Genomic DNA, 115,343 nt, shown 5'->3' with positions numbered 1-115,343 from the left:
CAGCAATACACAAAGCATTCTCATCGACTCGTTGATCAAGCAGGAAAGCTGCTTTTATTTGAACGTTAAAAAAGCCGGCTTCCGCCGGCCTCATGTTCATTTATGCTTTTTGAAAGACAGGCCGTCTTTTTTCTAAAAAGGCCTGTATACCTTCCTTGTGATCATGACTTTTTCTCAGTCTTGCCTGTGCTGCTCTCTCTTTTTGAAGAACTGCTAAGAGCTTTGATTCTGACTGCTGGAAATAGATCATCTTTGTTTCGATAAAGGCTTGAAGCGGCATGTTCATAAATGGCTTCACACACACTTTTTGGTACGTATCGACCTCATCCTGAAACACCCCGTCTGCAAGGCGCAGCTTTAGCGCTTCTTCAGCCGGCAGCTTTTGTCCGCTCCAAATCAATTGTTTAGCGGTTTGCTCACTCACTCTTTTTGTGAGGAAAAAATGCCCCCCGCCATCTGGAATTAATCCTACTCCATTAAAATTCATGGCGAGTTTTGCATCCTGATGCATAAACAAGTAGTCACAGCTTAGAGCAAAGCTAAAAGCGAGGCCTGCTGCTGACCCGTGAACAAGCGCAATCGTCACTTTATTCATACTAGCTAGAGAAAGTGTAATTCCCTCGATCAAATCCATCACACGATGGAAATCTTCTTCACTTTCCTGCTTGAGCATCATCCCAATATCTCCGCCTGCTGAGAATCCTTTTCCTGCTCCCTTGATGACAACGACTTTTGCACTGCTTTCCTCCGCTGCATCACATGCTTCTTTGAATTCAGCAAACATGTCCACATGAAAAGAATTATAAGCTTCAGGCCTATTGAAAACGATTTCAAAAACACCCCCGTCTAACTGACAATTGATATATGTCATCATCCATCCCCCTCTTCTTTTAAAAGCTCATCACTTACTTCCATTTCCATCATGTAAAACCTTTTTCTCTAAATAAAAAATTTCAAGATCAATTGATACTAAAATAAGCATAATGATTGAAACAAGAAATATATTTTTATATAGTAAAAAAAGAAAGAAAATAAATTTGAAAGGAGGAGGATGATTGATCAGATGTTCCATCATGATATTGGTTAGCTTCATCGTCATGTTTTCTCCTTTTTCAAATGTCGTTTTTGCTTCACAGGCAGAAGCGAGTATACCTAGCCTGATTTCTCCATGCATTTATGATGAAGAAATCAATGCTGTGAAGACACCTTCGTTTTCAAAAAAACATGCTTCATCCATTCTGTTGAAGGACAGATTATCAAGGGCGGATGCCAAGACTTTTCTGCCAAAGCCTGCCCCATCAGCTGCATTGTCCATTGATCTATGTTTTTTGGAAATGAAGTGTGCGATCCCCGTTATGTATCAATCTAATTACCTCCACTGATTCATTTTATTTCATCCGCATTTACTATATGAAAAACACAGACTATCAAATTCGGAGGGATAAAATGAACATTAAAGAAAATGATCTTCCTGGGATCGGAAAGAAATTTGAAATTGAAACGAGAAATAGAGAAAAGATGACGATTGTGATTCATGATGATGGCAGACGGGAAATTTATCGTTTTGACGATGATGATCCAGATGAAGTGCTGTCTACCATTTCACTCGATGATGCTGAATCCCGGCAAATCGCTGCTATTATCGGCGGTATGGTGTATAAACCGCAGGCACTAGAAACCATTGAAATGGCCTTCAACGACTTGATCATTGAATGGTTTAAAGTGGAAAAAGGTGCAAAAGCGGTTGGACATACACTCGGTGATTTAGATGTGAGACAAAATTATGAAGTCACCGTGATTGCGATCATTAAACATACAAATGAAAAATTACTCAACCCTGGTGCCGATTCGATTATTCAAGCAAATGATACGATGGTCATTTCGGGCGAAAGAAAACACTTGAAGCGATTGGTACGTGATTTTCTTTCTAGAGGGGGAGAGTGATGAATGGATCATTTAGTCTTTGAAGTTGGGACGGCGCTAATTCTTATCGCCTTCGCCAGCTTAATCGCCAATAAAATTAAATTTTCTATCATTCCTTTCCTCATTGTCCTCGGAATGATTGTTGGGCCGCATGCTCCAACTATCGGGATCATTGATTTGAAATTTATCGAAAGCACGGAGATTATTTCGTTTTTTGGCAGAATGGGCGTCCTGTTCCTTCTTTTCTATCTTGGACTTGAGTTCTCTGTCGGAAAACTCATTAAATCGGGTAAATCTATTGCAGTCGGCGGATCTATTTATATTTTGATCAACTTCAGCTTAGGACTGCTCTACGGTTTTATCACAGGGTTTGGATTCCTTGAGGTTCTCATTATGGCAGGGGTGATCACCATTTCATCCAGCGCCATTGTGGCCAAGGTCCTTGTCGATTTGAAACGGACGGCAAATCCTGAAACAGAGTTAATTCTAGGGATAATTATGTTTGAGGATATTTTCCTTGCCGTTTATTTATCCGTCGTATCAGGTCTTGTCCTTGGAGATGCCACTACTGTTGGCGGTGCCTTATTATCAATTTTAATTGCTTTTGGTTATATGATGCTTTTCTTTATCATTGCGCGGAAGCTGCCAAAACTATTAAATAAGTTGTTTGATATCCGTTCGAACGAAGTGTTCATCATTGTGATTTTTGCCGCTTTGTTCTTTGTCGCTGGCTTTTCAGAAACAATTCATGTAGCAGAGGCTATTGGAGCTCTCTTACTTGGTCTTGTTTTCTCAGAAACAGAGCACTCAGACCGCATCGAGCATCTCGTGGTTCCGTTTAGAGATTTCTTTGGAGCGATGTTCTTTTTCAGCTTTGGTCTCAGTATCGATCCGTTTACATTGGGTGATGCCTTCTGGCTTGCGATCGGCGCTGTGATTCTTACCTTAATTGGGAACTTCACTGCCGGAATGTTCGCTGGACGGAGAGCTGGATTTTCTCATAAAGCCTCTTCTAATATTGGATTAACCATCGTATCGAGAGGAGAGTTTTCAATCATTGTTGCCGAGCTTGGCATTGCCGGCGGACTTGCCGCTACTTTGAAGCCCTTTGCTGCATTGTATGTCTTAATTCTTGCGATCTTAGGACCGCTCGTAACGAAAGAATCTAAGAAAATCTATCAAATCCTAAACAAAATCTTCAAATGGAAACCTGAAAAACCAAAAGTAAAAAAAGAAACGACGATCTAATGAAAAAGGGCCCTATGCTTGGGCCCTTTTCTATGTTTTATTCAAATTGCTGAAATGCAGTTTCTTGCTTGACTGGCGCTTCCTCGACACCGCGAATGGTTCGAATGACTTTCTGGTTACGGTAAATCGATAGTTTCAAATTGGTCGCCGCTGTTCCATGAGAATGATCAAGATTCGTGAATGTAAAGAAATGATTTGAACGCTTGTCTTTGAACACAAGCCTGAAGTCGTCTGTCACTTTAAAATGCTCATCACTTTCCCATTCAATCAAAGGTTCATATGCGCTAAACCATTCAGGAATATTCGGTGTGTATCCTGTAGCCAATACAGCGTGATCTACAGTTATGCTTTTTTCTTTCTTCAGCTGCCACTGCTTGAGATGCAGCTCCAAAGGCTGATGCTCTCCTCTTTGAATCGCTTCAAGCTCGGTCATTGGCTGAATGAGCACAGATGGCTCTTCACCTGAAACGGAGCGATGATACAACTCCTGATAAATGCGCGAAAGCGTTGATGCATCGATGCCATTTCTTAATCCTGTCAGCCTGGGCAATGTGTTCATACGTTCTTCATAAGGAAGCGAATGAAAATACTCGACATACTTTGGTGTAAAAAGTTCTTGGCCAAGCTCTGCCGTCTCCAGCTCTCTAAATTCACTAGAACGCGTAAACCACGAAAGCTGCTGCCCTTTCTTTTGATGCTGAAGCAGGTCTAAGAAAATTTCAGCTGCACTCTGCCCTGAGCCGATTACCGCCACCGACTCAGCTTCATGAAGTGCTTTCTGCTGATCTAAATAACGGCTGCTATGGGTCACATATGGGTATGCTGCTTCAGGCACATCGACTGGAATCATTGGTTTGCTTCCTGTGCCTAACACGACATGCTTTGCACGATATTCAGAAAGCGAACCATCTTTTAATCGTCTGACTCTCACAAGGTAGCCTTCTTGGCAGTCCGTCACTTCTTCTACCTTCATCCCGAACTGACAGCTGTCTAATTCTCCTGCCACCCATGATAAATACTCATTGAATTCTCTCCGCGGTATATCAAACTGTTCAAATGTATAGAACCGGTGAAGTCTATTTGATTCATGTAAATAATTTAAAAATGTATACCTGCCCCTTGGATTCGCCATTGTGACAAGGTCTGCTAAAAAGGAAACTTGCAAATCCGTTCCTTTGATCAGCATACCAGGATGCCAGGCAAACTCAGACTCTTGTTCAAAAAAACAGCATGAGACATCCTCATACTCCTCTAACAAAGCGGCCAACCCTAAATTGGCGGGTCCAATCCCAATTCCGATCACATCTATCATATGTACACCTGCTTTAACTTTTTATCACTTATATACCCTTTTACAAATGAAAAAAACACTGCGTCATCGCAGTGTTTAAACGTGAGAAACAAATAATGATTCAAGGAATTGAATTTTCTCTTCTGTATAGTGTTCATAGCGGTCATTATACGATTTTGGATCTTTTGGATTGGCATACTGCGTAATTTTTCCTGATCGTGGATCAATGAATTTACTTGCTGCACCGCATCCAATGCCAATGATTGTCTGTACTTCTTCCATGATAATGATATTATACAAACTTTCCTGTCCATCTAATGAATACCCGACATTTTCAAGATTCCCCAAAATATTTTTTTGTCTATATAAATAATATGGGTGATAATGATGTGCTTTCGTCCAAGTGACCGCTTCATCCATCATACGTGTGATTTCTTCTCGGTCGGCTACTTGGTATTTCTCCTTATTGCGCGTCATTTCAGATGCTCTTTTAAAGGAGAGTGTATGCACGGTTAAAGATTCAGGCTTGAGCTCTTCAGTCTGCTGCAAGGAGTGCTGAAATTCTTTGAGCCCTTCTCCCGGCAATCCAATGATTAAGTCCATATTGATATTATTCATGCCGTACTGTCTTGATAAGTGATACTTTTCAATCGTTTCTTCGACACTATGATGCCGGCCAATAGCCTTTAGTGTTTCATTCTCATACGATTGCGGGTTAATGCTAATCCGGTCAATATTGTAGCGGTTTAGCACCTCTAGCTTATCAGGCGAAATCGTATCAGGACGCCCTGCTTCGACAGTCACTTCCCGTATATGCTTCACATCTGGGAACGAGCGGTACATTTCTTCATACAGCAAATCCATTTCTTCCGCTGTAATGCTCGTTGGCGTGCCTCCGCCAAAGTAAACGGTCGTCACTTTGATCCCGTGTTCTTTTAGCCATGCGCCCATTTTTTGCATTTCATAATGCAGACCAAACAAAAACGTTCCCACTCTGCCAGCTTGTCCTTTAATGGCGTAAGCAGGGAACGTGCAGTAAGCACATTTTGTGGGGCAGAAAGGAATACCAATATAAATACTCACTTCCTGCTGAAGGTCATACAGATCTGGAATGGCTTGAAGCTGACGATCGACAATCTCCTGCATCAAATTGATTTTTTCATCATGAATCAAGTAATCACGCTTTAATGCCGCATGTGCATCTTCCTTTGACATGCCTTCTCTCAGCATCTTATGAAGCAATTTCGTAGGACGTATTCCTGTGAGAATGCCCCACTTTTGTGTCATTCCTGTGTGCTCCTGAAGCAAGTGTAAATAAACAGACAGCACTGTGTTTTTGATTTGTTTCCAGCGCTCCTTATCGTTCAAGCTCTCTGGGACATCCCGCGAAAAACGACTGGTGATGTCTGATCCATCGATATGACCAGATGCTTCCACCATGCCATTTTCTTCCTTCCAGCTAAATACCATGACCAAACCATCATCCAATTCACTTGGATCAAACATCACTTCACTATCTTCTTCAAATAAATTGGCTATATTGACAAGCGGGCGATGAAATCGTTCATCTGACAGCCCTTTAATTAAAATTCGCATCATATCACCTTTATCTTCAAACTTGTTTCATTTTACAAAATTCATGTAGGAAAAGCAATGAAGGGAACAGACAAAGGCCCTGTCATTTCTTGATTGACAGGGCCTTCACTGTATTATCTCTTAATATCGAATTGATGCAAAAATCCTTCTCTTTGCTGCATTCTAAAGTATTCCTTGATCATATAAGCCACACCCTGTTCATCATGCGAGCGCGTCACCCAATCGGCTTTACGCTTGACATCATTGGGGGCATTTCCCATAGCAACACCTAAACCAGCCAATTCAAGCATTGGAATGTCATCTGTTCCATGACCAATGACAACCGTATCTTCTAAAGTAAAACCGAGTGCAGAGGTTAAAAGAGAAAGTCCCGCTTCCTTCGAAACCCCTTTGCATACAATATTCATTTTCTCATCACTGATCCTAATAAGATCAACAGATGGGAATGCTTGTTGAATGGTCCTGTGAATCTCAGGCTGAAGCTCCGCAGTCGAATATACTTCAATCACTGGAGTACTGACTGGTTCATCCATCAGCATATCACTTAACGATTCAACAAATTGAACAGGATAGAAAATTGGATCAGACGGATGAATGAGCGTCTTTCCCATCAGCTGAGACTGCGTTTTTTTCCGGTTGCCGATCGAGAATTTTTCATGCAGCAAGCGGACATTACAATCGAAGCTTTCAAGGATTTGCACAAGATTAAATGTCTTTTCTTCCGTTAATTTTTTCACATGAAGCGGCTCATCGAGTTTATCGGCGATAAATGCACCACTATGCGTCACAAGGGTTGATGTTGGAATCTTCAACGCCTTGGCAATTTTTTGAGCGGAACGAAAATGCCGGTTGGTGACAATCGTCACGTAAACCCCTTTTTTCTTTACATATTCCACAGCTTCTTTTGTAGCAGAATGGATTTTACCATTGGAACGAAGTAACGTCCCATCTATATTGAGTGCAAGTAGTTTTTTTGACACTGAGGCATCCCCCTTCTTGATGACTGTACTTACGATGAGGATATGCCCTAGCTTGGTGCTTTAGAACATGCAGTTGAAAGAGCCCCAGGTTATGAATAGATGGATAAATAAAAAAAGCCTACCCCTAGGCTTTTTTTTATGTATGGTTTGGATGCGTTACAATGGAGTGATGAAGCTCCCCATGATCCCCTTATCATTTACACACCAAAGCATTGCTTATATCAGATCCCCTTATGATGCTTTGCGTTTCTCCCAGAAGCGCTTCTCTCTCGTTTGGCTCACCGCCATAAATCCCAAGTGAAACGCACCCAATTGTCCCTTGAGAGCGCCTTTTGAAAGCACTTTCAATATAAGTATTATCGCAGAATTTATGTGCTTCGACAACCTTTTTTTAAAAGATATTGAGGAGAAAAGATAAAACAAAAAAAGGGCGAATGACATCGCCCTTTCCATTAGTTTTCTTCTGGATTCCCATAAAGCTCTTCAAGTGGCTTCATGATAATTTTATTTAATTCACCGATAAGAACACTCACACGTTGTTCTGCTTCCATCAACTGAGAGATTTTATCGTGCTGCTGAACAAGAGCAACTGTTTTTTGAGCTTGCTCCACTTCTTCTTGTGTGATCTCTTGACCAGTCATTTGTTTTTGTTGAAGGTTTACTTGAATGTCACGGAAGTTCTCAAACATTCTTTTAGAGGACTCATCCGCGTTTACCTCATCATAAAGATTTCTTAAAGTTGAATATTCTTCGCTATGACGCAATGCTTTTTCAAGGTCATATGCAACATCATAAAGATTTACAGACATGTTATGTCTCCTTTCTATCCGTTATCACCGATATGATCGGCGGACACCACTCCACTATAACAAACTATGGCTTTCGTTTCACATATATACAATGAATTCATTAAAATTTCTATAGCTTGTCTTAGAATAGCGCCACAAAAACAGCCTGGATAGCACCAATCATCCCGCCTAAAAGACCGCCTAGAAATGTTATCATCTTCAGCTCCTTATTAGAGATGCTGACTACAAGCTCTTCCATTTTTTCAAGCGGGAAAAGTTCAATTTGTTCACGAATGATATCTTCAAATTGCAGCTTTGCAAGCAGACTCTCTAAAGCATTTGAAGCCGCTTCGATCCCCTTATCAATCAACACTGGCGCAAAATGTGTTTTAAGGTCATCCGCTACAGCACTGACATATGTTCCAACTGGTTTGTCTAATATCAGCTTTGTAGAGAAATGAGAAAGCAATTGATTTTTCACACTAAAAATAAGTTCCTTCACATTCCATTTTTCATCAAGCTCATGAAGAGAAAATAGCTTCACCTTGTCCCATTCTTGAACAAGTAAATCTGATAAAAATCTTTTTGTTTCTGCATTTCTTAAGAACTTGATAATTTCTGGATGCACACGGTCAATTAAGCTTGAATTCCCTAGAAACATTTGGACCATACTGCCAAGCATTCCCCGTTCTTTTAAGAAATCATCAATCATATTGCCAAGCCTGGCTTTGCCTTCATCACTTTCAAAATAATGAATGCCTCTCTTTAAAATATAATCTGCTGCATCTGGAATTTTTGATGATATTTTGGTTTCCACTTCTACCGGGAGCAATTCAGATAAAGTTTGCTCGTTATATGTTTCAAGCAATGAAGCGAGCTTCTGGTCAGACCACTGATGGAGCCATCTATCTGCTTTGACATCAGCCTGTGAAACGCCGAATTTTTCTAGCAGGGAGAATACGGTGATCTCCATATTTGCGCCTTTGTCAATATATTGATGGACTGTACGCAGGATCTCCTGCTTTGCATCCGATGATTCAAATCGCTTTTGAATACCTTCTGGCGTGAGCAAATGCTCCATAACCATGACACCAACCTGCTTGGCTACTTCGTCTCTTCTTTTAGGGATAAGCCCTGGTGTAAATGGAAGCTGTTTTCCGAATAAGTAATATGGCTTATAAGGCCGAAAAAGCATTTTAATTGCAAGATGGTTTGTCGCTGCTCCTATGACTGCGCCGATAACAATCATAAAGATAAACGTTGTGAATATATTCAAAGTCGTCATCTACCTTTCAAACAACACCCGAGGTTTATTGTTTTGATCTATACGTATTATAGTTGTTGTCAAGTTCCCAAGCAAATGAAGCATGCAGCGAGACATATGATCAAGCGATCTGTCGTAATGATAAAGGAGCGCAAGCTTTATGTAAAATCATAAAAAAATGTTTTTGTGATGGTAAAAAAAAGAAGTTGAAAAGAAGGTGTTTTTTAATGACAACATTAGGTATTGTGAGCCTTTCTCCGCAGTATGAAGAGGCATTCACACGGCAGCTCGCCAAAGCTGCCTCTTCTTATCGTTTAGTGGTTGTTCGTTTTACACCATTTGATTTAAAGCCGGCTTCAAATTTGATACAAGGCCAAACATATACGAATGGCCAAGGGTTTGCCGACGCACAATTTCCGATTCCCGACTTGATTTATGACCGATGTCTTTACCGGCATGACGCACAATCTAAAAAAGCAAAACCCATCATGGAATGGCTAAAAAAATATCCAAAAACAAATTTTTTGAATACCGGCATTTCAAATAAAATGGTGCTATTTGAGCAGCTCCGTCTCCGCTCTGCTTTACAGCCATATTTACCTGGCTGCTTTATATTAAAAGAGCCCTCAGACCTGATCAATATGGTAAGGGAGTGCGGGGCTGGCGGTTATTGTAGAATGCAGCCTCTCTCCCATCAGCATGCAGCATCTACTTACTTCATTTCCTTTGATGGCAAATCAACATTTACCGTTCAGCTAAGTTCCAATCAAACCATTACATTTTCTCGTACGTCAGAGCTGGAGCGCTGGTGCAAAAAATATGCAGGCCGGTATTTCCTTCAATTTTTCAACACGAATGATCAAAAAGAAATTTTATTCAATGAAATCAAGATTTTCCTTATGAAAAATTCACAAAATCAATGGAAACGCATGGGAATTCACACAAAATCACCTGCAGAAAATAGTCTTTTGAGTCATACACAAAAATCAGCTCCTGTGATAGGCTTTGAACACTATCTAAATACATTGCAGCCACACATCAAGGAGCTCCTTTTAGATGATATTGCATCCATTCAGGCATCAATCCCAGCTTATATAGATAAAACTTACTCTCCTTGCTTTGAATTCGCAGTAGACTTACTTCATTCAAGTGAAGGCAGACTTTTCATATCAAATATCAGATCAAAGCCAGGGCGGTCCGCTTTTTTAAAAGCTTACCCTGAGAAGGAACACCAATTGATTCGTACCATTCTTGAACATGCGCAAACGATAAAGTCTCAACCGAAGGAGGTTTCTTATGAACAGAAAGCGCTGCATCATCGCCCCACACCTCACAAGTGAAAAAACAATTCATCTTCCCGTCCATTATAAACAGAAAGATGCCATCTATTCTCTTGCTCTAGGGTCCCGTTTAGTAGATGGCTTCAACATTTCCTATCATCTGCATCCAAATAAAATTTTATTATCTGAAGATCTATACAGAGGATTACTGATTCCTTACCAATCAAAAGCTGATGTGATCATCATTGACCATACACTTTTTATAGGGCCGTTGATGGGCATTTTCACTGCGGGTTTTGAGCAAAGTACACAGCCATTGGGAACGAGATCAGAATTTTTTATCAAACTGCTGCACTCTTTCAGGCAGCATCCTGGTTTTGCCTATCTTTTTGGGTCACATTCGATTGATTGGGAAAAAGGAATTGTAGAAGGACTGTTGTACCAGCAAGATTCATGGGTTAAAAAACAGCTTCCCCTTCCGTCAGTCATTTATGACCGGCTTCCAAATAGAAAAGCTGCTCAGTCGGCACTCATACAAGAAACGAAGCGAAAACTCACTCAAGACTATGATATCCCTTGGTTCAATCCTTACTTTTTTAATAAATGGGAGATTCATGAACAGCTATTAACAGATGAAAAAACATGGTCCTTACTCCCACATTCTGTACAATTAGATCCCGTGGACGCTCTAATTAAAATTGAAACACTTCTCCACCTGCATAAAATTATATACTTAAAACCGACAAACGGAAGTCATGGAGACGGTATTTATCAGTTAAAGAAGGAAAATCACGGAATCACTGTATACTCAAATTCGGGAAGGTCTATTCCATATGATTCAATAGATCAGTTTGTTCAAAAGCTGCGAAAAGATCATGCAATTCATGAATTTATTGCACAACAAAGAATTGAGCTCCTTCAAATAGACAATCAACCGATGGATTTCAGAGTTCATACGAATAAAAATAAAGAAGGTGATTGGACAGTCACAGCAGCAGCAGCAAAGGTTTCTGGAGATCATAACATCACAACTCACCAGTTACACGGGGGAACGGTGAAAACACTTTATGCTGTCTTTCCAGAAGAAAAGAAACGTTTGCAGATTTTACAGCAGCTTTCTCATACTGCCATCATGCTCAGCCAGGTGATAGATAAAAAAATGTCCGGGCATATTGGTGAAATCGGTTTTGACTTAGGCATTGATCAAACAGGTGCAATTTGGTTGTTCGAAGCTAATTCTCGCCCTGGCCGAGAGATTTTCCAGCATGTCTCTTTGAAAAAATCAGAATGGATGATTGGGAAAAGTATCATGGATTACGCATCTTACCTTTCAAAAACGGCACTCACAACTTCAGATCACGCAAACGTCTACTGACGCTTTTTTGTCACATGTCAGTGCTCTTAAATCTATGCTTTTTCTATGCTCTTTTCATGAGATGAGATACAATAAAATCAAGTTCAAGGTTGTTTCCGTGTTGTCGTGTTTGTTTATTGTTTCATCAATAAAAGCAAGGAGGCAATGATGATATGATTTCTCATTTTCAATGGAAACCCCTTTTTAAGAAAGCACAATTGCCAGGCTGGAAAATATCCTTTTTCCACAACGGTGCGCACTATGAAGGCATCTACCACAAAACAGGTGACATTGAATGGGGCTCTCAGCTTCCGCCCCATGAAGTAGAACCAACTTTAAAAGAAGAAATCCACGAATTAATGCTGTTCCATGTCTATGATTAAACTGTTTAAGGAGCCCCGCCATGTTAGAAAAATTAAAACTTGTTTACGGAAACCATATCATCAGCACACCTACTCATGACAAACAAATTCTTTGGTATCAAACAGACGAAGGTGAAATATTTGGAGTAAACAAATCGGAGCTTTCAGAAAGAGAAACACTTCTTCTCAACTCTTTTCTTACACCAATTGATCTATTTCAAAAAGCGCAGACCGAGGATGAACAAAAATGGTTCAGCTATCTTTTTGAAAACAAACCACTAACTGTCCAACATCCCGTCCGTGTTTATTATTTTCAAATGATCCATCAAGAAGAACAAAGACAGCAAATAAAAGAGGCTGTGAATAACAGCCTCGAACATACTCATTTCATATGGACAGGCCCTGAAACAGCTATGCTGATTCAACCAAACGCCACATCAGAAAACAGTCAATTAGATCAGTTAAATGATTTGTCTCTGGCTATTACAAGTGATTTTTTAACAGACTCAGTCTTTATGCAAGGACAGCTGCATTTGCCTAATGACCATTTACAGATGAGGTTATTAAATGAACAACAGCTCTTTTTATGCCATCTGCAGCGAGAAAAGCTTAGATCAGGGGCTGCCACATTTTATCAATGCCTGCCATCGTTCATTTGTTATGATGCATCTGCACTCTCTCACGCTATTTCAGATGCTTTTAAAGAAGCGGTCTTTGACCGGGATGTTTATCGCACTCTCATGACCTATATGCAATGTAATTTAAACGCATCCAAGGCAGCAAAAGCGTTATATGTTCACAGAAACAGTCTTCAATATCGAATTGATAAATTTATTGAGCGCACTGGTCTAGATATACGTCATTTTCCAGAAGCATCAGCTGCTTATTTGATGATGATACTACTCGATCTTTCATAAAGAACGAAGACATGAGCACCCTGCCCAAAAATGAAAATAGGATGTTGTGCACGTTGTCCATTTACAGACTCTTCCTCATTTTATACACTTTATTTACTAGTAAAGTGCTTTCAAAAAAAGAGGGACTGGGGAGGCTGACAGCTAATGGCTGAAATGATGCTGAATCAAATTTATAAAGTGTACGATAACAAGGTAACAGCAGTAGACAACTTTAATCTACATATAGAAGATAAAGAATTTATTGTGTTTGTTGGTCCATCAGGCTGCGGAAAATCAACAACCCTTCGCATGATTGCAGGTCTAGAAGAAATATCACAAGGAGACTTTTTGTTAGATGGAAAACGGATGAATGATGTAGCGCCGAAAGACCGGGATATCGCAATGGTTTTCCAAAACTATGCATTATATCCTCATATGAACGTGTACGATAATATGGCTTTTGGATTAAAGCTTCGGAAGTTTCCGAAAGCAGAAATTGATGAGCGGGTTCGAAATGCCGCTAAAATATTAGGGCTTGAGCAATATTTAGACAGGAAACCAAAAGCACTGTCTGGCGGTCAAAGGCAGCGTGTTGCACTTGGCAGAGCAATTGTACGTGATGCAAAGGTTTTTCTTTTGGATGAGCCGCTTTCTAATTTAGATGCAAAACTCCGTGTTCAGATGCGTGCTGAAATTTCTAAGCTTCATCAGCGTCTGCAAACGACATTTATCTATGTGACACATGATCAGACTGAAGCCATGACAATGGCAACCCGCCTTGTTGTCATGAAAGATGGATTTATTCAACAGGTTGGAGCCCCGAAAGATGTATATGAAAACCCAGAGAATGTGTTTGTAGGTGGATTTATCGGCTCACCTGCGATGAACTTTTTCACAGGAAAGCTCTCTGACGGTGCCATTGCGGTTGGAAAAACACATATTCGTGTACCAGAAGGAAAAATGAAAGTATTACGCAGCCAAGGCTATATTGGAAAGGATGTCATTTTAGGCATCAGACCAGAAGATTTTCACGATGAACCAGTATTTATAGAGGCGTCTGAAGGCACAAAAATTAATGCTGATGTAGAAGTAGCTGAATTAATGGGAGCAGAAACGATGCTTTATTCTTCTATCGATGGTCAATCGTTTATTGCACGTGTTGATTCTCGTACCGATGTACAGGCCGGACAGTCTATCCCTCTTGCAATTAATATGAACAAAGCCCATTTCTTTGATGCGGATACGGAGCTGCGCATCCGCTCAGCAGAATAAGAAGATATATAAGCAGCGCCATCACTCATCATTGGGTGATGGTTTTTTGTATGTTAACACAACATTTACCATGTTCTTTTCTCGTATGTTTTTTTCGGAAATAACCATAATACTTAGTACAAAGCAGTTACTGCATTGGGTTTCGCCAAGTGGCAAATGACTTGGATCATTTCGCTGGTGCGATTCCAGCAAACCCAACCAAAAAAACAAAACATATACAAAAAGGAGAATCACATCATGGCAAATTCTAATAGTTCAAACCAATTACTAGTTCCTGGAGCAGAGCAAGCGATCGATCAAATGAAATACGAAATCGCTTCTGAATTTGGTGTAAACCTTGGAGCAGAAACAACATCTCGTGCTAACGGTTCAGTTGGTGGAGAAATTACAAAACGTCTTGTGTCTTTCGCTCAACAAAATCTTGGCGGAACAAAAGCTTAATTTCATATTTGGATCATAGAAGGCACCTCTTATGGTGTCTTCTTTTTTTGTTTTTATCCCTCACCAAACTCCTTTCAGCTCATATCATGTAGTAGAAAGGAGCGGATCTTCATGGACATTATTTCTGGTATGAACTTTGAACTTTTACAATTTGTAGGTATCTCTCTATTATGTGAATATGCTCATAGTATTCGGTCCTTTCATTTATATAAAAAAAGCATCACATAAAAGTTGTACCATTTTGTGCCCTTTTCACTTATAGTATGTAGTGGAGGGATCGAACAGATGAAAATAGCTCTTTTCGGTGCTCATGGACGTGTAGGACAAGCATTTCTTCGTTTCGTTCAAGTAGATGATCGTTACATGGTTCGTTCATTGATTCGAACAAACCGAGAAGAAATGCTTGCGGGTATGTTTCAAGTCACCGGCAATTCAAGAAATCGGGAAGATGTGCTTGAGACAATCAAAGGAGCAGATATTGTTGTGAGCTGTCTATCAACAGATGGTGACGATACATTATCTGTTTCAATGGAGCATATCGTACAAGCCATGAAGCAAACAAATACATCTAGAATTATTACAATTGGTACAGCAGGTATTTTAAAAGCAAGAAAGCAGCCGGAGCTCTACCGTTTTGAAACAAATGAATCAAGACGGACCACTTCCCGAGCAGCTAAAGAGCATGCGAAAGCGTTTGAAATCCTTCAATCGACTGATCTAGATTGGACCATTATTTGTCCAACCTATTTACCAGATGGAGAAGTGACACGGTCATATCGCTATGAGAAAGATTTTCTCCCTATAGATGGAAAGAAAATTTCAGTTGAAGATACCGCACACTTTTTATATCAGCAGTTAAATTCGAAGGAGTTTGTACATCAACGCGTCGGCATCGCTTATTGATGATGCAGCCTGTCCAAACAATATAATCAATAAAAGTCGAGAACAGAATCTCCGACTTTTTTATGCAAAGGAAAAGAGCCTCATTCAATTGGAAGAGGCTCTTTTTTCTACTATTCATCAGCTGTTGGCAACAGCACCTTTTTGCAGTTCATACATTTGTGCATACAGCCCTTCTTGCTGCATGAGTTGTTCATGACTGCCACGCTCGACGATTTCACCTTTTTCTAACACCAAGATCATATCGGCTTTCTTAATAGTGGATAATCGGTGAGCAATCACAAAAGTCGTCCGTCCTTCTTTGACTACATCAAGTGCCCGTTGAATGATCGCTTCTGTTTCTGTATCAATGTTGGCTGTGGCTTCATCTAAAATTAATATCGCTGGATCGTACGCCAATGCGCGCGCAAATGAAATCAACTGACGTTCCCCTGAGGAAAGGGTGCTTCCCTTTTCAACGACTGGTTCATCAAAACCTTCTGGCAGGTGCTTCAATAACTCTGCTGCGCCTACTTGCTTTAATGAAGATTCAATGGTTTCTCTTTTGATATCTTCATTTCCTAAGCTGACATTGGAGGCAATTGTTCCAGAAAATAAATACGGGTCTTGCAGCACAATGCCCATTTGTTTACGCAGCGTTTGGCGCGACTGATCATAAATGCTTTCACCATCTATGAGAATGTCTCCTTGCTGAATGTCATAAAAACGCAGCAGCAAGTTCATGATCGAGCTTTTCCCAGAACCAGTATGCCCCACAAGTGCAACCGTTTGACCTTTCTTTGCTTCAAACGTAATGTTCTTTAAGACATTTTTCCCTTCATTATAAGCAAAGGTGACATCTTTGAATTGAACGTGTCCCTCCAGCTTCTTCTGAACAGGTTCTTCCACTTCTGTTCCTGGTTCATCTAATAACCTGAAAACCCTTTCCGATGAAACCCTTGCTAGTTCCAACCTAGAGAATTGATTCACAATGCCTGTAATCGGCTGGAACAATCGATTTAAATAATCGACAAACGCATAGAGCACACCAATGGACACAATGCCTGTCGCACTTAACGAAGCACCTCCAAAATACCAAATGAGTGCCACATATGCTAAATTTCGCAGCAGGTTAACCAAGTTATGTGAAAGAAGTGAATTTAAATGCAGCATCTTTCGCTGATATCGAAAGTGATTGTTGTTCAGCTCATCAAATTCGTCTTGCGTCGCTTTTTCATGACGAAACGCTTGAATGATTGTCATCCCTTGAATGGCTTCATTTAGCTTGGCATTGATTTCACTGATGATCGAACGAATGCGGTGATTGTACACTGATGCAAACTTTCTGTAAGTCATCGACCATAGGAAAATAATCGGTACTGCGACCAAACAAATGAGTGCCAGCTTTACATTTAACAAAAACATGGCAATGTAAATCCCAATCATGTAAATGGCACTCGTCACGAAATTAGCAAGGACTGTTACATATAAATCACGAATGGTTTCCGTGTCATTTGTGATTCTCGCGACAACCTTTCCAGCCGGTAAATTATCAAAATATCGGATCGGCAGTGTTTGGATGTGCTCAAATACGTCTACCCTCATTTTTTGAATAATTCGATTTGCAATCCTCTGGAGCAAATAATGCTGCCCATACTGAAAGAAAATCGCAACGATGAGCAGTCCTAGATAAAATAGAACAAGCTGCACCAAACCATTGATTTCTGGCTGATAAAAAGCGAAAATCTCCTCTTTTGATAAACGCTTTACCTCATAGGTTTCACGCTCGTTCCCATTATCAATGGTGAGCTGATCTCCCGATATTTTTCTGTTTCCATCAAAACGAATCGGCTCATTCACAAAATAGTAACCGAACCCGACTTGCACTACATTGATTTGCTTTCCAGAATCCATTCCATTATTTAATCGATCTCTTCGTATATAGTTATTTCCCTGGTAATAAACGGTTTTGTCTGTCTTTTCATTGACCTCGACATACGGTTTTTCTACACCTAAAATATGATCATCAATCATTTTCTTCCCAATAAACGGTCCTGTCAGCTCAGCACCAACTGCAATCATTAGAAAGATTAAGGCAACAGACAATACTTTCTTATATAGGAGTGCGTAGGCAAGGAGTCTTCTTCCTGTTGTCATGCCTCATCCCCTCCTTCCAGCTGATTTGTTAGCTGCTGACGCAAAAATTGTTCCTTGTACCACCCATCCTGCTGGATGAGCTCGTTGTGGGTGCCCTTTTGGACAATGCGTCCTTCTTCCATGACAAGAATGAGATCCGCATGTTCAACAGCTGATAGGCGATGAGTTGTAATAAACGTCGTTTTGCCATGACGGTTTTGTCTTAGATTTTCTAAAATAGCGGTTTCTGTTTTTGCATCTACCGCAGATAATGAGTCATCCAGAATTAAAATGTCTGGATCAATTAATAAAGCACGTGCAATGGATATTCGCTGTTTTTGTCCGCCTGACAGCGCCACACCTTTTTCCCCAACCATGGTTTCTAGACCCTCTGGCAAAAGGCGTAAATCCTTTTCAAAATAAGCATCTTTGATTGCTTGTGCTAACTCATCTTGTTTCGCGTCACGATGACCAAAGCGCATATTCTGTTCCACGCTTTTTGAGAAAAGTATATGATCCTGCGGTACATATCCGATCCATTGAAATAACTGATCTAATTCAATGTTTTGGATTGGAACACCTGATAGCAAGATTTGCCCATCACCTGCCGGGTACTGGCGCAGAAGCTGTTTGACAATGGTCGTTTTACCGCTTCCTGTTTTGCCTGTAATCCCAATCGTCTGTCCTTTTCGAACGGTAAAGGACACATCAATGAGATTATCTTTAGATGAAGTTGGATACCTGAATGTCACATGATCAAACTCAATATCTCCAGGCTCTTGTAACGTTTTCGGCTGAGCAGCATCTGTTACGTCCGGCTTGTAGCCGAGTGTATGATTTAACCGGTCTAACGACGCATTTCCTCTTTGCATAATATTAATCAATTCGCCGATCGCAAACATTGGCCAGATCATCATGCCAAGATAGACGTTAAATGCAACAAGCTCCCCAATGGTTAAATCACTTTGGAACACGAGGTATGCTCCGTAGCCGATTCCGATTAAGTAGCTGATCCCCACAAGTAATTTCACTGTCGGCTCAAACAAAGAATCAATGATCGCCACTCGCATGTTTTTTTGAAATACATCATCTGTCATTTCGCGAAAGCGTTCGACATCTTGTTTCTCCTGCACAAAAGAGCGAATGACCCGGACACCTGCCACTGATTCAAGAACGCGATCGTTCATATCACCAAATGCATCTTGAGCGACTGTAAAGCGTTCATGGATTTTGCTTCCATAAAACGCAATCAAGAGCGCCATCAGCGGCATAGGAATAATCGCCATTAAGGTTAATTTCCAGCTAATCGTCAGCCCCATCGTAAAGAAGATCATCAGCATATAAGCAGTGGAATCAACCAAGGTCAGAACGCCAAAGCCTGTTGTTAAGGCCACAGCATTCAAGTCGTTTGTACCTAATGCCATTAAGTTGCCTGTTTTTTTCTTTTCATAAAAGGTAGGCGTCATCTTAAGCAAGTGGCGCATCAGTTTCCCACGCATCACACGCTCCATGACATTTGCGCCGCCAAATAACTGATACATCCAAAAATATGTAAGTGTATAGACGACGACACCTAGTAAGCAAAAAATGGTCACATAAAACACAATACTGGATGTTGTAAATTGACCAGAACGAATGTCATCAACTGCCTGGCCAAGGTATCTTGGCGGCAGCATTTCAAGCACATTCACAATGAGCAGGAGCGTAATAGCAATCGTATAACGCCTCCACTCTTGTTTAAAGAACCAGCCTAATTTCGCAAATACTGAAAACATGTTTGTCTCTCCTTTTCAAGCTAGCCGCTTTCTAAATTTTCCTGCAAGTCACCTTGTTTCGTTTTTTGAGCTTTTGTCATTTGTCTTGATTTTGGCATGTTCACATGCTTTCACTCCTCTTCATTTACTTGTTGTTTTTCATCCCTTTATTTCGAAATGCGAAATGAATTCAACAAAAAAAGAGGCCACCAGCTGGCTGGTACGCCTCTTTTCGTCATGTAAAAAGGCGCATGTTGACAAATACGCAACATACGCCTTGATTCATCCGATCAATTGGAACAGACGAGTTCCTTTTCAATGACCAATGAAGGTGTAATTGTCACGTGAATCAACCCATTCATGCAGTTTGGTTTCATTCTTCCAATGTTGCACATGACATTTCCTCCTTTTGGCTCTTGAATCTTTTTTTATCTTATAGCGGCTGTCACCATTTTGTCAATAAATATTTTTCAATAAATGAAATTTTCTAACAAAAATCAATCTCCCTTATGTGTATCTTTTTCCATTAACGGGTATACCATGAGTGTAAAGACTCCTTTTGAAAGGAATGAGGACATTGTTTCAAGCTGATCGGATGGTCGTTGCATTTGATGGACATGAAGACAGTAAGAAAGCATTAAAAAAGGCAATCGCTTTAGCTAAAACCTTGCATGCCAAGCTGACCGTTACCTATGCACATGATGGCAAAACAGACAGACAGGTGTTTGATGCACCGCGCCCAATGACTGGCGGAGCTTATATCGGCGGCGGTACGGCAGATCTTCAAACACCCCCTGTATATGTACCTCACGATGAACAGCAAAGTCCCTTGATTTTTGAAGACCATACAGAAGAGGTCGTTGCGGAAGCACGAATGCTTTTAAATGAGGAGCAGTTTGAGGCTGCCATTGAAATTGTAGAAGGAGAACCAGCAGAAGCGATTATCGAATATGCGGAGGAAATATCAGCAGACCTCATCGTCATGGGAGCACGTGACCAAAGCAGATTGAAAAAAATGCTGTTTGGCAGTGTGAGTGAAAAGTTATCAGCAAAATCAGATATACCTGTGCTTATTGTGAAATAAATGCATCACAAAAGGCTGTAAACATTGGTTTACAGCCTTTTTTATTTATGAAGAGATGGATGCTTCACTTTCATGTTTAATTTTTTGCTGGAAGCCTTCCTGTACGCGTTTTGTCAGCTCTCCTGGAACGCCTTCCCCTACGGGCTCGCCATCTATTTCAACAATCGGAATGACTTCAGCTGTCGTCGAGCTGATGAAGATTTCCTGAGCGCGCAGCAGTTCTTCTTTGCTTATACGAGTTTCTTCAACCGTACATCCTTCTTCCTCACATACCTCCAGCAACTTTCTACGAGTAATGCCGTTTAAAATGAGATTGTTTGCAGGATGAGTACGAATCACGCCATCAATCACGGCATATACATTCGAGGAGGTTCCCTCGGTCACAAAACCGTCTCTCACAAGGATTGCTTCAAACGCACCAGCTTCAGATGCTTTCTGCTTTTCCATGATGTTATATAAAAGATTTAAGCTTTTGATATCACACCTTAACCAGCGAAGATCCTCAGATAAAATGGCCTTTGCCCCAGCTTTCTGTTCTTGAACAGGCTTTTTCACCTGGAACGTATATGCTGTGATTTGAGGAGTAAGAGAATCACTATATTGATGTTTACGAGGGGCGACACCCCGCGTAACTTGAATATACACACCGCCATCTGTTAATTGATTGTGAGCGACGAGCTGTTGTAACTTTTCTTCCATATCAGATACTGTACCTTGCAGATGAATGCCAATTTCCTTTGCACTCTTGAACAGACGCTCTGTATGCTCCTTTAACGTAAACAAAGTACCATTGTATACACGGATGACCTCATAGACTCCGTCACCAAATTGATAGCCTCTGTCCTCAATATCAACATGTGCATCCTTTTTTTCAATGAAATCTCCATTGTACAATACTTTCATATGGAATCTCCCCTTCGCTTTGCATTAATGGTTGAATCTGATGCTATCTTAGCGGATAAATGGGTACGTTTCAATGATTATTCAGAATTATTTCACATCGTATGAAATGGATAACCTTCTATTATAACAAATATAGTTTGATAACCAAAAAGATTCCAATTTTTTAGCATCTTCTATATTCATAGGCTCTTTTTTCCTGTATACTTACTCCATATAAACACGACAAAAAACAGCGAAAAAAGACAGAATCCACTACATGATTTCGACACAAATTTTTGATTTATTGGAGCGATTGTAATGCAACGGGTTAAAAAAAAACAGACACCTTCAAACACAATGCTGCTCTCAAAGGCGATTGGTTTTGTCATCCTGACACTAATCCTCTTTTTTATTTGGGATATGTCCAAAACCAATATGCAGGCAGCAGATCAGCCGGCGAAATTGTCTGCGAGCAGTCAATTTAGGGACACAAGTACTAGTATGAAAGCAAAAGATGCTTCTCGGAAAACATTAGATGCACATTTTAAGATCCATTCAAATAAACATGTAACGGATCAAACGATCTTTTTAACCTTCGATGATGGTCCATCAGCGACTTCAAATCAGCTGTTAGATGTGCTAAAAGCGCATCAAGTGAAAGCCACATTCTTTATGCTCGGACCGCAGATTAAAGAACACCCGGCAGCTGTGAAAAGACTCCATCAAGAAGGTCATCAATTAGGGCTTCATGGTATTACCCATGATGTGAAACGCTTTTATCAAAAAAGTGATTCTCCTGTTAACGAGATGAAGGAAGATCAGCGCATTTTGGCTTCTGTCACAGGTGAGTATACCCATCTTGTAAGAACACCTTATGGCAGCACCCCAAATTTAACCGATCAGCAAAAAACACGTTTAAAACAAAAAGGCTTTGTCTACTGGGACTGGACCATTGACAGTCTTGACTGGAAATATAAAAGCTCAAAATATGTACCAGAGGTATTAAATCAGCTGCAAGTGCTGGAGACAAAATATCCAAAAGAACCAAAAATCATCTTAATGCATGATCAGCCGGCGACGGCAAAATACTTAAGCAGCTTAATTACGCAGCTAAAGGCAAAGGGCTATACATTTGAAGTCCTTGATGAAACAATGAAGCCGCTGCAGCAATAAAGTAAAACCCGCACCTTTAGGATGCGGGTTTTTTAATGATTTATAAAGCTTTCACGAGATCGCCAATTCGCTCATGAAAGACAAGATCAAAAAGCGGATCGAATTCTGTTTCACTCAAATTCATCATCACCATGAAGATGGAAGGATCATGAGCTGCATCTTCTGGAATATATCTTGCTGGCGCTACCTCCAGGGAAGTCCCCATGACGAGGAGCATGTCCGTTTTCTGAAGTGATGTCTCTACTTGGTCTAAATGTTTGACCATATCGCCAAATAGGACAACATCTGTTTTTAGCACACGTCCACACGTACTGCCGTCTGAGGAAACCCTTTGACAGACCGGCACCTCTTCTTTTAATAAATAAGGCAGATCATATACCGCCTGGCACGATGGACAAGTGGCCGTTTGAATGGAGCCATGGAGTTCATATACATGCTGGCTTCCCGCCTTTTTATGAAGACCGTCAATATTTTGGGTAAAAATATCCACATGCTTCCCTTGTTGCTCAAGGCTGGCTAAAAAGGTATGCCCGCTATTTGGTTCGTATTCTCCACTCATTTTCATTTGAAACAAATCCTTAAATTTCGGCCAGAATTGATGAGGGTTTGATAAAAAGTAGGACCGGCTCATCGCCTCCATGCGGGAAGTATCTTCTGTCCACAGACCACCCGTTGATCTAAAATCAGGAATACCCGATTCTGTACTCATACCTGCACCTGAGAGTACTGTGATATGTGAAGCCTGTGATAATTTCTCTCTTAGTGCTTCCACTTTTGTTTGATCCACGCACCATTCCTCCTTTATTCACCCAGCTGCTTCTCACCTTTTTGTTTCATATAAATGGCCTGACCAGGGAAAGCAAATTCTACGCCTTCCTCGTGGAAAATATCTATGATGCGATAGTTAATATCCTGCTTAATATCAAGGTTTTCAGACCAAGCTGTCGTGTTTGTGTAAAAGTTGAAAAACAAGTTCAAATAGCTGTCTGCCAGTACATCGAGATTTACCATGATTGTCTCCTTATGCACCCCATCATGCTCGTGAAGCATCTGTTTGAGACGCTTAATACACTGATCAATATTTTCCTTTGGTGTATTGTAGGAAACGCGAACAGAAAACGTAATCTGACGTTTATTCATTCTTGTCCAGTTTGTGATTGGCTCCTTAGAAAGCGTAGAATTCGGAACGGTCACGACGGCTTCAGCAGGTGTTCGAAACCTTGTGCTTCGAAATGTAATGTCCTCCACAGTCCCAAGTACACTTGGTGTCTCCACAAAGTCGCCCATCGTAAAAGGCTTCTCCGTAATGATGACTATCCCTCCAAAAAAGTTAGCCACTGTATCCTGAGCAGCGAGCGCAAATGCTAAACCACCTAGACCAAGCCCTGCCACAAGTCCATTTACGTCATAATTAAATTCTTGTGCAATGACGCTAATACTCAGTGCAATAATAATGAAACGAAGTACCTTTGATAAAAATGGTGCTAAAATATCATCCATATCTAATTCAAATTTCGAATTGACCTTTTGAAACAAGAAAGAAGATGCAGCGGTTAAATTACAAAGCCCCCACGTCAGCATTAATATAATAGAAGATCTATACAATTTAACGATGATATCCATATGATGCTCAAAGTATGGTGCCTGTCTTAACGCAAAATATAAACCAAGTGCCACGAAAAACAGCCTGGCTGGTTTTTCAAATGCCACAACAATTTGGTTAATGACCTCCGTTTTAGACCGATTCGTCAGCCTAAACAGAAGCTGAAATAAATACTTCGTAAATACTTTCCGAAGCAATAAAAAAAGCAATAAAATACAAAGGCTAATACCAATTTGGATCGCAATATCTACTGTAAAATATGTATCCATCCATTTTTGTGTAAACATGTCTGTCTCTCTCCTTTAAAACAATCCTCTCTAGTTTATAATATAACCTTCGTTCATGTCCTCTCTTAAATGTCTGACCTCTACATAAAAAGCCTCGGGACTGATCCCGAGGCATGAAGTTCAAATATGAAATTTTGGCTAGAGACATATCGTCGGGCAGCAAACTACTTTTTCTTCTGAGCCTGATCAAGGAGAGTCGCTTTAAACATTTCAGCATCCGTTTCAGCCTTAATACGTTCTTCCACTCTAATTCTCCCTTTACCCAATCATCTCGCCTCCTTTTCATCATTATAAAACATCAGAATTTTCAGTCAACATGACGAAAGCACTAATATTTTGACGAACGCTGACGATTTGGACAAAATTGATCGAAGAAAAAATGATGTAGTTCAGATTTACTCAATAAGAGCTTGGGATATTCCTGCAACTTTTCACCTTTTATACACGATGCTTTCTCACCACACGCCATGTTCCATTACATACAGCTCTCCCTCGTTCCATATAGTAAAGAAGGAAAAACAACAAAAATTTGATATGATAAGACCAGAACTTATGTCAGGAGCTGGAGCATGTGTATATTATCGCGCATAGAGGGTCTTCAAGCGCTGCCCCAGAAAATACAATCGCCGCATTTGATTTAGCTGTTCAGCAAGGTGCGGATTATATTGAGTTAGACGTCCAGCTGACAATGGATCAGCACGTAGCCGTCATCCATGATGATACCGTTAATCGAACAACTAACGGAAGCGGCTTAGTGAAAAGTTATACACTTGATCGGCTGAAGAAACTGGATGCAGGAAGCTGGTTTGATTCACAGTACGCCAACGAACGAATTCCCACCTTACAGGAAATTCTTGAAAGGTACACTCATCGTGTCGGGATACTGATTGAGATCAAGCATCCAAAACGGCAGATTGGGATTGAAAAGGCAGTTGTCGACATCATCAACCGGTTTGCCTATTCCCGTCACATCATGGTTCAATCTTTTGATGCCAATGCACTTCAAAGAGTCAAAGCTTACGCCCCTTCTCTTCGAACAGCTTTTATTATAAAACCCTCTGCCTTTAAACTGACGAAAAGGAAATTAGCGGAGTACAGCTCCTTTGCGAATTGCCTTAATATGAAGAAAACGATGATCAACAGATGGTGGATTGACCGCATCCACTCATTTGGAATGGATGTCTTTATATGGACAGTGAAAGATCAAAAAACAGCCGACAGGATGAAAACATACCTCATTGATGGAGTGGTGACGGATCACCCGCCATTTTTTCTAAAGGAGAAATGATTAAATGAAAGCATATCTCGCCGTATTTATCGGTGGATTGGTTGGTACCCTGTGCAGATATGAACTTAGCCAATCCGTTGTCAGCCAGACATTCCCCTATGCAACACTGATTGAAAACATGACAGGCAGTCTGTTTCTTGGCTTTTCAACAGGATATTTTATGTTTCGGAAAGGAAAAAAATATCTTGCTGCTTTGATCGGAACAGGATTTTGCGGTGGTTTTACGACAATGTCCACTTTTTCTAAAGAAACGGTTCTCTTATTACAGGATGGACTGTTCACATCAAGTATCATGTACATTCTACTCTCAGTGATTGCTGGAGTGGGCGCTGCCTTATGTGGACTGATCACCGCTCAGCGCCTCTTTCAACAAAATGAGCAGCCGAAAGGAAGCAGATAAATGATTGTATTTTATACAGCTGTTGCCGGCGGGATGGGCAGTGCCCTTCGTTTTTTCCTCAGTCAATCGATTCAGAAAACCAAGTTTCATACTCGTTTTCCGTATAGTATTATTCTCATCAACTTACTCGGCGCTGCCGGTTTAGGTTTACTGACAGGTGCAGTGTCTGACAATGATCCGCTGCTTATGATCATTGGTACTGGGTTTTTCGGTGGTTTTACAACATTCTCTACATTTAGTGTAGAAGCTGCGTCCATGCTGCATGAGCGGCAAATTGGACTTCTTGCTGTCTACTTGCTGGTCACAATCATCGGGTCTTTATGTCTCTTTGCTGCGTTTTATCAAATAGGACAGCATCTTATTTAAATATTGGTAATGGCGGCTAAGCTGATGAGCAGCTGATCCATGAGCTGGCGCTTCATCAAAAAGAGTGTTTTTTCACTATAGCCAATTTCCATTGCACACTTTGCCATCCGCCAATCTCGAAAATATTTGTAATCGATGAGCTGCTGCTCTATTTCGTCCAACTCTTTTAATGCCGTTTCAATACAAGCAACGATGAGTTCATACTGACTTTTTTGTTCTTCTAACTTTTTCCGAGTCATGTGGTCGAGATGATGCAGGCTTCTTTTTTCAAGCTGCCTTTCGATATTTAAGATCGCTGCTTGATAATTTTTGAAATTCTTTAAATGAAACTCAATTCGTTTCATTGAGGTTTTTTTCTCCGTGATACTTGCTGTTTCATACCAAAGCATGTCCATCCCCCTCTATCGAACGTTTGTTCTTATTGTATCCGAACATATATTCGTTCAAAAGAGACTAAATACCTAAAAAAACCTTGAGCTTATTTTTCGCTCAAGGTCATTTCGTTTACTAAAAGCGGCTCCTTTATATCAAGCCCAGTGCGTGCGCTGCCTTTTTCTGACGATGTGACGCCTTTTTTCAAATCGATCTTTTTAACGTAGCGTCCATCCATTTCCAGCACTTTCATTCGAATATCATCAAGATAGACGGATTGTCCTTCTCTGATATCAATATTCTCTTTTAAGATGAGTCCGCCGATTGTATCAATTTCCTCATCATGATAAGAGATCTCGATCAAATCTTGAACTTCATCTAATCTCACTTTGCCATCTAAAACATAATGATGATCGGCTCTTTTTTGAATAACTGGCTGCTCATCTTCATCGAATTCATCTCGAATATCTCCGACAATCTCTTCTAAAATATCTTCCGTTGTGACAAGTCCAGACGTTCCGCCATATTCGTCAGTTAAGATCGCCATATGCATTCTATCACGCTGCATCTTAACGAGAAGCTCTTGAATAGGAATCGTGTCGATGACCTCAATCACTGGATATATATAATCTTGAATTTTCAGTTGATCTTTTTCTCCTTGATACACAAGATCTGCAAAGAGCTGCTTTTTGTTCAGCATGCCGATGACATGGTCTTTATCTCCTGAAAAAACAGGGAAACGTGTATACTTTTCCTGCGTCATGATGGCGAGGATATCATCTAACGGCATATCTTCTGGAATCGCACAAATTTCTCTCCGCGGTATCATGATCTCTCTGGCAATTCGATTATCGAAATCGAAAATCTTGTTCATATAATTATATTCTGATGGGTTGATTTCCCCATTTTTTAAGCTCTCAGATAATAAAATCTTCAATTCCTCTTCAGAATGGGAATGTTCTTTTTCAGACCCCATATCGATGCCCATCATTTTAGTTAGCAAACGGGCTGATCCGTTTAACACATAAATGAAAGGGAACATAAGGATATAAAATGCATGCAGCGGGCCTGACAGCCATAGCGTCATTTTTTCCGCCTTTTGAATGGCAAGCGTTTTTGGTGCAAGCTCACCTACAACTACATGCAAAAAGGTAATAATAGAGAACGCAAGTGTTGCTGAGATCAGGCTGATTGCTGAATCAGGAATGTTTGTCAAACCAAAACCTCGAACCAAAAGTTCTTTCACAGCCGGCTTACCAATCCACCCTAAACCAAGAGATGTCACCGTAATACCGAGCTGACAGGCTGACAAATATTCATCTAGCCTTGATGTCACCTTTTTCGCCATGATGGCCTTTTTGGACCCTTCGGCAACAAGCTGATTAATTCTTGAACTTCTCACCTTTACTATGGCAAATTCAGATGCAACAAAGAAAGCTGTTAAAGCAATCAAAACACCGACTATACTCAGATTAACAATATCGTCCATTTAACCTTGCTCTTTCTTAGAAGAACAAGGAGTCACCTCCTGATTGATGATGTTATGTTTTGCAAAACGGTTAACTGATTAAATAAGACTACATTGAGGGCCCCACTTAACCACCTCCGGTTCACGTAAAATTCCGCCTCTCTACATATATATGAAACGGTATTCATTTTATCTTACCATAAATAATCTGAAAATTCCTGTATCATCATGCTGTTTTTGACATGACTGACTAAATTGAGGGAAATCCTCCTCTGTTTCTTCTTATTGGAAGGAAATATGAACAATTAACTTGTGTTTCAGACTAGAATTATATTAAACTATTTTCATAAACTATAACGTGACGGTTAGGAGGAGATGTTCAGATGGGGCTGAGAAAAAGTATCGTATTGGTGAACTAGCACAGATTGCACAGGTGACGAAACGAACTGTAGATTATTATACAAATCTAGGTTTGCTTGCGCCTGTTAGATCTTGCTCAAATTATCGTTATTACGATGAATATGCTTTAAAACGATTACAATTAATCGTTCTTTGCAAACAGCAGAGATTGGCTCTTTCTGACATCAAATCCAGATTAGATGAACAATTCCCTTCTCAAAAGGAAGATCATGATGAACTTGTCCATTTAACCTCTGATATCGATCGGATGAATGAGCATATGGACCGCATTTTGGCACGTTGTAAGCAGCTTCAGCCAGAACAACGTGAAAAACTAAAAGAGCAGCTTACTCCTGAAAAAATGACGGCTGTCCAATCATTTTTACTGCTGTTAAGTTAAAATTTTTACTAAACAGGAGGTGTTACCTTCGTTCTCAAAGTCAGAACGAAGGCCTTAATTGGACATAGTTAATTTACTCATAGTCGCTTTACTTATAGCTTTAACCGCGTTTTTCGTTGCATCAGAGTTTGCGATCATTCGCTTAAGAAGCTCAAGAATTGATCAGTTAATCGCAGAAGGTAATAAAACAGCAGTTGCTGTCAAGCATGTAACGACTCATCTTGATGAGTACCTATCAGCCTGTCAGCTTGGTATTACCATTACCGCCCTTGGTATTGGTTGGTTAGGGGAAGAAACAATCGCGCATATGCTTGCGCCGCTCTTTGCAGAGCTGTCCATTCCTCAATCAGCTAGTTCTATTGTCACTTTTATTATTGCGTTTAGTATCATGACGTTTTTACACGTTGTCGTTGGAGAACTTGCACCGAAAACACTCGCCATTCAAAAGGCTGAGCAAGTATCCCTTCTTTTTGCTAGACCACTGATGATCTTTTATAAAGTGATGTTCCCGTTCATTTGGGTATTAAATGGATCTGCTCGTTTGTTAACGAAAGCGTTCGGTCTTCAGCAAGTATCTGAGCATGACATGGCGCACTCTGAGGAAGAATTGCGGATTATTTTATCAGAGAGCTATAAGAGCGGCGAGATTAACCAGTCTGAATTCAAATATGTAAATAAAATTTTCGAATTTGATGACCGTCTGGCGAAAGAAATTATGATTCCTCGTACCGAAGTTGTCAGCTTCCCATATGATATTACCATTGAGGAAATGCTGAAGGTAACAAAGGTAGAGAAATATACACGTTATCCAATTGAAGATGGCGACAAAGACAACATTATCGGTGTTCTTAACATTAAAGAGGTTCTCACTGCCTGCATTAGCGGTGAGTGCTCTACAAGCGATACGATCGAAAAGTTTGTAAATCCGATTATTCATGTGATTGAAACGGTTCCTGTTCATGATTTACTGCTCAAAATGCAGCGTGAACGTGTACACATGGCCATTTTATCAGATGAATATGGCGGTACAGCAGGTCTTGTCACTGTTGAAGACATCCTTGAAGAAATCGTTGGTGAAATTCGTGATGAGTTCGACATTGATGAAATCAACGAAGTGCGTAAACTTGGAGAAGACCATTACATCTTTGATGGCAAGGTTCTTGTTGATCAAGTCAACCTGCTATTAGGTATACAGCTTGATAATGAAGAGGTCGACACAATCGGCGGCTGGTTCCTTACTCAGAAATATGAAGTAGAGAAAAATGACGCCATTCGTGAACAAGGCTATGAATTTATTATTAATGAAGTCGATGGACACCATGTGGCATACATCGAAGTAAAAAAGTTAAATGAACAATTATTAGAAGCAGCTGAAGAAGGCGCTTCTTAAGACAAAAACGACCCTTGCCTAAGCAAGCGGTCGTTTTTCTTATGCCTTTTCCATTAATTGAGCTTCTAGCTCTTTGATTCTTGTGTTTAATACTTCTGTCATGGCACCTAATCTTTCTTTTGGCGGCAGATGGTCAAATTCAGACAGCTCAATCGGTTCACCGATGATTAAGCGCATTTTCCCTTTTTTGAAAAGGCTTTTCGCATTTGAAGGTCCTTTGTATGCGGCTGGAACAATTGGCGCTTTACCGAGCTGTGCAATGGTAACCGCTCCTCTTTTTAAAGGAACATCCTCTGTAGTACGTGTGCCGCTTGGAAAAATCCCAACGATCTTTCCCTCTTTTAATAATTTAATGGGCGTTTTAATACTGCTTGGCCCAGGATTCTCTCGATCAACTGGAAACGCATGAATCTTTTTTAAAAATCCACCGATCCATTTATTTGCAAATAATTCTTTTTTCGCCATGTAGTGGATCTCAAACGGAAGAATTCCTGCGCCTAATGCAAGAACATCCACAAAACCCTCATGTGTACAAGCAATGACAAAACCCCGATCAGTTGGCAGATTCTCTTTTTGATATACTTTGATTCCACCTCGGAGACCAAATAATAATTTGACGGTATAGCCTGAAAATTTATACATAGTGCACTTCCTTTGTTTGAAGAATGAAGGATTTGTCTCTATTATAACAAATTTTTTATTACCTGGTACTAAAAATTTGTACGCAGTCCAATCCTCCCTATTTTTTTCGTTTAAAATGAACGTTCTGACTGTATTCAAGCACAAGGTTTTAGGGGAGAATAGAATAGGAATTGTGTCCAATTTTGTCGTTTTTCGATGTTTTTTCCTGATTTGTTCTATTGAAAATACTTTATAAATGATGCAAATTTCGCTATGATAAGGAGAAATGATTTTGATTCGGCGAAAGAAATGAGTAATGTACGGTAATGAGAAGTTTCGTGCAACTTTATGCCTTTCTTATGCGTGTATAACATAGAGGGGAGAAAAATCAGTGACGATCGATGAAATTTATCAAATGTATATGAACGATGTTTACAGGTTTCTGCTCTCCATGACAAAAGACAAACATTTGGCAGAAGACTTATTGCAGGAAACCTTTATGCGTGCGTATATACATATTCATTCCTACGACCATAGCAAAGTGAAACCTTGGTTATTTCAGGTGGCACGAAATGCTTTTATTGATTATGTCAGGAAACATAAAAAAGAAGTGACCATATCGGATGACCTCATTGGCGGTCTTTTACAAACGTCTGTACAAAGCCCTGCTGAACAGGTTGAAATAAAGGAAGTTCTCACCATGTATTTGGAGCAGCTTCCAGATAACTACAAGGAAGCGTTGACATTGTATTATTTAAAAGAGCTAAATTACAAGGAAGCATCCAAGGTCATGAATATTACTGAAGCAAATTTTAAAAGTGTTTTATTTCGTGCAAGGCAGCGCCTAAAAGCACTTTACAACAGAGGTGTTAATGATGAATGAAGAGTTTAACAAGCGATGGGAACAATATAATAATGGTGAGATGAATGAGGAAGAAATGATAGCGTTTGAAGAAGAACTTGAAGAAAACGAAAAACGCTTAAGCCAGGAACTGAACGACTCGGATTGGACAGATTTTTCCATCAGTCCTGAGAAGCAAAAAGCCATTTTACAATACGGAAAAAGAAAGTCATATTTACGTATTTCCGTACTTGCTGTCATATCGACACTCATTATTTTACCGCTTTGTACATTAGGAAGTTATTTATACTACGGCGTTGGCGGCGCCGAGAGCAAAGGCAATCATTTCATGGAAACAGCAGCTGTCACCGTCGCTTTAACCAAACCAAACGTGGCCATTGATATGAAGGATTTAAAAGGTCAGGTCAAACTTTTTGGGATGAACACCGAATTGAAGCTGCAAAAGCAAATTGGCAATAAAACAGAAGCTATTGGCAGTGAACAAATCGAGATGTTTTTCGATAAATTAAAGCAGCCTACCATCTCTTATTATGGTGACAGCGCACGCGAAACGGAGGGTTTCTTTACCCATCCTTCGGCGCAGGCAGATGCCTCAAAAAAACAAACACTCACTACGTTAGACAAGCTTCCTGAAGGAACAGTAAGTGAAGTGTATGTGTCCTATGACAGAGCTTATACACCAAAGGATGTTTATTCCTTTGCTAAAAAATACGATATGAAAGTGCTGTGGAATGCGATTAAAACAGAGGATTCATTAAGTGGAAATCAGCGGCCAATCGGCTTTCCTGGGAAGGACTCTGAATTTTTAAAAGAGCTTCAGCACACATCAAAAACTGAGGTAGATCAATTCAAAGATGCCCTTGCTTATGTTAATCAGCACCCGACATGGGCAACAACGATTTCTGGCAGACCTGATCTTGACCTGTCTAATCGTATACGCTATATCGATCAAAATGGCGTCACGATTTATGGCTCTGTGGTCACTGGGCCTTCAAAAGAGATTGAGAAATTTGTAAAGACAAAACGCATTAAAACGGCAAAAGTGAGCGAGGTGGAATTATGGAATTGGTAAGAATTTTTAAAGAGCATAATGTATTTGGCTGGATTTCTGTCGGCACAGCGATATTATCCCTGCTCATGCTAAACCTCGCCATTATCAGCAACGTGACATTTTATTCTTTTCAAATGCTTCCTTTTGCAATGGCCGCAGTTCCATTTGGCATTATTGAACTGTTCATTAAAAAAGGCCGTACGGGTCCAGGTTTCCTCGGTGTCGTACTGAATATCTTTGTCATTGTTTGTGTCTATGCCATCGTATCAATCGATGTCGATCTTCAATTAGGTTTTTAATCAGCACTCAAAAGCAAAAGCCCGTGTTACTTGACTAATGCCAAGCATCACGGGCTTTTTTCATTTATTTTTTATTCAATTCTGAATGCTTTCTTGAATATAAGAAATACACAACCAGCCCAATGGCAAGCCAGATTAAGAAACGTACAAAGGTGATTGAACCAAGCTTATAAATGAGCAATCCGCAAGATAGAATAGCTAAGATCGGAATAAGCGGAACTGCCGGGCATCTGAAGGCTCTCGGTAAGTCCGGCTGCGTCTTTCTCATCACAATGACCGCCACTGATATCAAAATGAATGCTGAAAGTGTCCCGATGTTCACTAAACTTGCCAGCTCATCAAGTGGAATAAATCCACCCATTAATGCTGACAATGTACCGAAGAACAATGTATTGATGTAAGGAGTTTTATGCTTTGGGTGAACTTTTGATAATATCTTTGGCACCAAGCCATCACGAGACATAGCAAACATCACGCGTGTCTGGCCGTACAGCATGACAAGCATCACGGTTGTCATCCCTAGAATCGCTCCGACATCCACAATACCAGCCACCCAGTTTTGTCCGGCTACTTGTAAAACGAGAGACACTGGATGTGATACTCCTTCAAAATTCATAAAAGGAACGATGCCCGTCATAATCGCACTGACAACGACATAAAGCAGCGTACAAATCAATAAAGAAGTAATAATTCCTCTAGGCAGGTTGCGTGATGGATTTTTTGTCTCCTCTGCCGCAGAAGCAACTGCATCAAACCCGATAAATGCAAAGAATACTAGGGCTGCTGCACTTAAGACCCCTGATGTCCCAAATGGAACGAATGGTGTCCAGTTTTCAGGTTTTACATATTTCACAGCGACTAAAATAAAGAGCAGAATCACAGCAATTTTCATAATAACCATGATGTTATTTACTCGTTTTGATTCTTTAATACCAAAGTACAGCAGGAAGGTGATGACCATTAAAATAATAAATGCTGGAAGATTAAAATATGTCACTTGCCCCTTTAAACCACCTGGAGCTGCTGTTAACTCAACTGGTATATGAATCCCTATCCCATTTAAAAAAGACACAAAATAGCCTGACCAGCCCGCTGAAACGGCACTAGCGGCCAGCATATATTCTAATATTAAATCCCAGCCAATGATGAATGCTAGAAATTCCCCCATTGATGCGTACGTAAATGTATACACAGACCCTGATACAGGCACTGTTGAAGCAAATTCCGCATATGACAGTGCTGCAAACAAACAAGCAAGACCTGCGATGACAAATGATAGCACAAGTCCTGGCCCCGCAGTGACGGCTCCTGTACCTGTTAGAACAAATATCCCTGTCCCGATAATGGCTCCAATGCCCAGCATGGTTAAATCAAATGAACCCAATTCCTTTTTTAATGCTTTTTCCCCTTGTGTTGCCGCAATGAGCTCTGAAATGCTCTTTTTTCTAAACAACGAATTGCTCATACCATCACTCCCAAAACTTAGTATCAGTCTAAAGACGCCACATTCATATAATTCACAATATTTTCTGAATATTTAGATTAAATTTAGCGCAATAAATTGGTGGCGTAAAATTATTATATATGAAAATTAAAAAATGAAAACACTTTTTTAAAAAATAGAGTGAAAATTCTTATATATCAACGAAAATATTGTCAATAAAACGGTTAGATTTTCTTCAATCCTTATTCAATTGATAGTTTGTCTCCCTCTATTTATGATACAACATGGAAGATTATATTTTTTTCATATACTTATTATTCAACAAAAATAAGACCCTTTTTTTAAAAGCGAGGTCACAATTATGTTATTTTAAAGCCTTTAGACCGATAGTGATCTATGAGAAAAAGACCAGTTCTGCGGCACAAATGATATATGAAAAAAGAGACTGCTTCATAGCAGTCTCTTAAAATGAATTAGTTTACAAATGTTTTCGCTCCAAGATAAATAGGCTTCCAATAGCTTGATGTCATATCACTGATCGTTACACCGTCAGAAGCAGCATGGATAAACTTATTGTTCCCAAGGTAGACACCCATGTGAGATGGACCCGATTTATACGTTGTAAAGAAGACAAAATCTCCAGCCTTTGGTTTGGATACACTTTTCATCGATCCCCAGAAACCTTCAGTTGTTTGTCTTGAAATCTTTTTTTGTTTGTTAATGATATACCACATAAATCCGCTGCAATCAAAGCCCTTCGGTGTCGTTCCACCCCATCTATATGGAGTACCGTTTTGCGCTTTAGCATCTGCTATGAGCTTAGACGTGTTTAAGGAAGAAGTAGAGACTGTTTTTTCTTTCACAGGTTTCGCCTTTACTTTAGACGTCTTTTTCACCTTTAGCTTTTGCCCGATTTTAATGAGGTCTGTTTTAAGTTTATTTAACGATTTCAACTCTTTCACAGTCATCCCGTATTTTTTGCCGATCTTAGATAATGTATCACCTTTGACAACTTTATGAGTGGCAGTTGCTGAAGCCGTTTTTACTTTTGTTGTTGTTTTTGATGTCTTCACTGCTTTTTTCGAAGAAGTGCCATTCACTTTTAAGGTTTGTCCAACATAAATCACGTTAGATTTCAGCTTATTGTCTGATTTAATTTTGCTCACGCTTGTTTTGTATCTTTTCGCTAGAACAGAAAGAGAGTCACCTTTTTGAACTTTTACTGATTGTGCTGAGGCAGCGCCGGCAAATAATGTCGTCCCAAGTAGAACTGCACTTGCAGCTGTGATCAATTGTTTTTTCATTTGTTCCTCCTGTATGTATCTATCTGATCCGAATTTTTATCTACTCCCTATTATAAGGATCAAATACCAGAAGAAATAGTCTTGACTTCCTACGACATTATGCTTATTAATTCGGCAAAATTTATTTTTTTTTAGGGTTCTTTTTATTTCATTTTTATTACACAATCATGACAAAATAATCGCATCTTGTCATGGATAAATGATACATTCATTTCTCTTTTTGGTTCATTCTATGTAAAGTGGACCTTTACAATTTTAAAGTGAACTTTACGGTGCTGTAAAGAGGAATCCACACTTCTGCTCTACCATTGTAAACGTAAGAGCGATACATAAACAATGAGGAGGCAAAATGAATGAGTGTGTTGAAAAGCTCGAAAACGAAAATTGCTGCAGTGGCAGCAGCATCTGTGCTATCGATTGGCATTTTTTCAGGGATTGAATTTGGACAAGCTGACAAAGCTGAGGCTAAAAAGAAGCCGAAAAATGACGTGCAAAATGTGATCGTGCTGATTGGAGATGGCATGGGAACACCTTATCTTTCAACTTACCGCTCATTTAAACACAACGGTGACCTTTCAAAGCAAACAGCGTTTGACCCTTACCTCACTGGCATGCATAAAACATACCCTGACGACTCTAAAAGTAACATTACCGATTCAGCAGCAGCTGGTACAGCCATGGCCACTGGTAAAAAGACATACAACAATGCCATTGGTGTAAACAAAAACGGCAAAAAACTAAAAACCGTTTTAGAAGAAGCCAAACGAAAGGGAAAATCGACGGGTCTTGTCGTGACATCTGAATTAACAAATGCTACGCCTGCTGCGTATGCCGCTCACGATGTGTCTAGGAAAAACACTGCAGCCATCGCTGATGACTTCTTCGATGAGAAAATCGGAAAACAGCATACAGTCGATGTCATGCTTGGCGGAGGACTTGTCGATTTTGTCCGAAAGGATCGTGATCTGACGAAGGAATTCAGACAAGCCGGTTATGATTATGTCACCAATAAAGCCGCCTTACAAAAAAACAAAAATGAAAAAGTGTTAGGCATTTTTGCTGATGGAGGTCTCGATAAAGCCATTGATCGTGATCAAACGACCCCTTCCCTGCAAGATATGACATCCTCAGCTATCAAACAGCTGTCTAAAAACAAAAAAGGATTTTTCCTTATGGTCGAAGGCAGTCAAATTGACTGGGCTGGACATGATCATGATATTGTCAGTGCAATGAGCGAAATGAAGGATTTTGAAAAAGCATTTGAAGAAGCGATTCGTTTTGCGAAAAAGGATAAAAACACGTTAGTCATCACGACCGCAGATCATTCAACTGGCGGACTTTCCTTCGGAGCAGACGGTTCAGGCAGCTGGGATTACAAACCGGTCAAAGCAGCGAAAAAAACGCCTGACTTTATTGCAAACAAAATTGTCAGCGGCATGCCTGTCGAGTCAGCGCTGAAACAATATATCAATCTTGATTTCACAAAAGAAGAAACAGCCTCTATTCAAAAGGCCGCTGAAACAAAGGATACTGTTAAAATTGATGATGCGATTGAAGAAGTGATCAATACAAGATCACATACAGGCTGGACAACTTCTGGTCATACCGGTGATGAAGTTCCATTCTTTGCGTATGGCCCAACAAGCCAGCAGCTAAAAGGTCTGATGGAAAATACAGATCAAGCGAAACATATCTTTAAATTACTTCATCAATAAAACGAAGAACATTGTAAGAGCAGGTGTAGAAAATGCCTGCTCTTTTTATTGTTCAATCTCCCAGTTGAAATTTCTGAAAATAAAGATATTGACAAATTGTTTATTTGTCTTACAATTAAACAAAAGAGTTTTTGGTAGCGCTTACCTTTCTTTTTAACAAATTACAGGAGGTTTTTAGCAATGATTCAAGGTAGAAGAGCACCAGAAGGCATATTAGGTTTTCCTATCGCTCCTTTTCAAGTAAATGGTCAGCTTTCTGAGGAAGCACTATTTCAAAACATTCAATTCTTACTAGACGAAGGGCTCGATGCCATTTTTATTGCATGTGGGTCGGGAGAATTTCAGTCTATTAGTCAAAAAGAATACGAGCAAATGATTGATGTGGCACTTGCAGCTGCCGGTGGTCAAGTTCCTGTTTATTCAGGAGTTGGAGGAAATTTAAATACCGCACTGGAGTGGGCGAAAATTTCCGAGGAAAAAGGCGTTGACGGTTACTTATTACTCCCTCCTTATTTAATTCATGGTGAACAAGAAGGATTATATGAATACGCCAAAACCATTATAGAAAGTACAAACCTAAATGCCATCTTATATCAACGAGATAATGCTGTTCTTTCTGTGCAGCAAATCAAACGGCTCACTTCTTTTGAACAGCTTGTTGGTGTAAAAGATGGGGTCGGTGATATGGATTTAAACGTGAATCTTTCCTATACAATAGGCAGCAGGCTCAGCTATATAAATGGATTGCCTATGGCAGAGGTCACAATGCCGGCTTACTTACCGATTGGTTTTCATTCCTATTCCTCCGCAATTTCTAATTATATCCCGCACATCTCAAGAATGTTTTATCACGCACTAAAAACGGGTGATCAAGAAACGGTCAAGGACATTTACACAACTGTTATTCTACCGATTAACCGGATTCGCCAACAGAGAAAGGGCTATGCCGTCTCACTCATTAAAGCCGGCATGAACATCATGGGACATTCTGTCCGCAATTCAGCAAGACCGCCTGTTGTTCCTGTAGAAAAAGAACACTATCAAGAACTAGAGAACATTTTACAGCACGCAATGGAACGCTTCCCGAAAAAAGCGGCTGTGAATTAACGAAAGAAAGGAGCTCATATTATGTCCACTTCAGTGAAACAAAAAACGTACTTCAATTATATCAATGGTGAATGGGTAAAGGCTTCCACAGGAGAAGTGATCCCCATTCAAAATCCTGCCGACAAAGAGGAGGCTGCTGGATATGTGCAGCGCTCAAGTCTCGAAGATGTAAACGCAGCCATCACTGCAGCTCATGAAGCAAAGACGATGTGGCGAGATTTATCAGGTGCAGAACGAGGACAATATCTTTATAAAGCAGCTGATTTGCTGGAAGAACGTCTCGATGACATTGCCATTACTGCTGTAAAAGAAATGGGTAAAACTCTGCCTGAAGCAAAAGGAGAAGCGGCACGCGGTGTAGCCATTCTCCGCTACTATGCCGGCGAAGGAATGCGCAAAGAAGGCGATGTCATTCCTTCTACTGACCGAGAGGCACTCATGTTCACTAAAAGGGTTCCATTAGGTGTTGTAGGCATCATCTCTCCTTGGAATTTCCCTATTGCGATCCCTATTTGGAAAATGGCTCCTGCACTCATTTATGGGAACACGGTCGTCATTAAACCTGCGACAGAAACTGCCGTTACTTGCGCAAAAATCATGGCCTGCTTTGCAGATGCCCACCTTCCAAAAGGAGTAGTCAATATGGTCACAGGATCGGGAGCTGTCGTAGGTCAAGGAATGATTGAACATCCAAATATCCAAGGAATTACATTTACTGGATCAAATGCAACGGGTAAAGCCATCGGTCAAAAAGCCTTTGATCGCGGGATTAAGTATCAGCTTGAAATGGGAGGAAAAAACCCCGTTATCGTAGCCAATGATGCGGATCTTGATCTTGCGGTAGAAGCAGCCATTACAGGAGCCTTCCGGTCAACTGGACAAAAATGTACAGCAACGAGCCGAGTCATTGTCCAAGAAGACATCTATGATGCCTTTAAAGAAAAACTCGTTCAAAAAACGCAAGAGATCACTATTGGGGACAGTTTAAAAAAAGACGTATGGATGGGTCCGATCGCAAGCAAACAGCAGCTTGATCAATGCCTTTCCTATATTGAAACTGGAAAAAAAGAAGGTGCCACCCTCCTTTTTGGCGGGGAACCATTAACAGATGGTGATTATCAGAATGGTTATTTTATTGAGCCTGCTATTTTCGAACATGTCACCTCAGACATGACCATCGCTCAAGAAGAAATATTTGGTCCTGTCATTGCTTTAATCAAAGTGCAAGATATCAATGAAGCATTTCACATTGCCAATGATGTGGTTTTTGGCTTAAGCGCTTCTATTTTCACACAAAATATCGGTCGTATGCTGTCCTTTATTCAGAATATCCAAGCTGGGCTCATTAGAATTAATGCAGAAAGTGCTGGTGTAGAGTTACAGGCACCATTTGGTGGAATGAAACAATCAAGCTCTCATTCTCGTGAACAAGGAGAAGCGGCAAAGGAATTCTTTACAGCCATTCAAACCGTTTTCATTAAATCGTAAAATTGAAGCATTTGAGAGGGCATCTGCCCTCCTCAATTCTCTATTTTAGAAAAGGAGAAGAAATGATGATAAATAACCTCTTCCATGCTTCACAAACTGATAAAAAAACGTCTGTCCGCTGGTTTATCGTCTTCATGCTGTTTCTTGTCACTTCTGTCAATTATGCAGATCGTGCTACCCTTTCTATTGCTGGAGATTCTGTTCAACATGACCTTGGTCTTAGCTCTGTATCAATGGGTTATGTCTTTTCTGCTTTTGGCTGGGCATATGTCATTGGCCAATTGCCTGGCGGTTATTTATTGGATAAATTCGGTTCTAAAATGGTGATTGCCTGCAGTATTTTCTTTTGGTCTTTGTTTACATTGTTTCAAGGTGCCATAGGTTTTTTTACAGCGGGTACTGCGATTATTCTCCTTTTTACCCTGCGATTTTTAGTAGGGCTGGCGGAAGCTCCTTCCTTTCCAGGCAATAGCCGTGTAGTGGCTGCATGGTTTCCTAGTTCTGAACGTGGAACAGCTTCTGCTTTCTTTAATTCAGCTCAGTATTTTGCGCTTGTCATTTTCTCTCCAATTATGGGCTGGCTTACACATTCTTTAGGATGGCATTCTGTTTTTGTTGTTATGGGAATCCTCGGTATTTTGCTGTCTTTTCTTTGGATAAAAACCGTCTATAATCCAAAACAACACCCGAAAATTAACGCAGCAGAGCTCGATTACATATCAAAAGGTGGGGCTTTGACCTCAATGGACGATGAAAAGAGCCAGCAAAACAAAGAATCCAAATGGCCATACGTGAAACAATTACTTTCAAATCGGATGTTAATTGGGGTTTATATTGCTCAATATTGCATTACCACCCTCACTTATTTTTTCTTGACGTGGTTTCCTGTGTATCTTGTTCAAGCAAAAGGAATGTCCATTCTCGAAGCAGGTTTTGTTGCTTCCCTGCCAGCTCTCTGCGGTTTTTTAGGCGGAATCCTTGGCGGCTTGTTATCCGATTTTTTATTAAAAAGCGGGAAATCGCTTACTTTCGCACGAAAGACACCCATTATTATCGGCATGCTTCTTTCATGCAGTATGATCATCTGCAACTATACAGAATCTTCATGGATTGTTGTTGCGATTATGTCGCTTGCTTTCTTTGGAAAAGGATTCGGTGCACTTGGCTGGGCCGTTGTATCAGATACCTCCCCAAAGGAATGTGCCGGGTTAAGCGGCGGTTTATTTAATACCTTTGGCAACATTGCATCCATTACAACACCCATTATCATTGGATATATTGTCAATGCGACAGGCTCTTTCAGTGGTGCGCTCGTCTTTGTCGGCAGTAATGCCGTTATTGCAATCTTAAGTTATTTATTCCTTGTGGGTCCCATTAAACGTGTGAAGTTAAAAGAACCCCCTTCAACACCTCCGGCCCAAGTCCCATCCAGCTCTATTTGAAAGCGCTTTATATAAAGGAGGATATATATGAATCAATACTTAAAAGAAGTCAAAAAGGAACGAGCAAACAATCTCCCTTACATTACTGACATGAAGGTGATTCCTGTTGCCGGCTATGACAGTATGCTTTTGAATCTAAGCGGAGCGCATGGACCTTTTTTCACAAGAAATGTTGTCATACTAACAGACAGCAGTGGCCGTCAAGGAGTCGGAGAAGTTCCCGGCGGTGAAAACATTCGACAAACACTTGAAAAAGCCGCCAGACTTGTCCTCCAAAAACCAATTGGGCAATATCATGCCATCCTGCAATCGGTGCAGCAAACATATCAAGACCTCGATAGAAGCGGGAGAGGCAATCAAACCTTTGACTTACGGACAACAATACATGCTGTTACAGCGATAGAAGCGGCTCTCTTGGATTTATTAGGTCAATTTTTAGAAGAACCGGTTGCCTCCTTATTAGGAACAGGTCAACAAAGACAGGTCGTTGACATGCTTGGGTATTTATTTTACATAGGGGATCAAATGAAAACCCCTCTCCCCTATTTGAAAGAAGATCATTCATCTTGCAGCTGGTTCCGGCTAAGGCGTCAAAAAGCACTAACACCGATGGACATTGTCCGTTTGGCTGAAGCGGCTTATGAACGCTATGGATTTCAGGATTTCAAGTTAAAAGGCGGTGTCTTTTCCGGGGAAGCAGAGATGGAAGCTGTAGAATCTCTTTCAAAACGTTTTCCAAATGCGCGCATCACACTTGATCCTAATGGAGCGTGGTCTCTTGATGAAGCCATTCAGCTTTGCAAAGGAAAACAACATGTGCTTGCATATGCAGAGGATCCATGTGGAGCAGAAGACGGATTCTCATCAAGAGAAATTATGGCCGAATTCAAACGAGCTACCGGCATTCAAGTGGCTACAAATATGATCGCAACTGATTTCCGTCAATTGTCACACGCCATCCAATTACATGCAGTTGATATTCCACTGGCGGACCCGCACTTTTGGACAATGGAAGGTTCAGTTAGAGTCGCTCAAACGTGTCATGATAACGGCTTGACTTGGGGATCGCACTCAAACAACCATTTTGATATTTCTCTGGCCATGTTTACACACGTTGCCGCTGCTGCACCAGGTCATATAACAGCGATTGATACCCACTGGATATGGCAAGATGGCCAGCATTTAACAAGGAACCCACTTTCAATCAAAGAAGGTCGTGTCAAAGTGCCACAAGAACCCGGGCTGGGTATTCAAATTGATCTAGAAAAGATAGAGGAAGCCAACCGTTTATATAAACAAATGAAGCTTGGTGCAAGAAATGATGCCATTCAGATGCAATATCTCATGAATGGCTGGACATTCGACCCGAAAAAACCGTGTTTGATTCGGTAGTTTGACTGTAAATGATTGTATTCCCCTTCATTTTGTCTTACAATTGAACAACTGAAGGGAGAGAATGACTCGTGAATGAAAGTATGGATGAACTTAAATTTGAAACAGTGAATCGAAAAACATTAGCAAAACAAGTCATAGAACGTATCGTTCATTTATTGTCTAGCGGACAATTAAAAGCTGGTGACAAACTGCCAACAGAAATGGAACTCATGGATATTTTATCGGTAAGCCGCCCTGTGTTGCGCGAAGCTTTAAGTTCTCTTGAAACATTAGGCGTTATCACTAGAAAAACACGAGGCGGTACATATTTTAATGATAAAATTAGCAATCAGCCATTTTCAGTTATGCTCGCACTGGCTCAAGATAATTTACCAGCCATTCTAGAAGCTCGTATGGTACTAGAACTAGGCCTTGTCACCGTTGCTGCTGAGAAAATTAGTGATGCAGAATTAAAAAAATTAGAAAGAACCATTGAAATGATTGAGGAAAGTACAGATAACAACTATGGTGAAGCCGATAAAGAATTCCACCGGATTATTGCCTTAAGTGCAAACAATCCAGTTGTTGAAGGCATGATTCAGGCGCTTTTAGTATCACACGCCAAGATTGACAGCCAAATTCCTTATCGAGAAAAAAACGTGACCGTTAATTATCATCAGAAAATTTATGAAGCGCTTCAGCTTAGAGACCCATATCAAGCACACTTCCATATGCATGAACATTTGAAGTTTGTACGTGATAAGATTTTAAAAGGATTAAATCAAACGCCATGATACGGAAGCGGATATGCTTCCTCTCCTCTTAAAAAGACAGCGCTTTCAAAGGAGTGATCTCTTGAATCAAAAAGCAAAGGAAGCACCCCTATATATTCAGGTAAGTTCAAAGGATAATGTAGCAATCATCGTAAATGATGGCGGACTACCAGCTGGCACCAGCTTTTCAAGTGGATTGACGTTAACTGAACGCATCCCTCAAGGGCATAAAGTTGCACTTAAGACAATTGAACAGCATGCACCAATTGTGCGATATGGTGAAATCATTGGATACGCTAACGAAACCATCATACAGGGAAGCTGGGTGAAAGAAGAGCTCGTTCAAATGCCAGCTCCTCCTCCTTTAGACAAATTATCATGCCTAACATACAGCGGTCCTCCGCTTAAAAAGCTTGATGGTTATGAATTTCAGGGATACCGAAATCCAGATCATTCTGTTGGTACTAAAAATATTCTCGGGATTACAACAAGCGTGCAATGTGTCGTTGGGGTTCTTGACTATGCGGTCAAAAAAATCAAGGAAGATCTGCTGCCGAAATATCCAAATGTGGATGACGTAATTCCCCTCCACCACCAATACGGCTGCGGTGTGGCCATTCATGCACCAGATGCGGTCATTCCCATCAGAACCATCCAAAACTTAGCCACACATCCGAACTTTGGCGGAGAAGTGCTCGTCATTGGATTAGGCTGTGAAAAACTCATACCATCACGCATTGTGTCAGAAGAGCGGCAAGACGATATTTTAACATTACAGGAGGAATCAGGCTTTTCTTCAATGATTACCTCCATTCTGAAGGCTGCAGAGCACAAACTAAAGAAACTCAATAGGCGGACACGCGTCCCATGTCCTGTATCGGATTTAGTGGTAGGCTTACAATGCGGTGGAAGCGATGCATTCTCAGGTGTAACAGCAAACCCCGCCGTTGGATATGCAGCAGACCTCCTTGTCAAAGCAGGAGCAACGGTTCTTTTTTCAGAAGTGACAGAAGTGCGTGATGCCATTCACCTATTAACTCCAAGAACTTTGAATGAAGAAACGAGGCAGGCACTTATACGGGAAATGAAATGGTACGACGACTATTTAAGCAGAGGTCAAGCAGATAGAAGTGCAAATCCTTCCCCAGGAAATAAAAAAGGCGGTTTATCCAATGTCGTAGAAAAGGCGCTTGGATCTATCGCCAAATCTGGCACAAGTCCAATATCTAGTGTGATTGGGCCTGGTGAGAAAGCGGCCACCAAAGGGCTGATATTTGCTGCGACGCCGGCAAGCGATTTTGTTTGCGGAACACTGCAGCTCGCCTCTGGTATGAATGTACAAATTTTCACAACAGGCCGAGGAACTCCATACAGCCTAGCAGCAGCACCTGTAATAAAAGTTTCTACGAAAACCAGCTTACAGACACAATGGCCGGATCTTATTGATTTTGATGCCGGCCGTATTGCAACCGGAGAAGCAACAATCGAGGAAGTCGGTACAGACCTGTTTCATTATATACTAGATATCGCCAGCGGCCGGAAAGAAACATGGGCCGATCATTGGGGGATTCATAACGATTTGTGTCTATTTAATCCAGCCCCAGTCACATAAAAGAGATGTCCGTTTGAGGACATCTTTTTTTAAGATCATTAAGCAAGATATTTCCTATGAACCCCTTTTCCATCATAAGAAAACATCACTTCTTTTCCTTCAAGAACTGACTCGATATGCACACTTCTTCCCCACAGCTGATATAAATACGGAAGGACTTTTTCTAAGTATTTCAGATCAAGTTCAATGCCTTCATACCAATGCTTGATATAAAGTTCGTTATTTTTTAAATAGTCGCCATCGATCACGGTCAAATACGGAAAGCCGCCATTTACTCTCATACTGACTAACTGATCACGAACCGCCTTCCATTCTTTATCAATGACTTTATAATCTCTCCCCTGCTTTTGAAACAAGTACAAGTCTTCTCTCATCACAAGGTCTTTCGTTAAGTAGTTTCGAATAAAAGAAATATCCGATTCAATTTCCCTGACTTCAAACATTTTACTGCGGCCAGATCCTTCTTTGACCCCTGCTTTTTTTAATTCTTCACATGGGTTGTTATAGCGTTCTTCAATATCTTCAAAAATTTTCAGCCCTAAATAGTAAGGATTGATGCCTGTTTTAGATGGCTGCACCACACCTGCATTTAATTTCGCAAACTCTATCGATTCACTTGAATCCAAATCAAGCTCCCGCATAATCCGCTGGTGCCAATACGATGCCCAGCCTTCATTCATAATCTTTGTTTCCAGCTGCGGCCAAAAATAGAGCATTTCTTCTCTCAGCATGGTAAGAACATCCCGCTGCCATGGCTCCAGCTCCCGGGAATGCGCTTCAATAAAGAGTAAAAGATCCTTTTCAGGCTTTGGCGGAAATTGCTTAACGGTTTTCTTTTTCTCACGCATTTTCGGCTCATCCATTCCCCACAAATCATCATAAGGCGTTTGACGTTTTGGTTTATCATCTTCACTTTCTTCATCGTCCATATTCCAGCTTAATTTTGATCGAACAAGAGACGGATCAATATGCTCCTGGATAGCCAATACGGCATCTAAAAAGGCTTCGACTTCTTTTGTTCCGTGGATATGCTCATATTCTTTGATCCGCTCTGCCGCTGCTGACATGCTTTCGACCATATCTCGTTTTGTGTTTTGGAAACGGCAATTATTTTTGAAGAAATCACAGTGTGCCAATACATGAGCCACAATTAATTTATTTTGAACGAGCGTATTGTTATCTAGTAGAAAGGCGTAGCAAGGATTTGAATTGATGACCAGTTCATAAATTTTGCTTAATCCTAAATCATAATGAAGCTTCATTTTATGAAATTGCTTCCCAAAGCTCCAGTGGCTGAATCGTGTTGGCATTCCATATGCACCGAACGTATAAATAATTTCCGCGGGACAGATTTCATACCTCATCGGATAAAAATCTAGACCAAATCCTTCTGCAATTTCTGTAATTTCATCAATCGCTCTTTGTAAAAGACGTTTTTCAGATACGCTCAAGGAAACCATCCCTCCTCATCGGACTTATCCCTACTATATGAGCGTATGTAAAAAAACATGATGTTCCGCCAACCGTTTAGACGACTTCCATTTCTTTTGTGGATTGCCCGCCAAATGCTTCGAAATGAATATTGCGCGATGGAATTCCAAGCTCTTTTAAAATATGAATGATCTCCTGTGTAAACACCGGGGAACCGCATAGATAAAATTGGCCTTTCCCTTCTCCGATCACCGATTGAAGAAATGGACGGTCAATGCGGGAAGACGCTTTCTCAACAAGCTCACCCTTTCCAGACTGCGCAAATTGTTCGTTACATAGGATGATGCGCCCATGAGAAGCTGAAGCTAGAACGCGTTCAAACTCATTTTCAAAAGCATTTACATCCTCTAATCGATCTGCATGAATCATCGTGAATGTCTGGCTGTTTTGTGCGGCAGTTTTTACTAAACCAATCATTGGAGTGACACCAGACCCAGCACTGATGAAATAAACAGGCTCTTTTGTGTCTCCTTGCAAGCAGAACATTCCCTGCGGCATACTCACTTGAAGAACGTCCCCTTCTTCCATTTCATCATGCAAAAATGTAGACACATGACCGTCACGCTTCACTGTAATACGGTAATAAGATGGATGATGCTCGTCTGATAAGCTATATTGTCTGCTGCACATATAGGCTTCTCCTGGCATATCTGCCTGAACCGTAATGTATTGGCCTGCTTGATACAATGGCAGCTCTGATTCATCTTCTGGTACTAAATAAAAAGAGATAAGCGATGGAGATTCTTGCTTCTTTTTCTTAATCACAAACGGCTTCACATCTGCCCATCCGCCTGTCTGTTTCACATTTTCATCCATCATTTCTGCTTCTATGGTCATGAAAATATTCGCAATGATGTCATATGCAGCTTTCCAAGCTAATAAAGTGGCATCCTCTTCTCTTAAGCCAAACACATCTTTCATCGCTTCAATCAGGTGATATCCGACAATTGGGTATTGTTCTTTTTTGACCATGACACTGAGATGCTTATGGGCAATTTGTTTGACCGCAGGAAGTAATTCTTCTAATCGATCAATGTGCAGTGCAGCTTGATATAGTGTCGCAGCAAGTGCCTCTGGCTGACTTCCGTTCATCAGATTTGTTTTATTAAATTGATTGAGCAGCTCCGGGTGCTGGCGAATCATATTTTGATAAAAAACAGTGACAAGTTTGGTTCCCTCGGCTTTTAGTAGAGGAGCTGATTGCTTTATTGCATTCATTTGATCTTTAGATAACATCGTCATTCCTTCTTTCAAAAGAAGTATTTTAAATACATCTTTATCGTAATGGATGACAGCCTCTAAAAGCAATATTTATAATACATGTTTTAAATGTTGTCACATTTTACACTTTCTCGAACAGTTTTTGTCTAAAATGTGTTACGATGATACAAAACTCTATTAGGTTTAGAGGTCGTCAAAATGAAACTTACGAATTACACAGATTTCTCATTAAGGGTACTCATTTATTTAGCTTCGAGAGAAAATAATGAACTGTCAAATATTCAGCAGATCGCCGATGTTTATGGCATTTCTAAAAATCATCTGACGAAGGTGATTTATCATCTTGGAAAACGCGGGTATGTGGAAACGATTCGCGGAAGAAATGGCGGGATCAGGCTTGGAAAAAGCCCAGAAAGCATTAATATTGGAGAGGTTGTCCGTTATACAGAGGATGATTTAGTCATGGTTGAATGCTTTGATCCAAAGAAAAACAGCTGCATTATCTCCCCAATTTGTTCATTAAAGCATGTACTTCATGAAGCACTCACTGCTTATTTAAGCGTTCTAGACCGATACACACTAAACGATTTAACACAAAACAAAGATGCTCTTAGAGAGCTCCTGCTTTAAGGCGAAAGAATTTATTCTTTCGTCTTTTTCTTTACCTTCTTGTAATAATAATTTATTTAAAATTATTATAAATAAATATTGACTATCATGTTTGATTCAATATAATTAGGGTATATAGATTGCTAGAAAACACTTTTTTGTTTACAGGAGGAGAAAAGAATGACAAATTCAAATCATAAAAATTTGACAACGAACCAAGGCGTGCCTGTGGGCGATAACCAAAACTCAAGAACAGCTGGTCACCGCGGACCTACCTTTCTTGATGATTACCATTTGATTGAAAAACTCGCACACTTTGATCGTGAACGTATTCCAGAGCGCGTCGTTCATGCAAGAGGCGCCGGCGCTTACGGTGTGTTTGAAGTAGAAAACAGCATGGAGAAACATACAAAAGCAGCCTTCTTAAGTGAAGAAGGAAAACAAACAGACGTTTTTGTTCGCTTCTCCACCGTTATTCATCCGAAAGGTTCACCTGAAACATTGCGTGACCCGCGCGGCTTTGCTGTCAAATTTTATACAGAAGAGGGCAACTATGATCTCGTTGGTAACAACTTGCCGATCTTCTTTATTCGTGATGCATTGAAATTCCCTGATATGGTTCACTCTCTCAAGCCAGATCCTGTAACCAATATTCAAGATCCTGACCGTTATTGGGATTTTATGACCTTAACGCCTGAATCCACTCATATGCTCACATGGCTTTTCTCTGACGAAGGAATCCCTGCAAGCTATGCTGAAATGCGCGGTTCTGGTGTGCATACATTTAGATGGGTGAATAAATACGGCGAAGCAAAATATGTAAAATATCACTGGAGACCTTCTGAAGGTATTCGCAACTTATCTATGGAAGAAGCAGCGGAAATTCAAGCAAACGATTTCCAGCATGCGACAAGAGATTTATATGACCGCATTGAAAAAGGCAACTTCCCAGCATGGGACTTATATGTTCAGCTTATGCCGCTTAGCGATTATGATGAACTTGATTATGATCCATGTGACCCAACAAAAACGTGGAGCGAGGAAGATTACCCGCTTCAAAAAGTAGGCCGCATGACACTCAACCGCAACCCTGAAAACTTCTTTGCTGAAACGGAACAGTCTGCTTTCACGCCAAGTGCATTTGTTCCAGGAATTGAGGCATCTGAAGATAAACTGCTTCAAGGCCGTCTGTTCTCATATCCTGATACGCAGCGCCACCGACTTGGTGCGAACTACATGCGCATTCCGGTTAACTGCCCTTATGCACCTGTACACAATAACCAGCAGGATGGCTTTATGACAACGACTCGTCCAAGCGGTCATATTAACTATGAACCAAACCGTTATGCCGATCAGCCAAAAGAAAACCCTCACTACAAAGAAAGTGAGCCAGTTCTTCACGGTGACCGTATGGTGAGACAAAAAATTGAAAAACCGAACGATTTTAAACAAGCTGGAGAAAAATATCGAAGCTACTCTGAAGAAGAGAAACAAGCATTGATTAAAAACCTAACAGCTGATTTGAAAGATGTGAATGACCAAACAAAATTACTTGCAATCTGCAACTTCTATCGTGCCGATGAAGATTACGGCCAGCGATTAGCAGATTCACTTGGTGTGGATATTCGCGCTTATCTTCAAGGTAGCATGAAGTAATTCCATTTCGAAAAAAATTGTTGGACAAAGGGCTGAAATGATCTTTATTTTAGCCCTTTGTCTTTTTTGACTGAACGCCTCGAGCACCCTTTACAAAAAAAGGTGCTTCTTTATAGTCGAAACACGTTAATACTAATCAAATGACCAGTCACCGGATGAAAATAAATTTCTGCATGTGCGGCAAAGCGAGTTGACCCTTCCTTTACAGTGACGCGAAACACATCTTTTGTCTGCTCATCATTCACTTCTGTCCGGCCAATGTAATGATAATCATTTAATGCGGCACCTTTATATTCATCTTTAAACGCTGTGTACGCAAGTCTTTCCCAATTTTCAAACGGCTGCACTGCTGCTTTTGATGCAGGATGAATCATCAAACTGCCAAGCAAAACGATTCCTGCTGCAATAAGCATCCACCATTTCGGCTGCATGATATCATTGAACTCACTTTCATATATGTTTTGTTTAGATTTAGCAAGCCTGTCCTTTTTCATACATGAAGCAATTATTCAGCCTATAATTCCCGGTACACGATTGATGCGGACACCAACTTTTCCCCTGAAAAAGTCGATATGATCCGAGCAAACTAATGAAGACTTCTCAAGGGAAAGGAGAAGGTTTAATGAATGTGGCGGATTATGATAAAGCACTTTATTATACGCATCGCTCGCAATGGGATAATTTACTTATTCTTATGGTACGTACGCAAGATGATTTGCTCTCGAAACGTATTGAGCATTTCTTACATGCGTATCAATTTAACCGGAACGATGCAGATGTTGAAAAATGTTTATATGGGCTCCTGCAGTACATTGATCATGCTTCAGAGGCTGCTGCTTCTGAAGTTTATTCACAACCGATGTACACATAAAGAAAAAGGGCTAAAATGAATTTTTTTAGCCCTTCCCTTTTATATACAATTAGCAGTGCGCTGTAATGGGAAGCGTTAGAGTTAATGTATGGATCGCAAGCTTATTCAAGTTCTCTTTTAATTTGTCATCATCATGACGAAAATCACTTACTAATTCATATGCCTCACTAGATCCCCTCCTATTTTACATTCACCTGTGATTGACCGGTTCATCCCCTCCTTTAAAATAAAAAAAGACTTGATGAGCATACACTCATCAAGTCTTTTTTGGTTTTTCTATTAGAAATTAAACTGTTCATGCTTCTCTTTTTTATTCAATTCATTGAATTGAATGTGCGCTTAAAAGTTTTAGCATGACGTCTAGATCTCCTTCTGTCATAGCAGCTCTTTCGGCTGATTTTTTTGATAATCCACTGCATACAGAGCCGCTTGGGTTCGATCTGCCAGCTCTAATTTTGATAATACATGAGATACGTGCGTTTTGACAGTTTTTTCAGAAATAAACAGCGATGAGGCAATTTCTTTGTTGCTTTTGCCTTTTGCAATCTCAAATAAGACATCTCGCTCTCTATTGGTGAGCTCTTTCATCAATGCCCATTTCTGCTCTTTTGGCTCTGTCAGATGCTGCACGAGAAAGGTCGTGATATGACCATCTAACTGGTAGGTGCCATTTTGAACTTCAATCATGGTCGAAAGCAGCTTTTCTGGTGCTACATCCTTTAATTGATAGGCTTTCGCCCCTGCTTGAATGGCGGGAATGACATAATCTTTATCCGCATAGCTTGTCAGGATCACAATGCGGGAGTCCGGCATTTCCAGCGTCATTTGTTTCGTTGCCTCAATGCCATTCATTACAGGCATAGACAAATCCATTAAGACAATGTCAGGCCGGGTTTCTCTGACAACCTCTAATGCCTCTTGCCCATTGGACGCCTCACCAACGATGTCCACATCAGACTGTGTCTGCAAGAAAAACACAAGCCCTTTTCTCACAATATGATGATCATCTGCAATGACAACTCTCATGACGATCCCTTCCTTTCTTGTGAAAATGGCACTTTTACATGAATCGTAGTCCCTTTACCTAACTCTGAATGGATACAAAATGTACCACCTGCTCTTCGGATGCGGTCAGACATCCCTTTCAGCCCAAGTGAAGGAAGGCTCATCTGCTCGTCATATTGAAAACCTTTTCCGTGGTCAATGATTTTCATCTCCAACGTGTCTTTTGATTGCTCAAGCTTGACCTCGACTTCTTCTACTTCCGCATGTTTTTGACAGTTATTGAGCGCTTCTTGACATACCCGAAACAAAGTTTCATTGTGAGAATGGTCCATTTCTATACAGCCTGATAAAGATAAAGTGCAGCGTAATCCTAAAAGCTGTGCATACTCTTCAATTGCTGTCGTAAACCCTTTTTCAAGGCCTCTGGGTCTCAGCTGCCAAATGAGTGACCGCATTTCAATCAGAGCATCTTGTGACAAATGCTGAATAAAATCAATCATTTCTCCTAAATGTTGATCGCTTGTCATTTGCCGTGCAGCCTTAGCAGTCAGACTCACAGAGAACAGCATTTGGTTGACAGAATCATGCAAGTCCTGTGCCAGCCGGTTTCTTTCTTCCAGAAGTGCGTGCTGCTGTTCATTTTGCACAAGCTTCATCCGCTGAATGGCGGTGCCAATTTGAAGTGCAATGCTTTCAAGCAAATTCAGCTCTTCTTGCGTAAATGTGACTTTTCCTTTTGCCGCCACATTTAATAAGCCGAACGTACGCTTACATGCTTTTAGCGGTACGGTTGCATGATGAGTAATTCCTTCTGTATCCCCGAGCTTTTCTTCAATTGCCGTTTCAATCCGTTTGCAGTTAATAATATTGGTGGCTGATTGCAGCGAGCCTTTTGTGTATCGGTTGATGCAATAACAATCATTTTGACACATGAGCTGCTTTTGATGCTTTGCAAGTGCTTCAGGTAAGGAAACCTCTGCCATCAGTTCATATGACCCGTCTTTTTCTATAAAATAAATCCATGCTGAATGAAAACCTGTGACATCCATCAGCATATGGAGCACTTCATGGAGCGTTTCTTTCATTTCCATGCCTTCATTTAGCTTTTCAGCAATTTCTTTTAACGTTTTTAATGTTTCAACCTTCTCTTGGTATTCTCCCATACTGTTTACCCCCGGCATTTGCAGCCTTCACTTATCATTACGCTCATTATACCATGAGCCCCCTCGTCGCTCTTTCTCCAAAAGAATGATTTCTTCTCATCCTTTTGGCTGAGAAAAGGCCATCATGCATTCATACACGATGGCCTTGTCTTTCGTTATTTCGCTGTTTCTTCCACAATATCATAAACGACTTTCATCACTTCTTCTGACAAATGCTTTAGCTTTTCTTCACTATCTGTTAAAGACGTGCCTTTGACTGCAATATAAAATTTCACTTTAGGCTCAGTGCCGGAAGGTCTTAAGCAGAACCAAGAACCATCCTCAAGGAAATATTTCAGCACATTTGATGCTGGCAGGTGAATGGTTTCCTCTTTCTTTTCAGCCACAAGTTGTCTTTGACTTGATTGATAATCCTCAATCACTGTGATCCGCTGCCCTGCGATGGCAGCTGGCGGATTTGTTCTAAAGGTATGAAGGATCGCTGAAATCTGCTCTGCTCCTTCTTTTCCTTTTAAGGTTAACGACTTTAATCCTTCCCGGTAAAATCCAAACTGCTTGAAAATATCGACAAGCGCATCATACAAGGACTTGCCCTGCTTTTTATAGAAGGCAGCAACTTCAACGGCTAAAAGTGCCGCTTGCACCGCATCTTTATCTCGGGCAAAATCACCAATTAAATAGCCATAGCTCTCTTCATAACCGAATTGAAACGTGTATTCTCCGCTCTTTTCAAACTGCTTAATTTTTTCTCCAATAAATTTAAAGCCTGTGAGTGTGTCTATCGTGTCGGCACCAAAAGCTGATGCTACAGCGCGCCCAAGCTCACTTGTGACAATGGTTTTCATCACAACGGGACGAGGCGGCAATTGACCCAGCTTTTGTTTTTCAGACAATAAATAATGAAGCAGCAGGGCGCCTGTCTGGTTGCCTGTTAAGACAGTAAATTCTCCTTCGTGATCTCTGACCGCAATACCTAACCTGTCAGCGTCTGGGTCTGTGGCAATGAGAATATCTGCATTTTGTTTTTCACCAAGCTTGATGGCGTACTCAAATGCTGCATGCTCCTCTGGATTCGGCGAGGTCACTGTTGAGAATTGTGGATCCGGTTTTTCCTGCTCAGGCACAACAGTGACATGCTGATATCCAAGAGCCTGCAGCCCGTTTCTGACAGGGTGATTGGCTGTCCCATGAAGCGGAGTAAACACGACTTTGACATCGACCTCATGTGCCAGCTCAGGGTGCACACTAATGGTTTTTAATTTTTCAATATAAGCATGGTCGATTTCTTCTCCGATTATTTTGATCAGCCCTTGCTGTTTCAACGTTTCTTCAGAATCAACTGAAATCGACAGTTCATTTTCAATTGCATCTACTTCTTGAATGACTTGATCTGCTTCAAATGGAGGTAGCTGCCCGCCATCTTCACCATACACTTTATAGCCATTATATTCTGGTGGATTATGACTTGCTGTCACCACGATTCCAGCAAATGCATGCAGCTCACGAACCGCAAAGGAGAGCTCTGGTGTCGGACGCAATTCATTAAATACGTACGTTTGAATACCCTGTGAAGCAAGTGTTCTGGCTGCTTCCATTGCAAATTCAGGCGATTTATGGCGTGAATCATATGCAATGGCAACGCCTCTTCTTTTTGCACCCTCTCCATGTTTCGCAATATACGCAGCAAGACCTGCTGATGCTTTACGAACAGTGTACACATTCATTCGGTTCGTGCCTGCACCAATCTCACCGCGCATTCCTCCAGTGCCGAACTCAAGGTTTTTGTAGAAACAGTCTTCAAGGGCCTGGTGGTCATCTTGATGCGTCTCCAGCCATTCCTTTAGTTCAGTATCCAGGTGCTTCTCATTGATCCATCGCTCATAATTCGTCTTCCAACTCATGGTCGTCCTCCCCAGCTCTTATCATCAATAAAATAACATCTACTGTTATTTTATATGGAAACATCCTTTATGTCATGCTATATCATTAGCAGCTGGAAAAAATGCTGCACAAATAAAAAAAGCCGATACATGATCGGCTTTCAGATTGTTGACAAAGGGCTAAAATGATCTTGCTTTAGCCCTTTGTCTTCTTTTTATTCAGCATCAAGCGGTACGACTGCTTCATGGAATAGTTGATCTAATTCTGTTTGATATTTCTGTTTTGCTACTTCATCCCAGCCAAAACGTTCTGCCATATAATCGATGACTGGCTGTGCATATTTTTTTGCCCAATTGATATTAAATAATAGGCTTCCTGTTCTTCTTAAGAAGAAGTCAACAGGAGTAACGGCTAATTCTTCTTCAATCGCATAGACAAGCTCTGCCAGTACATACGCTGAAATATTTCGTTTGTCTGCTTCCCCTTGAAGCTGCTCGACACGTTTGAAGAGACTGCTGACATTTGAGCCATATTTCTCAGCTAGTTTTTGTGCAATCGGTTCTGTTAAACCAACAGATGCACCTTCTGCTGTTTTCGCTTGAACAAAGGCTGCCATGTTTTTAGATCCGCCTACATGGCCGCCTGAGATTGGCATATGTTTTGTTTTACATGGTCCATAATCTTTGCCCGTTTCCTGTTTCAGTCCATCACGTACTAGATCGACAATATGCTCAGCCATTTTACGGTAGCCTGTTAATTTACCGCCAGCAATGGTGATTAAGCCTGAAGATGATGTCCACACTTCATCTTTACGAGAAATTTCTGAAGGATCCTTGCCCTCTTCATGAATGAGCGGACGAAGACCGGCCCAATTGGATTCTACATCTTTTTCTGTAATATTGAGATCAGGGAACATGTACTGAATCGCTTGGATGACATAGTCACGATCGGCCTTTGTCATACGCGGGTGCTCCAGCTGTTTTTTGTACACTGTATCTGTTGTTCCAACGTACGTTTTGCCTTCTCTTGGAATGGCAAAGACCATACGTTTATCAGGTGTGTCAAAGTAAATCGCTTGTTTTAATGGAAAGACCGATTGGTCAAATACTAAGTGAATTCCTTTTGTATGCTGTAAGTGTTTTCCTTCTTTTGAGTGGTCCTTGTCTCTCAGCTGATCTACCCATGGACCTGTCGCATTGACGATCTTCTTCGCATACACATCGTAGGTTTTCTGTGTCATGACATCTTCAATGACAACACCAACCACTTTGCCTTTATCATAAATAAATTCTTTTACTTTCGCATAGTTGACCGCTTCCGCTCCAAATTTCACAGCCTCTTTCATGACTTCGATTGTGAGGCGTGCATCATCTGTACGGTATTCAACATAGTAACCGCCGCCTTTTAAGCCGTCCTTTTTGACAAGCGGTTCTTTTTCAAGTGTTTCTTTTGCACTTAGCATGCTTCTGCGTTCACTATGCTTTACGCCAGCTAAAAAGTCATACACTCTAAGCCCAATAGAGGTTGAAAACTTACCAAATGTCCCGCCTTTATGCATCGGAAGAAGCATCCATTCTGGCGTTGTGACATGAGGACCATTTTCGTATACAATGGCACGCTCTTTACCGACCTCTGCGACCATTTTCACTTCAAATTGTTTTAAATAACGAAGTCCGCCGTGCACTAGTTTCGTTGAGCGGCTAGACGTACCTGCTGCGAAATCCTGCATTTCTGCAAGACCGACACGCATTCCGCGTGAAGCCGCGTCAAGTGCTGTACCAGCGCCTGTTATACCCCCACCAATGATAAACACATCATATGGTTTTTTTGTCATTTCCTGCAGCATTTGTTCTCTTTCTAAGCTAGAAAAAGTCATCTCTTGTTCCTCCCATGTTGTACGGTAAAGAAAAAGAGACCGCAAACACCCAAAGCGTATTTCTACACTTCGGTGCCTGCGGTCTCTCCAGTTCTCCAACCGTTCTATTAACTTACTTGAAGTATACCATACTTTTGGTTTATTTGAAAGCTTGAGCTGCTTTTACAGCCTTTTTCCACCCGCTGTATAACGAGTCGCGGCTGTCCTCTTCCATTTTAGGGTCAAAGCGCTTGTCAAGGTTCCATTGTTTTGCAATGTCTGAACGGTCGTTCCAGAAGCCAACTGCTATTCCCGCAAGATAGGCCGCACCGAGTGCCGTCGTTTCATTAATTTCTGGACGCTCTACTGGTACATCCAGCAAATCACTTTGGAAGCCCATTAAGAAATCATTCTTTACAGCTCCGCCATCCACACGCAACGTTTTTAATGAGATGTTTGAATCCTTTTCCATCGCATCTAAAACATCCTTCGTTTGATAAGCAAGTGATTCTAACGTTGCACGGACAAAGTGCTCTTTAGAAGTACCGCGTGTTAATCCGAATACAGCGCCTCTGACATCACTGTCCCAGTATGGTGTGCCTAGACCAACGAATGCTGGAACGACATATACGCCCTCTGTTGACTCAACGCGCTTTGCATAGGCTTCGCTGTCTTTTGAGTCTTTAAACATTCTCAGTCCGTCGCGCAGCCACTGAATCGCTGAACCAGCTACGAAAATACTTCCCTCTAAAGCATATTCAACTTTACCGTCAATGCCCCATGCAATTGTCGTTAATAAACCATGATCCGACTTAATTGCTTTTTCCCCTGTATTCATCAACATGAAACATCCTGTACCATACGTGTTCTTCGCCATTCCTTCTTCAAAGCAAGCCTGACCGAATAGTGCAGATTGCTGGTCTCCCGCAGCTCCTGCAATCGGGATATTTCTGCCGAAGAAGTGATAGTCTGTTGTTTCACCATAGATGTGTGAAGATGGTTTCACCTCTGGAAGCATAGAAGCAGGTACGCCAAGAATATCAAGTAATTCTTCATCCCATTTCAGATCGTAAATGTTGAACATTAATGTTCTTGACGCGTTGGAGTAATCTGTAACGTGTGATTGACCGCCTGTCATCTTCCAAATGAGCCATGTATCAATTGTGCCAAACAGCAAGTCACCATTTTCTGCTTTCTCACGAGCACCTTCTACATTATCTAAAATCCATTTTACTTTTGTCCCTGAGAAATAAGCATCAATGAGAAGACCCGTTTTATTTCTAAACGTTTCATTGTGTCCTTGCGCTTTTAACTCTTCACAAATGCCAGACGTTTGTCTAGACTGCCAAACAATTGCATTATAAACGGGTGCGCCTGTATGTTTATCCCAAACAACTGCTGTCTCACGCTGGTTCGTAATTCCGATACCGGCGATTTGATCTGCTTCAATGCCTGATTCAATTAAAGCAGTTGAAATGACGGATAGAACAGAGCTCCAAATTTCATTTGCATTATGTTCTACCCAGCCTGGGTTCGGAAAATATTGATTAAATTCCTTCTGAGCTGTATGGGCAATTTTGCCTTCTTGATCAAATAAGATCGCTCTTGAGCTTGTTGTCCCTTGATCTAAAGCGAGAATATATTTTTCTTTTGCCATGATGTTTTCCTCCCCTTACATACTTTCATTTACAGCATTTGTTTGATTTTTCGTAGAGACATAGAGTCCTAACAATACCACAACTAAAATAACGCTTACAATCCAAAAGGCTGGAGTGATGTTCGCTTTAAAGGCTGCATTGTAGAAAACACCGCCAAATGCGCCGCCTAAAATTGGACCAACGACTGGCACCCAAGCATACTTCCAATTCGATGGACCTTTACCTGGAATCGGCAGAATCGCATGTGCAATTCTCGGACCTAAATCACGTGCAGGATTGATTGCATAACCAGTTGTTCCACCTAATGAAAGACCAATTGCCACAATTAAGAATCCAACAATCAGCGGATTGATTCCGTCTGCGAATTTATTTGCACCAATCGCTAAGATTCCTAGAACCAATACAAATGTACCGATGACTTCACTAAGTACGTTTGCAAAAGTATGCGGAATCGCAGGACCAGTTGAGAATACACCCAGCTTTGCACCTGGATCGTCTGTTGCTTTCCAGTGCGGTAAGTAATGTAAAAAGACAATAATAGCTCCTATTAATGCGCCAAGCATTTGACCGGCAATATACATTGGTACGTCAGCCCAAGGAAAACTTCCTTCAAGCGCAAGCCCAATTGTTAGTGCTGGATTCAAATGCGCTCCGCTGATTCCACCTGTTGCATAAGCTGCTATGGCTACTGCAAATCCCCATCCGAAAGCGATTACAATCCAGCCGGACTGATATGCGAGCGATTTCTTTAAATTGACTGCCGCACATACACCGCCTCCAAAAATAATGAGAAGCATTGTACCTACGACTTCACCCCAAAATGGTGTCATGAAAATTCCTCCTCTGGTTCAGTTGCCATCCCCTATGAATGTGTAAAAAAAGATAAAGAAAAAAGATCCACAACAAACATACTTTACATCAGGGTCATTTGTCACCTAGTAAAGCGCTGTTGTGGATCTCCGTTTCTCCATCACATGATATTAACTTAGTGCTATAGTATCAGAGGATGAAAACGTTGTCAATCAATTTTCACATTTTATCTTTTTCACTTTTGGAACGCTTTCCAAAGGGCTGTATTCGATGTTGTCACAGCTGTAGCTCCTGCTTCAAGTGCTCTTTCTACATCTTCTTTTGTGCGGATAAACCCGCCTGCAAATATTGGAATACCAGCTCGCTCGCGCACTTCTGTAATTAAATCCGGCACAACCCCTGGCAATACTTCAATAAAATCTGGGCGATGTTTCCCTACGAACTCCATACTTTTTTCCATGGCACTTGTATCAAGTAAAAACATTCGCTGAATGGCATATACCTTCTTTTGCTTAGCTTTCACTATGACAGAAGACCTAGTAGAAATAATTCCTGCCGGCTTCATTTCCTGACAAATAAATTCCGTTCCATACTCATCATGTTTGATCCCGTGAATGAGATCGACATGAACAAACATTTTTTTATGATGGGCATTTGCCTCATTCATGATGCCCTTTAGCCGGCCTAAATGGACATCAAGTAACACCCCGTATGTAAATGGACTTTTTAAAAATTCCTCAAATTGCTTCATATTGCGAACAGCAGGTAGAATGGGTTGATCATGAAAACTCATATGCCGTCTCCTTCTAAGTGTATTGGTTCAGTCTTCTCCTAACAGTAATAGAATCTCTTCTATTTTTCAATACACCTAGTGTATCCAATGCCGATTTCACCTAGCAGATCTTAATGTATGTGCTCTTCCCATAGAAAAAAGCAGAGAAATCTCTCTGCTATAACTGTGCCATGCTTTCTTTTAGCGTGTTGATAATAAATGAAGCGTCTTCGGCTGTTATATTTAGCGGAGGTGCAAGCTGGGCAACGTTATTATAGCCGGCAACCGTATCACCATTTTTCCCGATGATCAGTCCGCGTTTTTTACATTCAGCAATCAATTGACCGACAACCTGTGGGTCAGCTGGTTTTTTGGACTGTTGATCCTGGACAAGCTCAATTCCAAACAGCAGGCCTTTCCCTCTGACATCACCGACAAATGGATGCTCTTTTAACTCTTGCAAACGTTCGAGCATGTCTTGCCCCAGCGTGTCAGACCGTTCTACTAATTTCTCGTTTTCCATGATCTCTAGGTTGGCAAGGGCAACCGCACAGGAAGCAGGATGACCGCCAAATGTATTTACATGGCGCAGCCTGTCATACGTATCTTCCCCTGCGTACGCTTCATAAATTTCTCGTTTCACGCACGTTGCAGAAAGAGGTAAGTAGCCGCTTGTGATCCCTTTTGCCATTGTGATAATGTCCGGCTTTACTTCCTCATGCATAAAACCAAACCGCTTCCCTGTCCGGCCAAATCCGCAGATGACTTCATCCACAATGAGAAGCGCTCCATGAGCCTCACAGATGTCTTTGACCTTCTTCAAATACCCTTTCGGAGGCATTAAGATACCGCCGCCTGTAATAATCGGCTCCATAATGACCCCAGCAATGGTCTCACTTAGTTCCCACGTCATGGCTTGATCGATTGCCGCTGCACTTGCCAATGTATCTTGATCCTCAGGATGACGATACATATCAGGCGGTGCGACATGGATAAAGCCTTGACCTAATGGTTCATATTTATATTTACGCTGCGCCTGCCCCGTTGCGGCAAGGGCTGCTGCTGTATTGCCGTGATACGACCGATACCTGGAGATGAACTTTGTTCTTGTGCTCTCTTCTTTTTGCGCATGATATTGTTTGGCGATCTTAAATGCGGCTTCATTGGCTTCAGAACCGCTGTTAGAAAAGAAGATGACATAGTCCCCGCCAAGCCATTCATTTAGCTTTTCAGCCAGCTGAATCGCTGGCACATGGCTTTGCGTCAGCGGATAGTAAGGCATTGTATTTAGCTGCTTATATGAAGCTTCTGCCAGCTCTTTTCTGCCATAACCGGCATTTACACACCAAAGACCTGACATCCCGTCTAAATATCGATTCCCATGAATATCAGTCACCCATGCGCCTTCTGCCTCGTGAATGACCATGCTTTCATTTTCCTTGTTTGTCCCTTTCATATGGTGCCAGATCAACTGATCATCTTTCGCCTGAAGATTTTGAGCCTGCTCATGTATTTTCATCTTCCCGCCCCCATGTATCCGTTTTCATCATTAAAGAAGCTTAGACCGGTTCAGCAGCACACTGCCTCTCCATTCATTATATGGATGAAAAGGGAGGCATATGAAACTGAAACTAGGCCGCCCGTAAGAGAGAACCAATCGTTACTTTCATTATAAAAAAGGGGACGGGCTGATTACATTAGACAGATCGTCAACTGATTGAAAAGAACCATAAGACACTCTACTCGGTTGCCTTAGCAAATCTAACATACCTTGTTAACGACGATTTCCTTGCAGGAATTCATATGCAAGAATCGCAAATTCAAGCGCCTGTCGTTTCGGTGCCTGCATCATATCCTCACCAAGCAATGCATGCAGTTTATCGAGTCTATGATAAAGGGTCTGCCTCACAATATAGAGCCGGCTTGCAGTTTCCTTTTTAGAACCGTTTGTCTGTAAAAAGATATTCAGCGTTTGATAGAGTCTTCCGCTATTTTGCTTATCATATAAAATCACAGGCTCCAAATACTCTTTCACCATACATTCAAGCAGTCCGCTTTCCTGCATGACAGGCATGAGACGGAGCATATGCAAATCTTGATAAAATGGGCTTTCCACCCGCTGGGGCATCACTTTCTTTATATGCAGCACTTCTTTGGCTGCCTGAAAGCTTTTTCTCATATGCTGAAACTGTTCACAATATGGACCGATGCCAAATTTGATCACAGTTCCGCGGGGCTGCTCCCGATCATACAATTGTTTGATGTCAGCTGCCGCCTTCTCTGCACGCTCTTTCCAGTCCTCCTTCTTTCTCGTGTTCAATAAAATAAACAAGGTTTGTCCTTGATGCTCATACGGAATCAAGTGGAAACCTGCTCGCTGAAAGATGGAGCGGCACGATACGAGAAAATAAAGATTTCCTGCAATTTCTTCGATTTGATGATGCTTTTGAAAGAGCATGACCACACAGCCGGTTGGTTTTTTCAATCCTTCTGTTTCTTCAAGATGCTCTAAAATATCTCTTTCTGAATGCTCTTCTTGGAACCATTTTTGCAGCCATTCGTTCTCTTTTGTCTTCTTCAGCTCTTCTGTATAAAGCTCTCTTAGCGTTTGCTGGGCAAGAGCATTTGCCCCTTTATCCATGACGAGCAGTTCGAATTCTGAGAGCGCGTTCGTTTGATGAATGAGCACAAGGTCTGCAAATGTCTGCTTGAGTGCAAGCACTTCTTTTTTGGTCACTTCATATCCTTTTGGCAAGGAAGCAAACTGTAAATAATTCATGACCAGCTCTTCGGTTTGTTTAGAGGAATCACATAAAATAATCGGCTCCCCCTGAACAGGAATGAGTAAAAGAATGCCCCTTACGTGCTGATACACTTGATCCAAAATATCCATCTGCGGATGGGGAGTCAATAAAAGCTCATTCAGCTTTGATGACAGTGCTTCTAAATCAGCCATCATTTGATACTGGCGTTCAATCATCATCGTATGGAGATGCTGTGTAATGTTGACGAATTTCACTTCTTTTGTAAACAGAATCAGCGGAAAATCTCTTTCTTCTGCATACGCAATCAGTTCTTCCGGCACATCGAATCTGAGCGGAACAAATTCAATACACAAGCCTGCCGCACCAGAATCGATCAGCTGTTTTAAAAATGCTTGAAACACATCCAATTGATCATGAAAGCCTGCGGCTGTTGTTAGTATGAGCTCTCCCCCATTTAACAAATCTTCTACAGCAGGCACTTCTAGCACATGGACCCATTTGACCTGCCGAAACAATCCCTTTTCTCCTGCTAACACTTTTGCATGGGCAAAATACTTTGTTTTCAACACATCACTCACTTGAAAATGAACATCTGCATTCATTGATATGTCCCCCTTTGTTTTGCCGCCTAACCCCTATCCCAGAGGGTGCATAGATAAAATCCATAATAAAACTGGTAATGTCACGATGCTTAAAACGGTACTGAGAAATGTCGTGCTTGAGACAAACTCAGGCTTCGTTCGAAATTGTACAGCCATCAGCGTGGTATTTGCTGCTGTCGGCATAGCTGCAACTAAGATCATAATTTGTTTCACCAAATCATCTACCGGTAAAATGAGCGTAAAACCAAATGCGATGAGAGGTGAGATAAACAGCTTCAGCAATACAGCATAAGAAATATTTCGATAATCCACTTGCTTAAAAGAAATGACGGCGAGCTGCATGCCTAAAATAAGCATAATCGTCGGTATGGCGGCATCCCCCACAAGCTGGACACCCGTCATCACCTCTTTAGGCAATGAAAGATCAAGCAGCTGAAATAATAGACCGAGGAGTGCCCCATATGCAACCGGCATACGCAGCACTTTTTTCAGCACAACCTTTCCATCTCCTGCATCCTCTCCGCCCTTTGCTGCATAATACATACCGATTGTACTCATGACAAGCTGCTGCAGTACCATTAAAACGATGGCAATATCTAAACCAGCAGCTCCGAAGACAAGCAGGACAACGGGTGTGCCGTAATTCCCATTGTTCATAAATGCTGACGACAGAATCATGGCACAATACATTTCATTCGAATAACCATAAATACGAGATAAAATAAAAACGCATAAAACAAGTGAAAGACAAAGTCCGACGACAAAAATAGATAGGTACACATAGTCCATCGATACTTTGTTTTGATAAAAGGTTTCAAACGCAAGAAATGGTGACATTAAATATAAAGACATTGATGAGAGCGTATGTATGTCAAAACCAATGGCCTTCTGCCCAATATATCCGATAAGAAAGATACCGAACACTGGCAGTAAGACAAGTAAAAACTCCATGCTGCACCTACTTTTCTCTAGATGAATTCCTATTCTTCCTCATTATCATACCACTGTTAAACAATAAAAAAGAAGCACCCTTATGAAAGGCCGCTTCTCTCTTCATCCATATAGAATACTTCCCACAAATGACCATCAAGATCTTGAAAGCTCCAGCCATACATGAACCCATGATCCTGCTTTTCCTTAAACGGTGAACCGCCTGCTGCCATCGCCTGCTCCACCAGCTCATCGACCTCTTCCCGTGAATGAACGCGCATAGAGATTATCACCTCTGATGCTTTTTTTGCATCCACTAATTGTTTCTCTGAAATGGATTGAAAATGCCTAAGAGATAACAGCATGACGGTGATCGTGTCATCAATGACCAAACAGGCCGCCTGATCATTCGTGAACTGCTGCTCAAAGTCAAAACCCAGCCGCTCAAAAAAAGCGATAGATTCCTTCACATGATTTACCGGCAAATTGATATACAAATGTTTAGATTGTCGCCCCATGTTCCTCTCCTTTTTGAACACATAATCTCCTTTCAGTATATTCGGCTTTTTCTCCAGCATCCCTTTGTCAATTGAAAAAATCTGATGTCATCAAAAGAAGCGCCTCAACAATAGGCGCTTCCTTCATTATTTCTTATATTCAATATGGTACACGTCTCTTCTTCGGTCTTTGAGCTGACGTACCGTTCCATCTTGCCGCTGTCTTCTTAAAATTTCTAAATCGACATCGCCAACGACAACCATTTCTATATTCGGATTACACTCACCTACAATCCCATCTCTTGCAAATTCAAAGTCAGATGGGGCAAAAATCGCTGACTGTGCATATTGGACATCCATATTTTCGGTTTGCGGAAGGTTTCCGACAGTTCCTGAGATCACGGTATAAATCTGGTTTTCAACCGCTCTAGCCTGTGCACAGTAACGCACTCTTAAATAGCCTTGACGGTCTTCTGTACAGAACGGCGTAAAAATAATTTTCGCTCCTTTATCAGCTGCAATCCGAGCAAGCTCTGGAAATTCAATATCATAGCAAATTTGGATCGCAATTTTACCGCAGTCTGTATCAAATACCCGAACTTGATCACCTGCTGAAATCCCCCACCATTTTCTTTCATTCGGTGTGATATGGAGCTTATATTGCTTTTCAATTGTTCCATCACGTCTAAATAAATAAGCGATATTGTAGATTTTCCCTTCCTCTTCAACGAAATGTGATCCGCCGATGATGTTAATGTTGTACTTCACAGAAAGGTCTGTAAACAAATTAATGTAATCCTCGGTATATTCCGTGATCCGCTGAACTGCAAGACTTGGGGAGCGCTCCTCTAAGTAAGACATGAGCTGCGTTGTAAAAATTTCTGGGAATACGGCAAAGTCAGCTGACGCATCTGATGCGACATCAACATAATACTCCACCTGATTCATAAATTCCTCGAAGGAATGAATTTGTTTCATCGCATATTGAATGACGCAAATGCGAACTGGGAACGCCGATTTATAAAATCTTTTCGATTGCGGACGATAATCAACATTATTCCATTCCATTAACGTCGCATATGTGCTCGATGCCTTATCATCCGGCAAGTAATTCGGATTGATCCGCATGAGGCTGAATTCATTTAACAGCTGAAAAGATAAAACAGGATCATAAATTTGGTGAAGCATGACCTGCTCCACATATTGACGAGGCGTCATTTCCTCTTGGTATTTATGATAATTCGGGATGCGTCCGCCAATGATGATGCTTTTTAAATTTAATCTTCTCGCTAAGTCTTTTCTTGCTTCATATAAACGATGGCCAATTTTCATGCGGCGGTATTCAGGACTAACCATCACTTCAATTCCATACATATTCATCCCATCTGGATTATGGTTAGTGATGTACCCATCATCTGTGATGTCCTGCCAAGTATGACGGTCATCGTATTCATCAAAGTTAATTAATAAACTTGAACAAGAGCCAATGATTTCTCCCTCAAATTCAGCACAAAACTGACCTTCTGGGAAATGCTCAAGATGGCTTTCAAGGTGCTCTCGTTTCCAAGGGTCCATGCCCGGAAAGCATACCTCCTGCAAGGCGATGATTCGGTCAATATCTTCTTCCCGGATATTACGGATCACCATTCTTTTTTCAAACCGCGTTAAATCGAGTTTTTCTGCCATGATGTTTTTGCCCCCTTACTGATCCTCTTTTTCAAGCTGATGGAATAGCTGGAGCAATTCGATTTCAGCCATGGATTCTAATCTGACATCATATTCTTCAAACTGCAGCGTGCTCGTCACTTTGTTTGGGACGATGACGCATTTCATGCCTGCACGTTTGGCAGCAATTGATCCATTCACTGAATCCTCAAATGCCACACAATCCTTTGGCTCTACACCTAAGCAGCTTGCGGTTTGCAAATAAAGCTCTGGATGAGGTTTGACTTCTTCCACATCATCTGACGTACGGATACATTCAAAGTAATCGAAAAGACCAATTTGCTTCAGGTGATCAGACACCCATTTATAGTCTGAGCTGGAAGCAAGTCCAATCTTGATTCCAAGCTCCTTCGCTGCCTGTAAATAAGCTTCTACGCCAGGTCGTGCTGATTCATCCTTCATTCTCTTTTGAAAACGAGAACGCCGGTCCGCTGTGAGTGCCTCATGATCGAGCGTCTTTCCTAGCTGCTTTTCTAAGTATTCAAAAGGCTTAAAGCCCGCCTGCGTCCCGATGACGTTGCCCCATACAGAAAGAGGCAGCTCCGACTCATGCTCTGCAAACATTTCTTGTAAAACTTCATATTCATGTGTTTCTGTATCTAAAATTAATCCGTCAAAATCAAATATAATCGCCTTTACCAACGAGGCCACTCCTTTTTTTTACGAAAGTCTTTAATATGATACTCAATGCTATCATATCGTGAATAAAATTGACTTTCAAAGATGAATGTCTGCTAAAATAATTATGTATAAAAGGAGCCTGTACCATTTTGTCAGGCTCCTACCCGTGTTCGGTTTATTCTGCAAGAGGTCCAAGCGCTCCGATTCGTGGAGAAATAGGCAATGTTGAAAAAGAGCGGGTTTGGTATTACAGATCTAAAGGTTTCTCCGTTCCCTTAAAAATAGTATGTGCGGCAGCCTTGTAAGTTAACAAGGAAGTTCACACCAACTTTTACGCATTTTGAAGGCGGCGGCTGGCAAAATCGTCTAAATCAAACGGAAAAGAAAAGCCGCATGCATTGACCTGCTCACGGTTTCGCTCGAATAGCTCACGATCACGCTTTGTCATATGGCGTTTAGGTTTTACAATAATGGTATGTAATAGCTGAAGTCCCGATAAAATACGAAAAGCATCGTCCATCGTTCCGTTATAAACCCCTTCAACAAAGGTCAGCGGGCGTTCTTGTTGACGCGCAGCTGGGTTTTCACCGACAGCATGGGATAGAAGATCTTCAACATCCTTTGATATTTCTTCAATTGCCTGCTCTTGCAGGTCTGTAGCAGCTTTCATTATTCTCACGTGGCATCTACCTCTCTGTCGTTAGTTCTCCATTCAGAATAGCACAGAAAAAAAGGCGTTCGCCAAGGTAAGTGTTTCCTATATATACCCAAAGAGAGGAACGGATATTATGAATATTAACGGGCACACGCTCTCACTAAAAGCAGGTGAGCAGCATCATGACACTTCACTTAGTCAGTTTTTAAAAACAGCCGTATCGGCCTCAAAACCGATTATCCATTTTTGGATGGAGCATCAAAAAATACGTTTAAATCAAAAGCCTGCCCATCACGCGGCAAAAGTCAGTACAGGCGATCACATCCTGATCGATTTATTTGAAATGGAAGAAAGTGATGTGACGCCAGAATATGGTGAATTAGAGGTGCTCTTTGAGGACGAGCACTTATTGATTGTGCAAAAGCCCGCTGGACGGCCAACGCACCCGAATGAAAAGGGACAAACGGGCACACTGGCAAACCTTGTGGCCTTTCATTTTCAAGCAAATGGCGAGGAAAAGCGAGTGAGACATATCCACAGGCTTGACCAAGATACAAGCGGCACTGTCATTTTTGCTAAACACAGGTTAGCTCATGCTGTGCTTGATCAAATGCTTTCTAAGAAAACGATCCGTAGAACATACATCGCCATCGCAGAAGGACTTTTCAAGAAAAAGAAAGGCACGATCAATGCAGCGATCGGCCGTGACAAGCATCATGCCGTCAGACGAAGAATCTCTCCTACTGGTCAAAGTGCTGTGACTCATTTTCAGGTTATGGACACCAATAAACGCCTGCAAATGACAGCCGTTAAGCTGCAATTAGAGACCGGAAGAACACATCAAATTCGTGTCCATCTTAGCAGTCTCGGGCATCCTTTAGCCGGGGATTCACTTTATGGCGGCGCTCGCGTTTATATCAACAGATGCGCTCTTCACGCCAAACAAGTAGACATGACACATCCTTTTACAGGTGAGCACCTGAGCATAGAAGCGCCGCTTCCACCAGATATGGCTCAGCTCATGGACGAGATCATTCATTAAAAAAAGAGCCTGCTGATTAAATGCAGGCTCTTTTTTCATTAGACAGATGCTCTTTTTGCATAAATAATATATCGCTCTGGTGCATTGCCGACGAAATGAAATGGATAGCATGTCGTTAACACGAGCTCTTCCTTTTCATTCTGCAAAGTAATAATGGATGTATCATGCTGATCCACGATTTTCGTATGTGTGATTTCATAAAGAAACTCACCATACGGCACAGTGATTTTCAGCTGATCCCCAATATCCAGCTCACCTGTTCGGCGAAATACCGTGTCGCGATGGCCAGATAGGACGATTTGTCCCTTTTGATCAGGGTAATAACTGCCTTTGTAATGCCCGACTCCTTTGGCAAGATCATCCGCATCTGTCCCTTCGACAATGGGAAGGTCTGCTTTTAATTTCGGAATCGTCAGGATGCCAGAGGCTTTCCCCACTTCAGGAGAAAACTGCTTCTTTGACATCCTTTGATTGTCCGCTACCGCTTTCTTCGCGGCTTCTAATGATTGTGCTGTTTGAAGGTGTGTAGAGGCGATTTGCCAAATTCCCCAGCCGAGCAAGACAATTCCTGCTGTCATCACAGTAAGTGCAAGCCACTTTTTCATGCTTAAACTCCTTTACCTGTTACATTTCCTTAGATGAAACGCTCTTTAGCTTGCTGCTTTTTCTTCTTGTTTTGCTTTTTGAATGCGTCCCTCTTTTTGATACACAATGGAAGCTCCTTCAAAGCTCTTCACAAAAGCGACAGTGGCTTCTAAATCCTCTGGACCTGTTTCAGGATTTTTCCCCAGCCTTCCTATCGGTGCATACTTACTGCCAGTTGCAGTTGCCATAAAGTTATTCACCGTGAGTGTATACGTTTGATCGAGCGCAACGTCTGATCCATCTGGCAGCTTTAAGTCGACTACTTTATATGTTAACGGATCATAGGAATATGAAAAACCCGAAATGCTATAATCTGGTCCAAATTGAGGAGAAATTTGCGCTTCAATGATCTCAGCCAAGTCTTTCCCCTTAATCTCAAGTTTAACTAAGACGTTGCCAAAAGGCTGAATATTAAACAGATCTCCCCACGTAATCGGCCCTTTTTCAAGGTTTTGCCTGATGCCGCCGCCATTCATCATGGCAAAATCACTATTCATAGAATACCTCATACCATCAGCAATCAAATTACCGAGCGGCGTATCTCCATCATTTGAATAGCCGCCTTCCATTTTGACACCAGCTTCTCCAACTACCTCACTAATAATCGGCTCAACTTCTTTTCCGTAATGAGCCAAGATGCCGGCTGCTTCCTTGTCCTTTTCAATACCAGACTGGTCTACATACTGGATATTTGCACTCTTTTTGACAATATCCTTCGTTTTGCGGTCAAGTGTTACATTGACTTCGCCAACGGCCTTCCCATATTCAAAGGCTTGAACAATTAATTTCCCATTGACCTCTCCGTTTACCACTTCGTGATTATGCCCCGCAAAGATGACATCAATTTCATCATCGCCTTCTTTGGCAAGCTTCGCACTTTCTCCAGTGATGGTATCTCCATTTTGAGAGGCTGTCATATGAGCTAAGACCGCAATGGCTTTGATCCCTTTTTGTTTTAATTCCTTCGCGGCTTCATTAACGGCCTTGACTTCATCTGTAAACTGAATGTCTTTAATCCCTTCCGGCATCACCATTCCTGCGGCTGACTTTGTCACAACACCGATAAATGCTACAGGAATTCCCTCGACATCCATGATTTCATAAGCAGGTAAAAGTGGTTTACCTGTATCCTTGTATTCACAGTTTGCACAAACGAGCGGAAAATTCTGTCCGTCATATCCCTTTGTGCCTTTAGGATGATCTCCGCCATTTATGATCCGTAATAGCTCGTCCACCCCTTCATCAAATTCATGGTTACCAACCGTGCCAACATCAAAACCAATGTTCTCCATGAGTTCAACAGTTGGTTCATCCTGCAGAAGAGACGATATTGGAGAGCTGCCGCCAATCATATCTCCGGCGTGAACTGTGATCGTATTTTTGTTTGCTGCTTGTTTTTGTTTCATATAAGCCGCCACATAATCCATCCGTCCATACGTTCCTTTATTGCCATCACCTTTTAGATCCAGCTCGTATTGTTGATCAATTTTCCCGTGTAAATCATTCATGCTTAAAATGGTTAACGGGACTTCCTCAGCTTCCTCTGCCGTCTGATAGCCAGCCTGTTCTGCTTCTTCTTTTGAAGCAAAAAAGATGCGTTTATCTACAGCGATTTCTTTCCAGCAGTCAGGCGATACGTACGTTTTCGCTGATGAATCACCGACGTAGCGTGTCAGTCCTTTTTTCTGTTCACGTGCTCTAAATTCAAACGGCTGTTCCAGCAGCGGGTCCGCTTCGTTCCATATGCCCAGCCCTTTTTCTTTCGCCTCTTTGACCGCTTTTTGGAACATCTGATAGTCCTTTTCATCTCCAACCGGCCAGATGAAATACGTGGGAGCATATCCTTTTTTCACAAGCTCTAAATTCGTATTGACCCCTTTTTTGGTTTTCACTTGAGCTAAAAGACGTCCATAGTCGTCCTTCGCTTCAGGACCAATCTTTAATGTGACTTTATCTCCGCTTGAAAGCATCGTATTTAAATAGTCCGCCGCCTTCTGTCCAAAACGCAGCTGGTTTTGATCTAATTCATTTTTTGGCTTATGGTACGTTTCCGGCGTGTCCATATTCACAAAGCGCACCTTTGTTGTACCAAGCACAGGCTTCTTTAAATGAATCGTATCACCATCCACTACCCGGTCAACCGTTGCCTCGTATTCTTTCTTGATTTTTGGCGGCTTTGGCTGGCGTTTCAGCAGACTGATATCACCCTTGTGTCTTGGAAGCACCTGCAGCGTATCATATCTGCTTAAAACTCCTGTAAACTCATACCATTTCCCTGTCTTTACTTCATCAATGGCACTTGTATCCACCATCACTCTAAGGATGGTGCTGTGATATTTTTTATCAATAATCACGACATTATATCCACCGCCAGCCGGCTGCTCTGGCTTTGATTCAACATAGCCTTTGACCTTCACAAGTTTTCCTTCATGTTTATGTGCCTGATCCGTTTCTAGTTGTTTCAGTGAGACTCGCTTCGGCTTTGGCAAGGTTTGATTGACAGCATCTACCTTCAGGGCATCTCGATCCGGCACAATTTCAATCAGTCCTTTATAAGACGTGATCTTCCCCGTTACTGTCACCTTCATGCCTCTTTTCAGTTCTGGGAAGTTGTTGGGCTGTGCTGAATAAATATTGATTCCAGCTGATTTGTCTTGAATGTACGTTGACAGTTTCCCATTGCCTATAGCCGATTGGTCTGCTGTCACAATTCCACTCACCGTCACCGTTTCTCCGATCAGCAGACGGGCTTTCTTGATTTTCATTGGCTTCTTTTGGTTCCAAACCGTTTCCTTCTTTTCAGACGCAATGGCTTGTTCTGCTGTAATCATGCCAGGCAGTAAGGATTGCAGACTAAAGATCACTAAAACCAGACAGCAGATCATTCGAATGGAACGAACACGTTTCATTAGACCCTCCCCTTCCGAGCTTTATCTCTCATAGTGTACTAAGTAAATATTGATGGTAGATGGATTTCTTGTAAATCTTATGTCTGTCAGCTCATTGGAAACGTAATAATCACTCGTGTCCCCTCAAAGCTTTTGCTTTCAAAACGAATGCTGCCGCCATGGCTTTCAATGATTTTAATCGTCATCATTAAACCAAGGCCAGTCCCTTTTTCTTTCGTTGTATAAAAAGGTTCACCCAGTTTCCCTAGTTCTTCTTCTGGTATGCCCTTTCCTTGGTCTTCAAAAATCAGCATCATCTGATTATGTTCCAATACGGATGTGACTTGAATGACACCTGTCACACCATCCATCGCTTCAATTCCGTTTTTAAGAATGTTTAAGAAAACTTGTTTCAGCTCATTTGGTATACCTTGAATGTTTGGCAGCGACGGAGACAAATTCTTCTGAATAGACACGCCTTTTAAAACCGCCTGTGATTCAACGACCATGATCACTTCTTCGAGCAGAAGATTGACATGTACCGGCTCAAATTTCACCGATTTGCTTCTAGAGAGCACAAGGAATTCATTAATAATGGCTTCAAGCCGATTAAATTCAGACATCATCACATCTGCATAATCCTTCTGATATTTCTTACTTTGAATCATCAGCTGTAAAAATCCCTTTAACGACGTCAGCGGGTTCCGTATCTCATGGGCGATGCCGGCTGCAAGCTGACCAACTGCGGACAGCATCTCGGACTTCATCAGCATCTTCTCTGACTGCTTTTGATTGGTAATGTCCTCAGAAATCCGCATCACGGTTGACTGCATTTTGTCAGGATCATCAATTCGGTGTAAAGAGACTCTCTCCCATCGTTCACGGCCTGATAAATCCTGAAAGTACAGCTCACCAGTCCAGCTGCCTTCTTTTAAACAAACGTCCCATTGCTTTTCTAAATCATCACATTGACACAGCGAATGATAGACAGAAAAAATATCTTTGCCGATCAGGTCATATTCATGCTGCTGTACAAACTGGCAAAAGCGCTGATTCACGCATTGAATGACCCCTTCCTCAGTTGCAACAACAATATGGATATGGCTGTTATCCAGTGCTGTTACCGCTAGATGGAGTGACTGTTTGATTTTTGTCATTTCCGTCATTTTAATCCACGTCATCACCGCTCCCTCATGATCTTGATCAAAGATAGGTGTGATGTGAACAGTAAATTGTTCTCCTTCATTCGTTTCAATTTCTCGTTCGATGACGCGCCTGTCCGAGATAACCGATTGTATGTCATGATAGAGTGTTTCCTGTGTAAGCTTTTTAGCCATCGCCTGAAAGGATTGCTGTTGCCTTATTTGTGCTGAAGTAAATAAAGAGGCGGCTGTAGGAGTGTAATAGCGAATATTCATGTCCCGGTCCACAAACAACGTCGCAAGCTGAGGCTTAACAGAAGGTCTATACAGTTCTTCCCTTGTTACCCTTAAGTTGTTTATGATATTAATAAAATGTTCATGTTTTTTCTCAAGCTCCGCTATTTGCGTGTTTTTCACTTTTAATTGAGCCCTTGCCTCCTGCTCTTTTTGTTTAATTTCATTGAGTTCAATTTCTAAATCGACAATACGCTGCTGATAAACTGAATTCTGATCTGGCATCCCTTTTTCCCTGCTGTTCTTTTGGATTTTCCCTCTCTCATTCATTCGAATGAGAATGACGTATACCCCTTTAAAACGGTGATCAAAACTCTTTACAATAAAATCCGCATACTGCTTTTTTCCTTTTTCCGAAATGAGGACATGCTGAAACACAACCTCTGTCTCGTCCGTCCATACCTTTTGAAAGGTTTGACTCAACATCTCTTTCAAATAATCAGGTGTGACATATTCACATGATTGATCTGACACTTCTGTACGGTCTAAAAAGGAATAGGCCCCATTTGACATCGCCAGAATTTTGTCACAATCATTGATCACCATGCATGCGTCATATTCTCCGCTCACTTCTTCCATATATTGTGCAGCTCGCTTTTTTAACTCGGCATCACGAGCGTCATATACCCAAGGGACACTAGATGCAGGAACATTTGAATAGGTGTAAATGTTCCACTTCTCATTGAACAATTGAAACAATCGAGGAATATTGGGAACAGTTTCATTTGGCCCTAAGATTAACACCCCTTGATCTTTTAAAGCATATTGGAATCGGGATAATACTCGTTTTTGTACTTCTGGCTCAAAGTACATCAGAACATTTCGGCAACTGATAAAATCGAGGTGGATAAAAGGTGAATCAATCAATAAATTGTGAGGAGCAAAAACAATATGTTTTCTAAGCGACTGCTTCACAATAAAAGCGTCACCTTTTTTTTCGAAATATCGCGCCCGCCATTTTTCCGGTATGCTTGCCATAGACTCTATCGAGTAAAGACCTTTACTAGCTATTTGAATGGCTTTTCGGTTGATATCTGTCGCAAAGACTTGAAGTTCAATGGACACATCTCTTCGCTTCATTTCTTCTAAAAATAAAATCGTAAAAGAATAAGCTTCTTCCCCTGTCGAACATCCCGCAATCCAAATTCGGCACCGAGATTTCCCGTTGTTCATCGAATGGTCAATGATTGACGGGATCACCTTCTGTTCACATACTCGAAAAGCCTCCATATCTCTAAAGAAAGCAGTCGTGCCGCTTAGGAGCTGAGCATGCAGGCGGTCAAGCTCATCTGGTTCTCTTTCTAATAAACGATCGTACTCTGTTAATAATGACATTGGTTCGTTTGCAGTGCGCATGCGTTTTTGAATAACAGAAAGCAGCCTTTTCTTTTCATAGGTTGAAAAGGCAATCCCTTTATACATTTCGAGACGTTCAATGATTCTTAGTAAAGCTGGATCCGTCTCATCCGCATGCGGGACATTGATGATATTGGCCATATAAGCTGCAAGGGTGGATGGATTTTTGAATGATTGATGATACATGCTGTCAAAACCACTCTCTACCTCACTGCACGATAACGCTGTACCGCCTTGCTCAACCAACCGAAGCAATCCACTCCCCACACAATGACCTTTTTGAAAAAAAATCGCAAACGCCTCTTCCTTTTGAACACTGGCAAGTGACTTAAAAAGCGAGTCGACAGAGCATCCCTTGTTTGTTGGCAGCTGCTCAGATACATGAAGCCGATGATCTTCTGTTAACGTCACAGCCGCATGCTGCGGACAAAAATAGATGGTCTTCTTCATGACTTTCTCACCATGTTTAATCGTTTTTGCCCGGTAGCCAATCGGTAAAACAAGTGCTTCCAAATCTGTTATACAATCGCCTGTCACGTGATTTTGCACAACAATAAAAGAGGCATTTAATTCATGTGGCAACGATTGAAAAAAAGCCTCAAGATGATGCTGTTCAAACGGCGAAACACCGATGCCGATCACTGGTGCCTGCACATGTTCGTCTTCTATCAAACGATTAATGATTTTGTCCTGCATCTGGTACCCCCATGTTCATTCGTCTGATACTTTTTTTCGACAAAAAGAAAGAAAACCCTCTAATTGTAAATAATGTTTTTTGCATGAAAACGAGAAAATATCCTCACATTAAAACAGATTGCATAAACAGAAGGAGGAATATCAATGCAAAACGATCAGCAGCCAATGTTTCAAGGAAGCGCTCAGCAGCCTGAGCTCAACCATGGCGGGCATGAATTATTCGATTTACATGAAATTTTAGCCGGCACGATTAATATTTTGGATCAATATATGATCCTGCGGCAATTTATTCAAGATCCTGCATTATGCGACATCCTGGATCGACAATATCAGTTCGTTTTATCACAGTACAATGTCACTGTAGATTGTTTTTCTACAGGCCAAAAGCCTAGTGAAGAAACCGCTACTTATATGATGAAAGAACACACACAAGTGACATACGGAATCAAACCTTCTCAGCCGAAGAAGCCGAATCAGTCATTACAGGATGTAAAAGACTTAGGCATCACAGGACATATGCTCAGCCTAGTCAAATCACACGCTGGGCTACTTTCCATGTCCGCATTAGAAGTAACAAATCCTGTTGTCAGACGTGTGCTTGCTGCGCAGATTCCGAACTTTATCGAAATGGCATATGAAATTTTCTTGTATCAAAACAAGCATGGCTACTATCAAGTTCCTCAGCTTTCCAAACAAGATATGACAGCCATGACGTCAGCTTTTGCACCGCTTCAGGGGCAGGTTCAAATGCCTCCTAGCAAGGCAGATCAACAAAAGCCTCTTCATTAAAAAAACGGCTGACCTCCTTCTCTGGTCAGCCGTTTTTTCTTTGATACATCACTTTAAACTGTTCTTCAAAATCTGTGAGCCTCTCCCCCGTCGCCTGTTCAAAGCCGCTAGCAAATTGGCCCGTTTTCGCAGTTTCCTCCATAATCTCATGTATGATGTCTCGTCCGTAAAGCTGCACCAGCTCATAGATCATATAATAGCTTTGTAAATAGACATCTGTCTCATACGTTACCCGGGAGTTCTGCCAGTCTTGATCAGAATGAAGAGATTGAAATGGAATTACATCGAAGCGTTCAGACGTAGCATTTAACACGTCATAGGCCGTCCACTCTGCTGTTCCTTCGTGGAACCAAAGCGGAAAAATGCCTGGAGATACTTCATATGAATGGACCTTTTCATAGAAAACAAAATGAGCATACTCATGAATAAAAAGCGTATTGAAAAAGTATAAAGGCAGTGTCTCTTTCTTTAATAATGCTTCCCGTTTATCTGGATATAACCCAATCATTTGATCATGATCGGAGTAAAATCCCGTAATATGCTTGATACCAGCGATTTGTTCGATCGTCTCTTTATCATCAAAATAAATAACGTCTAAAGGTCTGTCAGCTTCAAATTGAAACACTGACGCTGTCCTCTTCTCTGCCTGCTTCATGGCCTCTATGGTCAGATCAACAAAAGCATCCTCTTCCTCTGCATAGTAGATTCGAATATGTTCATAGACTTGCTTATTGAGTCCCTCCGTGATAACCGTTTTAGGAGAAGACTGCTCCAAATATTGTCCTGTCAGCTGAAACGCAACATAAATCAAGTACGCGGTGAAAGCATAAAAAATCAGACCTGCTGCAATCATCCCGCTTACAAGTTTTTTATGAATCAATGACGGCCCTGCTTTCATTTGCTCCCCACCTGAATTCATCCTGCACCCTCTTTCTCTCTCTATGAAGAAACAAAGATCAACAAGAGGTGATATATTTTTTACTTTATGCAGTCAGGTGCGCGAGGTGCGGTTCCAAACAAAAAAGCCGCATATGACATACGGCTTTTGTCGTAGCTATTTTGATTCAGGGAAGACACGTCTAACCGTTTCAGTAAATTCATCGAAAAATCCTGAAATCGGCTCTCCGCTTTTAATACGTTTTCCATAACCTTGCATACGATCGACAAAGTCTGGATTAGCAGATACATACACGTTGTCGATTTGTTGATCCGTTGATTTGACTTTGTCTGAAATTTTCTTTTTCAGATCGTCCGTCACATCACCGCTTTTATTGCCTTCAAGTACAACGGCAACAAATGCATTTTTTCCTGTGACAAGCACGTTTGCTGTCTTCACTTCAGACATATTGGCTACAAGCTCTGACGCCTTATCTGCCACTTTGACCTTCTGAGGTGTTTGAACATCTGGCTGATCCTGTCTCATGTTGTCATTTTTATATGTGACATTTTCATACTGCCTTTTCATTGTTCCTCTACGCTCATCGCCTTGGTTGTTCATTCCACACCCAGCGGTGATTAATGTTGGCACGAGCAGTAAAGATAGCATCCATTTCTTATTCATCAATTATTCCCTCCTTTTGCTCATAGGTTTTTCATCCAGCCGGCTTTTTATGCACATATCCTCTCTTTCCGCAAAATGAATTCATAATTCAGCTGTGATTGGTCATCCTAAACTTGATGAAAGATCATCACGATCAAATGGAGGGATTCGTTTGTTTAAAAAAAGAAAAGGTATGAGCACTGGCGCAATGATCGCAGTATCAACAGCTATCATTGCATTATTCTCCCCGGTTTTACGAAGAAGACTGAAAAGCATGACACAAATGAATATGTCTTCAATGATGAAAGGCGCAAACCATCAGCACCAAGATTCATCTCGTCATGAGTCCCGCTCACATAAGGAATCAAAAGGAACAGGTGAAGTTGGCCAAATGATCAAGCAGGCATTCACAGCTGTCCAGCCAAATCAAACGAACCAGCACCAATCACCATCAAGAACTCATCAGCCAAGAGAATCTTATGCGCAATCTCTTCACATTGATGAAAGTGTGATGAATGTGATGGATGATGAATCGATCCAGCAAGTCATCAATGACATCGAGCACAAATAATAAAACAGGAGCCTTCATAAAAAGAGGCTCCTGTTTATTCTCCTGAAAAATGTTCTTTGACCATAAGACAAAAGGAAGGTAGAAATGTGATTTCGATTGTTGTGATGAAGTCGTCACGATGCTCTAATATCAGCAACAGCTCCTTTTCTTCCTTCCGATCTTTTTTAATCTCTACATGCTGGACTGTTTTAAAATCATATATTCCTAAAACGGATTCGGTCTTTTTTCGAACGACCTTTAAGGTAAACTCCTGCATAGCAAGCGACATGTTCACAACAAATCGCTCCTCCTGATTCTCGAACCGAAACGTCAAATCTTGATATTCAACCGGCATTTCTTTTTCAAATCCGGCATCTGGCATTTTTTCAAAAAAAGAAAGCCAGTCCGTTTGATCTGGAAAGCGTTTTCCCCGCATTTTCTTCAATTCCTCATCATTAAAATTTTTATTAATTATCCTTTTTCCCCTTTTCTTTTGCAACAAATTTTAGTAATTTTAAAAAGGTGATTCTATTTTGCTAAGAGACCTCTTTATTAATTTAACAATTCTTGTCACTTTCCATTATTTATTTATGCTTGTGTTTAAAGAGAATTTTCTGAAGAAAGAAGATACCTTGCTCAGGCAAATATGCAAAGGCATGCTTTCTGGGTTACTCGGTGTCCTTTTAATGTTCTTCTCTATTAAAACAGGACCAGCGATCATCGATTTAAGACATATTCCCCTTATTTTAACGGCCTTTTATGGAGGCATCGCCCAAACAATGATTGCAGCTTTTATTGTGATCATTGGCCGATTATTAATTGAAGCCAACATCGCTTCTTCCATCAATATTTTTTCCATGATGTTTATCGCAGCCTCTTCTTTTTTGATTGCAGAGCGTCATATGAATCATGTTGTGAAAATGCTGTTATCCATTACGATTGGTAATGTGGTTGCCACAAGCCTGTTCATCTTGATCGTGCATGAGACATCATTTCAGCTGCATTCTACATATTGGATTTTCTCATATATTGCTGGATTGTTTAACTTTTATGTCATTGAACATCAAACAAAAGCATATCAGCTGTTAAATTTATATAAATTCCAAGCTCATTATGACTTTTTAACAGGTGTTTTAAATAAACGGAAGTTCGATGAGGTATTAAGAGAAGCTTTTACTAAGAAGTTGAAGCAGCCTATCCATCAAATGTCCCTTATTTACCTAGACATCGATTACTTCAAAACCATCAATGATCAATATGGGCATCATGAGGGAGATATTGTTTTAAAAGAAATCGGTACAAGGCTGATTAAAAACACAAGAAGCTCTGATTATATTGGTCGGATTGGCGGTGAAGAATTCGCTGTCTTTCTACCAAATTGTACAATTGAAAAAACATGGCAGATTGCAGAACGCTTACGAAAAAAAATAGCCGATCAGCCGATTTATTTAAAAAATGGTATGTCCATTCACACTACGGTATCAATTGGATGTGCTTATTCTCATGGAACGAGTGCAGACATCAAGCAATTACCAATTATAGCTGACCAGGAGCTCTATAAAGCGAAGGAGTCTGGCCGAAATCAAGTGAGCTTTTCAGAGAGAAAAAAAGACCATTTAACATAGGCATTTTCCTCAATTTGTTAGCACTAATTATTTTTAAAAAAGTTTTCGTATAACAGTTGTTTTTTCCCGCAAACACTGGTAAAGTAAAGGTAATTATTTTTGTTCGTATCATCTTTAAGAAGAAAGTTTTGAAAGAGTTTTCGTCTTTGAAGTTTGTGTAAGAGCAAGAATAGTGAATTTAAGCGTTAAGATCGCTTTAGGAGGAAATTTCATGTTAGAAGGTAAAGTAAAATGGTTCAACTCTGAAAAAGGTTTCGGATTCATCGAAGTAGAAGGTCAAGACGATGTATTCGTTCACTTCTCTGCTATCCAAGGCGAAGGCTTCAAAACTTTAGAAGAAGGTCAATCAGTTTCTTTCGAAATCGTTGAAGGTAACCGTGGACCACAAGCTGCTAACGTTAACAAAGCGTAATTTAAGAGCATCTGCTCTTTTAGCACTTTATAGAGTGAAGGAAAACCGCCCGGCTTCTGCCGGCGGTTTTTTTGTGCCATAAAAAAAGAGAACCTGATGAGAGGTTCTCTTTTTTATTTGTCCTTCTGCTTTAGCTTCTGCAAAGCAGAACGATACATATCATCATTCATTTTTGTCTCTGGTTCTTCTTCTTTGACAGGTGGTTCTGGCTGTTTAAACTTTTGAAGCGCCTGTCTATAGAAATCGTCGCCAGACGCAGCATCATCCGTTCGAGAAGGCTCTGACGCTTTTTTTTCAACTTCAGGCTCTACAGGTCTCGCCACAGCTTCTGGCTCGCTATGCGGCACGTCAGGCTGATTGGAGACATCTTCTTTGATCTCTTCCTTATCGGCTGATGCGTGTCTGACATTGAACGCTACTAATCCAATAATGACTAGAACAGCAGCTACTAACGCTACAATAATCGTCGCCAAAAGAACCCTCTCCTTATCGCTTAAATGATGCAGTGACTGATGCTACACGTCTTCCTAGTGCTTTTCCAAGTTCAATGCCTTCAGTCGAAATCAATTCATCTGAATCGATCGGACATGTCACACCAGCTCCATAGTAAGAGCCGTATAAAGCATTCTCTGGAACATTTCCAGGAAGGCCGACAACAAGCATTCCTTGGTGGAACATTGGTGTAATCAAATTATGCATTGTCATTTCTAAACCGCCGTGTGTTGTAGCAGTTGTACAGAAAACAGCACCGACTTTATCGATTAGTTTTCCTTCTGCCCATAAGTAGCCGAGACGGTCAATCCATGTCTTTAACCCAGAACTAATGGTACCAAAGTGACCAGGGCAGCCCCAAATGATCGCATCCATTTGATCGAGTTTGCGAATGTCTGCATCTTTCACGTGATCAATGAATACTTCAGCTTGCTCTGTTTCACCTGCGCCTGCTGCAATCGCTTCTGCAAGTGCTTTTGTATGGTCACCTTCACTATCGTATACAACATAAATTTTCATGTACGGTCCCTCCACACTTATCTTGCATCTTGGTTAGCTTCCTTAGGTGCCGGAAGCAGTGATATTTCTTGTTTCTTATGCTGCTGTTCTTTTCGCTTTTTATCCTTACGAACATCTCGCAGGAACAAGCTGAGAATGACACCAGCCGCACAGAATAATGTCACCCACATGTAAGCATCATTGATGCCCATCACGTTTGAATCAACCTGTGCTTTTGTAAAGAGCTGGGTAGATACATATTTTTGAGCAGCTTCTGCTGTCATGCCCATATGATGCATCACATTCGATACAGCCGCCTGGAATGAATTCATAAAGAACGGGTCCGCAGTATTTGTTTGATCCGCCATATTGGAATAATGGAATGTCGTCCGATTCGTATAAATCGTTGTGATCAAACTCGTACCGATGGAACCACTAATTTGTCTTAATGTATTAGACATCGCTGTACCATGGCTGTTTAAGTGCTGCGGTAATTGGTTCATCCCTGCTGTCATAACCGGCATCATCAAGAGCGACATACCAAATGCGCGTACTGCATACATGAGCACAATGTGACTATAGGAAGTATCAATGGTCAGCCTCGTAAACTCATACGTCGTGACAACGGTAATGAGCATCCCCACAATGGCAAGCGGACGAGGTCCAAATTTATCAAACAAGATCCCTGAAATCGGGGACATAATGAGCATCGCAAGTGCCCCTGGAAGCATTAATAGCCCAGATTGCAATGCCGTAAACCCAACGAGGTTTTGCAGATAAATCGGAAGTAAGAACATCCCCGTATATAAAGCAACCGTAATAATGATGTTAATGACACTTGATAATGAGAAAATGCTGTATTTAAATACGCGGAAATCAAGCATCGGATTATCAACTTTCAACTGTTGGAAAATAAAGAGAATGATCGCAATCGCACCAATAATAATCGTAGATAAGACGATTGGATCTGTCCAACCATCACTTCCTGCTTCACTCACTCCGTATAAAAGGGAAGCAAAACCGACGATTGAAAGAATCGCACCAAGACTGTCCAGCTTGATTTTTTTAGGCTCTACAATATTTTTAAACATAAAGAAAGCCGCGATAATGACAATCGCACCGATTGGCACAAGTCCATAAAACATAATACGCCAAGAATAATGTTCAATAATGTAACCAGATAATGTTGGTCCTACTGCAGGAGCAAACATCATCGCAAGACCAAAAATCCCCATTCCTTTCCCTCTGTTTTCCGGAGGGAAAATAAAAAGGATTGTTGTCATAACGAGCGGCTGTAAGATACCGCCGCCGACAGCCTGAATCAAACGGCCGATAAGCATCGTTGAAAAGTTTGGCGCAATGCCGCAAATAAATGTACCTAGTGTAAACGAGATCATAGCCACTAGGAATAAGCTGCGCTGTCCAAAACGTGTGATTAAAAACGCAGACAACGGAATCAGCACACCGTTGACAAGCATGTAGCCTGTTGTCAGCCACTGAATCGTCGTTGCACTCACATTAAATTCTGTCATTAAATGGGGCATAGCTACGTTCAAAAGCGTTTGGTTTAAAATCGCTACGAACAAACCGGCCATTAAAATGATCAGTAAAGACAAGGAGCCTGTTCCCTGTTTTGTCGCTGCAGGTTGATTTGCCATCTCAGACAACCTCCTTTCATATTTTGATATCAATCATCATTAAGATGAAATTTTGACAGAAGCATTCATACCTGGAAGCACTTTGTCTGATGGATTTTTAATTGAAATTTTCACTGCTACTTTTTGCGTTACTTTTGTATAGTTGCCACTTGAATTAGTTGCTGGCAGCATATTGAATGTTGAGTTTGTCGCATAACCAATTTGTTCAACAGTTCCTTCAAATGTTGTATCAGGATCTCCATCTACAACGATGTCGACTTTGTCGCCTTTTTCAATGTTTTTAATATCTGTTTCCTTAATATTTGCTGTGATGTAAAGCTTGCTTAAATCAATTGTTTCACCAAGAGCTGTACCAGGCTGCACTTGTTGATTGTTTTGTACTTCTTTTTTAACTAATGTGCCATCAGCCACTGCTTTAATGTTTGTTTTTGTTTGTCCTTCAACTTTTGCAACTGTGCTGTCTTTTTCCACTTCGTCACCTTCGTTGATATTCCAGCCTTTGATTTGTCCAGCTGCTGGTGCTGTAATTTGATACATGTCACCTGTCACTTTTGCCTCATCTGTTTTGACAAAGTTTGTGCTTTCATAGTAGTAATAAGCACCTCCGGCAATAATGGCAAGAATCACAATAAGGCCAATAATGTTCGTTAGCAATAAACGCCCTCTGTTCATGTTTTGTTTCTCCTTTCATGTATAAAAATATAGTGTCATCTGCTTTAGCAAACTTAGAATGCCCATCATCTGACAGAATATGAAACAAGCTCAACACTCTGTCCTTTTCCCTTCTTCTACTCCCGCCCCTATCATGGTGTGCAGCCCATTTATACTTATTGTTCACTTATGAGCAAAGAGCAGAAAAAGAAGAAAAGACGATCGGCATCTTTTTTGAAAAACTTATATTTAACAAGATTAAATATTAATAAATGAAAATTGAAATGTCAAAGAGAAAGTTTTACTTTTTTTTTGGCGATCCTTTCCTTCTCCACACCAAAAAACCTTTCAGCCCTTATGCTGAAAGGTTTTTTCAAATGTGCTCGTTATGAATGAACTTCTTCCTGCTGAAAAAATTTTTTTAGTGCGAGAAAAACGTCTGATTTTTGCTTCAAAATATAATGCTTAAATTTCTCATCCTGAATGTGTTTATATGCTGACATTAACGTAGAATGCCGGTTGTATTGATTGACTTCACCATAGCAGAATAAATTGGCTTTTTTCATGATCTCAGAAACAAGTTTCACACACCGGGCGTTGTCTGAGGTCAAATTGTCACCATCAGAAAAATGAAAAGGATAAATATTATATCGCGACGGCGGGTATCGTTCGTCTATGAGCTCTAGTGCCTTTCGATAGACAGACGAGCAAATGGTCCCCCCGCTCTCACCCCGTGAGAAGAAATGTTCTTCGTCTACCACCTTCGCCTCTGTATGGTGGGCAATAAATTCAATATCGACCGTCTCATACTTTGTCCGTAAGAAACGTGTCATCCAAAAGAAAAAACTTCTCGCCATATATTTTTCCCAAAGCCCCATACTTCCGCTCGTATCCATCATCGCCAAAACGACAGCTTTCGACTCTGGTTTGGTCACTTCATTCCACGTTTTATACTTGATATCCTCTGGGTAAATCGGATAAAAGGAAGGACTGCCTGTCATCGCATTTCGTTTAAATGCCGACAGCATCGTTCGTTTTTTGTGGATATTTCCTGTTAACCCGGTTTTGCGAATATCGTTAAACTCAATTTGTTCAACAATGATGTCGTCAAGCTCCTTTTGCTTGAGGTTTGGCAGCTCCAGTTCACGAAACAGTGCTTCCTCGAGATCCATTAATGAGACTTCTGCTTCGTAATAATCCTCACCAGCTTGATCTCCAGCACCCTGCCCCTTTCCTTGACCCTGCTTGCTGTCTGAGCCGTCACGCGCAACAACATCGCCAACCTCGCTGTCTCCATCGCCTTGACCCACATGTTTATTTTTGTCGTAGTTATACCGAATTTTATATTCATCTAATGAACGGATCGGAATTTTCACAACATCTTTTCCGTTCGACATGATGATGCTTTCTTCTGTAACAAGATCCGGCAAATTATTTTTAATCGCCTCTTTGACTTTTTTCTGATGACGCTGCTGGTCGTCATAGCCTTTTCGATGGAGGGACCAGTCTTCCTGAGACACAATAAACTGACTTTTTTCTTGCCGGGACATCCATCCCCCTCCTCACCTATTTGCACAATTCTTCTAGCCATCGATTCCTTTATCCTATGCTGCTCGTCATCCAAGTTGACGATCATTTCTAAAAAAGACATTACCGGTGCTGATGCGCCAATAATGCCTCCTTCATTTATTATCGATTCAGAAGACTGCCTACATATTTTAAAAGTTCATTTGCACTTGTTGAATTATAGCCATGCTCATCAATTAATCTAGCCACTACTTCATTGACCTTCTTCAGCTGCTGTTCATCCGGTGTCTTCGTCGATGTCGTGATTTTCACCACATCTTTTAGATCAGCAAACAGCTTCTTCTGAATGGCCTCCCGCAATCTCTCATGTGAATTATAATCAAAGCGTTTTCCCTTTCTCGCATAAGCCGAGATACGAATCAGAATTTCTTCTCTAAATGCCTTTTTGGCGTTTTCAGAAATGCCGATCTGCTCCTCAATTGAACGCATGAGCTTTTCATCAGGATTCATTTCTTCACCCGTTAACGGATCACGCAGCTTGTTTTTATTGCAGTATGCCTCGACATTATCTAAGTAATTATCCATCAGCGTTTTCGCAGACTCCTCATAGGAATACACAAAAGCCTTTTGCACTTCCTTCTTCGCAATATCATCATACTCTTTTCGCGCGACTGAAATGAAATTCAAATAACGCTCCCGATCCTCGCTGGAGATAGACGGATGCTGATCGAGCCCTTCTTTTAAGGAGCGAAGGACATCCAGTGCATTGATCGATTCCATATTCTTTCGAATGATGGTAGATGAAATTCGGTTAATCACATACCGCGGATCAATTCCGCTCATCCCTTCGTCATGAAATTCCTTTTTCATCTCATCAATGTCGACTGATTGGAAGCCTTCGACACTTTCTCCGTCATACAGACGCATTTTTTTCACCAAATCAATATCAGAACGCTTCGGCTCTTTCAGTCTCGTCAAAATGGAGAACATTGCTGCTACCTTCAGCGTATGCGGGGCAATATGCACATCTGAGACATCACTTTCTGAAATCATTTTATGATAAATGCGTTCTTCTTCTGTGACCTTTAAGTTATAAGGAATTGGCATCACAATAATTCTTGAATGGAGCGCCTCGTTCTTTTTATTTGAAATAAACGACCGGTACTCGGTTTCATTCGTATGGGCGACGATCAATTCATCTGCACTAATTAAGGCGAATCTTCCTGCCTTAAAATTTCCTTCCTGCGTTAATGACAGAAGGTGCCAGAGAAATTTCTCATCACACTTTAACATCTCCTGAAACTCCATCATCCCTCGGTTTGCTTTATTGAGTTCTCCATCAAAGCGGTAGGCGCGGGGATCTGACTCTGATCCAAATTCAGCAATGGTTGAAAAATCGATGCTTCCTGTTAAATCGGCAATGTCCTGAGATTTCGGATCAGACGGACTAAAGGTACCAATGCCGGTCCGTTTATCTTCAGAGAAAAAGATCCGCTCGACCCTTACATCCTCAATTCTGCCGCCATATTCCTCTTCTAGTCTCATCATGTTCAGAGGCGACAAATTCCCCTGCACACGAATCCCATATTCTCTATAGAAATCCTCCCGCAGATTTTGCGGAATGAGATGAAGCGGATCTTCATGCATAGGGCAGCCTTTGATCGCATAAACTGCGCCATGATCTGTGAGTGAATATTCCTCAAGTCCTCTTTTCAATCTAGTGACAAGCGTCGATTTCCCCCCGCTTACTGGTCCCATCAGTAATAAAATACGCTTCCTGACATCCAGCCGCTTTGCAGCAGGGTGAAAATATTCCTCCACTAACCTTTCGAGTGATTCCTCTAACCCAAACAGCTCCTGATCAAAAAATTTGTAGGTTCTGACCCCATTCTCCTCTTCAATCCCGCTGTCTTTAATCATATGATAAACGCGAGAATGAGCAGATTGAGCGACAAGTGGATTTTCCTTAATAATGTCTAAATAATCGCTGAATGTGCCTTCCCATTTGAGACGCTGCTCTTCTTCTCTGTGCTGTTCGATTTTCTTTAAAATATCCATATGAACCTCCTCTTTCAAGATTGAAGCTAGAAATCAGATACTGTTTTACAATCTATGCGGAGGCGTCCTATTACATGCTTTCGTTCTTCAAAATGACGAATTGGCAAACTGAATTGACAACCATCCGCAAGACCCTTCATAATAAAGGAAAAATAGGAGAAAAATGATTTTCTTCTCCTGCTTTTCAAGGTGAACTTCACATCATATGAAACAGGCAGCGAACGGAACAAAGGGATAAGGGGGAGCTTATATGAGAACGGTCATTATGATGGGCGTCATCATTACGTTTTTAGTATCCATTTTCACTGCTGGCTACGAAGGCAAGCCTGGTAAATGAAAAAAAGGATGTTCCATTTGCGGAACATCCTTTTTCATTTAGTTCGTTGTTTTCAGCACTTGCATATTCACTGTATTCCCTGACACCTGCACCTTCGTAAAGTCTTGCGTATCGACCACAGGTGTAACGGCACGATTATCCAATGTGATGTCAGTAAAACGAGTAGAGAAATTCGCCCGAATGTCTTTTCGATAAATATCGTCAGTTACTGCTACCGTCGACAGTAGTTTCCACTTGGTCACAGAGCCAATGTTTGAGTTTTGAATTTCTGTAATAATGCGGCCGGTATAACCAACATTATTTGTGCCCCAGAACGTCGCTCTTGTATGCCCATTCAAATTTTTATAAATCGTCATTTGAACAGTACTTCCAGGTTTAAATCCCTTTGTATACGTGAAGTCATCTTTTCCTTCGATATATGTCTCTTGATTATTTGCTCCTACTTTCATCGTAGGTTTCCACACATTATAGGTTGAACTGTATTGAAGACCAATATCCGCTTCCTTTGAACCTGTGAATCCAGAATAAATATAAGCTGTACCATTTGACACACTCATTGTGGAAGGGAGTTGAATTTTTGTGACCAATATGGATCCGTTACTATTGATATAAGTACGCCCGCCAATCCCTTTTGATAACTGCGCTGCTTCTATCTCCTGCGTCTGAGAGAGTCCTGGAATACTGACTGGAAGCGTCCCCATTAAAATTGCTGAGCTAATGGCACTAGTGATCAGTAGCTTTTTCATCTCATTATTCCTCCTAATGGATTCATCATTTTTTGAAAACGTGATCACAATCTATCATACTACCTATTTTTTAACATGTCAAAAAAAGTATAATTAAGTCATATTTTTCATCTTTCTGTTTCTTAACTCACATAAAAAAGCCGAGATCAGTATCTCGGCTTTTAATCATGATCTTATATGAGATCGCGATATTGCTGCTGGCGAAGTGCCTCATATACAAGAATGGCTGCCGTATTCGACAGATTCAAAGAACGAACATGCTCTGTCATCGGTAAACGAAGACAACGGTCCATATTTTGTTCAATCAAATCTTTTGGCAATCCACTTGTCTCTCTTCCAAACACAAAGAAATAGTCTTCATCCAGCTGAGAGTAATCAAATGTTGTATGCGGCTTTTGGCCAAATTTTGTGATATAGAAAAATTGCCCCTTCGGATGTGCCTCAAATAATTCATCAAGTGAATCATGATAGACCACATTGGCATATTTCCAATAATCGAGTCCTGCACGCTTCAGCATTTTGTCATCTGTCGAAAAACCAAGCGGACGAATCAGATGAAGGGTTGTATTTGTTGCTGCACATGTACGCGCAATATTTCCAGTATTAGCTGGAATCTCTGGTTGATATAAAACGACATGAAGTCCCAAAAAAGTTCACCTCTAATTTTCATTTCCGCTCAACATTATACCACTAACTATCCTTCGCGGCATCGTCCAAAATGTGAAAAAACATATATCGAATAGCAGGTGTATAGGCTGTCGAATCCTCGTATGACCAATAACGCATGCGGGAGTCATACGTCTGTGCATTCACAAGAGGCATTCCGCCTTTGTCATGATCAACGACAATGGTTGTATGATTATACCTTCCATCACCTTCAAAATCGTAGCAAATGACATCACCAATTTGAAGCTCGTGGGCTTCTTTGAGTTTCTTTGCTCTCAAACCCGCTTTTGAATTCGCTAAATAATTTTTCATCGAATGAGCCACCGTCCAGCTATAGCTCCACGTATGCGGACGCACCCACCAGCCAGACCCGCGGTTCGGATACCCTCTCGTTGGCGCATTCCCTGCTTTCAAACATTGTGAAATAAAATTTGTACAGTTATCTTCAAAGTTTTTATAGGCTGGATTCCGTTTATTCCAATATGTCTCCGCATACTTCACGGCAGCCCGCCGGTCATAATGAAAGGCTCTCCCAAATTGTTCTTCGGTCTGAAAGCGCTCATCCATATGCTCTTCGCTTTGCCGCTCTTCTAACATCATCCGATCTTTAACAAGCATGTTGTTATAAAGAAACGCTTCTCTTTTTTCCACCTGTTCCTCTAAATAAAAAGAATCGTCTACATCCTTGCATACATATGTGAGATGAGCAAGGTACTGCACATGCTGAGCCCCATCATCTTGAATGGCTGAATCGAGAAGTTTTGTTTTTGCTTTCGCCTTCACAATCTCAACCTGTCTTCTAGCAAAAAGCTCTTTTTTCCGCTCTACTGCTTCCACATCAGACATAAGCTGCGGCTGTTTGATTGCACGGTCATTGATTAAATACGCCAGCCTGTCTTCTAAAGTTTTCTCTAATAATTGTTTCACACAGACACCACCAAACATTTTTTAAAATCTTTGTTTGGTTCATTCTATGTTCACAGGGATGTTATTTAGTATTTAAAGGTGTCTGTAAAAGCTCAATCCCTTTCACAATCTCCTCTTTCGCTTCTTCATCACTTTCCCGTTCAAGGGCTTTTTCCAGCTCTGGAAGCTGCTGATCGTCGCCAATTTTGCCAATTGCCCAGGCAGCCGTTCCCCGAATGACCGGTCTTGGGTCCTTGTGCATCAACTCAATTAACACTGGTAAAGCAGATGCATCTTTAAAATGAGCGAGTGCCAAAATTGCATTCCGCTGAATGGGCTTTTTCCCCCGCCATGAACCTGAAACATGACCGTACTTTTTCTTAAATTCACGATTGCTGATCGTCAGAAGCGGCTTTAACAGCGGCTTCGCAATTTCAGGGTCTGGCTCCATTTCAGGATGCAGATGAAAGTCTTTTCCTTTATTGATTGGGCAGACAGTTTGACACGTATCACACCCGTACAATCGATTCCCTATTTTCGAACGAAACTCATCAGGTAAAAACCCTTTTGTCTGCGTTAAAAATGAAATGCACCGCTGAGAATTCAGCTGCCCTGGATTCACAAGCGCACCCGTTGGACACGAATCCACACATTTATTACAAGTTCCGCACTGGTCTTCAATTTTCTCATCCGGTTCAAACGGAACATTTGTGATCATTTCAGCCAAATACACATAAGATCCAAACTCTGGCGTGATAATCATACAGTTCTTTGCACTAAAACCAATGCCAGCACGTTCTGCTACAGCACGATCAGATAATTCTCCTGTATCCACCATTGATTTTGTCCGTATATCGACATGTTTGCTTCGCAGAAATTCTTCGAGCATATCAAGCTTTTTTTTCAGCACAACATGATAATCTGTTCCCCATGAAGCCCGGCAAAAAATCCCCCGTCTCGCATCCTTTGTACTTCGAGGAGCATCTTTCATTTTGGAAGGATACGCGAGCGCTATCGCAACAATTGATTTGGCCTTCGGAAGCAGCAAAGAAGGGTTTGTCCTTTTTTCAATATCAGGCTCTTCAAAACCTGACAAATACCCTAACGATTCATGTAAGATGAGGCGGTCCTTTAATGAATCAAATGTATCGGCACTTGCAAATCGAATTTTATCGACACCAATTTCTTTCGCATATTGAATCAATTCTTCTTTTAATTCTCCAACATGAATCACCTTGCAAACCTCCTTTCTTTGTTTCTTCTGTTGTTTTCAGTATAATACGAGTGTATCATGACCGATTGGAGTGAGTCACTGTGAAGATACATATGGAAATTTCTCATCCTCAAAACCCGTCTATCCATGTTGGGCAGATTGAATATTCACATATTGAAGTGGGTACATCACCTCAAATGTTAAAAGGCCGCTTACGCTTGTTTCAAGAATCTTTATTTTTTGAATACGAAGATAAAGTCTTAGAAGAAGTACCAGCCATCAAAGAATGGACGGATCTTTTAAAAGACGTTCCTTTCCTTCCACTTCTTTCTAACATCCAAAAGGAACAATTTATTGACTCGACCAATTCCGTACAGGATTTGTCGATATTTTTCTCACTAAAATATTTCTTACCTATCCTGACATTAGATGCCGATCGCATCAAAGGACCGCTTTCACTGGCAAAACATGAGGCTGGTGACATCGAATGGCAGGACAACGCAGGACTGAATGGATTATTTTCTCAAGCAAGTAAAGCACAAATTTCTCAAGACACAAAGAACATTCTTCAAATCATCCTTTTCCCGCCATCTATTTCCCGGGAAAAGAGTGAAGCTCTTATTCAATCCTTGACGAAGATGTTTGTACAAATACATGGCGGAGAAAGCAAATATGAACTCATTGAAAAAGCACTGTAGCCTGACAGTGCTTTTTCACATTATACTGACATAATAAAAAACGCAACACTTCGTTTATCTAAGAAACGAAATACTGCGTTATAAACAAAATTATGTATTGGAGCGGGTGATGAGAATCGAACTCACGACATCAGCTTGGAAGGCTGAGGTTTTACCACTAAACTACACCCGCATCAATCTTTTAAAAGCAACGTCATCGCGTTGACTTTTATTATGTTACAACTTTCTTAACAATTCGTCAAGAGAATATGAAAATTTTTCGTCAAAAAACTTCATATTCTCCGTATATATTACGATAGTTATTTATCTAGCTGGATATAAAATAAGTATGCATGTGACTTATTCTTCAGTGCTTGCTTTGGATTCTCCTCAATCTCTTCAAATATTGTTGAACCCCCGTCTTTCCCCATCGCCGCTGTATACGCAATCAGTGCCTTTCCTCCAGAAGCAACTTTGACAGTTTCAGATTGTGCAGAAAATACATAGTCACTTACTTTGAACGGGAAGCTTGATGTCGCTTTCGTCATCCCATCATTCTTTTTATCTGACCAAATACTAAATTGTGATTCATATGTATCTTTCTCATGATGTAATTGAAGAAGTACATTCACCGTTTGGTCGGTTCCATCCTGGTGTAAAGAAAAGGTAGCAGATGATGCTTCCTTATTCACTAATCGTCCATTTTTGTAATGACTCACGATAAACGTAATACTCTTATTCTTCTTCGTTAATCCTTTCAGTGTCAGAGCCACCTTTTCATTAGCCGTTGCTGCTTCTAGTAAGTTTTTTTCTTTTTTTGAGAGTTTCATTTGTTCGATGGTTACTTGGCTTTTAGTGGCAGGCTCTGTTTTTATGGTCGAAACCGTCTTCTCGGTTGTTGTGGTTTCTTCGGCCTTCTCGCCGCATCCTGCTAATAGAAAAACTGTGAAGAAAAGAATGCTCCATTTTTTAAACATTGTGATCTCGTTTGGTGTTTTTTATTTCCTATTATACTAAAAAAAGGTTAGGAGAATTCTCCTAACCTTTTGCTTTTTTCTGTTTCATGGCTGATAGGAATGCCACAATGAGAAAACTCACAGCAAAAATCACCATCATATAAATAAAAAAGTTTGGCTTGATCTGAAAAGTAAATGCGGACGAGCCTTCCATTTCAAAAGCGAGACTGTTAAATAATAAAGCATCATTCGTTTTTGATTGAAATAAATGATAGAACAGTACACCGATTGTCAGCATCGGAAAGCCTAAGAATCCGAGAAAACTACCGACTATCGCGCCTTGTTTCATCGCCTGTACGTTCATGATCGTTGTCCTCCCATTCCCCCAAGCAATAGCTGCTTCATAATGGACTTACCATCCCCCATAAACGGAAGAAGATAGAGTAATTGAATAAAATACGTGATTGAAAAAATGAAAAATCCTGTCGAAACCGGGTTTTCTTTTAGAAATAAAATGGTCACGATGATGCCTGCTGCGCCAATCACACCGGGAACAAGCGGGCCAAGCAGCGTAATCCATACCTGCTTTTTCTGAAATGGATCTAATACGGGCCTTACAAACTTCACTGACATCATGTCACTCGCAAAAAAGCCTTGAGGCCCATCCCGCCCTGCAAATTTTCGATGCGCATAGCCATGTGCCGCCTCATGTAAGGCGGTTCCGGTAATTAACCCGAAATAAATAATCGTAAAATAAATCGCAATGGCTGCAATCGACGGATCAGGAATGAATAAAAAAGCGATCCCTGCCATGACCATGAAAAGCATCCAGAAAAAGATGATTTTACGTGTCACCATGAGCAAAGCCGTCCCAAAAATGTGAAGGAACGAGTGACCAGTACAATCAAATCGTTCCTTCATTTTGACTTGATACTGCTTGAAAAATTGACAGCAGGCTGTCACAATCCGATATGGTGAATGATAATGAATAGACAGCAAGTGATGCTGATTCAATCCCATCATCAGCTGATAAAAGTCACGAGCAATCACCGACTCATCGACCTGAAACAAATCGGCGAGCTCTGCGGTAATACTCGCTTCAGTTCTTTTACCGTCCACTTTCGTTAACATATGATAGGCACTTTCATTGATCGGGAGTGTGCTTCCATACTGCGTATCCGTGAGATGCCTCTTTTGTAAGGTCACATACGGCGCTAGTGCCGGTACCCGCTCAATCTTTAGCTTATTGTTAAGAAGTTGAATCATGTGAATACCTCCATGAAAAACCTTTGTATATGGCAAAGATGAGCAGACCCTCAAATGCAGCCATAAGCAGCCACTGAAGCGCTTGACTAGACGCCCCTATGACATAGTTCCCAATAAAAACAATCGGAATCATGAGTAAAATAAGCGCTCCAAATGAAAAAATGCCTGTGTAGGGATTGTTTCGATCTAGAGGAAGTAAGATACCTACCACATAAAAGAGCGCAGTCGCATTGCATAAGACAGCAGCACCAATCAATGCGTGCCAAATCTGATCAGGAAGCGTCAGCGTTGTCAGCATGAATAAAACAATTTGCAGTACACCTACGAGCAGAAGGCCGATAAATTTATATAAAGCCACTTCCCAAGATCTCAGACCAAATGTTTTATACATGCCCAGCATTCGTTTATCATTGCCAAACGAATTGAAGGCTGTTAAACCAGCAAGAGCGCATAGAACAAAAAATGCTTCTTCTTCAAAGCGGAATCCAAACTGATAACGGACGAATAATATCACAATGAGGAGAATAAGAAAGTTTAAAATGTTTTCTTCATTTCGCACCTGTGACTTCATTTCCTTCACAATAAGCGACCACTTCTTTGAAGAAGAGAACGGCAGCTTGTGTAAAAAGGTTAGCGCTTTTTTCTCTGCCATAATCGGCATCATCGCAAGAGAAAGAAATGCCCCGCCTGCCGATAAGAGGATGAACAGAATCAAAATGGCATAATTTACCCCTTCAGGAGGCATTCCTTGTGCCGCTAGGAAAAACGGAGCTGTCAAATACATCAAATGATAATCAAACTGAATATATGATTGCTGAATTTGACTAATATCAAAATGCGTCAATCCATACGCCACGACCAGTGCCAATAAAACAAATATCGCTGCAAATTTTTGCAACGGTAATTTTAATTTCAAAACGAGTAAATAAGTGATATTGTAAATAAACTGGAGCAGCATTAAGACAAAAAGCGACTGCAAAAGCACCATCAAAAAGAAAGTGAAGATAAAAAAAATACCAATTCCCTGGGCAATAAAATTAGGTAAAAGCAGAATGCCGATAAAAAATAAAACAAGCCCTGCCACCACTGTCACCATCGGAATGAAGTATCCAAAACTTTTCTGAAAGGTAGAGAGCGGGAACCAGCTGAGCTGCATAGAAAACCGGTCTTGTTCAGGTGTTCTGACCTTGATCAAAACGAATAACAAGCTTGTAAAAATAGAGGCATTGATCGCCATTGACACGACAAGTAATCCAAGTGAACGTTCATCTCCATTTAAGAAAGCCTTCATAAAGACACCTGTAAAGCTGTATCCGATAATGGCTCCCATTGTAACGGCAAACAAAAAGAATAAGACCACAATGATTCGCTTCGTTTGAGTATCAAAGAGCTTATACATCTCCTGCTGCCACATTTTAAGCATCATTTTAGAAATGATTAATGATTTCATCAAAATGTGCACCCCTATCACTTAACATTGAAGCTTTCAGAAACACCTGTTCCAGTGTGCTTGATTGATACTTCTCCTTTAAGGCTGAGACCGTCCCTTCATCCATTTTATTTCCTTTAGAAATAATGGCGATTTTGTGGCACAGCTCTTCCGCTGAAAGCATATCATGCGTTGAAAGCAAGATCGCACCATGGTGCTCGGCATACCGCTTCATCAGTTTCTTTGTGTTTATAACCGCTTCAATATCAAGTCCTCTAAAGGGCTCATCCATGATCACCAATTGACTATCAAGCATAAATGCAGCAATTAGCTGTGTCTTTTTTTTCATCCCATGTGAATAGGTTTCGATCGGTCTTGATAAAGCCGAGTCCATATCAAACAGTTCAATTAGTTGATTTCTTCTGTGAATTGTTTTACATTCATACATAGAAGAAACAAAATCTAAATATTCAGCACCAGTCAATGCTTCAGGGAGCAGCAGGTCATCTGGAACATAGGCTACTTGTTTTTTAAAGGATGGTTCATCATTTGGGACGTCCTGCAAGTGAATCCTTCCTTCTGTATGCTTAATAATGCCGAGTATACAGTTAATCATCGTTGTTTTACCCGAACCATTCGGTCCAGCAACAGCAACGATTTGATGAGGGTCGATCTTTAAATGAAAATCATTGACAGCAGTCACGTTATTTTTATACGTCTTGGTTAAATTCTCGATCGTAAACATATAACCTCCAAGTGTCTGCATATTCTTTAAAACAGATCAGGCTAAACCGCCCGCCACAGACGGTTTAGCCCTGGTGTCTTATCTAAGAAGCAAAAAGATGAATCCTAAGTATAGCTACTTACATTCAATTTTGACTTTTAAGCCACTTTCCCACTGAACGGCTCCTGTAAAGCTACCCTTGCCGTTTGCGATACACCAAACTGCTGCTCCTAGAACAACTGTTGCTCCCAATCCAAGAAGGACAGCAACAAATACTAAGAACCAAGCTTGGTCCATAATAGCAGGTTCCATAGTGGAATAGTCAACTTGCGGCGCTGCATAAGTCATACTTTTCACCTCCCAGCTTATGATGATCGTATCATAGGCGTCACACTCCAAACATCTACAGAACATCCCATTTTTGACCGAACATACATTTGATTAAAATGTGACTTTTTATTCAATTATTCACTTTCATCTGTTTAAACCCTCTCTTATTTACTAGATTTTGACACCCCATAAGAACCACAAAACCCATTTAATGTCATTTACGCCATCTTTTTTCTTCTTTTTTTCAAATAGTCCATATTTATCATCTATCATATTTATTCTTTCTTTTTTGTGAGATAGAAAGAATTCCCCCGATATATCAGATAAAAAAGTCCTGATTATATGTCGCAATAATGCCAATTATGAAATATTTACTGATCATTCCGATAAAAGAGTGAGCACATTTTCCTTCTTCTCTTGACTCTAAAAATATGTATATACAAGGAAATCGATTGGGAAAAAAGCCCTTACCTTGTTCAGCACTATACAACAAATGACTCGCCTATTCTATGAAAAAAAGCAAAGCAGCCATGGCAGACTGCTTTGCTTTTTCAAATTTATGAGGAACTAGCAGCAGAGGCTGCATCTGGAAAATGATTGTTCCCAATGATTTCACCGGCTGGCACAGAGAGTCCTGTAGCCCCAGATCTCTTAAATGGAAGGAGCGGGAAAACAAGCTCTGCTAAATAATAAGCTTCTTCTAGGTGCGGGTATCCAGAAAATATAAATGTATCAATGCCTAGAGACTGGTATTCTATGATACGATCTGCTACTGTTTGCGGATCTCCGACGAGTGCTGTTCCTGCACCGCCGCGCACTAAACCAATGCCTGCCCAAAGATTTGGGCTGATTTCAAGTTTGTCTTTCCTCCCTTGGTGCAATTCCACCATTCGTCTTTGACCCACTGAGTCCATCCCCTGTAACACTTTTTGCGCCTCATCAATGGTTTTTTGATCTAAATGACGAATCAGATGTTCCGCTGCCTGCCATGCCTCCTCTTCGGTATCTCTCACAATCACATGAAGACGAATGCCAAACTTCACCGTTCTTCCTTCCTTTTCAGCCTGCTTCTTCACTTGTGTAATTTTCTCTTTCACTTGTGCAGGCGGTTCGCCCCAAGTTAAATAAACATCTGTATGCTTGGCGGCTGCTTGAATTCCTGCTGCTGATGATCCGCCAAAAAAGACTGGTGGATGGGGGGTTTGAGCTGGTGGGAATAACAGCCGGCCATTTTCTGCTTGTAGATGTTTGCCATGAAATTGTACATTTTCTCCTTTCAATAACCGCTTCCAAATCGTCAAAAACTCTTCTGTTGCCTCATAGCGTTCATCATGAGAAATGAACAGCCCATCTCCTTCAAGCTCCTCTTTACTTCCCCCTGCTACCACATTAATCAGCAGTCTCCCGCCTGAAAGACGATCTAATGTAGACGTCATTCTAGCAGCAACAGACGGCTGCATCAGCCCTGGTCTAAGAGCCACGAGAAACTTTAAATGAGTGGTTTCCGCAGCTAAAGCAGCTGCCGTCAGCCATGGATCTTCACAGGATCTCCCAGTAGGCAGCAAGACCCCTGTATAACCAAGCTGATCAGCTGCTTGAGCAATCTGTTTAAAATATGGATAGTCTGCCTGTCTTGCCCCTTTTGCTGATCCTAAATAACGGCCGTCTCCATGCGTTGGAATAAACCATAAAATATTCATGACATCGCCCCCTGTTATTATTCACCTTGATAACTAGTGCGCCACTTGAGCAGACGCTTTTCTAACAGACGTACAAATGAATCTGTCAGCTTACCTACTACTGCAAAGATGATAATTCCTACAAACACTTTATCCGTTTGAGAGAATTGCCTTGCATCCATAATCATATAGCCGACCCCGCTGCTTGAACCCATCAACTCAGCTACCACTAAACCAAGCCAAGCAATTCCTAATGACAGTCTCACGCCCAGAAGAATATGAGGAAGAGCAGCCGGTAAAATCAGCTTTGTGATGCTTTGATACACATTAAACTCTAAGGCGCGAGCCACATCAAACAGCTTATTATCTACACTGCGAATACCTAGAAACGTATTAATATAAATCGGAAAAAAAGCCCCAAGTGCAATCAATAAAATTTTCGCTGTTTCATCAAAACCAAACCAGAGGATGAATAAAGGAGTGACCGCTAAATGTGGAACGGTTCTCAGCATTTGCAAGGTCGGATCTACATAATGCTCTGTTTTTTTAGAAAACCCTACGCATACGCCCAGCAAAAGACCTAAGCCTCCCCCTAGCAAAAATCCACATATCGCTCGATAAAGGCTGATGTATAGATGGCCAAACAGTTCACCAGAACGAATCAACTCTCGAAAGGATTCTGCAATCAAGACAGGCGAAGGCAAGACAGTGGAAGAAACGATTTGAGAACCAGCTATGATCTGCCAAACCGCAATAAGTAGAACAGGTAATACCAGTCCCTTTAACTTATATAAAGAAGAAGCTTTTCTCCTTTTTTTCTTTGCCCGCTCGATTTTAGATGCTAAAGCCGGATTCGATACAGCTTTCATTCATCCATCTCCTCTTTCAGCATTTTTTCAATAAACGAATTATCTACAACCTGATTAACATCAATTTTCCGCTGGATCGCCTTTGTTTTGTATTGAAAATCAGCGGTATGCTGCTGAGCATTGATGATCTTCTTCGAAATGGGCTTATTGAGTGGTTCCGTATTGTTTAATACTTGTGTGACGACCTTCTTATCTAAATTTTTTAAACGCGCATATAGAGTAGCAGCCTCTTCTGGATGTGCTTTTTGCCACTTCACTGCATGGTCATATACCTTTAAGAATTTCACTACTAGTTCAGGATGCTGATCAGCAAACTGAGTTCGAACAAGGGTGAAACCTGGAGAATATAAATCGGTCGCTTCCCCATTCACCAGCAGCTTTGCTCCTTTCTTTATCGTTTCAAGTGATAAGAACGGCTCCCAGATCGACCAAGCATCAACGGACCCATTTTCAAATGCTGATATCGCTTCATCTGGCTGAAGCTGAATGATCTGAACATCCTTCGCAGATAAACCTGCCTGATCTAATACTTTGTATAAAAAGTCAAAGCCGCTGCTACCTTTAGCGACAGCAATTTTTTTCCCTTGTAAGTCTTCTACTTTTTGAATCTCACTGTTCTTATTCACTAAAATACCGTTCGCTTTCAGCCCATCCTGAGATAAACCAATTTCCTTAAAATCAATACCAGCTGCCTGACCTGCTATAACAGGTGAGTTTCCAACTTGCGTGAAATCTAATTGATTTGCAGCAAGTCCTTCAAATTGGGGAGGTCCACTTTGAAACTCCACCCACTTTACCTTCACTCCTTCTTTTTCAAATGATTGTTCAAACCACCCCTTTTTCTTTGCTAAAAGCAGCGGGCTCAAACTTTGCTGAATCCCAATCCTAATTTCTTTCACCTTGTTTTCCGTGCCGTCTGCTGCTTGATCACACCCTGCTAAAACAAGCAGAAGACTCAAAAAGATAACGATCATTTGTTTCTTTTTCATGCGATTTCCCCTCCCTAAATCCCTAAGCCATCGGTTAGTAACAATTCATCTGTTTTCTCAAATTCTGAAAGCACCTTTTGTCTTAAGCTTTGAAAAGCGGTTGACGTTCTATCACGCGGAAAAGGCAGGTTCACAGGGAGAATCTTATGGATTCGGCCAGGTCTCGCTTGCATTAGCACAATTTCATTTCCTAAATAAATCGATTCATCAATATCATGAGTTACGAGCATCATCGTTGTTTTTTTCTCCTGCCAAATGTCCAGCAGCACATCCTGCAAGTGTTTTCGTGTGAATGCATCCAGTGCACCAAATGGTTCATCCAGCAATAAGATCTCCGGATCACGAAGGAGTGCTCTCGCAATGGCAACCCGTTGTGACATTCCTCCTGAAAGCTCATGTGGATAAGCATGTTCAAATCCTTTTAATCGAACAATTTCAATCAATTCATCCACTTTGCGGCGTACATCCTGTTGTTTTAAATTGAAATTGGCCGCTATGTTTTCTTCAACCGTCAGCCATGGAAACAGGCGGTGTTCCTGAAAGATAAAGCCCTGTTTCATTCCTGGTTCTGTGATCCGTCTGCCTCCTATCAAAATTTGCCCATCATACGCTGTGTCGAGGCCGCTTATGATCTTTAGCAATGTACTTTTCCCACATCCGCTCGGACCTATCACTGTCACAAATTCACCGGGAATAATGCTCAATCTTAAGTCTTCAAGTACCCGAATGGTCTGTTTGTCTTTCCAAAAGGATTTATCCACAATATCAATTGAAATCGTCATTGAAACCTCCACTCCTCTTACGATCAGATAAATACACAGAAAGGCCCTTATCCCAAAAAAGAGATAAGAGCCTTCGCGTTGTCCGATCAGCTAATCATATTGATTTGTTAGCACCATCGTAAATCATATTAATCCCATAAATCAACTCAAATTTATAAGATGGTTATTTTGTCCTTGTATGCTTTTCATCAATCCGATCGTAAATCGCTTCTATTCGTTCCTTGTTACTGTAAATCTCATATTTGTTCCGCTCAATCAAGATATTGAGTGTCAGATCCATATGTTTTCTGTATTTTTTTCGTTTTTTCTTTTTTTCCATCTTCTTCATCCTTTCTCATTCAAATAAAAAAAGGCTCTTCACTCATATTTGAGTGATAGAGCCTTCGGTTGACCGATCAGCCATTCTTGTTCGTGTTTTCAGTATGCTCATGTTAATACACACTATTCCTACCTGTCAACTATATTTATTGTTTTTTCAGATTTATCTAAAAAATGATTGACCGAGCAGGGAACAAGATTTATAGTCTTATTAAATATTTCTTATCAAAACAGTTGGTTTTATCTAACAAAAGGAGGATACACACATGTCAGAAGAACGTCCATTTCGTTTAGAAACAAAAGCCATTCACGCAGGTCAGGAGCTTGATTCAGCGACCTATTCAAGAGCCGTGCCTATTTACCAAACAAGCTCATTTGGTTTTAGAGACAGTGAGCATGCAGCGAATTTATTTGGTCTTCAGGAACCGGGAAATATTTATTCACGTATTATGAACCCTACAAATGACGTATTTGAAAAGCGTATCGCTGAGCTTGAAGGTGGAATTGGTGCACTTGCTGTTTCTTCTGGACAAGCAGCGACGACTTATTCTATTTTAAACATCGCAGGAGCCGGAGATGAAATCGTTTCCTCAAGCAGTCTTTATGGCGGCACCTACAATTTATTTGCCCATACACTCAAAAAACTCGGAATTACTGTAAAATTTGTCGATTCATCCAACCTTGAAGAACTCGAAGCAGCGATCACTGACAAAACAAAGGCAGTTTATGCAGAGAGCATTGGGAATCCAAAAGGCGACATTTTACATATTGAAGCCATCTCAGCCATTGCACACAAGCATCATATCCCGCTTATTGTTGACAATACACTCGCCAGCCCTTATTTATTAAGACCTATTGAATTCGGTGCAGACATTGTCGTCCACTCAGCGACGAAATTTATTGGCGGCCATGGTACATCAATTGGCGGCGTCATCGTTGATAGCGGCCGATTCCCTTGGGCTGACAGCGATAAGTTTAAAGGGCTGACTGAACCAGATCCAAGCTATCACGGGCTGACCTATACAGAAGCAATTGGAGAAGCGGCTTATATCACAAAAGCACGAGTACAGCTATTACGTGATTTAGGGGCAGCTCTGTCGCCATTCAACTCATTTTTACTTCTGCAGGGCTTAGAAACATTACACCTTCGTCTTGAGCGGCATAGTGAAAATGCATTGAAAACAGCACAATTCTTACAGGATCACCCTCTTGTCGATTGGGTAAGCTATCCAGGTCTTGAAAGTCACGAATCATATGAGCTTGCTCAAACCTATTTACCAAAAGGACAAGGCGCGATCCTCACATTCGGTATTAAAGGTGGACGCGAAGCAGGTAAAAAGCTCATTGATTCTGTCCAGCTTTTCTCCCATCTCGCAAACGTGGGTGATTCTAAATCCCTCATCATTCACCCTGCCAGCACAACGCATCAGCAATTAAGCGAGGCAGAACAAAAAGCGACAGGTGTCACACCAGAGCTCATTCGTTTATCTGTTGGAACAGAAGCGATTGAAGATATTCTTGAAGATCTTGAACAGGCGATGACAAAAAGTCAGTCTGAATGACATAGAAAAAAGCACACGGCTGTGTGCTTTTTTATTGTTTATTAATGATTGAGTAATCGAATGTCTTGGAAAGGATAAAATACAAATGAGGTAGTTCCTTGAATATCACGCTTTGTAAAAAGACCTAAGCCGTTGCGGCTGTCCATTGAATTTTGGCGGTTGTCCCCCATGACAAAGTACTTTCCTTTTGGAACAGTCAAAGGGCCAAAATCAGGTGTCAGCAAGGTGCCATCTGCAGCTGCTTTCTTTTTGTTTGACGCTAAGTAAGGCTCCGCCACTTTTTTTCCATTAACATATAGCTGATCATTTTTCATTTCAATTTTATCACCAGGTAAACCAATCAATCGTTTGACATAATGAGTGCTGCGGTCTTCCCCATCAAGAACAATGATCTGTCCCCGTTTATAATCACCGAAATAATCAACCGTTTTATTCACAAACACCCGCTCTGTATCATGCAATGTCGGATACATGGAAGATCCTTTGACAATGTATGGCGCGAATAAAAAGTTGCGAATGATAAAAACAGCTATAAATGCGATTAAGATGGCTTTGATCCAGCCCCATAATTCTGATTTCTTTTTTTGTGTTTTTGTATTTGTTGTCATAAGCTCCTCCTGAATTCCCCAAGGACGAAATGTGTGTCACCAGCTGCCAGCCGGCGTCACGCTTGTTTCTCCCTAAATATAAACATATTTTGCCAACAAATCAAGCGAAGAGAGAGAAAAAGGCAAGCACCTTTCTGTGCTTGCCCAAAACTCAGTTAGTTAGCAGAAGAATCCGCTTCTTTTTCTTTGTTTGCTTTACCATAGAAATAATCCGATGGATTCACTGGTTTGAAATCAGATAACTTATGGAATCGAAGTAGATCCCTATAGAGCACTTTATCTGAAAGACTTAACTGATTATCAACACGGGCTTTAATCGCCTCTGTCTTTTTATTTTGTTTCACCACTTTACCTGTTTTCGTATCATAAACGGTATTATCGACAAGTGTGTATTTCGGTGTCACATAGTTTCCATTACGGAAGGCAACAGTCTCATCATGCTTTTTAGAGAATAGGTCTGTTCCAAAATTCACGAATTCATTTGAATCAATACCTTGTAAGTGAAGAAGTGTTGGCATAACGTCGACTTCACCACCATACGTATGGTTCACGCCGCCCTTCTTACCGGGAATACGTATCATAAGCGGAACACGCTGGTTTTGTGCATTTTGATAAGGAGTGATTTCTTTCCCTTGAATTTCACTCATTGCACGGTTATGGTTCTCAGAAATACCGTTATGGTCACCATATAATAAAATGACTGAGTCTTTATACATACCTGATTTTTTCAAGTCTTTGAAGAATTGCTCTAATGACTCATCTAAATATCTTGCTGTTTGGAAATAGTTATCGACTGTTTTATCGCCAGTTGTTGCCTTAGCGATTGTCGCATCTTTTTCATCTAAATTAAATGGATAGTGATTTGTCAGTGTCATTAAATGTGCATAAAATGGCTTTTTCATTGATTCTAGCATTGGAATTGATTCTTTGAAGAACGGTTTATCCTTCAGACCCATATTCACAAGGTTTTCTTCATCCATGTTGTAATAGGAAGCATCAAAGAATTGATCAATTCCCATATGTTTATAAATCGTGTCACGGTTCCAGAAAGATTTATAGTCCCCGTGAAGCACTGCACTCGTATAGCCTGCTTTTTGATCTAGGATGGCAGGTAGTGATTGGAAGGTATTTTCACCCTTTGTCACAAATGCTGCTCCCTCTGGCAAGCCAAACATACTATTATCCATCATCAGCTCAGCATCTGATGTCTTCCCTTGACCAGTCTGATGGAAGAAGTTATCGAAATACGTAAAGTCGTCTTTCCCATGAGCCAGTTTGTTTAAGAATGGAGTCACTTCTTCTCCATTTAATTTGTAGTCAATTAAGAAAGACTGGAAGCTTTCTAAATGAATTTTAATAATGTTTTTACCTTTTGCTTTCCCAAAATACTCTGCATTTGGCTTCGCATAGTGAGAAGACGTATAGTTCACAACATCCGTTAAATCTTCACTGCTTGCATTTGCTACCTGTGTTGCGTTTTGTGCTGCTTGTACCCCGTCATAAATCGTATAATTATAAACACCTAAGTATTTGACAACATACTTATGATCAAAGGTTCTTGTTAATAATTCTGGACGATCCTTTTCAGCCAAATGAAGGTTTACAAAGAACAGTCCAATACCTGCAGCTACAATCAGCAGTGCAAACGTCTTTTTCATTTGGAACTTCTTCACTTCTGGTCTCCAAATGACAATCGCAATCAAGATGATAATATCAAGGAAGTATAAAAGGTCATGCGGCTTAATGCTTGCTAACACACCGCCAGTCATGCCTCCCCCAAGATTTCCTGCCTGCTTCATTGTTGAGAAAGTCAAAAAGTCATCAAAGAAACGGTAATACGCTACATTTGCATATAAAAGTGCGGTCATAATAAAATCAATAACAATTAAAACAATGGCAGATTTACGCCCCTTCAAAAAGAGAGCAAGTCCAAAAAACACGATGGCTGAACTAAATGGATTCAATAAGAGAAGCCCCTCTTGAAAAGAACCTTTTACTCCTAAATTAAAGTCCATTTTGTAGGCTGTGTACGATTTTGCCCAGAATAAAAGGACAGCCAAAACAAAAAAGCTATATTTGTTTGCAAATATTTTTTTCATAAAACCTCTTCTTTCTTATCATCGTTCTGATATAAATGAAATCATAAAAAATTTACATTCATTTTGCAAATGTAAATCTTCTTCGCCAAGCATGCCGATGCTCTGTCTCCGCCGGATACATGCGCTCCTTTAATATAACGAATGAGAAGCATCATAAGTTTCAAAAAAATACGAGTAAATAAAAGGAAAAATATCCATTTACATTAAATTTACGCACACTTCATGTTTTAGTGGATGAAGAAGGTTTTGTAAATCACTCAGTATTACTTTACTTTTTTCATCTATTCGTGTCAAAGTAATTATAAAGAAAAGGAAGAATCACCTAGGCTTTTCGACTCATTTACCCAAATTTATACAAAATTCGATCCATGCTTCTTTTATTGTGACTCAACCTCCATTAATCCATGTACTTCCTAAAAAAACAGTTTAAATCAAAAAAAGCTTGATTTCCCCTACTGATGTGCGGTGTGATAAAGAGGTAGAACTTGATCACAACACTTATATGTTCATGACAAAAAAAAATCAGGCTGGAGGACATCACATGAAGATGAACAAACAAATCAACACTTTTGAAGAGAGATTTTCAGAAGATGTAATCACTATCATTGCTGTTACAGGACCTTCTGGCGTAGGGGCAGGAAAAGCAGGACAGGCACCTCTTTGGACCGCTTCTATTCCACTGATTGCTTGGAAAGAAAACGGTCATATCACAACCGAAAATGTAAGACTTTGCTGGCTAACAGATGACGAGGGATTAAGGGAAAAACAGGCACAATTACATAAAGAATCAATCGTTACACTTCAGGTTCGAAAAGGCGAAGGTGAATTCATGCTTGTATCTTTGATTGATACAGATACACAGGATCAAGCGCTTCAAGAAATTTTAGAAGAAGCCCAAAAGCCTGTGTATTATCATGATGACATACTTGGAACCTTTGAGTTAGTAAAAGGACTAGACTTATTTGAAAAAACGATCCAATGGAGCAATGAAGAATGCCTTCTCTACTTTAACCTCGAAGAAGATGAAAAAATAAATGACTCTCTTCGAACAGCAAACCACCTCATGCAAGAACAGGCCAAATGGGATTCTTCTATTAAATCATTTGCCGCGAATCAGCTGATAGATCTAGCAAAGGATTGGCAGGAACAAGACGAATCAGCTGAAGAGCAAGAAGAACTCACAATGAATCAATTTATAAGCCGCATTTCACTTGAAAGCCTGCATGTTTACCCTGAGGGAGAGTTAGAAGTCTACTATCATGACGGTGATTTATTTTGGGGGCATGTCATTATTGTCAAAGGAAATATAAATGGCACATTTCATGATGCACATATTGCAGGCTAAAGGCTGGAGGAATAACCCATGGAAATCAAAGCTTTTCAAGAATTAAATCTGTTTGGGAAAACGCCAGTCATCGCCAAAATTGGCGGCTTCCGTCCTGATCCAGCTGTACACAGCTGGTTTGCAGGCCATTTTTTCATCGATCCTAATCAAGGCTGGCCGATAGATCAAGATGGAGCCATGATTCCGATTTTACAAATTTATTTACCAGAAGTGCCAGGAGGAATGAACGGCTTCAATGAATGTAAGCTGATTCAAATTTTTCTTAATCAGAATACACTTCCGATTGATATCACCAAAAACGGTGAAGGCTGGAAGCTCATTGAATATTCATCAATCGAAGGTTTAGAAGTAGCTGAAACTCCTGAAGAAGTGAGAGGGCTCAAAGCTTTTCAAATCCAATGGAACAAAAGTGAGCAAAGGGACTTCCCTTGCTGGGAAGAGGCATGGTCATATGTGGACCTAACAGAAGTAAACGAAAGTGAAGAAGCGACAGACCACTTCTTTAATCAATACACAAATTATTCGTTCACAAAAATCGGTGGATATGGGGCGTATATTCAATCCCCGCCCCATCAACAACAAGGCGAATTCATGCTCCAAATCGCCTCAGAAGAAAAACCTCGTTTCATGATTGGTGATAACGGCACGATGTATTTCTATTATGACCAAGAATCAAAAGAATGGTTTATGCACTGGGATTGTTTTTAACGTTTATTGAATGAAACCTCGCCTTCTCCTAAACCTAATGAGTAACAATGAAAGGAGGCAGCAAAATGGGATTCATTCTAGACATCTTTTCACTTGCTGTGTATATCCCTTTTCTACAAGTGGATGAAGAGGAGATCTCGAGGAACGCAGCACATCTCAAAAAATATAGCTGGTTTCAAGCACTATTACATGAACAAACTTGCAGGGAGCTCATCATTTATGATCCCGATGTTCGACGTGTCATAGGCAGGTTTAAAACGGAGAAACTCCATAAGAAGCGATACAACTTAAGATGCGAACGTAAATTACTGCAAGCATTACAACGCGCATTCTAAACTGACAACAAGAGCCGCACTTTCCTGTGGCTCTTGTTTTATTAATAGAATCGTTCCTTTTGAAGAAAACATTTGACGCCTGGACAACTCTCCCCGTATATTATGTATAAATCCATCTTTTTCAAAGAAAAGGGGGCCTCACATGCGCTTATTTAAGAACTGGAGAAAAAAGCAGCCTGCACAGCAAATCACTTCAGAAAAGCAAGAAGACAGCATCCCAGTCAACTTCTCCACACTTCCCTTTGGCACAGACACCGTCGATGATTTTTTGTTCAACCTAGACCTGACCTCCAAGCTCACAGATCCCTATAAAGAAACAGATACGAACAAGCTTACCTAGATCTTCGTAAATCCTCATCCAATACTGGATGATTTTTTTATACTCAATGAAAGGTGTATCCAATGAAAACATATTATATCGTCAGACACTGCCAAGCAGATGGACAATCTAAAGCTGCAGCTTTAACACCACAAGGCATCACTCAATCTCATGAACTGGCACAGTTTTTTTCCAGCATTCATCTCAATCAAATTATCTCAAGTCCTTATAAACGAGCGATCCAAACTACTGAGCCCCTTGCTCATGCAAAACAGCTCGAGATAAAAATCGATCAGCGCCTCTCTGAACGTGTATTAAGCAGCAAACCAATAGACGATTGGTTTGAGAAGCTAAAGCTCAGTTTTACAGACTTACATATGACCTGTGAAGGCGGAGAATCGAGCCAAGAAGCCATGAATCGTATTGTAGAAGCACTACACGAACAAATAAAATTAGAAAAAGATCATACCCTATTCGTCACACATGGCAATATCATGAGCCTGCTTCTTAAACACGCTGATCCAACGATTGGATTCGAGGAGTGGAAGAAACTAAGCAATCCAGATGTCTATATTCTGAAATATTTTAGTCCAGATCATATAGAAACAAAGCGAATATGGCATTAAAAAAACGGCAGAATGAACTCTGCCGTTTTCTCATCTATTGCTGATAATAAAATGCCTCTACCCACTCATACGGCCTTTTACGCTCCGCACACCATGTCATAAAGCCTCTTGTCTCCGTCTGCTGAAATGCCATCCAATCCGTTAAAAGCTGGCCATAATAGACAGCTTGTTTTTGAACATTCGTACGAGTTCTTTGATCTTGAATCAGTATCATAACATTTTCAATCCCTTGAATTCTCTCTTGATCCTTCTCATAGGTGCTTAAATAAAGATCTTCATGTATATGGTGAAACGAATACCATAAGGCCGATAAATAGATTTCACAAATTTGAACAATCACACGCTGTTCCTTGCTGCCCCCAAGCTCTAGTGCCTTCAATAAATGAGGCAGCCCTTCTCCCTGATGCACAAACAAACCTTGCCAGCGATACGGTCTCACATCCAATGGATCAACATTCTCCCACTCTTGAAGAACAGGCTGGATCACCCCATTTACGAGCGGATACACAAGCAGATGATGACCATCCTCAAACCGTTCAATCCACTCAAACAGCCAAGCAGTAAATATACGCTGTACTTCAAAATCGTTCTCCTTCATCTCTTCAATAAAGGCCTGAAGAACTTTTAGCGCATCTTTACGCAGGCCCTGTTCTTTTCTCACACAGTACTGTCTAAAAAGAGGATAATCATTTACTCCCTCGTCTTGAATAATAGCCTGTAATATCGTCTTCGTTTGCATGATCACAACGCCGCCTCTTTACATCCATTCTTTTCTATGTTCATGAATAAATTGAATGTCTTTTTGATAATGTTCAAGATGTCCTTCTTGAATCATGTTTTGAAAAGCGATATCACCCTCACACGCTTGTCGTTTCATATACTGACATAACCCTTCTAAACGAAGCAGCACCATATCCAAATAATCTTCTGCTATTTCCTCGCCATAAGATTCAAAAAACAGTTTGACTCTATGCTTTATCTGGTCTGCATGGTCTAATGAAAGATAATTCACGACCTCCCCTGTTTCAGTGCGAAAAAATCTACTGAGAGGCACACATGTATAAAGGGTATATGCGATATCCCAAAGCCTTGGACCAGGAGCAGCTACATCAAAATCAATAATCCCTACTGGTTTTTTATCCTTGAAAATGATGTTGTACATCGCAAAATCATTATGGCAAACAACCTCTATGTTGTTAGGCGTATTGTCCATTCGTTCCCAATCATCTGAAATGGAGAAGTCCTGAACAGCATCATGATAAAGCCTTAACATGCTCGCTATTTCTTTTAAAACATCGTGAGTACACATGTATTCTTTTAAAGGATCATGACCGGCCACGCCATCAATAAAGGACAATACCTCTCTACCTTGTTCATCAACCCCTAAAAACTTTGGAGCATAGGAGAAATTCTTTTTTTCTAAATGCTTTAGCAGCTTTCGTATATTGATATTGTCTGACTTTACTTCTCGACGAACCGTATCTCCAGAACGATATACGTTCGAGACATTGCCACCTGTCAATAACTCCTCATGATCATTTTGTTTTTTCATAAATTCTCCCCTCATACTGGGTCATGTCAGCTAAAGATGTGTATGTACCCACAAATATTCATTTAGTTACACAAAGATGGTTCACTGTTTTATGTGAATGCGCTACTCCATTTTGTTTCCTTACATGGTTAAATGTATCGTACCAAATGTTACAAAACAACTAAAGATTATACTGTTAACAGTAGTACATGCTCATTCTATTCTAATAGGTTTTTATTTTTATCTAAATAACTCATTTAAACCACAAAAAAACGTTTCACCACGAGGGTGAAACGTTAGGTTGACGGTAAAAACCACTCATGAAACTTTTAATAGATATTGGAGGCCGGGGTCGAACCGCACTCCTTGATAAATTATTCCAAAAAGTCAAGGTATACTTTCTTAAAGTAAAGCACCCGTTAATGATATAAGAATTAAAGTTCTTCTTGATATATTTCTGATTTTATCGGCTTTAAACTCAAAGGTATTTTAAACTCATGAATACTTTCAATATGATTAAAAAAATGATCGATATCGTCATAATCCATTGACCATTCTTCTACCACCTTTAACTTTTTTAACTCGCTTGTTGGTTTAAATAAAAATTCACAGTGTAGTTGTTCCATGTGAGAATATTCATCTTCTTCATAAACTGTAAACTGACGTACAAAGTCAAAATGAAATAGTTCCTCTCCTGTAAAATCATAGACACCACACTGAAATAAAATTTCTTTATCTTCTTCGCCCTCAACTGTCACCTTTGAAAAAGCCTTAAATGTTTCCCAAACCTTTTTTATATCATCGTTATCTTCACCAATGCTATCTTTAAGATAACTTTCAGCATTTTTAACCGTAATCATTACAACACCTCTTGTGTACAATTTATCCAATCCTTCTTCAATTATCCTGCCCCTTTAGTTTAATAATAAGGCAACCATCAATAAAGTAAAAGTTAATCTCCTTAATATGTTCCTCTTAGCTAATTCACCCTTTCAGCAGTGAACGCGATTTGAAGTAATTTTGTCGTATGAAGAAGCAGCTAAAAAACAAATAAAAAACGTCCTCCTACAATTTGTAGAAAGACGTTTTAAACGTTGATATTCCTTAATTCTTCTGTAATTGACGACAATAAAGAATATCTAAAACTAGATACCGGTGGCCGGGGTCGAACCGGCACTCCGTGAGGAACACGATTTTGAGTCGTGCGCGTCTGCCAATTCCGCCACACCGGCATGATCATTAAAGAGCGCATCTTATATTAAAAAACAATGGTGCCGAGGGCCGGACTTGAACCGGCACGGTAGTCACCTACCGCAGGATTTTAAGTCCTGTGTGTCTGCCAATTCCACCACCCCGGCAGTCTTTTCAAAAAAGGCGACACCCGGATTTGAACCGGGGATAAAGGTTTTGCAGACCTCTGCCTTACCACTTGGCTATGCCGCCATTATTGGAGCGGAAGACGGGATTCGAACCCGCGACCCCCACCTTGGCAAGGTGGTGTTCTACCACTGAACTACTTCCGCACATCAACTGGGCTAGCTGGATTCGAACCAACGCATGACGGAGTCAAAGTCCGTTGCCTTACCGCTTGGCTATAGCCCAATAATAAAATGGGGCGATTGATGGGAATCGAACCCACGAGTGCCAGAGCCACAATCTGGTGCGTTAACCACTTCGCCACAACCGCCATAGATGTTATGAATCATATTAAGAAATTGGCAGGGGCAGTAGGAATCGAACCCACACCGGAGGTTTTGGAGACCTCTGTTCTACCTTTAAACTATGCCCCTATGAAAATAAAAAATGGTGGAGGGGGGCGGATTCGAACCGCCGAACCCGGAGGGAGCGGATTTACAGTCCGCCGCGTTTAGCCACTTCGCTACCCCTCCACTTTTGAAAAACAGTGCCGGCAAGAGGACTTGAACCCCCAACCTACTGATTACAAGTCAGTTGCTCTACCAGTTGAGCTACACCGGCAAATAGTGGTGGCTCGGGACGGAATCGAACCGCCGACACACGGATTTTCAGTCCGTTGCTCTACCAACTGAGCTACCGAGCCAAGTATTCTTTTGAAAAATGGCGGTCCGGACGGGACTCGAACCCGCGACCTCCTGCGTGACAGGCAGGCATTCTAACCAACTGAACTACCGGACCATTTTGGTTGCGGGGGCAGGATTTGAACCTGCGACCTTCGGGTTATGAGCCCGACGAGCTACCGAACTGCTCCACCCCGCGACGATATAAAAGATATGGTGGAGGATGACGGGCTCGAACCGCCGACCCTCTGCTTGTAAGGCAGATGCTCTCCCAGCTGAGCTAATCCTCCGAATAAAAAATGCTGGTGTATATTCTATAAAAATGGTGACCCGTACGGGATTCGAACCCGTGTTACCGCCGTGAAAGGGCGGTGTCTTAACCGCTTGACCAACGGGCCCTTTATTATGTAAATTGTGGCGGAGAGCAAGGGATTCGAACCCTTGAGACGGGGTTACCGCCTACACGATTTCCAATCGTGCTCCTTCGGCCACTCGGACAGCTCTCCAAATTGGCTCCGCAGGTAGGATTCGAACCTACGACCGATCGGTTAACAGCCGATAGCTCTACCACTGAGCTACTGCGGAATGAAGAAAGCCTGGCGATGTCCTACTCTCACAGGGGGAAACCCCCAACTACCATCGGCGCTGAAGAGCTTAACTTCCGTGTTCGGTATGGGAACGGGTGTGACCTCTTCGCCATCATCACCAGACAATTTAGTGACAAAAGATATTATACTATGTATTCAAAATAAATCAAGAGATATTTTAAAAATGTTCTCTCAAAACTAGATAACAATGTTCAAACTTCACATTAGAATATAGGTTAAGTCCTCGATCTATTAGTATCTGTCAGCTCCACGTGTCACCACGCTTCCACCTCAGACCTATCAACCTGATCATCTTTCAGGGATCTTACTTCCTTGCGGAATGGGAAATCTCATCTTGAGGGGGGCTTCATGCTTAGATGCTTTCAGCACTTATCCCGTCCGCACATAGCTACCCAGCGATGCCCTTGGCAGAACAACTGGTACACCAGCGGTGCGTCCATCCCGGTCCTCTCGTACTAAGGACAGCTCCTCTCAAATTTCCTGCGCCCGCGACGGATAGGGACCGAACTGTCTCACGACGTTCTGAACCCAGCTCGCGTACCGCTTTAATGGGCGAACAGCCCAACCCTTGGGACCGACTACAGCCCCAGGATGCGATGAGCCGACATCGAGGTGCCAAACCTCCCCGTCGATGTGGACTCTTGGGGGAGATAAGCCTGTTATCCCCGGGGTAGCTTTTATCCGTTGAGCGATGGCCCTTCCATGCGGAACCACCGGATCACTAAGCCCGACTTTCGTCCCTGCTCGACTTGTAGGTCTCGCAGTCAAGCTCCCTTGTGCCTTTACACTCTGCGAATGATTTCCAACCATTCTGAGGGAACCTTTGGGCGCCTCCGTTACATTTTAGGAGGCGACCGCCCCAGTCAAACTGCCCACCTGACACTGTCTCCCTGCCCGATAAGGGCAGCGGGTTAGAAGGTCAATACAGCCAGGGTAGTATCCCACCGATGCCTCCACCGAAGCTAGCGCTCCGGTTTCCAAGGCTCCTACCTATCCTGTACAAGCTGTACCAACATTCAATATCAGGCTGCAGTAAAGCTCCACGGGGTCTTTCCGTCCTGTCGCGGGTAACCTGCATCTTCACAGGTACTATAATTTCACCGAGTCTCTCGTTGAGACAGTGCCCAGATCGTTGCGCCTTTCGTGCGGGTCGGAACTTACCCGACAAGGAATTTCGCTACCTTAGGACCGTTATAGTTACGGCCGCCGTTTACTGGGGCTTCAATTCGCACCTTCGCTTACGCTAAGCGCTCCTCTTAACCTTCCAGCACCGGGCAGGCGTCAGCCCCTATACTTCGCCTTACGGCTTCGCAGAGACCTGTGTTTTTGCTAAACAGTCGCCTGGGCCTATTCACTGCGGC

Annotated in this window: 109 protein-coding genes, 17 tRNA genes and 2 rRNA genes (2 of these 128 only partly in view); 42 read left to right on the top strand and 86 right to left on the bottom strand. The window is 41.1% G+C overall.

Annotated features, from left to right (window positions below; all coding sequences use genetic code 11):
* Positions 1–69, top strand: partial view of a YhzD family protein gene (locus tag NSQ25_RS04885; protein ID WP_041117003.1) — the final stretch only. The gene continues 120 nt to the left of window position 1, outside the view; only the last 69 of its 189 coding nucleotides appear in the window; the start codon falls outside the window, past its left edge; it ends in the stop codon at positions 67–69.
* A 31-nt stretch (positions 70–100) separates the two neighbouring features.
* Here NSQ25_RS04885 and NSQ25_RS04880 read toward each other — a convergent pair whose 3' ends face one another.
* Together NSQ25_RS04880 and NSQ25_RS04875 are read right to left on the bottom strand one after the other, a co-directional pair.
* Entirely contained in the window at positions 101–874 is a 774-nt protein-coding gene (locus NSQ25_RS04880; RefSeq protein WP_326136631.1) for an enoyl-CoA hydratase, read from the bottom strand.
* Positions 875–901: 27 nt separating this feature from the next.
* Positions 902–1,093, bottom strand: coding sequence for a hypothetical protein (locus NSQ25_RS04875; protein WP_076839445.1), 192 nt, complete (start codon positions 1,091–1,093; stop codon positions 902–904).
* 353 nt (positions 1,094–1,446) lie between these two features.
* Between NSQ25_RS04875 and NSQ25_RS04870 the strand changes: the two genes are divergently transcribed.
* Both NSQ25_RS04870 and NSQ25_RS04865 read left to right on the top strand, forming a co-directional pair.
* Positions 1,447–1,944, top strand: coding sequence for a cation:proton antiporter regulatory subunit (locus NSQ25_RS04870; RefSeq protein WP_024425442.1), 498 nt, complete (start codon positions 1,447–1,449; stop codon positions 1,942–1,944).
* Between the two features lie 3 nt (positions 1,945–1,947).
* On the top strand, positions 1,948–3,171 hold the full coding sequence (locus NSQ25_RS04865; protein ID WP_065214186.1) for a cation:proton antiporter: 1,224 nt from the start codon (positions 1,948–1,950) through the stop codon (positions 3,169–3,171).
* A gap of 37 nt (positions 3,172–3,208) precedes the next feature.
* On the opposite strand, the gene NSQ25_RS04860 is transcribed toward NSQ25_RS04865, so the two are convergent.
* The 5 genes from NSQ25_RS04860 to NSQ25_RS04840 form a co-directional block, all read right to left on the bottom strand.
* Positions 3,209–4,483, bottom strand: a complete 1,275-nt coding sequence (locus NSQ25_RS04860) for a SidA/IucD/PvdA family monooxygenase (RefSeq protein ID WP_214755283.1) — start codon at positions 4,481–4,483, stop codon at positions 3,209–3,211.
* A 75-nt stretch (positions 4,484–4,558) separates the two neighbouring features.
* The gene (locus NSQ25_RS04855) at positions 4,559–6,058 is read right to left on the bottom strand and encodes a coproporphyrinogen III oxidase (RefSeq protein WP_144496681.1); all 1,500 of its coding nucleotides are present in this window, start codon (positions 6,056–6,058) and stop codon (positions 4,559–4,561) included.
* Positions 6,059–6,171: 113 nt separating this feature from the next.
* Positions 6,172–7,038 carry a Cof-type HAD-IIB family hydrolase gene (locus NSQ25_RS04850; protein WP_039177545.1) on the bottom strand — a complete coding sequence of 289 codons (867 nt, stop codon included), beginning with the start codon at positions 7,036–7,038 and terminating at the stop codon, positions 6,172–6,174.
* Between the two features lie 452 nt (positions 7,039–7,490).
* Positions 7,491–7,847 (bottom strand): YlbF family regulator, encoded by a 357-nt coding sequence (locus NSQ25_RS04845; RefSeq protein ID WP_024425750.1) that lies wholly within the window; start codon positions 7,845–7,847, stop codon positions 7,491–7,493.
* A gap of 121 nt (positions 7,848–7,968) precedes the next feature.
* Entirely contained in the window at positions 7,969–9,102 is a 1,134-nt protein-coding gene (locus tag NSQ25_RS04840) for a DUF445 family protein (RefSeq protein ID WP_081124164.1), read from the bottom strand.
* Between the two features lie 215 nt (positions 9,103–9,317).
* Here NSQ25_RS04840 and NSQ25_RS04835 point away from each other — a divergent pair, with 215 nt between their 5' ends.
* The 7 genes from NSQ25_RS04835 to NSQ25_RS04805 all read left to right on the top strand — a co-directional run bounded on the left by NSQ25_RS04835 (position 9,318) and on the right by NSQ25_RS04805 (position 15,598).
* Positions 9,318–10,430 carry a YheC/YheD family protein gene (locus NSQ25_RS04835; protein WP_214755284.1) on the top strand — a complete coding sequence of 371 codons (1,113 nt, stop codon included), beginning with the start codon at positions 9,318–9,320 and terminating at the stop codon, positions 10,428–10,430.
* Positions 10,387–11,745, top strand: coding sequence for a YheC/YheD family protein (locus NSQ25_RS04830; protein ID WP_214755285.1), 1,359 nt, complete (start codon positions 10,387–10,389; stop codon positions 11,743–11,745). Before NSQ25_RS04835 ends, NSQ25_RS04830 begins: the two co-directional genes overlap by 44 nt.
* Positions 11,746–11,897: 152 nt before the next feature.
* The gene (locus NSQ25_RS04825; RefSeq protein ID WP_003211787.1) at positions 11,898–12,107 is read left to right on the top strand and encodes a YheE family protein; all 210 of its coding nucleotides are present in this window, start codon (positions 11,898–11,900) and stop codon (positions 12,105–12,107) included.
* Positions 12,108–12,127: 20 nt separating this feature from the next.
* Positions 12,128–13,003, top strand: a complete 876-nt coding sequence (locus NSQ25_RS04820) for a helix-turn-helix domain-containing protein (RefSeq protein WP_065214181.1) — start codon at positions 12,128–12,130, stop codon at positions 13,001–13,003.
* A gap of 144 nt (positions 13,004–13,147) precedes the next feature.
* Positions 13,148–14,254 carry a sn-glycerol-3-phosphate ABC transporter ATP-binding protein UgpC gene (gene ugpC, locus NSQ25_RS04815; protein WP_034282227.1) on the top strand — a complete coding sequence of 369 codons (1,107 nt, stop codon included), beginning with the start codon at positions 13,148–13,150 and terminating at the stop codon, positions 14,252–14,254.
* A 237-nt stretch (positions 14,255–14,491) separates the two neighbouring features.
* Complete coding sequence (locus NSQ25_RS04810; RefSeq protein ID WP_024425744.1) at positions 14,492–14,695, top strand: alpha/beta-type small acid-soluble spore protein; 204 nt, start codon at positions 14,492–14,494, stop codon at positions 14,693–14,695.
* Between the two features lie 285 nt (positions 14,696–14,980).
* Complete coding sequence (locus tag NSQ25_RS04805) at positions 14,981–15,598, top strand: NAD(P)H-binding protein (protein WP_034282230.1); 618 nt, start codon at positions 14,981–14,983, stop codon at positions 15,596–15,598.
* Between the two features lie 117 nt (positions 15,599–15,715).
* Here the strand turns inward: NSQ25_RS04805 and NSQ25_RS04800 are convergent, their stop codons facing one another.
* Both NSQ25_RS04800 and NSQ25_RS04795 read right to left on the bottom strand, forming a co-directional pair.
* Complete coding sequence (locus NSQ25_RS04800; RefSeq protein ID WP_034282231.1) at positions 15,716–17,731, bottom strand: ABC transporter ATP-binding protein; 2,016 nt, start codon at positions 17,729–17,731, stop codon at positions 15,716–15,718.
* Positions 17,728–19,485, bottom strand: coding sequence for an ABC transporter transmembrane domain-containing protein (locus NSQ25_RS04795; RefSeq protein WP_065214180.1), 1,758 nt, complete (start codon positions 19,483–19,485; stop codon positions 17,728–17,730). Before NSQ25_RS04795 ends, NSQ25_RS04800 begins: the two co-directional genes overlap by 4 nt.
* Before the next feature lie 556 nt (positions 19,486–20,041).
* Between NSQ25_RS04795 and NSQ25_RS04790 the strand changes: the two genes are divergently transcribed.
* A complete protein-coding gene (locus NSQ25_RS04790; protein ID WP_034282233.1) occupies positions 20,042–20,548 on the top strand; it encodes a universal stress protein in 507 nt (168 codons plus the stop codon).
* Between the two features lie 45 nt (positions 20,549–20,593).
* On the opposite strand, the gene dat is transcribed toward NSQ25_RS04790, so the two are convergent.
* Positions 20,594–21,451, bottom strand: coding sequence for a D-amino-acid transaminase (dat, locus tag NSQ25_RS04785; RefSeq protein WP_061109614.1), 858 nt, complete (start codon positions 21,449–21,451; stop codon positions 20,594–20,596).
* 297 nt (positions 21,452–21,748) lie between these two features.
* Between dat and NSQ25_RS04780 the strand changes: the two genes are divergently transcribed.
* Positions 21,749–22,603, top strand: coding sequence for a polysaccharide deacetylase family protein (locus tag NSQ25_RS04780; protein WP_065214179.1), 855 nt, complete (start codon positions 21,749–21,751; stop codon positions 22,601–22,603).
* Between the two features lie 40 nt (positions 22,604–22,643).
* Here NSQ25_RS04780 and NSQ25_RS04775 read toward each other — a convergent pair whose 3' ends face one another.
* The 3 genes from NSQ25_RS04775 to NSQ25_RS04765 all read right to left on the bottom strand — a co-directional run bounded on the left by NSQ25_RS04775 (position 22,644) and on the right by NSQ25_RS04765 (position 24,759).
* Positions 22,644–23,390, bottom strand: a complete 747-nt coding sequence (locus NSQ25_RS04775; protein ID WP_080769816.1) for an NAD-dependent protein deacylase — start codon at positions 23,388–23,390, stop codon at positions 22,644–22,646.
* A 14-nt stretch (positions 23,391–23,404) separates the two neighbouring features.
* Entirely contained in the window at positions 23,405–24,493 is a 1,089-nt protein-coding gene (locus tag NSQ25_RS04770; protein ID WP_046310398.1) for a mechanosensitive ion channel family protein, read from the bottom strand.
* A 164-nt stretch (positions 24,494–24,657) separates the two neighbouring features.
* Entirely contained in the window at positions 24,658–24,759 is a 102-nt protein-coding gene (locus NSQ25_RS04765) for a YhdX family protein (RefSeq protein WP_017360338.1), read from the bottom strand.
* A gap of 305 nt (positions 24,760–25,064) precedes the next feature.
* Between NSQ25_RS04765 and NSQ25_RS04760 the strand changes: the two genes are divergently transcribed.
* From NSQ25_RS04760 to crcB (NSQ25_RS04750), 3 genes are read left to right on the top strand one after another with little or no spacing between them, the layout of a single operon-like run.
* Entirely contained in the window at positions 25,065–25,781 is a 717-nt protein-coding gene (locus NSQ25_RS04760) for a glycerophosphodiester phosphodiesterase family protein (RefSeq protein ID WP_034282238.1), read from the top strand.
* A gap of 4 nt (positions 25,782–25,785) precedes the next feature.
* A complete protein-coding gene (gene crcB / locus NSQ25_RS04755; RefSeq protein ID WP_046310394.1) occupies positions 25,786–26,181 on the top strand; it encodes a fluoride efflux transporter CrcB in 396 nt (131 codons plus the stop codon).
* Positions 26,182–26,547: a fluoride efflux transporter CrcB gene (gene crcB, locus NSQ25_RS04750; protein WP_041116974.1), complete on the top strand. Its 366-nt coding sequence runs from the start codon at positions 26,182–26,184 to the stop codon at positions 26,545–26,547.
* On the opposite strand, the gene NSQ25_RS04745 is transcribed toward crcB (NSQ25_RS04750), so the two are convergent.
* Positions 26,544–26,936 carry a transcriptional regulator gene (locus NSQ25_RS04745; protein WP_211042972.1) on the bottom strand — a complete coding sequence of 131 codons (393 nt, stop codon included), beginning with the start codon at positions 26,934–26,936 and terminating at the stop codon, positions 26,544–26,546. The two genes, crcB (NSQ25_RS04750) and NSQ25_RS04745, sit on opposite strands and share 4 nt — an antisense overlap.
* A gap of 89 nt (positions 26,937–27,025) precedes the next feature.
* Positions 27,026–28,408, bottom strand: coding sequence for a hemolysin family protein (locus NSQ25_RS04740; RefSeq protein ID WP_041116973.1), 1,383 nt, complete (start codon positions 28,406–28,408; stop codon positions 27,026–27,028).
* Between the two features lie 337 nt (positions 28,409–28,745).
* On the opposite strand from NSQ25_RS04740, the gene NSQ25_RS04735 reads away from it, so the two are divergent.
* Both NSQ25_RS04735 and NSQ25_RS04730 read left to right on the top strand, forming a co-directional pair.
* The gene (locus NSQ25_RS04735; protein WP_034667702.1) at positions 28,746–29,186 is read left to right on the top strand and encodes a MerR family transcriptional regulator; all 441 of its coding nucleotides are present in this window, start codon (positions 28,746–28,748) and stop codon (positions 29,184–29,186) included.
* 58 nt (positions 29,187–29,244) lie between these two features.
* A complete protein-coding gene (locus tag NSQ25_RS04730) occupies positions 29,245–30,576 on the top strand; it encodes a hemolysin family protein (protein ID WP_034282244.1) in 1,332 nt (443 codons plus the stop codon).
* Between the two features lie 39 nt (positions 30,577–30,615).
* Here NSQ25_RS04730 and NSQ25_RS04725 read toward each other — a convergent pair whose 3' ends face one another.
* Entirely contained in the window at positions 30,616–31,218 is a 603-nt protein-coding gene (locus NSQ25_RS04725; protein WP_024425286.1) for a 1-acyl-sn-glycerol-3-phosphate acyltransferase, read from the bottom strand.
* 370 nt (positions 31,219–31,588) lie between these two features.
* On the opposite strand from NSQ25_RS04725, the gene NSQ25_RS04720 reads away from it, so the two are divergent.
* The 3 genes from NSQ25_RS04720 to NSQ25_RS04710 are packed head-to-tail and all read left to right on the top strand — an operon-like array spanning position 31,589 to position 33,409.
* Positions 31,589–32,080 carry a sigma-70 family RNA polymerase sigma factor gene (locus NSQ25_RS04720; RefSeq protein WP_024425287.1) on the top strand — a complete coding sequence of 164 codons (492 nt, stop codon included), beginning with the start codon at positions 31,589–31,591 and terminating at the stop codon, positions 32,078–32,080.
* Positions 32,073–33,131, top strand: a complete 1,059-nt coding sequence (locus NSQ25_RS04715) for an anti-sigma factor (protein ID WP_061109612.1) — start codon at positions 32,073–32,075, stop codon at positions 33,129–33,131. The genes NSQ25_RS04720 and NSQ25_RS04715 overlap by 8 nt, the downstream gene beginning before the upstream one ends.
* Positions 33,119–33,409, top strand: coding sequence for a hypothetical protein (locus NSQ25_RS04710; protein ID WP_024425288.1), 291 nt, complete (start codon positions 33,119–33,121; stop codon positions 33,407–33,409). The genes NSQ25_RS04715 and NSQ25_RS04710 overlap by 13 nt, the downstream gene beginning before the upstream one ends.
* A 64-nt stretch (positions 33,410–33,473) precedes the next feature.
* Here NSQ25_RS04710 and NSQ25_RS04705 read toward each other — a convergent pair whose 3' ends face one another.
* Together NSQ25_RS04705 and NSQ25_RS04700 are read right to left on the bottom strand one after the other, a co-directional pair.
* A complete protein-coding gene (locus tag NSQ25_RS04705; RefSeq protein ID WP_326136634.1) occupies positions 33,474–34,874 on the bottom strand; it encodes an amino acid permease in 1,401 nt (466 codons plus the stop codon).
* A gap of 452 nt (positions 34,875–35,326) precedes the next feature.
* A complete protein-coding gene (locus NSQ25_RS04700) occupies positions 35,327–36,157 on the bottom strand; it encodes a C40 family peptidase (RefSeq protein ID WP_041116968.1) in 831 nt (276 codons plus the stop codon).
* Positions 36,158–36,510: 353 nt separating this feature from the next.
* On the opposite strand from NSQ25_RS04700, the gene NSQ25_RS04695 reads away from it, so the two are divergent.
* The 7 genes from NSQ25_RS04695 (at position 36,511) to garD (ending at position 45,668) form a co-directional block, all read left to right on the top strand.
* Positions 36,511–37,872 carry an alkaline phosphatase gene (locus NSQ25_RS04695; RefSeq protein WP_098676769.1) on the top strand — a complete coding sequence of 454 codons (1,362 nt, stop codon included), beginning with the start codon at positions 36,511–36,513 and terminating at the stop codon, positions 37,870–37,872.
* A 180-nt stretch (positions 37,873–38,052) separates the two neighbouring features.
* Positions 38,053–38,979: a 5-dehydro-4-deoxyglucarate dehydratase gene (gene kdgD / locus NSQ25_RS04690; protein WP_326136635.1), complete on the top strand. Its 927-nt coding sequence runs from the start codon at positions 38,053–38,055 to the stop codon at positions 38,977–38,979.
* A 21-nt stretch (positions 38,980–39,000) separates the two neighbouring features.
* The gene (gucD, locus tag NSQ25_RS04685) at positions 39,001–40,467 is read left to right on the top strand and encodes an alpha-ketoglutaric semialdehyde dehydrogenase GucD (RefSeq protein ID WP_034282252.1); all 1,467 of its coding nucleotides are present in this window, start codon (positions 39,001–39,003) and stop codon (positions 40,465–40,467) included.
* A 65-nt stretch (positions 40,468–40,532) separates the two neighbouring features.
* Positions 40,533–41,909: an MFS transporter gene (locus tag NSQ25_RS04680; protein WP_046310382.1), complete on the top strand. Its 1,377-nt coding sequence runs from the start codon at positions 40,533–40,535 to the stop codon at positions 41,907–41,909.
* 27 nt (positions 41,910–41,936) lie between these two features.
* Positions 41,937–43,301, top strand: coding sequence for an enolase C-terminal domain-like protein (locus tag NSQ25_RS04675; RefSeq protein ID WP_034282254.1), 1,365 nt, complete (start codon positions 41,937–41,939; stop codon positions 43,299–43,301).
* Positions 43,302–43,372: 71 nt separating this feature from the next.
* Positions 43,373–44,077 (top strand): FadR/GntR family transcriptional regulator, encoded by a 705-nt coding sequence (locus NSQ25_RS04670; RefSeq protein WP_101677415.1) that lies wholly within the window; start codon positions 43,373–43,375, stop codon positions 44,075–44,077.
* Between the two features lie 13 nt (positions 44,078–44,090).
* The gene (gene garD, locus NSQ25_RS04665) at positions 44,091–45,668 is read left to right on the top strand and encodes a galactarate dehydratase (protein WP_061109607.1); all 1,578 of its coding nucleotides are present in this window, start codon (positions 44,091–44,093) and stop codon (positions 45,666–45,668) included.
* A gap of 38 nt (positions 45,669–45,706) precedes the next feature.
* Here the strand turns inward: garD and NSQ25_RS04660 are convergent, their stop codons facing one another.
* A complete protein-coding gene (locus tag NSQ25_RS04660) occupies positions 45,707–47,119 on the bottom strand; it encodes a SpoVR family protein (protein ID WP_034282259.1) in 1,413 nt (470 codons plus the stop codon).
* Positions 47,120–47,195: 76 nt separating this feature from the next.
* A complete protein-coding gene (locus NSQ25_RS04655) occupies positions 47,196–48,395 on the bottom strand; it encodes a globin domain-containing protein (RefSeq protein ID WP_326136636.1) in 1,200 nt (399 codons plus the stop codon).
* Positions 48,396–48,578: 183 nt separating this feature from the next.
* Between NSQ25_RS04655 and NSQ25_RS04650 the strand changes: the two genes are divergently transcribed.
* Both NSQ25_RS04650 and NSQ25_RS04645 read left to right on the top strand, forming a co-directional pair.
* Positions 48,579–49,010: an Rrf2 family transcriptional regulator gene (locus NSQ25_RS04650; RefSeq protein ID WP_024425294.1), complete on the top strand. Its 432-nt coding sequence runs from the start codon at positions 48,579–48,581 to the stop codon at positions 49,008–49,010.
* Positions 49,011–49,169: 159 nt separating this feature from the next.
* Positions 49,170–50,645 carry a catalase gene (locus NSQ25_RS04645; protein ID WP_024426596.1) on the top strand — a complete coding sequence of 492 codons (1,476 nt, stop codon included), beginning with the start codon at positions 49,170–49,172 and terminating at the stop codon, positions 50,643–50,645.
* 110 nt (positions 50,646–50,755) lie between these two features.
* On the opposite strand, the gene NSQ25_RS04640 is transcribed toward NSQ25_RS04645, so the two are convergent.
* Positions 50,756–51,019, bottom strand: a complete 264-nt coding sequence (locus tag NSQ25_RS04640) for a YqzG/YhdC family protein (RefSeq protein ID WP_224426432.1) — start codon at positions 51,017–51,019, stop codon at positions 50,756–50,758.
* Positions 51,020–51,267: 248 nt separating this feature from the next.
* Here NSQ25_RS04640 and NSQ25_RS04635 point away from each other — a divergent pair, with 248 nt between their 5' ends.
* Positions 51,268–51,516, top strand: coding sequence for a YhdB family protein (locus NSQ25_RS04635; protein WP_024426598.1), 249 nt, complete (start codon positions 51,268–51,270; stop codon positions 51,514–51,516).
* Positions 51,517–51,891: 375 nt separating this feature from the next.
* On the opposite strand, the gene NSQ25_RS04630 is transcribed toward NSQ25_RS04635, so the two are convergent.
* The 14 genes from NSQ25_RS04630 to NSQ25_RS04565 all read right to left on the bottom strand — a co-directional run bounded on the left by NSQ25_RS04630 (position 51,892) and on the right by NSQ25_RS04565 (position 68,479).
* Positions 51,892–52,542 (bottom strand): response regulator transcription factor, encoded by a 651-nt coding sequence (locus NSQ25_RS04630; protein WP_024425298.1) that lies wholly within the window; start codon positions 52,540–52,542, stop codon positions 51,892–51,894.
* Complete coding sequence (locus NSQ25_RS04625) at positions 52,539–53,684, bottom strand: GAF domain-containing sensor histidine kinase (RefSeq protein ID WP_081124153.1); 1,146 nt, start codon at positions 53,682–53,684, stop codon at positions 52,539–52,541. The genes NSQ25_RS04630 and NSQ25_RS04625 overlap by 4 nt, the downstream gene beginning before the upstream one ends.
* A gap of 155 nt (positions 53,685–53,839) precedes the next feature.
* Complete coding sequence (locus NSQ25_RS04620; RefSeq protein WP_214755289.1) at positions 53,840–55,585, bottom strand: phospho-sugar mutase; 1,746 nt, start codon at positions 55,583–55,585, stop codon at positions 53,840–53,842.
* A gap of 194 nt (positions 55,586–55,779) precedes the next feature.
* Positions 55,780–57,441 (bottom strand): glycerol-3-phosphate dehydrogenase, encoded by a 1,662-nt coding sequence (gene glpD / locus NSQ25_RS04615; RefSeq protein ID WP_326136638.1) that lies wholly within the window; start codon positions 57,439–57,441, stop codon positions 55,780–55,782.
* A gap of 139 nt (positions 57,442–57,580) precedes the next feature.
* Positions 57,581–59,077: a glycerol kinase GlpK gene (gene glpK / locus NSQ25_RS04610; protein ID WP_034282273.1), complete on the bottom strand. Its 1,497-nt coding sequence runs from the start codon at positions 59,075–59,077 to the stop codon at positions 57,581–57,583.
* Between the two features lie 15 nt (positions 59,078–59,092).
* Complete coding sequence (locus NSQ25_RS04605; protein ID WP_024425303.1) at positions 59,093–59,908, bottom strand: MIP/aquaporin family protein; 816 nt, start codon at positions 59,906–59,908, stop codon at positions 59,093–59,095.
* A gap of 215 nt (positions 59,909–60,123) precedes the next feature.
* Positions 60,124–60,681, bottom strand: a complete 558-nt coding sequence (locus NSQ25_RS04600) for a glycerol-3-phosphate responsive antiterminator (RefSeq protein ID WP_024425304.1) — start codon at positions 60,679–60,681, stop codon at positions 60,124–60,126.
* Between the two features lie 157 nt (positions 60,682–60,838).
* Positions 60,839–62,179: an aspartate aminotransferase family protein gene (locus NSQ25_RS04595; RefSeq protein ID WP_034282275.1), complete on the bottom strand. Its 1,341-nt coding sequence runs from the start codon at positions 62,177–62,179 to the stop codon at positions 60,839–60,841.
* A 255-nt stretch (positions 62,180–62,434) separates the two neighbouring features.
* Positions 62,435–64,027 (bottom strand): PucR family transcriptional regulator ligand-binding domain-containing protein, encoded by a 1,593-nt coding sequence (locus tag NSQ25_RS04590; RefSeq protein ID WP_081124150.1) that lies wholly within the window; start codon positions 64,025–64,027, stop codon positions 62,435–62,437.
* A gap of 33 nt (positions 64,028–64,060) precedes the next feature.
* Positions 64,061–64,978: an AEC family transporter gene (locus tag NSQ25_RS04585; RefSeq protein WP_061109599.1), complete on the bottom strand. Its 918-nt coding sequence runs from the start codon at positions 64,976–64,978 to the stop codon at positions 64,061–64,063.
* A gap of 80 nt (positions 64,979–65,058) precedes the next feature.
* A complete protein-coding gene (locus tag NSQ25_RS04580; protein ID WP_061109598.1) occupies positions 65,059–65,475 on the bottom strand; it encodes a VOC family protein in 417 nt (138 codons plus the stop codon).
* A 126-nt stretch (positions 65,476–65,601) separates the two neighbouring features.
* Positions 65,602–67,140, bottom strand: a complete 1,539-nt coding sequence (locus NSQ25_RS04575; protein WP_034282283.1) for a bifunctional GNAT family N-acetyltransferase/carbon-nitrogen hydrolase family protein — start codon at positions 67,138–67,140, stop codon at positions 65,602–65,604.
* 15 nt (positions 67,141–67,155) lie between these two features.
* On the bottom strand, positions 67,156–67,821 hold the full coding sequence (locus NSQ25_RS04570; RefSeq protein WP_034282284.1) for an HAD family hydrolase: 666 nt from the start codon (positions 67,819–67,821) through the stop codon (positions 67,156–67,158).
* A gap of 310 nt (positions 67,822–68,131) precedes the next feature.
* Positions 68,132–68,479 (bottom strand): DUF5365 family protein, encoded by a 348-nt coding sequence (locus tag NSQ25_RS04565; RefSeq protein WP_041116937.1) that lies wholly within the window; start codon positions 68,477–68,479, stop codon positions 68,132–68,134.
* 109 nt (positions 68,480–68,588) lie between these two features.
* On the opposite strand from NSQ25_RS04565, the gene NSQ25_RS04560 reads away from it, so the two are divergent.
* Positions 68,589–69,497, top strand: coding sequence for an RluA family pseudouridine synthase (locus tag NSQ25_RS04560; RefSeq protein WP_326136640.1), 909 nt, complete (start codon positions 68,589–68,591; stop codon positions 69,495–69,497).
* Positions 69,498–69,535: 38 nt separating this feature from the next.
* Here the strand turns inward: NSQ25_RS04560 and NSQ25_RS04555 are convergent, their stop codons facing one another.
* From NSQ25_RS04555 to NSQ25_RS04545, 3 genes are all read right to left on the bottom strand, one after another.
* Positions 69,536–70,102 (bottom strand): class D sortase, encoded by a 567-nt coding sequence (locus tag NSQ25_RS04555; RefSeq protein WP_065214168.1) that lies wholly within the window; start codon positions 70,100–70,102, stop codon positions 69,536–69,538.
* A gap of 45 nt (positions 70,103–70,147) precedes the next feature.
* Positions 70,148–73,051: a 5'-nucleotidase C-terminal domain-containing protein gene (locus tag NSQ25_RS04550; RefSeq protein WP_326136641.1), complete on the bottom strand. Its 2,904-nt coding sequence runs from the start codon at positions 73,049–73,051 to the stop codon at positions 70,148–70,150.
* A gap of 86 nt (positions 73,052–73,137) precedes the next feature.
* Positions 73,138–76,518: a CheR family methyltransferase gene (locus tag NSQ25_RS04545; protein ID WP_214755294.1), complete on the bottom strand. Its 3,381-nt coding sequence runs from the start codon at positions 76,516–76,518 to the stop codon at positions 73,138–73,140.
* A 144-nt stretch (positions 76,519–76,662) separates the two neighbouring features.
* Between NSQ25_RS04545 and NSQ25_RS04540 the strand changes: the two genes are divergently transcribed.
* Positions 76,663–77,307, top strand: a complete 645-nt coding sequence (locus NSQ25_RS04540) for a spore coat protein (RefSeq protein WP_034282292.1) — start codon at positions 76,663–76,665, stop codon at positions 77,305–77,307.
* Positions 77,308–77,332: 25 nt separating this feature from the next.
* On the opposite strand, the gene NSQ25_RS04535 is transcribed toward NSQ25_RS04540, so the two are convergent.
* Positions 77,333–78,205: a hypothetical protein gene (locus tag NSQ25_RS04535; RefSeq protein ID WP_034282333.1), complete on the bottom strand. Its 873-nt coding sequence runs from the start codon at positions 78,203–78,205 to the stop codon at positions 77,333–77,335.
* A gap of 156 nt (positions 78,206–78,361) precedes the next feature.
* The gene (locus NSQ25_RS04530) at positions 78,362–78,868 is read right to left on the bottom strand and encodes a YhcN/YlaJ family sporulation lipoprotein (RefSeq protein ID WP_034282294.1); all 507 of its coding nucleotides are present in this window, start codon (positions 78,866–78,868) and stop codon (positions 78,362–78,364) included.
* 151 nt (positions 78,869–79,019) lie between these two features.
* On the opposite strand from NSQ25_RS04530, the gene NSQ25_RS04525 reads away from it, so the two are divergent.
* Positions 79,020–79,418 (top strand): hypothetical protein, encoded by a 399-nt coding sequence (locus NSQ25_RS04525; protein ID WP_024426613.1) that lies wholly within the window; start codon positions 79,020–79,022, stop codon positions 79,416–79,418.
* Positions 79,419–79,452: 34 nt separating this feature from the next.
* On the opposite strand, the gene NSQ25_RS04520 is transcribed toward NSQ25_RS04525, so the two are convergent.
* Positions 79,453–79,833, bottom strand: a complete 381-nt coding sequence (locus tag NSQ25_RS04520; RefSeq protein WP_041116926.1) for a hypothetical protein — start codon at positions 79,831–79,833, stop codon at positions 79,453–79,455.
* A 97-nt stretch (positions 79,834–79,930) separates the two neighbouring features.
* Here NSQ25_RS04520 and NSQ25_RS04515 point away from each other — a divergent pair, with 97 nt between their 5' ends.
* Together NSQ25_RS04515 and cspB are read left to right on the top strand one after the other, a co-directional pair.
* Positions 79,931–81,022: a diguanylate cyclase gene (locus tag NSQ25_RS04515; RefSeq protein ID WP_144496530.1), complete on the top strand. Its 1,092-nt coding sequence runs from the start codon at positions 79,931–79,933 to the stop codon at positions 81,020–81,022.
* 211 nt (positions 81,023–81,233) lie between these two features.
* Positions 81,234–81,434: a cold shock-like protein CspB gene (gene cspB / locus NSQ25_RS04510; protein WP_008349061.1), complete on the top strand. Its 201-nt coding sequence runs from the start codon at positions 81,234–81,236 to the stop codon at positions 81,432–81,434.
* A 113-nt stretch (positions 81,435–81,547) separates the two neighbouring features.
* On the opposite strand, the gene NSQ25_RS04505 is transcribed toward cspB, so the two are convergent.
* The 10 genes from NSQ25_RS04505 to queG form a co-directional block, all read right to left on the bottom strand.
* The gene (locus NSQ25_RS04505; RefSeq protein ID WP_034282297.1) at positions 81,548–81,907 is read right to left on the bottom strand and encodes a hypothetical protein; all 360 of its coding nucleotides are present in this window, start codon (positions 81,905–81,907) and stop codon (positions 81,548–81,550) included.
* A gap of 13 nt (positions 81,908–81,920) precedes the next feature.
* A complete protein-coding gene (locus NSQ25_RS04500; RefSeq protein ID WP_024425322.1) occupies positions 81,921–82,445 on the bottom strand; it encodes a flavodoxin family protein in 525 nt (174 codons plus the stop codon).
* Positions 82,446–82,462: 17 nt separating this feature from the next.
* Positions 82,463–84,082, bottom strand: a complete 1,620-nt coding sequence (locus NSQ25_RS04495; protein ID WP_041116922.1) for a DHA2 family efflux MFS transporter permease subunit — start codon at positions 84,080–84,082, stop codon at positions 82,463–82,465.
* A 39-nt stretch (positions 84,083–84,121) separates the two neighbouring features.
* The gene (locus NSQ25_RS04490; RefSeq protein ID WP_070325641.1) at positions 84,122–84,754 is read right to left on the bottom strand and encodes an efflux RND transporter periplasmic adaptor subunit; all 633 of its coding nucleotides are present in this window, start codon (positions 84,752–84,754) and stop codon (positions 84,122–84,124) included.
* Between the two features lie 365 nt (positions 84,755–85,119).
* Positions 85,120–86,283, bottom strand: a complete 1,164-nt coding sequence (gene yhbH / locus NSQ25_RS04485; RefSeq protein ID WP_034282299.1) for a sporulation protein YhbH — start codon at positions 86,281–86,283, stop codon at positions 85,120–85,122.
* A gap of 139 nt (positions 86,284–86,422) precedes the next feature.
* Complete coding sequence (locus NSQ25_RS04480; RefSeq protein WP_024425326.1) at positions 86,423–88,318, bottom strand: PrkA family serine protein kinase; 1,896 nt, start codon at positions 88,316–88,318, stop codon at positions 86,423–86,425.
* A gap of 375 nt (positions 88,319–88,693) precedes the next feature.
* Positions 88,694–89,401 carry a YrpD family protein gene (locus NSQ25_RS04475; protein WP_034282300.1) on the bottom strand — a complete coding sequence of 236 codons (708 nt, stop codon included), beginning with the start codon at positions 89,399–89,401 and terminating at the stop codon, positions 88,694–88,696.
* Between the two features lie 173 nt (positions 89,402–89,574).
* Positions 89,575–90,048 (bottom strand): tRNA (uridine(34)/cytosine(34)/5-carboxymethylaminomethyluridine(34)-2'-O)-methyltransferase TrmL, encoded by a 474-nt coding sequence (gene trmL / locus NSQ25_RS04470; protein WP_034282301.1) that lies wholly within the window; start codon positions 90,046–90,048, stop codon positions 89,575–89,577.
* A 43-nt stretch (positions 90,049–90,091) separates the two neighbouring features.
* Positions 90,092–90,994 carry an amidase domain-containing protein gene (locus NSQ25_RS04465; RefSeq protein ID WP_046310336.1) on the bottom strand — a complete coding sequence of 301 codons (903 nt, stop codon included), beginning with the start codon at positions 90,992–90,994 and terminating at the stop codon, positions 90,092–90,094.
* Between the two features lie 61 nt (positions 90,995–91,055).
* A complete protein-coding gene (gene queG / locus NSQ25_RS04460; RefSeq protein WP_326136666.1) occupies positions 91,056–92,204 on the bottom strand; it encodes a tRNA epoxyqueuosine(34) reductase QueG in 1,149 nt (382 codons plus the stop codon).
* A gap of 83 nt (positions 92,205–92,287) precedes the next feature.
* Between queG and NSQ25_RS04455 the strand changes: the two genes are divergently transcribed.
* Positions 92,288–92,884, top strand: coding sequence for a hypothetical protein (locus NSQ25_RS04455; RefSeq protein WP_326136643.1), 597 nt, complete (start codon positions 92,288–92,290; stop codon positions 92,882–92,884).
* Between the two features lie 98 nt (positions 92,885–92,982).
* Here the strand turns inward: NSQ25_RS04455 and NSQ25_RS04450 are convergent.
* The 12 genes from NSQ25_RS04450 to NSQ25_RS04395 form a co-directional block, all read right to left on the bottom strand.
* Positions 92,983–93,056: transfer RNA gene (locus NSQ25_RS04450), tRNA-Gly, on the bottom strand.
* Positions 93,057–93,183: 127 nt separating this feature from the next.
* Positions 93,184–93,840 (bottom strand): hypothetical protein, encoded by a 657-nt coding sequence (locus NSQ25_RS04445; RefSeq protein WP_214755295.1) that lies wholly within the window; start codon positions 93,838–93,840, stop codon positions 93,184–93,186.
* Between the two features lie 61 nt (positions 93,841–93,901).
* Entirely contained in the window at positions 93,902–94,183 is a 282-nt protein-coding gene (locus tag NSQ25_RS04440) for a hypothetical protein (RefSeq protein WP_024425332.1), read from the bottom strand.
* Positions 94,180–95,085: a PqqD family protein gene (locus NSQ25_RS04435; RefSeq protein ID WP_034282303.1), complete on the bottom strand. Its 906-nt coding sequence runs from the start codon at positions 95,083–95,085 to the stop codon at positions 94,180–94,182. Before NSQ25_RS04435 ends, NSQ25_RS04440 begins: the two co-directional genes overlap by 4 nt.
* The gene (locus tag NSQ25_RS04430; RefSeq protein WP_065214161.1) at positions 95,069–96,535 is read right to left on the bottom strand and encodes a hypothetical protein; all 1,467 of its coding nucleotides are present in this window, start codon (positions 96,533–96,535) and stop codon (positions 95,069–95,071) included. Before NSQ25_RS04430 ends, NSQ25_RS04435 begins: the two co-directional genes overlap by 17 nt.
* On the bottom strand, positions 96,513–97,259 hold the full coding sequence (locus NSQ25_RS04425; protein ID WP_025093295.1) for an ABC transporter ATP-binding protein: 747 nt from the start codon (positions 97,257–97,259) through the stop codon (positions 96,513–96,515). Before NSQ25_RS04425 ends, NSQ25_RS04430 begins: the two co-directional genes overlap by 23 nt.
* A gap of 114 nt (positions 97,260–97,373) precedes the next feature.
* Positions 97,374–97,586: a hypothetical protein gene (locus NSQ25_RS04420; protein ID WP_024425336.1), complete on the bottom strand. Its 213-nt coding sequence runs from the start codon at positions 97,584–97,586 to the stop codon at positions 97,374–97,376.
* A gap of 539 nt (positions 97,587–98,125) precedes the next feature.
* Positions 98,126–99,268 (bottom strand): FMNH2-dependent alkanesulfonate monooxygenase, encoded by a 1,143-nt coding sequence (ssuD, locus tag NSQ25_RS04415; RefSeq protein ID WP_326136645.1) that lies wholly within the window; start codon positions 99,266–99,268, stop codon positions 98,126–98,128.
* Positions 99,269–99,285: 17 nt separating this feature from the next.
* Entirely contained in the window at positions 99,286–100,116 is an 831-nt protein-coding gene (locus NSQ25_RS04410) for an ABC transporter permease (protein WP_034282306.1), read from the bottom strand.
* Positions 100,113–101,105 carry an aliphatic sulfonate ABC transporter substrate-binding protein gene (locus tag NSQ25_RS04405; RefSeq protein WP_065214160.1) on the bottom strand — a complete coding sequence of 331 codons (993 nt, stop codon included), beginning with the start codon at positions 101,103–101,105 and terminating at the stop codon, positions 100,113–100,115. Before NSQ25_RS04405 ends, NSQ25_RS04410 begins: the two co-directional genes overlap by 4 nt.
* Positions 101,106–101,119: 14 nt before the next feature.
* Complete coding sequence (locus NSQ25_RS04400; RefSeq protein WP_024427408.1) at positions 101,120–101,887, bottom strand: ABC transporter ATP-binding protein; 768 nt, start codon at positions 101,885–101,887, stop codon at positions 101,120–101,122.
* Between the two features lie 163 nt (positions 101,888–102,050).
* Complete coding sequence (locus NSQ25_RS04395) at positions 102,051–102,206, bottom strand: FbpB family small basic protein (RefSeq protein WP_065214159.1); 156 nt, start codon at positions 102,204–102,206, stop codon at positions 102,051–102,053.
* Positions 102,207–102,471: 265 nt separating this feature from the next.
* Here NSQ25_RS04395 and NSQ25_RS04390 point away from each other — a divergent pair, with 265 nt between their 5' ends.
* Positions 102,472–103,767 carry a homocysteine synthase gene (locus NSQ25_RS04390; protein ID WP_326136646.1) on the top strand — a complete coding sequence of 432 codons (1,296 nt, stop codon included), beginning with the start codon at positions 102,472–102,474 and terminating at the stop codon, positions 103,765–103,767.
* Positions 103,768–103,808: 41 nt separating this feature from the next.
* Here the strand turns inward: NSQ25_RS04390 and lepB are convergent, their stop codons facing one another.
* Positions 103,809–104,375 carry a signal peptidase I gene (gene lepB / locus NSQ25_RS04385; protein WP_024425343.1) on the bottom strand — a complete coding sequence of 189 codons (567 nt, stop codon included), beginning with the start codon at positions 104,373–104,375 and terminating at the stop codon, positions 103,809–103,811.
* Positions 104,376–104,530: 155 nt separating this feature from the next.
* On the bottom strand, positions 104,531–106,474 hold the full coding sequence (locus tag NSQ25_RS04380; protein ID WP_024427404.1) for an LTA synthase family protein: 1,944 nt from the start codon (positions 106,472–106,474) through the stop codon (positions 104,531–104,533).
* Between the two features lie 541 nt (positions 106,475–107,015).
* Here NSQ25_RS04380 and NSQ25_RS04375 point away from each other — a divergent pair.
* The 5 genes from NSQ25_RS04375 to NSQ25_RS04355 all read left to right on the top strand — a co-directional run bounded on the left by NSQ25_RS04375 (position 107,016) and on the right by NSQ25_RS04355 (position 109,807).
* On the top strand, positions 107,016–107,819 hold the full coding sequence (locus tag NSQ25_RS04375; protein WP_326136647.1) for a DUF2262 domain-containing protein: 804 nt from the start codon (positions 107,016–107,018) through the stop codon (positions 107,817–107,819).
* 18 nt (positions 107,820–107,837) lie between these two features.
* A complete protein-coding gene (locus NSQ25_RS04370) occupies positions 107,838–108,527 on the top strand; it encodes a DUF1963 domain-containing protein (protein WP_326136648.1) in 690 nt (229 codons plus the stop codon).
* Between the two features lie 65 nt (positions 108,528–108,592).
* Complete coding sequence (locus NSQ25_RS04365) at positions 108,593–108,862, top strand: hypothetical protein (RefSeq protein WP_061109579.1); 270 nt, start codon at positions 108,593–108,595, stop codon at positions 108,860–108,862.
* 142 nt (positions 108,863–109,004) lie between these two features.
* Entirely contained in the window at positions 109,005–109,202 is a 198-nt protein-coding gene (locus NSQ25_RS04360) for a hypothetical protein (protein WP_034282315.1), read from the top strand.
* Positions 109,203–109,264: 62 nt separating this feature from the next.
* Positions 109,265–109,807: a histidine phosphatase family protein gene (locus NSQ25_RS04355; RefSeq protein WP_034282317.1), complete on the top strand. Its 543-nt coding sequence runs from the start codon at positions 109,265–109,267 to the stop codon at positions 109,805–109,807.
* 34 nt (positions 109,808–109,841) lie between these two features.
* On the opposite strand, the gene NSQ25_RS04350 is transcribed toward NSQ25_RS04355, so the two are convergent.
* The 21 genes from NSQ25_RS04350 to NSQ25_RS04250 all read right to left on the bottom strand — a co-directional run.
* Entirely contained in the window at positions 109,842–110,546 is a 705-nt protein-coding gene (locus NSQ25_RS04350) for a hypothetical protein (protein WP_326136667.1), read from the bottom strand.
* 18 nt (positions 110,547–110,564) lie between these two features.
* Complete coding sequence (locus NSQ25_RS04345; protein WP_034282318.1) at positions 110,565–111,359, bottom strand: phosphotransferase; 795 nt, start codon at positions 111,357–111,359, stop codon at positions 110,565–110,567.
* A gap of 413 nt (positions 111,360–111,772) precedes the next feature.
* Positions 111,773–112,198 (bottom strand): hypothetical protein, encoded by a 426-nt coding sequence (locus tag NSQ25_RS04340; protein ID WP_252050285.1) that lies wholly within the window; start codon positions 112,196–112,198, stop codon positions 111,773–111,775.
* Between the two features lie 290 nt (positions 112,199–112,488).
* A tRNA-Leu gene (locus NSQ25_RS04335) sits at positions 112,489–112,570 on the bottom strand.
* 37 nt (positions 112,571–112,607) lie between these two features.
* A tRNA-Leu gene (locus NSQ25_RS04330) sits at positions 112,608–112,696 on the bottom strand.
* Between the two features lie 14 nt (positions 112,697–112,710).
* Positions 112,711–112,781, bottom strand: a tRNA-Cys gene (locus tag NSQ25_RS04325).
* A 5-nt stretch (positions 112,782–112,786) separates the two neighbouring features.
* A tRNA-Gly gene (locus NSQ25_RS04320) sits at positions 112,787–112,861 on the bottom strand.
* Between the two features lie 7 nt (positions 112,862–112,868).
* Positions 112,869–112,940, bottom strand: a tRNA-Gln gene (locus NSQ25_RS04315).
* Between the two features lie 9 nt (positions 112,941–112,949).
* Positions 112,950–113,025 (bottom strand) — tRNA-His (locus tag NSQ25_RS04310).
* A 29-nt stretch (positions 113,026–113,054) separates the two neighbouring features.
* Positions 113,055–113,128: transfer RNA gene (locus tag NSQ25_RS04305), tRNA-Trp, on the bottom strand.
* Between the two features lie 14 nt (positions 113,129–113,142).
* Positions 113,143–113,227, bottom strand: a tRNA-Tyr gene (locus NSQ25_RS04300).
* A 15-nt stretch (positions 113,228–113,242) separates the two neighbouring features.
* A tRNA-Thr gene (locus tag NSQ25_RS04295) sits at positions 113,243–113,315 on the bottom strand.
* A 6-nt stretch (positions 113,316–113,321) separates the two neighbouring features.
* Positions 113,322–113,397, bottom strand: a tRNA-Phe gene (locus tag NSQ25_RS04290).
* A gap of 18 nt (positions 113,398–113,415) precedes the next feature.
* Positions 113,416–113,492 (bottom strand) — tRNA-Asp (locus NSQ25_RS04285).
* Between the two features lie 4 nt (positions 113,493–113,496).
* Positions 113,497–113,573 (bottom strand) — tRNA-Met (locus tag NSQ25_RS04280).
* Positions 113,574–113,588: 15 nt separating this feature from the next.
* Positions 113,589–113,664 (bottom strand) — tRNA-Val (locus NSQ25_RS04275).
* 33 nt (positions 113,665–113,697) lie between these two features.
* Positions 113,698–113,772 (bottom strand) — tRNA-Glu (locus NSQ25_RS04270).
* A gap of 17 nt (positions 113,773–113,789) precedes the next feature.
* Positions 113,790–113,880 (bottom strand) — tRNA-Ser (locus NSQ25_RS04265).
* A 4-nt stretch (positions 113,881–113,884) separates the two neighbouring features.
* Positions 113,885–113,959 (bottom strand) — tRNA-Asn (locus NSQ25_RS04260).
* Positions 113,960–113,968: 9 nt separating this feature from the next.
* Positions 113,969–114,084, bottom strand: a 5S ribosomal RNA gene (gene rrf / locus NSQ25_RS04255).
* A 109-nt stretch (positions 114,085–114,193) separates the two neighbouring features.
* Positions 114,194–115,343, bottom strand: a 23S ribosomal RNA gene (locus tag NSQ25_RS04250) (it continues 1,781 nt past the right edge of the window).

The sequence above is a fragment of the Bacillus sp. FSL R5-0512 genome (assembly GCF_038593295.1).
Lineage (GTDB): Bacteria > Bacillota > Bacilli > Bacillales > Bacillaceae > Bacillus > Bacillus safensis.
This window is presented reverse-complemented; position numbering and strand designations above follow the sequence as displayed.

What these genes read in the sequence shown, in the direction of transcription:
- NSQ25_RS04380 (WP_024427404.1), bottom strand. Translation starts at nt 106,474, where the DNA reads ATGAAAAAAATATTTGCAAACAAATATAGCTTTTTTGTTTTGGCTGTC.
- NSQ25_RS04410 (WP_034282306.1), bottom strand. Translation starts at nt 100,116, where the DNA reads ATGAAAGCTGTATCGAATCCGGCTTTAGCATCTAAAATCGAGCGGGCA.
- NSQ25_RS04600 (WP_024425304.1), bottom strand. Translation starts at nt 60,681, where the DNA reads ATGAGTTTTCATGATCAACCCATTCTACCTGCTGTTCGCAATATGAAG.
- NSQ25_RS04360 (WP_034282315.1), top strand. Translation starts at nt 109,005, where the DNA reads ATGCGCTTATTTAAGAACTGGAGAAAAAAGCAGCCTGCACAGCAAATC.
- NSQ25_RS04870 (WP_024425442.1), top strand. Translation starts at nt 1,447, where the DNA reads ATGAACATTAAAGAAAATGATCTTCCTGGGATCGGAAAGAAATTTGAA.
- yhbH (WP_034282299.1), bottom strand. Translation starts at nt 86,283, where the DNA reads ATGTCCCGGCAAGAAAAAAGTCAGTTTATTGTGTCTCAGGAAGACTGG.
- NSQ25_RS04595 (WP_034282275.1), bottom strand. Translation starts at nt 62,179, where the DNA reads ATGAAAATACATGAGCAGGCTCAAAATCTTCAGGCGAAAGATGATCAG.
- NSQ25_RS04800 (WP_034282231.1), bottom strand. Translation starts at nt 17,731, where the DNA reads ATGACAACAGGAAGAAGACTCCTTGCCTACGCACTCCTATATAAGAAA.
- NSQ25_RS04880 (WP_326136631.1), bottom strand. Translation starts at nt 874, where the DNA reads ATGATGACATATATCAATTGTCAGTTAGACGGGGGTGTTTTTGAAATC.
- NSQ25_RS04625 (WP_081124153.1), bottom strand. Translation starts at nt 53,684, where the DNA reads ATGGGAGAATACCAAGAGAAGGTTGAAACATTAAAAACGTTAAAAGAA.
- crcB (WP_046310394.1), top strand. Translation starts at nt 25,786, where the DNA reads ATGAAAGCATATCTCGCCGTATTTATCGGTGGATTGGTTGGTACCCTG.
- NSQ25_RS04490 (WP_070325641.1), bottom strand. Translation starts at nt 84,754, where the DNA reads ATGAACAGAGGGCGTTTATTGCTAACGAACATTATTGGCCTTATTGTG.
- NSQ25_RS04350 (WP_326136667.1), bottom strand. Translation starts at nt 110,546, where the DNA reads ATGCAAACGAAGACGATATTACAGGCTATTATTCAAGACGAGGGAGTA.
- NSQ25_RS04650 (WP_024425294.1), top strand. Translation starts at nt 48,579, where the DNA reads ATGAAACTTACGAATTACACAGATTTCTCATTAAGGGTACTCATTTAT.
- crcB (WP_041116974.1), top strand. Translation starts at nt 26,182, where the DNA reads ATGATTGTATTTTATACAGCTGTTGCCGGCGGGATGGGCAGTGCCCTT.
- NSQ25_RS04475 (WP_034282300.1), bottom strand. Translation starts at nt 89,401, where the DNA reads ATGAAAAAGCTACTGATCACTAGTGCCATTAGCTCAGCAATTTTAATG.
- NSQ25_RS04585 (WP_061109599.1), bottom strand. Translation starts at nt 64,978, where the DNA reads ATGGAGTTTTTACTTGTCTTACTGCCAGTGTTCGGTATCTTTCTTATC.
- ssuD (WP_326136645.1), bottom strand. Translation starts at nt 99,268, where the DNA reads ATGAATATTTTATGGTTTATTCCAACGCATGGAGACGGCCGTTATTTA.
- NSQ25_RS04440 (WP_024425332.1), bottom strand. Translation starts at nt 94,183, where the DNA reads ATGAACGTACAGGCGATGAAACAAGGCGCGATAGTCGGTAGTTTTCTC.
- NSQ25_RS04855 (WP_144496681.1), bottom strand. Translation starts at nt 6,058, where the DNA reads ATGCGAATTTTAATTAAAGGGCTGTCAGATGAACGATTTCATCGCCCG.
- NSQ25_RS04845 (WP_024425750.1), bottom strand. Translation starts at nt 7,847, where the DNA reads ATGTCTGTAAATCTTTATGATGTTGCATATGACCTTGAAAAAGCATTG.
- NSQ25_RS04780 (WP_065214179.1), top strand. Translation starts at nt 21,749, where the DNA reads ATGCAACGGGTTAAAAAAAAACAGACACCTTCAAACACAATGCTGCTC.
- NSQ25_RS04640 (WP_224426432.1), bottom strand. Translation starts at nt 51,019, where the DNA reads ATGATTCATCCTGCATCAAAAGCAGCAGTGCAGCCGTTTGAAAATTGG.
- NSQ25_RS04680 (WP_046310382.1), top strand. Translation starts at nt 40,533, where the DNA reads ATGATAAATAACCTCTTCCATGCTTCACAAACTGATAAAAAAACGTCT.
- NSQ25_RS04875 (WP_076839445.1), bottom strand. Translation starts at nt 1,093, where the DNA reads ATGAAGCTAACCAATATCATGATGGAACATCTGATCAATCATCCTCCT.
- NSQ25_RS04480 (WP_024425326.1), bottom strand. Translation starts at nt 88,318, where the DNA reads ATGGATATTTTAAAGAAAATCGAACAGCACAGAGAAGAAGAGCAGCGT.
- NSQ25_RS04835 (WP_214755284.1), top strand. Translation starts at nt 9,318, where the DNA reads ATGACAACATTAGGTATTGTGAGCCTTTCTCCGCAGTATGAAGAGGCA.
- NSQ25_RS04805 (WP_034282230.1), top strand. Translation starts at nt 14,981, where the DNA reads ATGAAAATAGCTCTTTTCGGTGCTCATGGACGTGTAGGACAAGCATTT.
- NSQ25_RS04705 (WP_326136634.1), bottom strand. Translation starts at nt 34,874, where the DNA reads ATGAGCAATTCGTTGTTTAGAAAAAAGAGCATTTCAGAGCTCATTGCG.
- NSQ25_RS04830 (WP_214755285.1), top strand. Translation starts at nt 10,387, where the DNA reads ATGAACAGAAAGCGCTGCATCATCGCCCCACACCTCACAAGTGAAAAA.
- glpD (WP_326136638.1), bottom strand. Translation starts at nt 57,441, where the DNA reads ATGACTTTTTCTAGCTTAGAAAGAGAACAAATGCTGCAGGAAATGACA.
- NSQ25_RS04345 (WP_034282318.1), bottom strand. Translation starts at nt 111,359, where the DNA reads ATGAAAAAACAAAATGATCATGAGGAGTTATTGACAGGTGGCAATGTC.
- NSQ25_RS04405 (WP_065214160.1), bottom strand. Translation starts at nt 101,105, where the DNA reads ATGAAAAAGAAACAAATGATCGTTATCTTTTTGAGTCTTCTGCTTGTT.
- NSQ25_RS04395 (WP_065214159.1), bottom strand. Translation starts at nt 102,206, where the DNA reads ATGGAAAAAAAGAAAAAACGAAAAAAATACAGAAAACATATGGATCTG.
- NSQ25_RS04550 (WP_326136641.1), bottom strand. Translation starts at nt 73,051, where the DNA reads ATGAAACGTGTTCGTTCCATTCGAATGATCTGCTGTCTGGTTTTAGTG.
- NSQ25_RS04605 (WP_024425303.1), bottom strand. Translation starts at nt 59,908, where the DNA reads ATGACACCATTTTGGGGTGAAGTCGTAGGTACAATGCTTCTCATTATT.
- dat (WP_061109614.1), bottom strand. Translation starts at nt 21,451, where the DNA reads ATGAAAGTATTGTACAATGGAGATTTCATTGAAAAAAAGGATGCACAT.
- NSQ25_RS04520 (WP_041116926.1), bottom strand. Translation starts at nt 79,833, where the DNA reads ATGCGGGGAAAACGCTTTCCAGATCAAACGGACTGGCTTTCTTTTTTT.
- NSQ25_RS04695 (WP_098676769.1), top strand. Translation starts at nt 36,511, where the DNA reads ATGAGTGTGTTGAAAAGCTCGAAAACGAAAATTGCTGCAGTGGCAGCA.
- NSQ25_RS04715 (WP_061109612.1), top strand. Translation starts at nt 32,073, where the DNA reads ATGAATGAAGAGTTTAACAAGCGATGGGAACAATATAATAATGGTGAG.
- NSQ25_RS04675 (WP_034282254.1), top strand. Translation starts at nt 41,937, where the DNA reads ATGAATCAATACTTAAAAGAAGTCAAAAAGGAACGAGCAAACAATCTC.
- NSQ25_RS04400 (WP_024427408.1), bottom strand. Translation starts at nt 101,887, where the DNA reads ATGACGATTTCAATTGATATTGTGGATAAATCCTTTTGGAAAGACAAA.
- NSQ25_RS04425 (WP_025093295.1), bottom strand. Translation starts at nt 97,259, where the DNA reads ATGTTTACGATCGAGAATTTAACCAAGACGTATAAAAATAACGTGACT.
- NSQ25_RS04535 (WP_034282333.1), bottom strand. Translation starts at nt 78,205, where the DNA reads ATGAAAGCAGGGCCGTCATTGATTCATAAAAAACTTGTAAGCGGGATG.
- NSQ25_RS04495 (WP_041116922.1), bottom strand. Translation starts at nt 84,082, where the DNA reads ATGGCAAATCAACCTGCAGCGACAAAACAGGGAACAGGCTCCTTGTCT.
- NSQ25_RS04390 (WP_326136646.1), top strand. Translation starts at nt 102,472, where the DNA reads ATGTCAGAAGAACGTCCATTTCGTTTAGAAACAAAAGCCATTCACGCA.
- NSQ25_RS04500 (WP_024425322.1), bottom strand. Translation starts at nt 82,445, where the DNA reads ATGAAAATTTATGTTGTATACGATAGTGAAGGTGACCATACAAAAGCA.
- NSQ25_RS04635 (WP_024426598.1), top strand. Translation starts at nt 51,268, where the DNA reads ATGAATGTGGCGGATTATGATAAAGCACTTTATTATACGCATCGCTCG.
- NSQ25_RS04340 (WP_252050285.1), bottom strand. Translation starts at nt 112,198, where the DNA reads ATGATTACGGTTAAAAATGCTGAAAGTTATCTTAAAGATAGCATTGGT.
- NSQ25_RS04770 (WP_046310398.1), bottom strand. Translation starts at nt 24,493, where the DNA reads ATGTTTACACAAAAATGGATGGATACATATTTTACAGTAGATATTGCG.
- NSQ25_RS04795 (WP_065214180.1), bottom strand. Translation starts at nt 19,485, where the DNA reads ATGTTTTCAGTATTTGCGAAATTAGGCTGGTTCTTTAAACAAGAGTGG.
- NSQ25_RS04745 (WP_211042972.1), bottom strand. Translation starts at nt 26,936, where the DNA reads ATGCTTTGGTATGAAACAGCAAGTATCACGGAGAAAAAAACCTCAATG.
- NSQ25_RS04725 (WP_024425286.1), bottom strand. Translation starts at nt 31,218, where the DNA reads ATGTATAAATTTTCAGGCTATACCGTCAAATTATTATTTGGTCTCCGA.
- NSQ25_RS04435 (WP_034282303.1), bottom strand. Translation starts at nt 95,085, where the DNA reads ATGATTCAACTTCTTAACAATAAGCTAAAGATTGAGCGGGTACCGGCA.
- NSQ25_RS04370 (WP_326136648.1), top strand. Translation starts at nt 107,838, where the DNA reads ATGGAAATCAAAGCTTTTCAAGAATTAAATCTGTTTGGGAAAACGCCA.
- NSQ25_RS04375 (WP_326136647.1), top strand. Translation starts at nt 107,016, where the DNA reads ATGAAGATGAACAAACAAATCAACACTTTTGAAGAGAGATTTTCAGAA.
- NSQ25_RS04430 (WP_065214161.1), bottom strand. Translation starts at nt 96,535, where the DNA reads ATGAAATCATTAATCATTTCTAAAATGATGCTTAAAATGTGGCAGCAG.
- cspB (WP_008349061.1), top strand. Translation starts at nt 81,234, where the DNA reads ATGTTAGAAGGTAAAGTAAAATGGTTCAACTCTGAAAAAGGTTTCGGA.
- gucD (WP_034282252.1), top strand. Translation starts at nt 39,001, where the DNA reads ATGTCCACTTCAGTGAAACAAAAAACGTACTTCAATTATATCAATGGT.
- NSQ25_RS04620 (WP_214755289.1), bottom strand. Translation starts at nt 55,585, where the DNA reads ATGAGTTGGAAGACGAATTATGAGCGATGGATCAATGAGAAGCACCTG.
- garD (WP_061109607.1), top strand. Translation starts at nt 44,091, where the DNA reads ATGCTTCCTCTCCTCTTAAAAAGACAGCGCTTTCAAAGGAGTGATCTC.
- ugpC (WP_034282227.1), top strand. Translation starts at nt 13,148, where the DNA reads ATGGCTGAAATGATGCTGAATCAAATTTATAAAGTGTACGATAACAAG.
- NSQ25_RS04365 (WP_061109579.1), top strand. Translation starts at nt 108,593, where the DNA reads ATGGGATTCATTCTAGACATCTTTTCACTTGCTGTGTATATCCCTTTT.
- NSQ25_RS04555 (WP_065214168.1), bottom strand. Translation starts at nt 70,102, where the DNA reads ATGAAAAAGTGGCTTGCACTTACTGTGATGACAGCAGGAATTGTCTTG.
- NSQ25_RS04575 (WP_034282283.1), bottom strand. Translation starts at nt 67,140, where the DNA reads ATGGCAGAAAAACTCGATTTAACGCGGTTTGAAAAAAGAATGGTGATC.
- glpK (WP_034282273.1), bottom strand. Translation starts at nt 59,077, where the DNA reads ATGGCAAAAGAAAAATATATTCTCGCTTTAGATCAAGGGACAACAAGC.
- NSQ25_RS04860 (WP_214755283.1), bottom strand. Translation starts at nt 4,483, where the DNA reads ATGATAGATGTGATCGGAATTGGGATTGGACCCGCCAATTTAGGGTTG.
- NSQ25_RS04355 (WP_034282317.1), top strand. Translation starts at nt 109,265, where the DNA reads ATGAAAACATATTATATCGTCAGACACTGCCAAGCAGATGGACAATCT.
- NSQ25_RS04700 (WP_041116968.1), bottom strand. Translation starts at nt 36,157, where the DNA reads ATGAAAAAACAATTGATCACAGCTGCAAGTGCAGTTCTACTTGGGACG.
- NSQ25_RS04645 (WP_024426596.1), top strand. Translation starts at nt 49,170, where the DNA reads ATGACAAATTCAAATCATAAAAATTTGACAACGAACCAAGGCGTGCCT.
- NSQ25_RS04810 (WP_024425744.1), top strand. Translation starts at nt 14,492, where the DNA reads ATGGCAAATTCTAATAGTTCAAACCAATTACTAGTTCCTGGAGCAGAG.
- NSQ25_RS04740 (WP_041116973.1), bottom strand. Translation starts at nt 28,408, where the DNA reads ATGGACGATATTGTTAATCTGAGTATAGTCGGTGTTTTGATTGCTTTA.
- NSQ25_RS04545 (WP_214755294.1), bottom strand. Translation starts at nt 76,518, where the DNA reads ATGCAGGACAAAATCATTAATCGTTTGATAGAAGACGAACATGTGCAG.
- NSQ25_RS04420 (WP_024425336.1), bottom strand. Translation starts at nt 97,586, where the DNA reads ATGACTTATGCAGCGCCGCAAGTTGACTATTCCACTATGGAACCTGCT.
- NSQ25_RS04630 (WP_024425298.1), bottom strand. Translation starts at nt 52,542, where the DNA reads ATGAGAGTTGTCATTGCAGATGATCATCATATTGTGAGAAAAGGGCTT.
- NSQ25_RS04580 (WP_061109598.1), bottom strand. Translation starts at nt 65,475, where the DNA reads ATGGGGCGACAATCTAAACATTTGTATATCAATTTGCCGGTAAATCAT.
- NSQ25_RS04825 (WP_003211787.1), top strand. Translation starts at nt 11,898, where the DNA reads ATGATTTCTCATTTTCAATGGAAACCCCTTTTTAAGAAAGCACAATTG.
- NSQ25_RS04710 (WP_024425288.1), top strand. Translation starts at nt 33,119, where the DNA reads ATGGAATTGGTAAGAATTTTTAAAGAGCATAATGTATTTGGCTGGATT.
- NSQ25_RS04590 (WP_081124150.1), bottom strand. Translation starts at nt 64,027, where the DNA reads ATGAATGCAGATGTTCATTTTCAAGTGAGTGATGTGTTGAAAACAAAG.
- NSQ25_RS04540 (WP_034282292.1), top strand. Translation starts at nt 76,663, where the DNA reads ATGCAAAACGATCAGCAGCCAATGTTTCAAGGAAGCGCTCAGCAGCCT.
- NSQ25_RS04560 (WP_326136640.1), top strand. Translation starts at nt 68,589, where the DNA reads ATGAATATTAACGGGCACACGCTCTCACTAAAAGCAGGTGAGCAGCAT.
- NSQ25_RS04820 (WP_065214181.1), top strand. Translation starts at nt 12,128, where the DNA reads ATGTTAGAAAAATTAAAACTTGTTTACGGAAACCATATCATCAGCACA.
- NSQ25_RS04530 (WP_034282294.1), bottom strand. Translation starts at nt 78,868, where the DNA reads ATGAATAAGAAATGGATGCTATCTTTACTGCTCGTGCCAACATTAATC.
- NSQ25_RS04445 (WP_214755295.1), bottom strand. Translation starts at nt 93,840, where the DNA reads ATGTTTAAAAAATGGAGCATTCTTTTCTTCACAGTTTTTCTATTAGCA.
- NSQ25_RS04865 (WP_065214186.1), top strand. Translation starts at nt 1,948, where the DNA reads ATGGATCATTTAGTCTTTGAAGTTGGGACGGCGCTAATTCTTATCGCC.
- NSQ25_RS04655 (WP_326136636.1), bottom strand. Translation starts at nt 48,395, where the DNA reads ATGTTATCTAAAGATCAAATGAATGCAATAAAGCAATCAGCTCCTCTA.
- kdgD (WP_326136635.1), top strand. Translation starts at nt 38,053, where the DNA reads ATGATTCAAGGTAGAAGAGCACCAGAAGGCATATTAGGTTTTCCTATC.
- lepB (WP_024425343.1), bottom strand. Translation starts at nt 104,375, where the DNA reads ATGACAACAAATACAAAAACACAAAAAAAGAAATCAGAATTATGGGGC.